The sequence below is a fragment of the Brevundimonas lutea genome (genome assembly GCF_003704105.1).
GTDB classification, from domain to species: domain Bacteria; phylum Pseudomonadota; class Alphaproteobacteria; order Caulobacterales; family Caulobacteraceae; genus Brevundimonas; species Brevundimonas lutea.
In genome coordinates this window covers 443,695-552,630 of sequence record NZ_QUOQ01000002.1, presented here as the reverse complement: position 1 = coordinate 552,630, position 108,936 = coordinate 443,695, and the positions used below count along the sequence as shown (strand labels likewise).

Here is a 108,936-nt window from a genome sequence, read left to right as displayed (position 1 = left end):
AAGACCCGGGTCTCGTCCGGCAAGGCGAGCAACGTCTGGATCGAGCGATAAAGCGTCCGGGCGTCGCCGCCGGGGAAGTCGGCGCGGGCGGTGCCGTAGTCCGGCATGAACAGGGTGTCGCCGGTGAACAGGGCGTCGCCGATGCGATAGCTGACACAGGCCGGGGTGTGACCGGGCGTGTGTATCACCTCGACCGTCAGGTTTCCGAGCGGGAAGGTGTCGCCGTCGGCATGCAGCCGGTCGAACACAACGCCGTCGTGCGTCACGTCCTGCGCGTCGAACAGGGGGCCGAAGGTCGATTGGACCGCGGTGATCCGTTCGCCGATCCCGATGGGCACACCTTCGGTCATACGAAGGTGGTCGGCGGCGGTCAGGTGATCAGCATGGGCATGGGTTTCCAGCACCATGGTCAGGGTCAGGCCGGCCTCTTTCAACGCGCGCATCACAGCGTCGACCGAGCCGGTCGAGGTCCGCGCCGAGGCGGCCTCATAGTCCAGAACCGGATCGATGATCGCCGCCTGGCCCGTCTCAGGGTCGCTGACCAGGTAGGTGACGGTATGGGTCGCGGGGTCGAAGAAACCTCGGACGTCGGGATTTGCAGCCATGGGAGGAGCTCCTTTCGATCCCCCATATATTAGCCATTGCTTATTTAGCAAGTCCGCATATATTCCCGTCCATGACCGACCCCGACGCTCTTCCGCTCGAATTGTTTCAGGCCAGCGCCGGCCAGGCCGCGGGCCTGTTGCGGACGCTGTCCAACGAGAAACGCCTGATGGTGCTGTGCCAGCTGGGCGACCGCGAACTGTCGGTGGGCCAGCTGCTGCCCGCCGTCGGCCTGTCGCAGTCGGCTCTGTCGCAACATCTGGCGCGGCTGCGCGAGGAGGGGCTGGTCGCGACCCGCCGGGACGGCACGACCATCTTCTACCGCATCGCCGACCCCTCGGTGCTGAAGGTCATCGCCGTCCTGGCCGAGATCTTCTGCCCCCCGCTTTCACACGACAAGGACTGATCCCATGACGACCCTCATCCCCCTGAAGCCCGCCGACGTCGCCGAGCGCCTGAATGCGCGCCGGGCGATCCTGGTCGACATCCGCGAACCGGACGAGTTCGCCAGGGAGCATGTCGCCGGTTGCGTGCACGCGCCCCTGTCGCGGTTCGACGCCGCCACGCTGGATCACCAAGCCGGGCAAGAGGTGATCTACACCTGCCGGACCGGCAATCGCACCGGCGTGAACGGCGTGAAGCTGGCGTCCTGCGTGCCTGGCGAGGCTTTTGTGCTGGAGGGCGGCCTGGATGCCTGGAAGGCGCACGGCCTGCCGATCCAGGCGGATCGGTCCCAGCCCATCGAGCTGATGCGTCAGGTCCAGATGACGGCCGGCGGGCTGATCCTGATCGGCGCGGCCCTGGGTCTTCTGGTGCATCCCGCCTTCTGGGGACTGGCGGCGTTCGTCGGGGCGGGACTGTTTTTCGCGGGCGCCACGGGCTTCTGCGGCATGGCGCGTCTCCTGGCTGCGATGCCGTGGAACCGCAAGGCGCTCGGGGCCGCGTGACGCCGTGACGACCGAGATGATGCCCCTGTTGCTGGCGGCTCTCAGCGGCGGCGTCGTGGCCCTGCTGCTGACACTGTTCGGCGGCGGGGGATCGGTGCTGGCGGTGCCGCTGCTGCTCTATGTCGTCGGCGTGGTCGATCCCCATGTCGCCATTGGCGTGGCGGCGGCGGGCGTGGCGCTGAACGCCCTGACGGCCCTGGCCGGTCATGCGCGTGCCGGACGGGTGCGCTGGCCGTGTGCGACCCTGTTCGCGGTCACGGGCGCCGCCGGGGCCTGGGCCGGGTCATCACTGGCCAAGGCCATCGACGGGCGTCAGCTCCTGCTATTCTTCGCGATCGCCATGGCGGCTGTCGGCGTATCGATGCTGCGGCCCAGAACAGTGGTCGTTCGGCCGGAACCCCGACTGAGCTTGGCCATGTCGCCGCGTGTCGGCGCGGCGGGTGTCGGCGTGGGATCGGCCGCGGGCTTCTTCGGCATCGGCGGCGGTTTCCTGATCGTGCCGGGCCTTATGGCGTCCACGGGCATGAGCCTGGCCACCGCCCAGGCCACCTCGCTGCTGAGCGTTGCCGCCTTCGGGGCGACGACGGCCGGCAATTATGCGCTCTCCGGCTGGGTGGATGCGGGATTGGTCGGCGCGATGGCCGTCGGCGGGCTGATCGGGACCTTGGCGGGGCTGCCGCTGGCCAGACGCTTGGGATCGAATGCGGCGCTGGGCCGGACGCTGTTCGCCGGATTGATCCTGATCGTCGCGGCCTATGTCGCGCTTCGAGCAGCGACGGGAGCCTAGTCGCCGAGGTCCCCCACCGCATCACGTCCGCCGAAACCTTGGCCGTTCTCGCGCGCTGTTATCCGACCACAGCCCCTCATCCCCGGGTCCAGCATGTCCTCCATCCTCCGCCCTACCCCGGCCCAGCGCACGCGCCGGCTGATCGTCCTGGTCTGCGCCGTCTTCGCCGTGCTGGTTCCCGCCATCCAGGCGCTGGCCGGGCTGGGTCAGAGCCAGGCCGAATTCGCCGCCGCCGGCGACTCCACCCTGCGCATCGCCGGCTGGACCTTTTCGATCTGGAGCCTGATCTATCTCTGGATCCTGGCCTACGCCGTCTGGCAGGTGCTGCCCCAGACGGGCGAGAGCCCCCTGATCACCCGCATGGGCTGGCCGTCGGCCGCCGCCTTCGTGCTGATCGGCGCCTGGATCGTGGCCGCCGCCGCCGACGCTCAAGCCGCCACCGTGGTCATCATCGTCGCGGCCATGCTCAGCCTGGTCGCGCCTCTGTTCCTCAATGCGCGAGAGGTCCGCGCCACCCCGACGCGGGATCTGGATCGCTGGCTGCTGCTGTGGCCTCTCGGTCTGCTGGCCGGCTGGCTGACGGTCGCCACCGCCGCCAATATCCTCGGCGTCGCCACCGCCCTGAACGCCCTGCCCGCCGCCCTGTCGCCCACCGCCTGGGCCGTCGTCGCCGTGATCGTTGTCGTCGCCCTGGGCCTGATCGGCGCCTGGCGCCTGCGCCTGCTGGCCTATCCCCTGCCCATCGCCTGGGGCCTCATCGGCGCTTTCGCGGCCGAGCAGGATCGCAACCCCACCCTCGCCTTCACCGCCCTGGCCGCCGCCGTCCTCCTCCTCCTCGGCGCCGTCCTGATCGTCTTCCAGCTCCGCCGCGGGGTCGATCGCGTCGATTGACCCCACAATCCGGCCAGCGAGCCGCTCGGGGGCGGCTTGACATGATTACTTTGTCATGCAGAGTTATCAGGACGTGCAGGGGAGCAGCTCAATGACCGTCGAAGACCCGGCCGATCTCGCCTATCTCAAACGCATGGTCTTGGCGGGCCGTGGACGCGCCGCCCCGGCCCTGGTGCTGATGGCCGTGTTCGGCCTGGTGTACGGCGTGACCTTTCTGCTTAGTCATCTCCTTGTGGTCATCGGATGGGACCGGGTCGAGGCGTCGGGCTGGTGGCCGGTCTTGCAGACCATCTTCATAGCCAATCACATGATCTTCCTGGCCGCCCTGGTGTGGACCGGATGGCGCTATCTGCAGCCGGATCGACCCCGGGTAAGCCGCGCGGCTGGTGCGGTGTGGTCGGGCGCCTTCGCCGCCTTTGTCGCCGTCACCGTGGCCATTCTCCTGTTTTCGCGCGACGAACCCCCGTCCGACGAGATTTACGTCGCCTATTTCCACGGCCCCGTCCTGCTGGTGCTCTGGGGCATGGCTTGGTGGGCCACGGCCTTCCTGACAGAGCGCCGCTGGCTGCTGCTGGTTTCCGCTGGCAGCTTCGGCTTCGCCCTTGCCATCGCCTGGGTCGGCAACACCTGGCCCATGATGGCTTTGATCGGCGCCAGCCTGCTGCTGCTCGCCTTCCTGCCCGCCGTCATCCTGTTGCGCGAAGGCCGTGCGTGAGCGATCCGCGAGCGCTGTTCGCCCATCGCGTCCGGGCGGGGGTCGTCGCCTATCTGTGGGATCAGGGCGCGGCTGATTTCGCCACCCTGGCCGCCGCGCTGGAGGTGGCCAACAACCAGCTGTCCGGCCACCTGGACCGGCTGGAACAGGGCGGGGTGATCCAGAGGCGGCGCGGCTTCCTCGGCCGCAAGCCGCGCACCACGGTGGTTCTGACCACCGACGGACGCGCTGCCTGGCGGCGGCATCTGGACGGCTCGCCTTAAGACTTTCTTAACTATGACGGCAAAAGCTTGACCATAAGCGCCTGATTCTACGCATAATATTCTGCTGGTTTGGGAACCTGTCCACAGGATGTGGATTAACCATGAGACGACCGGCCTCAGAACGCGGCCCCCTCATCCCAAGCAGAGATCGCCATGTTCATCGCCATCGCCCGTCCGGCGGTGGAACCTCGTGACCCCGACGCCGTCGCCGTCCCTGGCTCCCCCGCCATTCCTGTCCTGTCCCCCCGCGCCCTGCATGCGCGGCTGCTCGACAACGCCGCCCAGAGGCGGCGGCGCGGGCTGGAACGGCTCGCCTGCGGCCGCCGCGACGACGCCGATTACTGGCTGGGGGCCGCCCCGGTCGCCGTGCGCCGGGCCTGTTCGCTCAGAGAAGAACGCAGCTTCGCCCCCCTGCCCTGAGCCCTCCTCAGGGCTTTAGCCGGGCCGCGTGGAAGGCGAGGTGGTCGTCGATGAAGCTGGCCATGAAGAAATAGCTGTGGTCGTAGCCGGGCTGCATCCTCAAGGTCAGTTTCTGCCCGGCCGCCCTGGCCGCCGCCTCCAGCAGCTCCGGCTTCAGCTGGTCGGCCAGGAAGGGGTCGGCGTCGCCCTGGTCGACCAGGATGTCGTCATAGACGCCCGCCGCCGCCCCGCCCTCGATCAGCAGGGCGGCGTCGTGCTCGGCCCAGGCAGCCCGGTCCTCGCCCAGATAGGCCGTAAAGGCCTTCTCGCCCCACGGGCAGCGGGCCGGTGAGGCGATCGGGGCGAAGGCCGAGACGCTCTGGAACAGCTCCGGATTACGTAGCGCCAGGGTCAGGGCTCCGTGCCCGCCCATGGAGTGGCCCATGATCGACCGCGCCTTGGTCGTTGGGAACTCGGCGTCGATCAGGTCGATCAGCTCGCGGGTGACATAGGTCTCCATCTGGAAGTGCGGCGCCCACGGCGCCTGGGTGGCGTCGACATAGAAGCCCGCCCCCTGGCCCAGGTCATAGGCCGGGTCGTCCGCGACCCCCTCTCCGCGCGGCGAGGTGTCGGGCGCCACCACGATCAGCCCCAGCTCGGCCGCCTTGCCATAGGCCCCGGCCTTGGTGGTGAAGTTGTCCTCGGTGCAGGTCAGGCCCGACAGCCAGATCACCACCGGAAACGGCCCCTCCCCCGGCGGCGTGAAGATCGACAGGGTCATCAGCGTGCCGGTCACGGCGCTGTCATGCTTCAGATAGCGCAGCGTTCCGCCGTGGACGGTGTGGGTTTTGGTGGTCTCAAAGGTCATGGGCCTGGGCTATCCCAGAGGGGTCGGCGGGGCAACGGCGGGCGGCCGCCGCGCGTTGGGCTGCGAACGGACGACGGAGCCCGCGCATGATCACCATCACCGCCCTGAAATGGGTTCCCGACTTCCCGCGCGGCCAGGTCCGCGACTACCGCGCCCGCTGGATCCTCAAGGAAGCCGGTTGGGACTACCGCGTGCGGCTGATGGGCGGTCGCGAGGACTCGGCGGGCTTCAAGGCGCGCCATCAACCGTTTGGTCAGGTGCCGGTCATGGAGGAGGACGGCCGCCCCACCCTGTTCGAAACCGGCGCCATCGTCTGGAGCGTCGCCGAGCGCGCCGGGGTGTTGATCCCTTCCGACCCGGCTCAGCGCGACCTGACCCACTGCTGGATGATCGCGGCCCTCAACTCGGTCGAGCCCTATGTGATGAACATCGCCGAGGCCCGCTATTTCATCGAAGACACCGAGGCCGCCAAACGCCGCGAGGGCGAGGCCATGCCGATGTTCGAGACGCGCATGGGAGAGTTGCAGGACACGCTGGGCGACCGTGACTGGCTGGTCAGCGATGGCTTCACCGTGGCCGATCTGATCATGGCCGGGGTGCTGCTGATCGCCGATCGGATGGAGCTGCTGGCCAAGTGGCCGGGCCTCCAGGCCTATGTCGATCGCGCCACGGATCGCCCCGCTTACCGTGAGGCCGTGGCCGAGCAGATCGCCGATTTCGAGGGCCATGGCCCCGAGGACATGGGCTGGGATCCCAAGGACTTCGAGGGCGCCGAGATCAAACGCTGACCCCTCAACCCGGCCGATGCAGGGCGCAGATCTTGTTGCCGGCGGGGTCCCGGAGGTAGGCCAGAACAAGCTTGCCGAAGGGGCCGTTGCGCTCGCCGGGCGGATCCTCGATGGCCGTTCCGCCGGCGGCGACGCCCGCGTCGTGGAAGGCCTGGACCATCTCCGGGGTCTTGGCGTGGAAGCCGATGGTGCCGCCATTGGCGTGGCAGGCGGGGTCGCCGTCGATCGGCTTGCCTATGGCGAAGGCCCCGCGTTCGGTCCGCCACCAGTAGCGGCCCCTGGGATCGGGCCCTTTCGCGGCGGGCAGGCCCAGCGCGCCCAGCGCGGCGTCGTAGAACCGGCGCGACGCCTCGATATCGTTGGCGCCGACGGTGACGTGCGTGAACATAGGTTTTCTCTCTCGTTCCTGCAGGTCTTAGCGAGACAAAGACAGCCACGTCCATCTGACTCCCATGGCGCGATTGCCGGCCTGCAGGGACTCCGCCTGGACAGCAAGCCGGACCGAGAGACCATTGCGGCTTGCCAAGGCAATGGTTTCGTCGGCGGTCGTTGCGAACACGGGCCGGGTCGCGGCGCCCGGGCCATGCCGCACCGAAAGGATGATCTGCCCGCCGTCGGCGACGAGGGCTGCCAGAGTCGCCATGGCGCGAGCACGCATCGTTTCATCCAGATGCTGCCAAACCGCCGAGAGGACGATAAGATCAAACTGCTCGTGCAAAGCGCGGACGACGTTCAGCTGCGGTAGCTGGTCGTCCAGCCAGCGGATCCGATCCCCCCGGATTCGTTCCCCGGCCTGAGGCAAGGCATCAACGGGCTCAACCGCCGTCGCCTCATGGCCCTGCTTGGCGAACCATCCCGCGACGTAGCCCGTGCCCGCGCCCACATCGAGCATCCGCCCCGCCGTCGTCGACAGCACAGCCGTCACCGGAGCCAGAAGCTGCGCCGGGTCGAAGCCTTCCATCCGGCCGATTTGGTCCGCCGACGCATCCGCATAGCCGCGAAGGACCGTCTCGAGCGCCATGGCCTCAGAACACGACGACCGACCGGATGCTCTCGCCCGCGTGCATCAGGTCGAACGCCTCGTTGATGCGCTCCAGCGGCAGGGTGTGGGTGATCATGGGGTCGATCTCGATCTTGCCGTCCATGTACCAGTCGACGATGCGCGGCGTGTCGGTGCGGCCGCGCGCGCCGCCGAAGGCCGAGCCCTTCCAGACCCGGCCGGTGACCAGCTGGAATGGACGGGTGGCGATCTCCTTGCCCGCCTCGGCCACGCCGATGACGATGCTTTCGCCCCAGCCGCGGTGGCAGGCCTCCAGCGCCTGACGCATCACCGTGGTGTTGCCGGTGCAGTCGAAGGTGTAGTCGGCCCCGCCGCCGGTCAGCTCGACCAGATGGGCGACGACGTCCGACACGTCCTTGGGATTGACGAAGTGGGTCATGCCGAAGCGGCGGCCCCACTCCTCCTTGTCGTTGTTGATGTCGACGCCGACGATCATGTCGGCCCCGACCATTTTCAGCCCCTGGATGACGTTCAGCCCGATGCCGCCCAGGCCGAACACGACGCAGTTGGCGCCCGGCTCGACCTTGGCGGTGTTAACCACCGCGCCCACGCCCGTGGTCACGCCGCAACCGACGTAGCAGGCCTTGTCGAAGGGTGCGTCGGGCCGGATCTTGGCCACCGCGATCTCGGGCAGGACGGTGTAGTTCGAGAAGGTCGAACAGCCCATGTAGTGGGCGATGGCCTGGCCCTTGTAGCTGAAGCGGCTGGTGCCGTCGGGCATAAGGCCCTTGCCCTGGGTGGCGCGGATGGCGGTGCACAGGTTGGTCTTGCGGCTGAGGCATGACTTACACTGGCGGCATTCGGGCGTGTACAGCGGAATGACGTGATCGCCGACGGCGACGCTGGTCACGCCCGGCCCGACCTCGACCACCACGCCGGCGCCCTCGTGGCCCAGGATCGAGGGGAAGATGCCCTCTGAATCGAGGCCGTCCAGGGTGTAGGCGTCGGTGTGGCAGATGCCGGTGGCCTTGATCTCGACCAGCACCTCGCCGGCCTTGGGACCCTCGAGGTCGACCTCGACGATCTCCAACGGCTTCTTGGCCTCAAAGGCGACGGCGGCGCGGGTTTTCATGGGCAGGCTCCTGGCTTCACGACAGCGCCCGAGGCGTCGCGCAGACGGAGCCCGGATTCAAGTGCGCGCGGCCCGACGATCGCCCAAATAAATTTGAGTCCAGGAGTCCAACTCGTCTGCAGATCGCGGAACGATACGCCGCGATATCAGCTGCTTGCGCCATCTCCGCCCAAACATGGGCGTTGGACTCCGCCTGGATCGGGGTCCACAGCGTCTGCCGCCGGCCTGTTCTGAGCCCCATGGTCATTAGCCCATCATGGCGCACATCCAGTGGGGGTCGGCGATTGTGACGCTGGCCCCGCCCTACGCCTTGCGGGGCGAGGCCGTCAGCCTCGAAATGGGGGAACAGGCGAGGTGCGGGAGACGACGGCGCGCCGCCTCCCGCAACGGCCCTACCAGCGGCCGGCCGGACGCAGCGAGCTGACCTTGTCGTTGAAGTTGGTGCGGTCGAGGTCACCGAGATTGCCCGGGAAGACGCGGCAGTCGCCCCGGAAATAGGCGTCGGTGCACAGCTCCCACGAGCCCGAACCCCGGATCGAGCTGATCCGGTCGTTCAGGCCCGAGTTGTCGAGGTTCGGCACGGCGCCACGCAGGGTGATCGACCGGCCGCGATAGCCGCGGTCCTCATAGACGGTGATCGAGTCGGAGCCGCCACCCCAGTTCGACCCCGAATTCCAGCCGCCGCCGTAGCCCGATCCATAACCGTAGTCGGAGCCATAGCCGTAGCCGCTCCCGTAGCCGCCCCCGTAGCTGTAGTTGCCGCCATACCGATCGTCGCGGTCATAGCGATCGTCCCAGCGGTCATCGCGGTCGTAGCGGTCCCCGTAGCGATCGTCGTACCGGTCATAGCGGTTGTCGCCGTACCCGCCGCTGCTGTAGCTGCTGTAGCTGCTGGAGCTGCTGCGCACGGTGGTCCAGCGCCATTCTCCGCGGGCGTCGCGGCAGTAGCCCTGCCAGGCGCCATCGCGGTAATCCAGGTCCCTGCAGCGCGAGGCCAGGTCGCCCGGCGGGATCGGCTGGGCGCCCGCGGGGGTGGGGGTCGAGACGGCGGCGGCGGCCAGGCCCAGGCCCGCCGCCAGTCCCGCCACGGTCAGCATTCGGGATGCGGTCATGATCGGTTTCTCCATCTGGTGACACGCGAACGCGCCAGAGGAGACCGAGGTTCACCCAGAACGGATGAACCTCGGCTGATCGCGGCCTTCGGACCTACCAGCCCCAGCCGTCGCGAACGGGCCTGAGGGAGGAGATCTGATCGTTCATCAGCTGGCTGGCCAGGTTGGAGACCGAGCCGTCGAAGGTCTGGCAACGGCCGCCGAAATTGGCGTCGGTGCAGGCTTCCCAGCGCCCCTCCATCCGCATGGAGCTGATCTGGTCGTTCAGGCCGACGGCCGAGAGGTTGGGCTGTTCGCCGCGCAGGTCCGACGACGAGCCCATGTAGTTGGCGTCGCGATAGACGGTGATGCGCGGCCCCCGGTCACCTCCACCCCAGCCGCCGCCGGGCCGGTCCGGTCGCCATCCTCCGCCGCCGCCTTGGGCGGGTCGCATGGAGGAGATGCGGTCGTTGAGGCCGTAGTCAGACAGGTTGCGGATGTCGCCTTCCAGGATCTGGCACGAGCCGCCGAAACGGGCGTCGGCGCAAACCTCCCAGCGGCCGCGCAGCCGCATCGAGCTGATCTGGTCGTTGAAGCCGGTGGCGACGAGGTTCTGCTGCTCGCCGTCGAACCGGGTCTCGGCGCCCGTATAGTTGGCGTCGCGATAGACGGTCGCCGAGCCGCCGCCGCCCCAGCCGCCGCCGGGGCGATCCGGCCGGCCGGGCCGGTCCGGGCGGTCGGGTCGGCCGGAGACGGGACGCAAGGAGGACACACGGTCGTTCAGCGCCCAGTCCGAGAGATTGCGGACCGCGCCGTCCAGGGTTTCGCAACGCCCGCCGAAGTTGGCGTTCTCACAGACCTCCCAGCGACCCTCGAGACGCAGCGAACTGGCCTGATCGTTGAAACCGGACGACGACAGATTGGCCGTGGCGCCCGTCACGGACTGGCTGCGGCCCTGAAAGTTGGAGTCCCAGTAGAGGGTCGCGGTCTGGGCCTGGACGGCGCCGGCGGCGAGGCCGAGCGCGGCCAGCGCCGTGGCGGCGACAAGACTGCGGGTGGTGAAGGTCCTCATGATACGCCCTCCCCGGCGTGCGGTGATCATCGAACGACATCATGCCGAAGCTGAACCGGAGCTGTATAGGGCCGACGTCGTCTATCTGGGCGTTTTCATTCCCGCCGAATGGGCCTATAGGCGAAGGATCAGCGCCCGGCCGAAAGGTCGGGCGCCGTCGTATCCGGAACCCGGCGCGGGCCCCGCGCCTTGCGGTTCCAAAGACACCGAAGGACGGGACGAAGACGCCCATGACCAATATCCTGATGCCCAAGGCCACCGCCGTCTGGCTGGTCGACAACACCTCGCTGAGCTTCGAACAGATCGCCGACTTCTGCGGTCTGCACCCTCTGGAAGTGCGCGGCATCGCCGACGGCGACGTGGCCCGCGACATTCGCGGCGTCGATCCGGTGACCGGCGGCCAGCTGACCCGTGAGGAACTGGATAAGGCCCAGGCCGACGAGAATTACCGCATGGTCGCGGTGGTCAGCCGCCACGCCGACCTGCTGACCAAGCCCAAGAGCGGGCCGAAATACACGCCGGTGTCGCGCCGCCAGGACCGGCCGGACGCCATCGCCTGGTTCGTGCGCAACCACCCCGAGGTGACCGACGCCCAGATCGCCAAGATGCTGGGGACGACGAAGGCGACCATCGAGAGCGTGCGCAATCGCACCCACTGGAATTCGCAGAACATCAAACCGGTCGATCCGGTGACCCTGGGCCTGACGGGTCAGGTCGAGCTGGACGAACTCGTGCGGAAGGCCGCCGAGAAGAAAGCCCGGGACGACGCCAAGAAGGGCGGACCGGCTCTGCAGCCGGTCGAGCCGGAGGCTGCGCCGGAGCCGGAGCCCGAACCGGAGGCCAAGGGTCCGGAGCCGACCGCCGAATCCGTATTCGGACGCGAGTGATACCCTGGCTGTCCGATCGCCGCGTGGTGGTCGGGCGGAGGGGGTGGGTTTGAGCCGGCTGGTCATACTGACCGGCTCAGGCGTCTCCGCCGAGAGCGGCGTGCCGACGTTTCGGGCGGCGGACGGGCTGTGGCTGGGACACAGGGTCGAGGACGTGGCGACGCCCGAGGCCTTCGCCCGCGATCCGGCCCTGGTGCAGGACTTCTACAACCGGAGACGCCGCCAATTGGCGGAGGTCCAGCCCAATGCGGCGCACCGGGCGCTGGCCCGGCTGGCGGCGGAGTGGCGAAGCGATTGCCTGCTGGTCACGCAGAATGTCGATGATCTGCATGAGCGGGCGCAGGCCGGGACGTCGCCGGGGTCGGGGTTTCGGCTGATCCAAATGCATGGCGAACTGCTGAAGGCCGTGTGCACCGCCAGCGGCAGGGTGTGTGAGTGGCGGGACGATCTACAGGCGCGCCACCCCTCCCCTCACGCAGCGGATGGGCTGCTGAGGCCGCACATCGTCTGGTTCGGGGAATTGCCGCTGGAGATGGACACGATCGAGGCCGCGCTGGGGCGCTGCGACCTGTTCGTGTCCATCGGCACCTCGGGCGCCGTCTGGCCGGCGGTCGGATTCGTGCAGCAGGCGCGCCGGGCCGGAGCGCGGACGGTCGAACTGAATCTGGAGCCCAGCCTGAATCAAGAGATGTTCGACGAAGGCCGTTACGGCCTGGCCAGCCAGATCGTCCCGGCCTTCGTCGATGAGCTGCTGGCCGACCGCTAGATCGTGTCGACCAGCACCACCTCGGCGTCCGACAGCGCCTTGACGGTCACTGTGCCTTCCTCGGCGATGGCCGCGCCGTCGCGGGGGCCGACGCGGACGCCGTTGACCTCGATCTCGCCGACAGCCGGGACGAGATAGCCCTTGCGATCGGCGCCCAGCGGATAGATCGCCGTCTCGCCGGCCTTCAGGGTCGCGGCCGCCACCTTGCCGTCGGTGCGGATGGTCAGGGCGTCGTCATCGGCAGTGTCGCCCGAGGCCATGACCACGAACCGTCCGGCCCGATCGCCCTTGGGAAAGGGCTTCTGACCCCAGCTGGGCGCCTCGCCGGTTTTGGTCGGCAGGATCCAGATCTGGAACAGGGTCGTGGTCTCGTCTTCCAGATTGTATTCGGCGTGGCGGATGCCGGTGCCGGCGCTCATCACCTGAACGTCGCCGGCCGGAGTCCGGCCCTTGTTGCCCAGGCTGTCCTCGTGAGTGATGGCGCCGGAGCGGACATAGGTGATGATCTCCATGTCGGCGTGCGGGTGTGGCGGAAACCCCGTTTTCGGGCCGATCTCGTCGTCGTTCCACACGCGCAGAGCGCCCCAGTGCATGCGCGCGGGGTCGTGGTAGCCCGCGAACGAGAAGTGGTGCTTGGCCTTCAGCCAGCCGTGGTCGGCCCCGCCCAGGCCGTCGAAGGGTCGAACCTCGATCATCTGTCGTCTCCCGATTGGACGCCGGGGTGAACCGGCCTTTGCGTCCATATAGGTAACAGTTCCGGTGGCGAAAAGGGCGCCCGCCGTGCCTGGCGCCCCGGGCAAACGAAAAAGGCCCCCGGATCGCTCCGGGGGCCTTGGTCGTCGGATCGGTCAGAGCGCCTTAGCGGGCGGCCTGGAAGGTTTCGACCTGGGCGCTGACGCGGGCGTTCAGCGGCTGCAGGCTGTCCTTCATCGAGGTGGTGAAGGTTTCGGTCATGCGGGTCATTTCCGCGATGTAGGTTTCCATCGCCGATTTGGCGAAGTTGGTCTGCAGTTCGATGGCTTCCTGGACCGAGCGGGCCTGGGCGATCGACTGGGCGGCCGAGACGCTCTCTTCCCAGCTCTTCTTGGAGTAGGCCATGGCCTGCTGGCCGAGGGCCTCGGCGCCGCGCTGAGCGGCCGTGGTCGCTTCGACCATGGCTTCCAGGTTCTTCTTGCCCTGGGCGTTCAGCTCGGACAGGCCGGCGACCGAGCGCTCGACGCCGTCACGGAACACCTTGGTCCCGGCGGCCTGGGCGGTTTCGGCCTGGGCCTGAACTTTTTCCGACTGCGCCTTGGCGGCGGCGGTGGCTTGGTCGATGGTCTTCTTCACGGTTTCGGTGGCGTCAGCCATGATCATAACTCCTGATGAGATAGAGCGGGCATTGCCGCGTGTTTCTTGGCCGGGATTTGTTCGGCGATGACGGGCATATGGTGCAAGTGCGAAGAGTCGTCAAGGGGTTTTGTGCAGCGCACAATATTATCAGCGATCACTCTTCACAATCTCGTTGAGGGCTTGTTAACCAGCCCGCAACCGGCGATCCCCATGGTGTGGGGTCTGGCGCGCGGCTCGGGGGCTGAAGTCGCGCAAGAATTTGGTATCAGAGGGTCGGCCACATGATCGCATTCGCCCGTCGCGGCCTCGTCCTGCTCATGGCGCTGGGCGTCATGATGGCGCTTCCCACGCCGGGCGCGCCGCCGCCGGTGGCTCAGGCCGACAACTTGAAATACGCGGCCATCGTGATCGACGCCGAGAGCGGCGAAGTGCTGTTCGCCCGCCACGCGACCGCGCCGCGCTATCCGGCCTCGATCACCAAGGTGATGACCCTGTATCTGGTGTTCGACGCCCTGGAGCAGGGCAAGATCAAGCTGGACGACCGGATCATCGTCTCAGCCCGCGCCGCCAGCCAGCCGCCGTCCAAGCTTGGCCTCGCAGCCGGTCAGTCGATTACGGTCGATGACGCGATTCGATCATTGGCGGTGCGCTCGGCCAACGACATGGCGGTGGCCCTGGCCGAGCACGTGGCGGGGTCCGAGGCGCGCTTCACCTCGCTGATGACGCTGAAGGCCCAGGACCTGGGCATGACCGACAGCCGCTTCGTCACCGCCAACGGTCTGCCGGACAGCCGTCAGCTGTCGAGCGCCCGCGACCTGGCCATGCTGAGCCGCGCCGTGATGCGCGATTTTCCTCAGTATTATCATTATTTTGGCCAGCAACACTGGTACTTCAACGGTCGCCAGTACAACAACACCAACGGTCTGCTGCATCAGGGCCGGGGCGTGGATGGGATCAAGACCGGCTACACCAATGCGTCGGGCTATAACCTGGCCGCCTCGTCGGTGCGCGACGGGCGGCGGCTGATCACCGTGGTGCTGGGCGGACGGTCCAGCGCGACCCGCAACGCTCATGTGGCCGAACTGATGAGCACCGGGTTCGAGGTCGAGCGGCTGCGCGCCCAGGGCCAACTGATCCCGGTGGCTCAGACCTTCTTCGAACAGCGCGGCTACGGCATCTCCAGCGAGTCGTCGTCGGTCCAGTACGCCTCGATCACCAGCGTGGCGCCGCCGACCGAGGGAACCGGCTCCGACAGCGAACCCAATGTGGTGGAGTACGCCAGCCTGCCCTCACCCGCCCCGACCCCGGCTCCGACCATGGTTCAGGCCAGCCCGGCCCAGCCCTATGCGGCGACGGCCTCAACCGCCTCGCTGAACCGCGGCAATGCCCTCAATGGCGACACCTTGACCTCTCTGCTGAACGGCGGCGAGGCCCGCGCGGCCGAGCGTCGTCCCACCCGGGCCGCCGCCGCGACGGCGGCGGGTGGTCGCTGGTCGGTGCAGGTCGGCGCCTTCAAGGACGAAGCCGTGGCGCGGAACTGGCTGACGGAGGTGGCGCGCCGCTTCCGGGGCCACTTCGAGACGGCCGAATCGCGGGTTCAGACGGCGTCGGGCTGGTACCGCTCGCGTTTCACCGGGCTCAGCGAGGACGCCGCCCGTGCGGCCTGCGGCGCTCTGGCCGAGCGGCGGGTGACCTGCATGGTGATCCAGCCGGACTGACGCAGAGACACACGGCGTGATCGACCCGAGCGCCGCCGCGCCTTGATGCGGCCATGCCGCCACATATGTTGCGGCGCACAATGACAAGCGCCGTTCCCTGCCTCGATGACCGCCTCGCCGTTCCCGCGCGGTCACCCGCCCAGATCGCTCTGGTCCTGATCGCCCTGGGCATGGGCGGGTTCGCTATCGGCATGGCCGAGTTCGCGGCCATGAGCATCCTGCCGCAATTTCAGGCGGGGCTGGGGCTGAACGCCGCCCAGGCGGGCCATGTGATCAGCGCCTATGCCGCCGGCGTGGTGGTCGGCGCGCCGATCCTGGCGGTCATGGGGGCGCGGGCCCCGCGCTGGCTGCTGCTGATCGGCTTCATGGCCCTTTTCGCCGTCGGCAATGTCCTCAGCGCCCTGGCGCCCACCTATGAGTGGATGCTGGCCTTCAGGTTTCTGTCCGGGGTGCCCCATGGGGCCTATTTCGGGGTGGCGGCCCTGGTCATCGCCGCGATCGTGCCCCTGGCCTGGCGCACACGAGCGGTGTCGACGACACTGCTCGGCCTGACCATCGCCACCGTCATCGGCGTGCCGATCGCCAGCGCCGCCAGCCAGGCCTTCGGCTGGCGCTGGACCTTCGCGGGGGTCGCCGTCGTGGCCATCCTGACCATGGCGCTGGTCTTCCTGTTTGCCCCGCGTGATGGCGGCAACCGCGCCGCCACGCCGATGCGCGAACTGACGGCGCTGAAACGCGGTCAGGTCTGGCTGACGCTCGGCGTCGGCGCCATCGGCTTCGGCGGGCTGTTCGCGGTCTATGCCTATCTGGCCTCGACCCTGGAGGCGGTGACCCAGGTAGGGCCGGGCGTGCTGCCCTGGGTCTTCGCCGTCTTCGGTCTCGGCATGGTGGTCGGCAATCTGGTGGCCGGCTGGGCCACGGACCGATTCGGCATGGCGGCGGCGGGTGGCCTGTTGCTGTGGAGCGCCGTCTCTCTCTCGCTCTACCCGGCCGCCAGCCAGAATCTCTGGTCGATCCTGATCGTGGTCTTCATGATCGGTGGCGGAGGCGGCCTGGGCTCGGTGCTCCAGACCCGGCTGATGGACGTGGCCGGCGAGGCCCAGACCCTGGCGGCGGCCCTCAACCACTCCGCCTTCAATGCCGCCAATGCGCTGGGGCCGTTCCTGGCGGGCCTCGCCCTGACCGCCGGCTGGGGCCTGGCCGCCACCGGCTGGGTCGGTGTGGCGCTCAGCGTCGGCGGACTGGTGATCTGGGCCGTGGCGGTGTTGGACGCGAGACGTCGGCGCTTCGCCACCGTCGATTGATCTGCTATGGTCGCGTCATGGCCGAAGTGACCAGCGACCTGATCTATGAGGTGCTGAAGAGCGTTCAGCGCGACGTGACCGCCACGCGCAACGATGTGGTTGATCTAAAGCATCAGATGAACGCCGTCCGCACGCACCTGACCGCCATCCAGCAGGATGTCGGGAATATCTACAATCGGCTCGGACATCTGGAAGACCGTGTCGACCGCATCGAAGTCCGCCTGGGACTGGTCGAACCCGCGCACTGACAGCCGCCGCGAACCCTGCTAAAGGCCCGCGCCATGAGCGCCGCCGTCATCGTCTTTCCCGGATCCAACTGCGATCGCGACTGCAAGGTCGCCGTCGAACGCTCCACCGGCGAGCGTGTCGAGATGGTCTGGCATGGCGACACCGAGTTGCCGTCAGGCCTGAACCTGATCGTCCTGCCGGGCGGCTTTTCCTATGGCGACTATCTGCGCTGCGGCGCCATGGCGGCCCAGTCGCCGATCATGCAGGCGGTGAAGGCGGCCGCTGACGACGGGGTGGCTGTCGTCGGAATCTGTAATGGCTTCCAGATCCTGTGCGAGGCCGGGATGCTGCCGGGCGCCCTGCTGAGGAACGCCGGTCTCAAATACGTCTGCAAGCCGATCAGCCTGACCGTCGCCAACGGCCAGACCCGCTTCACCGCCGGCTATCAGGGCCAGCGCGAGGTGGTGATGACCCAGGGCAACGGCGACGGAAACTTCTTCGCCGACGCCGAGACCCTGGCCCGGATCGAGGGCGAGGGCCAGGTGGTGTTCCGCTATGTCGACAATCCGAACGGTTCGGTTGCCGACATCGCCGGCATCCAGAACGCGCGCGGCAATGTCCTGGGCATGATGCCCCACCCCGACCGGGCCTTCGAGGCCGAACTCGGCTCGGCCGACGGCGCGACGCTGTTCCAGAGCGTGATGGCGGCGGCCTGAGTCGCTCCGAGAAATCTGGAAGCTGAAAGCAAAAACCCCGGCCGCGAGGACCGGGGTTTTCGTTTCAGATGGTGCCGCCGGGGGGAATCGAACCCACGACCTCAGCCTTACCAAGGATGCGCTCTACCACTGAGCTACGGCGGCCAAATCTGAGGAACCGGGCCTATAGCCAATGAGGTCGGCGGGGGAAACCCCAAATTCCCCGACTTGATCGAAAACCTTCCCGGCGCTCTGATCGCACGCATGAGCACCCGCGACGCATCGTACAAAACCGCCGCCGACAGAAAGGCGGACCGCCTGGCCCAGGCGCTGCGGGCCAATTTGCGCCGCCGCAAGGCGGCCGGGCAGGCGCCGAAGGAAAAGCCGCAGCCGGACGACGCCGCGCCCTTTTCCGACGGGGCCGAGCCGCGCTAGATAGCCGACCGCGCCGCTCCCTCATCCCCTTCCCAACCGGCGACGCGGCCGAAGGACGACATGGACCGTATCGCCATCCAAGGCGGCGCGCGGCTGAACGGCGAGATCCCGATCAGCGGCGCCAAGAATTCCGCCATCAAGCTGATGGCCGCGTCGCTGCTGACCGATCAGCCGCTGCGCCTGACCAATATGCCGCGCCTGGCCGACACCCGGTTTCTGGGCGAGCTGCTGCGCCGGCTGGGCGTGACGGTCGACGAGCGGGAGGGCGCGGACGGCTCCGAGACCCTGTTCAACGCGCGCGAGATCACCTCCACCTTCGCCCCCTATGAGCTGGTCCGTCAGATGCGGGCCTCGTTCAATGTGCTGGGGCCGCTGGTGGCGCGGACCGGTCATGCGCGGGTGTCCCTGCCTGGCGGCTGCACCATCGGGGCGCGGCCGGTCGATCTGCATCTGCATGCCCTGTCGGCCTTGGGCGCGGCGATCGAGCTGGAGGAGGGCTATGTCTCGGCCCAGGCGCCGAACGGCCTGCGCGGGGCGGAGATCACCTTCCCCTTCGTCTCGGTCGGCGCGACCGAGCATGCCCTGCTGGCCGCTGTTTTGGCCGAGGGCACGACGGTCCTCAACAACGCCGCCATGGAGCCGGAGATCGGCGACCTGGCCCGCTGCCTGACCGCCATGGGCGCGAAGATCGACGGGATAGACACCGCGACCCTGACCATCACCGGGGTGACCAGCCTGTCGGGCGCCGACTGGCCGGTGATCCCCGACCGGATCGAGGCCGGCACCTATGCTGTGGCCGGGGCCATGGCCGGCGGCGAGGTCACTCTGACCAGGGTGCGGCCGCAGCTGCTGACCGCCCTGACCGCCCGCCTGCGCGATGCGGGGGTCGAGGTGACCGAGGGCGAGAACAGCCTGACCGTCCGCCGCGACCCGTCGCAACGGCTCCAGGCCGTCAACATCACCACCGAGGTCTATCCCGGCTTCGCCACCGATCTGCAGGCCCAGTTCATGGCCCTGATGACGACCGCCGAAGGCCAGAGCGTCTTCTCCGAGACCATCTTCGAAAACCGCTTCATGCACGCGCCGGAGCTGAACCGGCTGGGCGCGGACATCACCGTGCACGGCTCGGAGGCGCGGGTGCAGGGGGTCGAGACCCTGATGGGCGCCGAGGTCATGGCCACCGATCTGCGCGCCTCGGTCAGTCTGGTCATCGCCGGACTGGCGGCCGAGGGTCAGACGACCATCAGCCGGGTCTATCACCTGGATCGCGGCTTCGAACGGCTTGAGGAGAAGCTGGGGAACTGCGGGGCGTCGGTGACGCGGATCGAGGGGCCGAGCGATGAGCCCTGATTCCGGCGCCGTCGATCCCACGCGGTCAGGTGGCGGCGAGATCCAGCCACTGCGGCTGCTGGCCGAGGACGAACTGGATCTGCAGATCATCTCCGCGGCGCTGCAGGACGCCCTGATGCTGCCCGGCGATATCCGCTGGGACCGCCAGGCCCGGACCCTCACCATCTCGATGGACCGCTTCTGCTGGGAGTGCGGCGGCACGCGAGTGCGGGCCGCGTTGCAGTTCGGCGATGTCCAGGCCGTGTCCAGCCGGGATCTGGAGCGTGAGTCGCCGCTGAAGCTGGAACTGCTAGCCATCGACTTCGCGGCGGGCGATCCGCCGGGCGGCGACGTGCTGATGATGTTCGCCGGCGGAGCCGATCTGCGCGCCCGGGTCGAGTGTCTCGACGCCGTCCTGGCCGACCTCGATCGTCCCTACAAGGCCAAGGCCGCACCGAAACATGCCGCCGACGACGCGGACGAAAACCAGCCGGAGCCGGCGTGACCGACGATCGCCTTGAGGCCGTCGAGATCGACCCGGCCAGCCTGCCGGCCGCCAATGATGAGATCATCCGCGATCGTCAGCGGGCCATCGCCGACCTGATCGCCGCCGGCGGCTTTCGCCCCGAGGGCGCCGAGGGCGGGCCGTTCGCCCTGCGTCTCTCTCTCCAGGACGCCAAGCTGGCGTTGCAGGTCACTGGGCCACACTACGAGCGCGGCCATCTGGTTTCCCTGACCCCGCTCAAGCCGGTGATCCGCGACTACCGGATGATCTGCGAAAGCTATCATGAGGCTCTTCGCGGCGCCTCGGCCAGCCGCATCGAATCCGTCGACATGGGCAGGCGGGGCCTGCACAACGAAGGCGCCGAGGCGGTCAAATCCCGGCTCGCAGGCAAGATCGCGCTGGAGCACGAGGCGGCCCGCAAGCTGTTCACCCTGCTGGTGGCCATCACCCGCAGGGCGTGACCGGCGGTTCCCAGCCTCGACTAGCCCCTGATTTTCGGGCATAGGGCCGCACCCTGTCGCTCGCGCCCCCGCCCGGCGCGCGCGACCGTTGTCGTTTCCACACGGGCGAGAGAAGGCTGCATGGCCAAGGAAGAACTGCTCGAGTTTCCCGGCACGGTCAGCGAATTGCTGCCGAACGCCACCTTTCGCGTGACGCTCGAGAACGACCACGAGATCATCGCCCACACCGCCGGCAAGCTGCGCAAGAACCGCATCCGCGTGCTGGCCGGCGACAAGGTCCTGGTCGAGATGACGCCCTATGACCTGACCAAGGGCCGCATCACCTACCGCTTCCGCTGAGGCGCGCGGCCGTGACCGGCCCTGATTTAAAAGCGCGTCCGCCCCTGGTCCTGGCCTCGGCCAGCCCCCGGCGCATCGAACTCCTGGCCCAGATCGGCGTCCGTCCCGACGCCGTCGTCCCCGCCGATATCGACGAGACCCCCAGAAAGGGTGAGACCGCCCCGATTCTGGCCGCCCGGCTGGCGCGGTCCAAGGCCGAGGTGGTCGCGGCGCTGCAGCCCCATGCCCTGGTCCTCGCCGCCGACACCGTCGTGGCGGTGGGCCGCCGTTTCCTTGAGAAAGCCGCCGACGAGGCCGAGGCGACGCGTTTCCTGCGCCTGCTGTCCGGCCGCAATCACCGGGTGCTGACTGGTGTGGCGCTGGCCCGACCCGGCGGCGCGATCGCCGTCCGCGCGGTCGAGACCCGCGTGTCGTTCAAGACCCTGTCCGAGGCCGAGATCGCCGCCTATGTCGCCACCGGCGACTGGCGCGGCAAGGCCGGCGCCTACGCTATCCAGGGGCCGGCCGCCGCCTTCGTGCGCCGCATCGTCGGCAGTCACCCGGCGGTGATGGGCCTGCCGCTGTACGAGACCATGACCCTGCTGGTCGGCGCCGGCTGGACGCCGCCGCCCGCGCCATGAGCGCCATCGAGGTCTTCCTCGACGAAACGCCCGGCGAAACCCGCGCCGTCATCGCCCGCGACGGCCGCTGGGACCGGATTCTGATCGAGCGCGACGACGACCGGCCCGAGCATCGGCTGGGCGCGCGGCTGGTGGGTCGAGTGGCCGACCTTGTCCCCGGAGCCGGCGGCGCCTTTGTCGACCTGGGCGCGGGCGAGCCGTTTGGCTTCCTGGCCGTCGGCAAGGCGGCGGTCCTGGCACAGGGCCAGGCGGTCGAGGTCGAGGTCACCGCCGAACCGCGCGGCGATAAAGGGCCGACCTTGCGGCGGCTGGGCCCGGCCGAAGGCGATCCTCGCATCCTGGTCCCGGGGCCGTCGATCGCCGACCGGCTCGCCGTCCTCGCGCCTGACGTCCCGCCGGTCACGGGAGCCGAGGCGATCCGGGCCGTCTGGGAGGCCGAGGAGGAGGCGCTCGCTGCCGCCCAAGCCTTCCCCGAGCAAGGACTCGACCTCTCGGTGGAGCGGACGCGCGCCCTCATCGCCGTGGACATCGACCATACGGCGGCGCCCGGACGCGACGCGCGACGAGCGCGACGCGAGGCCAATCGACATGGCCTTGATCAAGGCGCGCGGCTGATCCGGCTCAAGGCTTGGGGCGGGCTGCTCGCCATCGACCTGATCGGCGTGGGTCACGACGGCGAGGAGATCGGCCGCTGGGCTCGCGCGGCCTTCGACGGGCCCGGCGTCGCCTTCGGCCCGGTCAACCGGTTCGGCGTCCTGCAACTGTCACTACCGTGGGGGTCGCGCCCGATCGAGGAGCGGCTGCTCGGCGCGGACGGACGGCGCCCCCTGACGACCCGGGCCATCGACCTGACACGCCGGCTGCGTCACGCCCTGCTGACCGACACCGCCTCGCCGCGCCTCCAGGCCCGATGCGCGCCGGAGGAGGCGGAGGCGGCCGCGCCTCTGGTCGCGCGTCTGGGGCCGCGCGCGGCTGTGACGGCCGATCCGACCGTGCGCCCGGGCAAGGCCGTGGTAGAAGCGCCGCGATGACCGACCGCCCCGCCCCGCTCTGCCCGATCTGCAACGACCGCCCCGCCGCGCCCGATTACCGGCCGTTCTGCTCGAAACGCTGCGCCGACATCGATCTGGGTCGCTGGTTCACGGGCCGCTACGCCGTGCCCGGTCCGCCCGCGACGGATGAGCCGGGCGAGGACTGACGGACCGGGCGAAAAACCCATGCCGCGCCCGCTGGACAGCCCAATCGGCCTCGCCTATAGACGCCGCTCCCCGCCGACGGCGGGCGCCGAATGGCCTTGGCCTGGATAGCTCAGTTGGTAGAGCAGCGGATTGAAAATCCGCGTGTCGGTGGTTCGAATCCGCCTCCAGGCACCACTCCCCTGCACACAGTTTGTTTCGCGCGACGGGTCGCCGCGCGTGGGTTCGGCCGCTGTTGTCGGAGCGAGCTAAGCCGTTCGGATTCAATGAACTGACGTTAATCCTCATGGCGCGAGCAAGGCCGGCGGAATCACCGGCGCGTCCCGGCGCGGCGAAAGACTTTGCCGATTTCCGCATCTTCCTTTCGCTTTTGCTTCTTCGGAAGCATGACACGTGCGTCACATAGTCGTCGCACGGTCGTGGGAGGTGAAAACGGGGTCAGCGCCCTTGACGCTCTGGTAACGGTTCGCCAAAGGGTTTCGACCGCTGCCATCGCGCTCGATGACCGACGGCCCGGAAGTTCGCTTCCGACCGGCGATCGCCACCTCGGCGACATCGAGCACGAGCCCAGCGTTTCGGCGACGGACCGCCGGTCCGGGCGTCGCTCGACGTTTTTTCACTCAAGGGAGCAGCCGCCTTGGCGGAGGTTCCTTCGGTCCCACGAGTCAGACCAAGCAGGAACTGGCGAATTATGCTCGATAGCAAAAAGACGAACCCCCTGATCGCCCTTGCCGGCTTTGCCGTGCTGATGGCGGCCTCGCCGGTCCTCGCTCAGGACGCGACCCCGGCTCCGGCCCCGGCGGAAGCCACGGCCACCACCCCCGCCGATCCGGCCGCGGTTGACGCCGCTGCTCCGGCGCCGGCCGCCCCGGTCGCCGCAGAGGATCCGGCAGCTGTCGGCGGCGAAAGCCACGGCAAACTGACCGTCGCCAGCATGTTCGCCGAGGCGGACCTGGTGGTTAAGATCGTTATGGCCGGCCTGCTCTTGGCCTCGGTCTTCTCCTGGACGCTCCTGGTCATCAAGCTGATCGAGTTCGGCAGCCTGAACCGCACCTCGGACAGGTTCCTGGAAGCCTTCCGCGGCGCCCGGTCGATCGACGACATCCACCGTGTCTCGACCTCGGAAGATTTCGAGGGCAACCCGCTGGCCGACATGGCCGCCGCGGCCACCGAGGAAGTCCGTCTGTCGCGACAGGCCGGTCTGTCCACCTCCGGCGACCACCGCGACTCGACGCTGCTGCGCGCCCAGACCGCGGTCTCGGCCGTTCAGTCCTCGATCGCCAAGCGCCTGTCGGGCGGACAGCAGTTCCTCGCCTCGGTCGGTTCGAACGCCCCCTTCATCGGTCTGTTCGGCACCGTCTACGGCATCATGAACTCGTTCATCGGCATCGCGAACACCAACACCACCAACCTGGCGGTCGTGGCTCCGGGTATCGCCGAGGCCCTGCTGGCCACCGGCATCGGTCTGTTCGCGGCCATCCCGGCGGTTATCTTCTATAACTACTTCAACACCCGTATCGCCGCCTACGGCGTTCGCTCCGACGGCTTCAACGCCGAACTGCTGAACGCCCTGTCGCGTCAGCTCGACAAGGGAGCGTAACCCAGATGGCCGCCAAGATCGGAGGCGGCGGCGGCGGCAAGTACGCCATCGAGCAGAACAGCGAGATCAACGTCACGCCGTTCGTGGATGTCATGCTCGTTCTTCTCATCATCTTCATGGTGGCGGCTCCGCTCGCCACCGTGAATGTGAAGATCGAACTGCCGCCCGCCGTCGCCCCGCCCGCCCAGAACCCGCCCAAGCCGATCTACATCTCCATCCAGAGCGATGGCGACGTGTTCATCGGCGACGGTCGGACCGACCCCTCGATCATGGGGGACGACCTCCGTCGCTTGATCGGCAACCGCAATCCCGACGACGAGCGCATCTTCATCCGCTCTGACCGAACGACCCGCTACGGGGACTTCATGCAGGTGATGAACGCGCTGCAGGACAACGGCTTCTACAGCGTGGCCCTCGTCGGCGAAGATCAGAGTTGAGGCCCGGTCGCATAGCATGACGGAAACACATCATCGCGACCCGATCCTGGATCCCCCGCGGCGCAAGAAAAAAGGTCTTTCGACCGGCGTCATCGTGGGGATCGCGATCTCGGTCTTCGTGCACGGCATCGCCGCCGTGTATCTCATCAACCAGCGGTTCAAGCTGAAGGAGTTCAATTACGTCGACGAGGCGGTGGACGTGGAGCTGATCGAGCCGATCCCGCCTCCGCCTCCCCCGCCGCCGCCTCCGCCTCCGCCGCCGCCCGACACGCCCCCGCCGCCCAAGCTGCAGGTCCGCGAGCCGGTCATCACGACGGAAGCTCCGCCGCCCCCGATCACCCTTCCGATCGAGGCGACGAAGAAGGAGAACCGCGTCGAGTACAAGGGTCCCCCGGTGATCGTCCCCGGACCGCCCCCGCCGCCGGCCCCGCCGGCGCCGCCGCGGCCCCCGGTGATCACCAACCCGAGCTGGGACCGTCGTCCGACCATCGAATTCCCCGAACGCGCTCTTTCGCGTGGCATCGAGGAGGGACGGGTCGTCGTGGAGTGCGTCGTCAACCCCAACGGATCGGTTTCGAACTGCTCGATCCTGTCGGAAACGCCTTCTGGCGCGGGATTTGGGCAAGCCGCTCTGTCTGGCGCCCGACGCGCCCGACTGTCGCCGCGATCCGTCGATGGTGTCGCGGTCGGCGGGCGGGTTCAATTCCCGCTCAGCTTCCGCGTCCAGTAAGACCGGCAATTCGACCATATGACGCCCCGGAGCTTCGGCTCCGGGGCGTTTTCTTTTGCGTGAGGGGGCGCATCCCGCAGGGCCGTCGGGGCGTTAAGCGACACCGTATCCGAACAGACCCGAGGTCATCGCCATGCCCCTCCGCCTCACCCGCGCCGCGCGCCGCCGCGCCCTCCCCGTCGCCACCGTCGCCGGAATGGTTGGCCTGATGGCCCTGGGCGCCTGCGCCTATAACGAGGCGCTGGGGCGCAATCAGCTGATCCTCGCCGACGACCAGGCGATCAGCGCCCAGTCGAACGCCGCGTGGACCGAGCTGCTGCGTACCGAGACCGTCTCGACCAACGCCGCCCAGAACCAGCGTGTCCGCACCGTCGGTCAGCGCGTCGTCCAGGCGGCGGGTATGGGTAATCGGACCTGGGAGTACGCCGTCTTCGTGGACGAGAGCCCCAACGCCTTCACCCTGCCGACCGGCCAGATCGGCGTGACCACGGGCATGCTCAGCCTGGTTCAGAACGACGACCAGCTGGCGGCCGTGATCGGCCACGAGATCGCCCACGTCGTCGCCCGCCATGCTCAGGAGCGCTATTCCCAGACCGCCGCCAGCTCGCTGGCGGTTCAGGCCGGGCAGGGCCTGGTCGGGTCGGACTACGCCCAGATCGCCGGCATGATCGGCAGCGCCGGCGCGCAGTTCGGCGTGCTGCTGCCGTTCTCGCGCAATCACGAGCTGGAGGCCGACCGTCTGGGCGTCGACTATCTGGCCGCCGCCGGATACCGCCCATCCGAGTCCATCGCCCTGTGGCAGCTGATGGGCCAGCAGCGCCAGAACTCGGTCCCTCAGTTCGCCTCGACCCACCCGTCGGACAGCACCCGGATCGAACAGCTGCGGGAGTACATCGCCAGCCGGGGCTGGAGCTGACGGTTCACGGCCAGACGCCGCTTGATCGCGACGGCGCGGCCCGCTAGAGACCGCTCCTTCGCGATGTCGCGCAGCCTTAGCTCAGATGGTTAGAGCGCCGGTTTGTGGAGCCGGAGGTCCTCGGTTCGATCCCGAGAGGCTGTACCATCCCTGAAACTCCACACATCCCCAAATGACCGACCCGGGATCGCCGGGGCGGTCTCGAGCGTTGTCATGGCCTCGCCCGTTCAAGAGGTGACCATGATGTCTCTGCGTCCGATCCGCCCCGCCCTCGCCGCCCTGCTCGCCGTCAGCCTCGCCGCCGGCGCGGTTCACGCCCAGCCACCTGCGGACGACCCGGTGGCCGACCTGCTGAGCGACGACGCCTCCCAACCAACCCGCGATGAGGACTGGAACCCGGCCTGGGACGAACCCGCGCGCCCTGCGGGCGACGAACCGACCGGTCAGGACACTTCGGCCATGCCCGACGCCCAGGAGCGCGCGCTGGGCTGGCAGAATTCCTCCGACGAGCCGCCGCCCACTCCGGCCGAGGATCCGGAAGTGTCGATCACCCAGCAGCTCAATCAGGGCGTGGCGGAGACCAACATGGCCGCCGACGCCACCGACTTCGAGGCGCGCGCCCGCTGGGAGGCCGAAACCGACGCCGTCAGCCAGGTCGGCCCGATGGAACAGACCGAATACCAGCGCGCGCTGGAGCAGCACGCCCGCACCGTCGCCGCCCAACAGGCCGAGTACGACGCCCGCATGGCCGCCTGGCGCGCCCAGGCCGACGCCTGTCGCAGCGGGGTCCGCGAGGCGTGCGTGACCTGGCACAGAGAGAGGTAGTGTCGCGGGGTTCTTGAGTCGTGAGTCTTGACCCGTGAGGAGCGCCGACACGCTGGCCGCTGGCAACCTTACCACCACTCACGAATCACGATGTCACGACTCACGCTATCCACGCAGAAACGCCGGCCCCTTTCGGAGCCGGCGTTTTAGGTTCCTGACGGATCAACCGCGGAAGAGCGACAGCAGGATCTGCGGCGCGCCGTTGGCGATGCCCAACGCCTGAACCCCCAGCTGCTGCTTCGTCTGCAGGGCCGTGAGCTTGGCGCTTTCCTTCGCCAGATCGGCGTCGACGAGATTGCCCACCCCCGCCTCGAGCGCATCCTGCAGCTTGCCCACGAACGTGGCGTGGGTCTGCAGGGCCTTGGACGTCGTGCCGATCCGCGCGAGCGCGGCGGAGACGTTGGCGATCGACTCATCGACGTCCGTAAGGGCGTCGCTGGCGTCGGTCATGGTGTCGATCGTCTGTGACGAGGTCACGCTGACGATCGAGCCGCTCAGGGCCATCACCTCGGCATCGACGGTGATGGTCGAGGTTCCGTCCGCATTGGCGAGGGCCGCGAAGCCGGTGGCGCTTTCGCCCAACAGGTTGACCCCGTTGAACTCGGCGTTCTCGACCACGCTGGCGATCTGGTCGCGCAGCGCCGCGAAGTCCTCGTTGAGGGCGTCCCTCGAGGAAGTGCTCAGGGTCTCGTCTGTCGCCGCGAGGGCCAACTCCTTCATCTGCAGCAGCAGGTCCGAAACGCTCTCGCCCGCCGCCATGGCTACATCCACCGCCGACACCCCGCGCGCCAGCGACTGGCTGACCGCATTGAGCGCCCCGATCTCGGCGCGCTGACCCTGGGCGATGGCCCAGATGGCGCCGTTATCCTTGGCGGACGCGACCTTCTTGCCGGTATTGATCCGGCTTTGAGTTGTCGCCAACTCGGCGTTGGTCGCGTTCAGGTTCTGGAGCGCGATCATCGCGCCCACATTGGTGTTCACCGAGCTCGACAGCATCGGATAGCCTTCCATTCTGGATGAGAAGCGGCCTTCTGGCCGCCCGGATCTTTTGATCCGCGCGCGACGTCGCAAACGCCGGGCCAACCAGAACACCGGCCAAGCCGCCGCAGCGCTTGAGGAATTGCCGTGCGCGAACGTTTCGCCCTGTGCCGGTCGGCAAGTTTTGACCGGCGGAGATATCACCGGAGCGCCATGGCGGCCGGGAGGTCTTGCCCCCCGCTCTCGAGCCGACCAGTGTGCCGGGCATGATCCGAACCGTCGCGCTCGCCGCCTCCGCCCTCGCCCTGTTCGCCGCCACACCGGCCCTTGCCCAGGTTCCCGATGTCGCCTCGGCCCTGGCCCGGCCGGTTCCACCGATCCCGGAGGCTCAGGACCGCGACTATCCCGGCGTGATCCAGCTGACCGTCGACGCCACCGATCTGGACCGCAAGGTTATGCGGGTGCGCCAGACCATCCCGGTGGCTCAGGCCGGGCCGATGGTGCTGCTCTATCCGAAATATCTCCCCGGCAATCACGCCGCGACGGGACCGATCCAGCTGGTGGCCGGGTTGCAGATCTCCGCCGGCGGACAGCGGCTGGAGTGGGTGCGCGATCCGATCGACCCCTACGCCTTTCACATCGAGGTTCCGGCGGGGGCGAGCCAGATCGACGTCGCCTTCGACTTCCTCAGCCAGCATGAGGGCTGGCGGGTGCTGATGACGCCGGAGATGGCCAACCTGCAGTTCGAAAAGCACATGCTGTATCCGGCCGGCTACGCCCATCGCCGGATCCAGGTGCAGCCGTCGGTGCGCCTGCCCGAAGGCTGGGGCTATGGCGTCGCGCTTGAGCCCGTATCGAGCCAAGACGAGCTGACGCAGTTCGCCCCGGTTTCGGTCGAGACCCTGGCCGACAGCCCGATGTTCGCCGGCGTCCACTATCGCCAGTACGACCTGGACCCGGGCGCCGACATCCCCGTGCGGCTGAACATCGTCGCGGACGAGGCCGGAGACATCCAGCCCAGCGAGGAACAGCTCGACACCCTGCGCAGTCTGGTGACCCAGGCCGACCGCCTTTTCGGGGCCCGCCCGTTTGACCGGTACGACTTCCTTCTGGGCCTGACAGACACTCTTGGCGGCATCGGGCTGGAGCACCATCGGTCCAGCGAGAACACCGTGGTTCCGGGCTTCTTCGAGGACTGGCCCGTCAACTACGGCGACCGCGAGCTGCTGCCGCACGAATATGTCCACGCCTGGAACGGCAAGCGCCAGCGGCCGGCCGACCAGCTGACCGCCAACCTCAACATCCCGGTCAGGAACAGCCTGCTGTGGGTCTATGAGGGCCAGACGCAGTACTGGGGTTCGGTGCTGGCGGCGCGTTCCGGACTGGTCTCGCCGGAGGAGGCGCGGATCAACCTCGCCAATATCGCGGCCTTTTACGAGAACCAGGCAGGGCGCGAGTGGCGGGCCCTGCAGGACACCACCAACCAGAATCTGCTGGGCTATCGCTCATCGACCCCGTGGCCGTCGTGGTCGCGAGGGACCGGCGACTACTATCGGGAATCCCTGCTGGTCTGGCTGGACGCCGACACCCTGATCCGCGAGGAGACGCGCGGCCGTCGGTCGCTGGACGACTTCGCGCGCGGCTTCTTCGGCGGCGACAATGGGTCGTGGACGCCCCGGCCCTACACCTTCGAGGATCTGGTGGCGGCCCTGAACACCGTGCATCCGCACGATTGGGCGACGTTCCTGAGGTCGCGGCTGGATGCGGTCGGCCCCGAGGCCGAGGCGCCGCTGGACGGGCTGGAGCGGGGCGGCTGGCGGCTGATCTATGTCGAGGAACCGAATGCCGCGGAGAAGAAGCTGAACACCAGCTGGCAGCGCGACTTCCAGTATTCGCTGGGCTTCACCCTGAGCTCAAGCAACCGCATCGGCGGGGTTCGCTGGAACAGCCCGGCCTTCGAGGCGGGGCTGGTCAACACCTGGGAGCTGGTGGCCGTCAACGACGTGGCCACCACGCCCGAGCGGCTGCGCGAGGCGGTCACGGCGGCCAAGGGCGGCGGTCCGATCCGCCTGCTGGTCAAGGACGGCGACCGCTTCCGCACGGTGGACCTGGCCTACACGGGCGGCCTGCGCCACCCGCGCCTGGAGCGCATCGACGGCGCGCCGGATCGCCTGACCCCGATCTATGAGGCGCGACGGCGGTAGGGCAGCCCTAGCCCACCGCCCGGATGATGCCGAGGAAGTCCTGGGCCTTCAGCGAGGCGCCGCCGACCAGGGCGCCGCCGACCTCGGCGGTCGACAGGATGTCGCGGGCGTTGTCCGGCTTGACCGAGCCGCCGTAGAGGATGGGCGCGCGCCCCCCGGCCTCGCCGTGTGTCTCGCGCAGGATGGTGCGGATTTCTCCATGAATTTCCGCGATCTGCTCAAGCGTCGGGGTGTGGCCGGTGCCGATCGCCCAGACCGGCTCATAGGCCACCGCGAACGGCCGACCGGACAGCGATTTGGGTAGTGACTGGCGCACCTGACGGCCGACCACCTCCAGCGCCTGTCCGGCCTCGCGCTCTTCCAAAGTCTCGCCGACGCAGACGATCGGCTCCAGTCCGGCCCGCACCGCGGCCTCGACCTTGCGGCAGATCAGGGCGTCGTCCTCGCGGAAACCGGCGCGGCGTTCGGAATGGCCGACGATGACCAGGCTGGCGCCCGCGTCGGCCATCATCTCGGCCGATACGCAGCCCGTATAGGCGCCGGCCGCCTCCGCGCGGCAGTCCTGGCCGCCAACCTCGACCGGAGAATCCTCCAGCGTAGTGGCCAGCCGGTGGACCAGGGTGGCCGGCGGACAGATGGCCACCCGGGCGCGACTGGGCGTCTGGGCCAGCTCCGAGGCCAGCACGCGCGCCTCGTTCAGCGCGGCCGAGCCGCCGTTCATCTTCCAGTTCCCGACGATCATCTTGCGCACGCTGCTCATATCGCCCTCGTATAGGGCCAAGCTCACCCCGCCAAGGACGGCGTTCGGTCGCGGCATCACACTGGCGCGAGCGCTTGCCGCCCCCGCCCCTGCTCCCCTATACGGCCCTGCCGGCGCCGCGTGCGCGCCGCGCCCACGGGACCCGCCTCGATCATGATCTCCAGCCTTCGCAAACACACCAAGTCCTGGCTCTTCATGCTGATCCTGGGCGCTATCGCGATCAGTTTCGTGATCGTCGGCAATACGGACTTTCTCGGCGGGCCGAGCGCTGGGCCGGTGGTCAAGGCGGGCAGCCGCGAGATCACGGCCCAGCGCTTCGTCACCGACTGGAACCGCATCCGCGATCTGCAGCAGGAACGCGCAGGCCAGGCGCTGACCACCGAGGAAATGGTTGCTCAAGGCGCCCTGCCCTTGGTGTTGGACCAGATGGTGCGCGAGGAGGGCTTCGCGGCCTGGGCCTGGAAGGCTGGGCTGCGCGCCGGCGAGGGGCTGGTGATCGACGCCATCCGCGAGTTGCCGGCCTTCTTCAACCAGATCACCGGCCAGTTCGACGAGGAAACCTACGCCAGCGCCCTGGCCCAGCAGAACTTCACGCCGCAGGACTTCGAGCGCGGGCTGCGCGACCAATTCGCCCTGCAGCATTTCGGCTCGGCGATCACCGGCGCCCTGCGCGCGCCGCGCGTCTATAGCGCCGTTCTGGCCAACCACGCCCTGCAGAGCCGCGACGCCCGCTGGTTCTTCGTCACCCAGGCCATGGCCGGAACCGCCGGCCAGCCCACCGACGAACAGCTGAACGCCTTTATCCAGGAAAACGCCGACCAACTGCGCCGGCCGGAATTCCGCGCCGTGTCGCTGATCCTGTTCAACGACGCCCCGGGCGCCGCCGCGCCCGCCCCGACCGAGGCCGAGATCCAGGAGCGCTACGAGTTCCGTCGCGACGCCCTGAGCCAACCGGAAACGCGCAGCTTCACCACCCTCAGCGTCGCCGACCAGGCGGCCGCCGGGCGCATCGCCCAGGCCCTGCGCGCCGGTCAGGCCGTGTCGCAGGTCGCCGAGGCCAACAATGTCGAGCCGGTCACCTATGCGGACCGCGCCCAGGCCAGCGTCAGCGACACCGCCGTGGCCGCGGCCGCTTTCGGCCTTCAAGCCAATGGGGTCAGCGATCCCGTGCGCGGCAATGCCGGCTGGACCGTTATCCGTCTGCAGGCGATCACCCCCGGTCAGGACGCCACCCTCGACGCGGTGCGTGGCGAGATCATCGCCGAACTGCAGGAAGAAGCCGCGCGTGGCCGCACCTATGAGCGGGTCGAGGCCTATGAGGCGGCCCGCAATTCGGGCGCCGAGGTGGACGCCGCCGTCCAGCAGGCCGGCGGACGCGTCGTCAACCTGCCGCCCTTCACCGCCGAAGGTCAGCTGCCCGACGGCCAGCCCCTGAACGGGCCCGAGCAACTGGTCTCGACGGCCTATTCCCTGCCGGAAGGCGGCGCCAGCGACGTCATCGACGCCGGTCAGGGCCAGTATTTCGTGGTCCGCCTTGTCGGCATCGAACCGGCCGCCCTGCCGTCGCTCGCGGATGTGCGCGAGCCTCTGACCGCTCAGTGGATCGCCCGCGAAAATCAGCGTCGCCTGTCCGCCACGGCCGATCGCCTGGCCGCTCGGGCGCGCGGCGACGAGTCGATCGAGGCGGTGGCCGCCTCAGTCAACGCCCCGGTCGTCGTGCGCACCGGTATTCGCCAGGATCAGGCGGCGGTCGAGGCCGACGGCCAGGGCGTGATCCGCGCCGTGTTCGGTCAGGGTCGCGGCCAGGTCTTTTCCGCCCCCGCGGAGCAAGGCTTCGTCATCGGTCGCGTCGACGCGGTCAACGCCCCGGCCGCCGCCGAGACGGGCCAGGCCGCCGCCCGGGTGCTGCCGCAGTTGACCCAACAGCTGGCCCAGGACATGGGCCCGGCCGCGCTCAACGGGGCCGCCGGTCTGGTCAAGGCGCGGGCCTGGCCCGAGCGCGCCCGCGCGGCCCTGGGCCTGCCGGCCGAGACGGCGCCGGCGACGAAGTGACCGACGGGGCCTTTTCGGCCTTCGCCGACGCCTGGGACGCGGGTCACGCCCAGGCGGTCAGCCGGCGTCTGGTCGATGACATCGAGACGCCGGTCTCGGCCTATCTGAAGGTGCGACAGGCCAGGGGCGGGACCGCGCCCCACGCCTTCCTGCTGGAGTCGGTCGAGGGCGGCGAGCGCAACGGCCGCTATTCGATCCTGACCCTGGAGCCCGATCTTGTGTGGCGCGCGCGAGGCGATCGGGCCGAGATCGCGCGGGGCTCCGAGGCTGTGGCCGACGGTCGGTTCGACGCCCAGGATGCACCAACGCTCGCCTCTCTGCGCGCACTGATCGCCGAAAGCCGGATGCAGCTGCCGGACGACCTGCCGCCGATGGCCGCCGGTCTGTTCGGTGTGTTCGGCTATGACATGGTCCGGCTGCTGGAGCCTCTGGGCCCCGCCAATCCCGACCCGCTGGACCTGCCCGACGCGGTCCTGACCCGGCCCTCGATCGTGGCCGTGTTCGATTCGGTGCGGCACGAGATCGTGGTCGTCACCCCGGCCCGGCCGGACGGTCGCCCCGCCGCCGAGGCCTGGGCCGAGGCGCAGGGTCGACTGGACGCCTTCGAGAGCATCCTGCGCCAGCCGCTGGTCCGGCCCGAACCGCAAGTGGCGAGCGCCGGAGCCGACTTCATCTCCCCCGTCGACGAGACCGGGTTCGCCACCCTGGTGGCCCGGGCCAAGGACTACATCGCCGCCGGCGACATCTTCCAAGTGGTGCTCAGCCACCGCTTCTCGGCCAATCACGACGGCGATCCCTTCGCCTTCTATCGGGCGCTGCGCCGCCAAAACCCCTCGCCCTATCTGTTCTTCCTCGACCTCGGCGACTTTCAGCTGGCCGGGTCCAGCCCCGAAATTCTGGTCAGGCTCAAGGACGGGCGGGTCACCATTCGCCCCCTGGCCGGCACCCGCCGACGGGGGGCCGACGCCGCCGAGGACGCCGAACTGGAGGCGGAACTGCTGGCCGATCCCAAGGAGCGGGCCGAACACCTGATGTTGCTCGATCTGGGCCGCAACGACGTCGGCCGGGTCTCGGCGCCCGGGACGGTCGAGGTCACCGAAAGCTTTGCCGTCGAGCGCTACAGCCAGGTGATGCACATCGTCTCGAACGTCACCGGCCAGGCCGATCCGAAACTCGACGCGGTTGATGCCCTGCTGGCGGCCCTGCCCGCCGGCACCCTGTCGGGCGCGCCCAAGGTCAGGGCCATGGAGATCATCGACGAACTGGAGACCGTCAAGCGCGGCGTCGGTTACGGCGGCGGGGTCGGCTACATCTCCGCCTCGGGCGAGGCGGATATCTGCATCGTGCTGAGGACCGCCCTGTTCACGCCCGGTCAGGCGCACATCCAGGCCGGCGCCGGCGTGGTCGTCGACAGCGATCCCCTGGCCGAATATCTCGAGACCCGCGCCAAGGCCGGCGCCCCCATGGCGGCGGCGCGGGAGGCGTGGCGGTTCGGCTGATCGGAGCAAGCGCGGCTTTTGCCCTTGTGATCCCCCGCCAACCCGGCCCAAATCCCCGCGATGACGATCAGCTTCTCCGCCGCCGCGCGCTCTCTCAGTCTTCGGGTGCTGGTCGCCCTGGCCCTGGGCCTCGGCCTGGGGGGGCTGCTGGCCTCGACCACGACCGTGCCCGACGCGGTGGTGGAGGCGGTGCGGGCCGTGGGCGGCCTGTGGCTCAGCGCCCTGCAGATGACCGTGGCGCCCCTGGTGTTCTCGGCTCTGGTCACCGGCATCGCCGCGGCCTCGGACGCCGCCGCCACCGGCCGGCTGGCGGCGCGGGCGGTGGCGCTGTTCATCGGCCTGGTCGCCCTGGTCGCGGCCCTGACCCTGGTCGCCATTCCAGCCATCCTGGCCGTCTGGCCGGTCAATGAGGCCGGGGTCGCCGCCCTGATGGCCGGCGCCGGCGGCGCGGGCGAGGCGCCGACCGCGCCCGAGGGCGGCTTCGCGGCCTGGCTGTCCTCCCTGGCGCCCGGCAATCCGATCCGCGCGGCGGCCGAGGACGCCATGCTGCCGCTGGTGGTGTTCGGGGTCTTCTTCGGCTTTGCGGTGACCCGCCTGCCTGCTGAGCAGAAGCGCAGCCTGGTCGGTCTGTTCGAGGCCCTGACGGCGGCGATGATCACCATCGTGCGCTGGGTGCTGCTGGCCGCGCCGATCGGTGTCTTCGCCCTGGCCTTCGTGCTGGCGCTGAGGGGCGGGATCGCCTCGGCGGGACCGCTGCTCCACTACATCGTCCTGGCCGTGGGCGCCTGCCTGGCCACCCTGGTCATCAGCTATCCGCTGGCGGTCGGCGTCGGCCGCGCCGGCCTGGCTCGCTTCGCCCGCGCCTGCGCGCCGGTGCAGGCCGTGGCCTTCTCCACCCAGTCGTCCCTGGCCTGCCTGCCGGTGATGCTGGAGCGGGCCCGCGACGACCTGGGCATCTCCGAGCGCACCGCCGGGGTGGTCCTGCCCATGGCGGTGGCCATCTTTCGCATCACCAGCCCGGCGGCCAACCTGACCGTGGCGCTGTTCATCGCCCATGTCAGCGGCATCCAGCCCGGCTTCGGCGCGCTGGTCGCCGCCGGCCTGGTGTCCATCGCCGTGTCCATCGCCACGGTCGGCCTGCCCGGCCAGGCCTCCTTCTTCGCCAGCCTGGCGCCGATCTGCCTGGCGCTGGGCGTGCCGATGGAGCTGCTGCCCCTGCTGCTGGCGGTCGAGGTCATTCCCGACATCTTCCGCACGGTCGGCAATGTCACCGCCGACATGGCCGTGACCTCGGCCCTGGCGCGCGGCGAGGCCGATGAGCCCGTATCCGCCGAAATCGCAGCCGTCTGATGCGCTGGCCGTGGTCCGAACGACGCGGCTGGTCCTGGTCCGCCTTCACCGAGCTGGCGGCGCGGTTCGGCTATGGCGCGCGCGGCTTCGTCTATCTGTCGATCGGGGCCCTGACCCTGTTCGCGGCGATGGACCAGATCCCCGACGCCGGCTCCTCGACCGAGGTCTTTCAATGGCTGGCCGATCAGCCCTTCGCCCGCGTTTGGCTGCTGATTCTGGGCGGCGGCCTGTGGGCCTTCGTCGGCTGGCGGGTGCTTCAGTCGGTGTTCGACGCCGACCACGAGGGAACCTCGCTCAAGGCCTGGGGCCTGCGCGCCGGCCAGGCGATGAGCGGCGTCTTCTACGGCGTGCTGGCCGCCACGGTGTTCGAGCTGGTCGACGAGAGCGAGCCGGGCGAGATCGAGGGCGCCGACGCCGACCAGCAGGCCGCCACGGTGCTGGGTCTGCCGTTCGGCGAGTGGCTGCTGCTCGGCGTCGGCCTGGGCATTTTGGCCATGGGCGTCGGCAATATCATCAAGGGCGCGAAAGGCGACTTCGCCGGCTCGCTGGCCTGCGACGCCGACACCTGCCGCAAGGTCACGCCCATCGCCCGCGCCGGCTATATCGCGCGCGGGGCCGCCTATCTGCCTCTGGCCCTGTTCGTCATCCTGGCCGGCATCCGCGCCCAGGCGTCCGAGGCGCGCGACTTCTCGGCCTCGCTGGAGGCGCTGGAGGCCCAACCCTTCGGCTCGTGGATCCTGGCGATCACGGGGGTGGGCCTGATGGCCTTCGGCGCCTTCGCCTTCGTTGAGGCCCGCTGGCGGCGCATCCGTCCGCCCAGGGATCTCAAGCCCGGCTGACGGAACCGGCGTTTCGGCGACGGGTTCGATCACCGTTCCCGGAGATCGCCCATGCGCCCCCTGTTGCCCGCCCTCGCCGCCCTGGCCCTGACCGCCGCCTGCGCCTCGACCGTGCCGCCGGATCAGGTGCGCGCGCCCCAGCCGCTGAAGCCTGTCGACGCCGAGCGCTTCTATGCCGGCCGCTGGCTGGAAATCGCCCGGCCGCCGGCCTGGTACACCGATGGCTGCGTCGCCGGAGCCAGCAACTTCGCGCTGGAGAGCCCGACCGAGGTCGCCGTCCGCGACACCTGCCAGGTCGGCTCTCCGACGGGTCGAGAGCGGGCCATCTCGGGCGACGGCGAGATCCTCGATCCCGGGACCAACGCCAAGATGCGGGTGCGCTATCCGTTCTTTCAGACCTGGGAATACTGGGTGCTGGATCGGGCCGACGACTACAGCTGGTACATCTCGGCCAGCCCCCGCTTCGACAAGCTGTTCATCTTCACCCGCGAGGTTCCCGACGCGGCGATGATCCAGCGGCTGACCGCCCGCGCCGCCGAGCTGGGTTACGACACCTCGACGCTGGAGTTCCCCCAGCTGTCGGAACGCTGAGATGCGCGCCCCGCGCCGGTGGCCGGGCGTCGCGGGCGCCGTCGCGGCCCTGACGCTGGCGGCGTGCGGCGGCGGAAGGGCCTTGCCTGAAAGCGCCGGCTACGGCCCGAACCCCACCCTTCCCGCGCCCTCGAGCCGCCTGTTGCCGACGGTCAAGATCGCCCCGGCCGTCGGCTGGGCCTCGGGCCAGACGCCCACGGCGGCTCCCGGCTTCGCTGTGAACGCCTTCGCCCAGGGACTGGCGCATCCGCGCTGGCTGTACGTTTTGCCCAATGGCGACGTGCTGGTCGCCGAATCCGACGCCCCGCCCAAGCCTGAGGACAAGCAGGGGGGCTTGCGTGGCTGGATTCAGGGCCTGGTGATGCGACAGGCGGGCTCCCAGACCCCCTCGGCGGACCGCATCACCCGGCTGCGCGACGCGGACGGCGACGGCTTGGCCGAGACCCGGTCGGTGCTGCTGTCGGGCCTGACCTCACCCTTCGGCATGGCCCTGATCGGTGACCAGCTCTATGTCGCCAACGCTGACGCCCTGATGCGCTTTGCCTATGTCGAGGGCCAGACGACGATCACCGCCCCGGGCGTCAAGGTGGCGGACCTGCCGGCCGGCCGCAATCACCACTGGACCAAGAGCCTGGTCGCCGCGCCGGATGGCTCGCGCCTCTATGTCGGGGTCGGATCCAACTCCAACATCGGCGAGAACGGACTGGACGAGGAAACGAACCGCGCCGCCATCCTTGAGATCGACCCGGCCACGGGGGCCAGTCGCGTCTTCGCCTCTGGCCTGCGCAATCCGGTCGGTCTGGACTGGAACCCGGCCACCGGCCAGCTGTGGGTGGCGGTCAACGAGCGTGACGAGCTGGGGAATGACCTCGTACCCGACTACATGACCTCGGTCAGACCGGGCGGTTTCTACGGCTGGCCGTGGAGCTATTACGGTGGGGTCGTGGACGAGCGCGTCCAGCCGGCTCGGCCCGACAGGGTCGCGATGGCGATCAAGCCCGACTATGCCCTGGGCGCCCACACCGCCTCCCTGGGCTTGACCTTCTACGACGGCGAGGCCTTCCCGCCGCGATATCGCGGCGGCGCCTTCATCGGCCAGCACGGGTCGTGGAACCGCAATCCTCCCGCCGGCTATCGCGTGATCTTCGTGCACTTCGCGGACGGTGCGCCCCAAGGCCTGCCCGAGGACATCCTGACCGGCTTCCGCAACCCCGAAGGGGAGGCCATGGGCCGCCCAGTGGGAGTTATCGTCGACGGTCGCGGCGCGCTGCTGGTCGCCGACGACGTGGGCGACACGGTCTGGCGGGTGGTCCCGGCCGCCTGAGCCCGGCCCACGAAAGAGGGCCCCGGCGAACCGGGGCCCTCGTCTCGACCTCCATCGCCGATCAGCTCAGCGGTTCGACCACGATGCGCGGCGCGGGCGTCGCGGTCTGGCTTTCAACCGCGGGCGCGGCGTTGAGCGAGGACGTCGCGCTGGCTTCGCCGCCTTCGCCATCGGCGGCGACCACAGCGTCATAGGCCAGCGGACCCGTCAGTTCGGCTTCGGCGACCGGCGCGGCGTCCGGCTCCGCAGCGACAGCGGGAGCGGCGGCCTCAACGCGACGGACGGGGACGGCGCGCTCGACCGGCGCCGAGGCGCGCGCCACAGGGGCGGGTGCGGCGGCGGGCTGGACCGGAGCCAGCGGCTGGGCCTCGACAAGCGGCGCGGCCGGAGCCGGCGGCGCGGCCACGGGCGTGGCCTCGACGGCCGGGGTCGCCGCGACGGGAGCCTCGGCTTCACCCCCTGACATAAGGGCGAAGGCGCCGACGGCGGCCACGGCCAGGGCGGCCGGAGCGGCGATCAGGGCGATCTTCATGCCCTTGCCGCCCATGGCGCCGCCCTTGGCGCGGCGGGTCTTGCGGCTGCGTGCATAGACGGGGGTGTAGGGCTCATCGCGAACTTCGTCGCGGGCGGTCAGGTTGTCGTAAGCACGATCGGTATAGGTCATGGTCATGATCAGCTCTCCTCCAGTCGTTGGGAAGCGAACCCCAAGAAGAGATCACGGTTCCGTCATGACAAGGGCGGCCCCGAAATGATGCCGAAACCGCCTCAGCTGGGGCGATACGCGCCCCGAATAAGTCTCAAAGACCTATGTTCTCGCCCCGGCTTGGCCGTGATTGTCGGGTCCCGCAATCATTGCTCGCTGACCCTAGGTAAAGTTCCAATCTTGTGGCGCACGGGACACGACGCGGAGGTCGAGCGTCCCTGAAACGCGGCCGTTTTCCCCTGACGGTTGACCGCGCGACCGGCGGCGCCGCATCACGGATGGGCATGGCGTGATTTGGAGGGGCGACGGCGATGGGCGTGATCAGCGGCGTGAAACGCGACCTGCGCTATGTCGCCGGCCTGCGCCGCCTGCTGAAGCGCATCAAGCCGATCCAGCTGGATAGCGATGTCCTGGTCGCCGACGACTTCGAGGAGGTCGTCGACAAACATCCCGACAATCTGGCCATCGACGACGGCGAGCGGCGGCTGAGCTATCGCGAGCTGGACGCCTTGGCCAACCGCTACGCCCACTGGGCCACCAGCCGGGGGCTGCGGCGGGGCGAGGTCATCGCCCTGATGATGCATAATCGGGCCGATTATCTCGCGGCCTGGATCGGTTTCTCCAAGGTCGGGGTGGCCACCGCCCTGATCAACACCAACCTTGACGGCCAGCCCCTGGCCCACTGCCTGGCCATCGCAGGCGCCGCCAATGTGGTCACCGACGCCGACTGCTGGGCCTGCGTCGAGCGCGCCCGGCCCTTCGTCGGCCGACCGATCCAGACCTGGGTTCTGGGCCTCGGCATGGACGACGAGGCTAGCGAACGGCGGGGTCTGGATTCGGCGGTCAAGAGCGCCTCCAGCGTCCGACCCGCCAAGTCGGCCCGGGCCGGCCTGACCAACCGCGACACGGCGCTGTTCATCTACACTTCGGGCACCACCGGCCTGCCCAAGGCGGCGCGCATCCCCCACTCCCGGGCGCGGACCTATATGCGCGCCTTCGCCGGCGCCACCGCCTCGACCGAGAAGGACCGACTGTACTGCTGCCTGCCGCTGTACCACTCCACCGGCGGACTGGTCGGGGTGGGGTCGGTGCTGCTGAATGGCGGGGCCATCATCCTGAGGCGGCGCTTTTCCGCCGGGTCGTTCTGGCCCGATGTGGTCGAGAACCGCGCCACCACCTTCGTCTATATCGGCGAGCTGTGCCGCTATCTGGTCAATGCGCCGCCGAACGAGCAGGAGCGCGCCCACAAGCTGCGCCTCGCCTTCGGCAACGGCCTGCGTCCCGAGGTCTGGCCCGAGTTTCAGTCGCGCTTCGCCATTCCGCAGATCCTCGAGTTCTACGGCTCGACCGAGGGCAACGCCTCGCTGTTCAACTTCGACGGCAAGCAGGGCGCCATCGGCCGCATCCCCGGCTTTCTGCGCAATCAGCTGAACATCCGCCTGGTCCGCTTCGACGTCGACGAGAACGAGGTCATCCGCGGTCCCAACGGTCTGGCCCAGGAGTGCCGCCCCGGCGAGGTCGGCGAGGCGGTCGGCGAGATCCGCAATGACGTGCGCCACGACTTCTCCGGCTATGCCGACAAGGCGGCCTCCCAAAAGAAAATCCTGACCGACGTGTTCAAGCGCGGCGATCGCTGGTTCCGCACCGGCGACCTGATGAAACAGGACCGTGACGGCTATTTCTATTTCATCGACCGGATCGGCGACACCTTCCGCTGGAAGGGCGAAAACGTCTCGACCTCGGAAGTCGAGCAGTGCCTCGCCCAGGCGCCCGGCGTGGCCCAGGTGGTGGCCTATGGCGTGCCCGTGCCGGGTCAGGACGGCAAGGCGGGCATGGTCACCCTGATCGTCGAAGACGACTTCACGCCCCAGGGGTTCGCCCAATACGTCGACACCGCCCTGCCGCCCTATGCGCGCCCGGTGTTCGTGCGTCTGGCCAAGGCGCTGGAGACCACCGGCACCCACAAGTACCGCAAGATGGACATGGTCGCGGACGGCTTCACGCCGGGCGCCGGCAAGGGCGCCGTCTATGTGAAGGGCGGCAAGAGCGGCTACGCCAAGCTGTCCGCCAAGGCGCACGAAGCGATCCTGTCGGGCGAAACGCGGCTATGACCGCGCCGCTTTGACTTCACCAGCAAAACCTATTTCATTGACGCGACAAGGTTCGGACACACGATCCAGGGGCGGAAATGATGGGCAAGGGACTGGCGGCGTCTAGGCGCGCGCTGCTGAAAGGCGGACTAACAGCCACGGCTCTGGCGGCGGGATCGCCGGCCCTAGGCCAGACCGGGCCCGGGGCGGCGGCGACCTCCCCCCGCCGGCGGCTCCGGCTGTCGGACGGCTGGCGTTTCGCCCTGGGTCACGCCCACGACCCTGACCGGGACTTTGGTTTCGGCCGCGACCAGCGCACCTACGCCAAGGCGGGCATGCGGGTGGCCGAGGCCGCCGAGGCCGAGTTCGACGACGCCGGCTGGACCGAGGTGCGCCTGCCGCACGACTGGGCCATCGACCTGCCGTTCACGCCCAGCCCCTCGCCGCCCCCCGAGGGCGAGGAAGACCCCCGCGCCGCCCACGGCTTCAAGCCGCTGGGCCGCGAATACCCGGACACCAGCGTCGGCTGGTACCGCCTGCCGCTGACCCTGCCCGCCGACCTGGCCGGCAAGCGGCTGTCGCTGGAGTTCGACGGAGCCTTTCGCGACGTCACCGTCTTCCTGAACGGCCACATCGTGCACGAGCACGAGGGCGGCTATTCGCCGTTCCGCCTCGACATCACCGATGTGGCGGCGGTCGGAGAGCCGAACATCCTGACCGTCCGCGTCGACGCCAGCCTGGGCGAGGGCTGGTTCTATGAGGGCGCGGGCATTTATCGCCACGTCTGGCTGGTGGTGACCGACCCGGTCCACGTGCCGCAGTGGGGCGCCCTGGTCCGCGCCACGCCGGAGGGCGACGGCGCGAACGCCGAGGTGGTCGTCGATCTGGCCAACGAGACCGATGCGCCAGCCGACGCTGAGGTTCGCCTGACCGTGCTGGACCCCAATGGCGCCCGCGTCGCGGAGCAGCGCCAGACGGTTCGGCTGGACGGCTGGGGCAAGGGTCAGGCGACCGCCGCCCTGGCCTGGCCGCGCGCGCCGCTGTGGTCGATCGAGACGCCGCGCCTGCACCGGCTGGTGGCCGAGGTCTCGGTCGCGGGCCGCCCGGTCGATCGCTATGAGCAGAGCTTCGGCGTGCGGACTTTCCGCTTCGATCCCCGGCAGGGCTTCTTCCTGAACGGCCGGTCGATGAAGCTGCTCGGCGCCTGCTGCCATCAGGATCACGCGGGCGTTGGGGCGGCCGTGCCGGATCGGCTGCAGTATTGGCGGATCGAACAGTTGAAGGCGATGGGCTGCAACGCCTATCGCGCCTCGCATAATCCGCCGACGCCCGAACTGCTCGACGCCTGCGACGACCTGGGCATCGTGGTGATCGACGAGACCCGCCGCATGGCCTCGGACAGGGCCGCCATGGCCGAGCTGGAGACCCTGGTGCGGCGTGACCGCAACCGGCCCTCGGTCATCGCCTGGTCCATCGGCAACGAGGAGCAGGCCATCCAGGGCAACGCCCGCGGCGCCCGGATCGGCCGCACCATGAAGCGGCTGGTCAACCGGCTAGATCCGACCCGCCCGGTTACCGCCGCCCTGGACCAGTCGTTCGGCGAGGGGGTGTCGCCGGTGGTCGATGTCCTCGGCTTCAACTATCGCACCCCGCTGATGGAGGGCTATCACCAGCGCGTGCCGGGCCAGCCCATCCTGGGCAGCGAGACCGGCTCGACGGTCCAAACGCGCGGCGAGTACGTCCGCGACGACGCCCGCCACATCGTCCCGGCCTATGACACCGAACACCCCTGGTGGGCCTCGACCGCCGAGGAATGGTGGACGATCGCGGCCGAGCGGCCCTACATCGCCGGCGGCTTCATCTGGACCGGGTTCGACTATCGTGGCGAGCCGACGCCGTTCAACCGCTGGCCCAGCGTCGCCTCCTATTTCGGAGCGATGGATTCCTGTGGCTTCCCCAAGGACAATTACTGGTTCTACCGCGCCTGGTGGCGGCCCGAGCCCCTGGTCCACCTGTTCCCCCACTGGGACTGGCCGGAGCGGCTGGGCGAGACCATCCCTGTGTGGGTCCACGCCAATGTCGACAGGGTCGAGCTGGTGGTGAACGGTCAGTCGATGGGCATGAAGGACGTCGTCCCGAACCGGCATCTGGAATGGGCCGTGCCCTATCAGCCCGGCTGGATCGAGGCGCGGGGCTGGAAGGACGGCCGGGCCCTGCCGCCCGTGCGGCGCGAGACCACGGGCGCGCCGACGCGGCTGGCCCTGAGCGCCGACCGCGAGCGGCTGGACGCCGACGGCCAGGACGTCGCCATGCTGGCGGTCAGCGTGCTGGACTCTCGGGGGCGGTTCTCGCCGCGCGCCAATGAACAGGTGACGTTCGAGATTGAGGGTCCGGCGCGCGTCATCGGCGTCGGCAACGGCAATCCGGTCAGTCACGAGGCCGACCGCGCCGCGACCCGCCTGACCTTCAACGGCCTGGCCCAGGCCATCGTCCAAACCGAGAGGCGCGGCGGACCGATCACCGTGACGGCGCGGGCCCCGGGCCTGCGCGCCGCGACGGTCCGACTGCGTTCAACCTGAGGCTCACACGGTCCGCTTCAGCCGCCACCAGGGCCGCCACGGCTCGCGGTGATGCTCCAGGTGGCGGCCGAAGTGAAAGCAGGTCAGCAACGACAGCCAAAAGCCGTAGTTCGAACTGCGGGCGTTATGGCCGTCGACGAAGCCGCCCTCTCGCTCATGCCGATGCGGCAGCCAGGTGCCGAAGGTGAACAGCTGCACCGCCGACAGCACCGCCGGCAGGGCCCAGAACACCAGCACATTGACCAGCGAGGCGCCCAGCACCAGCACGGTGATCAGGCCCGCGACGGTCAGGACGGTGAACTCGAACAGGCCGAAATAGCGACGGATGAAGCCGACGATCCACGGCCGGAAGGCGTGCGGCGCGTCGGGATGGAAGTCGGGATCCTCGGCCGATCCGGGCGCGCGATGGTGGGCGTAATGGGCCTGGGCCAGTCGGTCGTAGCGAAAGCCCGCGTACAGAAAAAGCGCCAGCCGCCCGACCCAGCGATTCACCCCGGGCCGGCCGGGCGCCAGCGAGCCGTGCATGGCGTCGTGGGCGGTGATGAACAGGCCGACGTTCAGCCAGGTCTGGACCGCGATCACCAGCGGGGCGACGACCCAGCTCCAGGCCGTCCAGCGGTGGACGTGCACGCCATAGACATGCAGCCCCAGCCAGCCGCCCAGGATCAGGGCGGCGAGGCCCAGGCCGATCAGGGCCTGATTGGGAACCACGCGGGGCTCGGTCGCGATGTCGGCGGCGGCGGTCATCGTCGCCAGCATACGCCGCGCGTGGCGCCTTGTCGCTTGCCGCGCCCGCGACCCCGTGCGACCTGTCGCCCATGCCGCCCTCCCCCACCGGCGATGCCGAGGCTCCGCTGCTGCTGGTCGGCGGTGGCCTGGCCAATGGCCTGATCGCCTGGCGTCTGGCCGAGACGCGACCGGAGGTTCCGGTTCGTGTTCTGGAGGCGGCCGACCGCCTGGGCGGCGTCCACACCTGGTCCTTTTTCCAGTCCGACCTGACCGAGGGCCAACGGGCGTGGATCGACCCGCTGATCGCGCATCGCTGGCCCGGCTACGAGGTGCGCTTCCCCAGCCACAGCCGCCGCCTGACCACCCCCTACGCCAGCGTGACCGCCGAGCGGTTTCATCAACGGTTGATCGAGCGCCTCGGAGCCCGGGTGACCCTTGGCGCCGCGGTCACTGCCTTGGGCGCCGACCATGTCGTGCTCGGCTCGGGCGAGACTCTGCGCGGCCGCGCGGTGATCGATGGCCGGGGCCCGGGCGCCACGCCCGACCTCGCGCTCGGCTTTCAGAAATTCGTCGGCCAGGAATGGCGGCTCTCGCAGCCGCACGGCCTTACCCAGCCCATCGTCATGGACGCCACGGTCAGCCAGGAGGACGGCTACCGCTTCGTCTATGTGCTGCCCTTCGACGACCGCACCGTGCTGGTCGAGGACACCCGCTACACCGACGGCGACGCCCTGGACGCCGAGGCCTATCGGGAGGGCGTGCGGCGCTGGTTGTCCGACGCCGGCTGGACGCCCGAGACCCTGATCCGCGAGGAGCACGGGGTGCTGCCGGTGGCCCTGGACGGCGATCTGGAAGCGCATTGGGACCGTCAGGACGCCTCCGCCCTGTCCGGCCTGCGCGCCGGCCTGTTCCACCCCACCACCGGCTATTCCCTGCCCGACGCGGTGCGCGCCGCCGATCTGATCGCCGCCCTGCCCGTGATCGACACCGTCACGGTGTCAGCAGCCTTGCGCGATCACGCCTTGCGTCTGTGGCGCGAGCGGGCCTTCTATCGCCTGCTCAATCGCATGCTGTTCCGCGCCGCCGCTCCCCACCAGCGGCGTCGCATCCTGGAAAGGTTCTATCGTCTGCCCCAGCCCCTGATCGAACGCTTCTACGCCGGCCGCGCCACCCTGGGCGACAAGGCCCGCATCCTGGCCGGCAAGCCGCCGGTGCCGATCGGCCGCGCCCTGGCCTGCCTGCCGGAACGGGGCGCCGCCCCCAGGAGCGTCGCATGAGCCGGATCGCCGTCATCGGCTCGGGCTTCGGCGGCCTGGCCCTGGCCATCCGTCTGCAGTCGGCGGGCCACGCCGTCACGGTGTTCGAGGCGCGGGACAAGCCGGGCGGCCGCGCCTATGTCTATCAGGACCAGGGCTTCACCTTCGACGCCGGCCCCACGGTCATCACCGACCCCTCGGCGCTGGAAGAGCTGTTCGAGGGCGCCGGCAAGCGGCTGTCGGACTATGTCGAGCTGTTGCCCGTCGCGCCCTTCTACCGGCTGTGCTGGGAAGACGGCGACGTGTTCGACTACGTCAACGACCAGGGCGAACTGGACCGCCAGATCGCGGCCCGCAATCCGGCCGATGTCGAGGGCTATCGCCGCTTCCTGGCCTATTCCGAGGAGCTGCTGCAGGAGGGCTACGTCAAGCTGGGCGCCAAGCCGTTCCTGGATTTCGCCAGCATGATCAAGGCGGCGCCCGAACTGGTCCGGCTGCAGGCCTGGCGCTCGGTCTATGACAAGGTGGCGTCGTTCATCCAGGACGATCACCTGAGGCAGGCCTTCAGCTTTCACTCCCTGCTGGTCGGCGGCAATCCGTTCGCCACCTCCTCGATCTACGCCCTGATCCACGCCCTGGAGCGGCGCTGGGGCGTGTGGTTTCCGCGCGGCGGCACCGGCGCCCTGATCCAGGGCATGGTGCGGCTGCTCCAGGATCTGGGCGGCGAGGTCCGGCTGAACGCGCCGGTCGAGCGCATCACCACCGAGGGCGGCCGGGCGACGGGTGTTGTCGTGGGCGGTGAGACCCTGGCGTTCGACGCCGTCGCCTCCAACGCCGATGTGGTCCACACCTATCAGAAGCTGCTGGGTCATGACCCGCGCGGTCGAGACGAGGGCGGACGGCTGGCCGAAAAGCGACACTCGATGTCGCTGTTCGTCATCTATTTCGGCCTCAACCAGGTCCATCCGGAGGTGCGGCACCACACCGTGCTGTTCGGGCCGCGCTATCGCGAGCTGATCGGCGAGATTTTCAAGGGACCCGAGCTGTCGGACGACTTCTCGCTGTACCTGCACGCCCCGACGCGCACCGACCCCAGCCTGGCCCCCGAGGGCTGCGACGCCTTCTATGTGCTGGCGCCCGTACCGCATCTGGGCGCGGCCGAGATCGACTGGGCGGTCGAGGGGCCGAAGTATCGCGATCGCATCCTGAAGTACTTGGAAGACCGCTACATCCCCGGCCTGACCGACCAGCTGGTCACCTGCCGCATCTTCACGCCCGAGGATTTCCGCGACCAGCTGAACGCCCACCGGGGCTCGGCCTTCTCGCTGGAGCCGATCCTGACCCAAAGCGCCTATTTCCGGGTCCACAATCGCGACGACCGCATCCCCAATCTTTATTTCGTCGGGGCCGGCACCCACCCGGGGGCGGGCGTGCCCGGCGTGATCGGCTCGGCCAAGGCCACCGCCGGTCTGATGATCGAGGACCTCGCCTGATGTCCGACGTCGTCGTCGAGACCAGTCGCCGGACCATCGAGCAGGGCTCCAAGAGCTTCGCCACGGCCTCGCGCCTGTTTCCCCACGACGTGCGCGACGACGCCTGGATGCTCTACGCCTGGTGCCGGCACTGCGACGACGAGATCGACGGCCAGGTGCTGGGTCACGGCGCCGTCGGCATCGACGCCGAGCTGGCCACAGCCAAACTGGCCGAGCTGCGTCGCCAGACCCTGTCGGCCATGGCCGGAGAGCCCCAGACCGATCCGGTGTTCCAGGCCTTTCAGCGCGTGGTCACCCGTCACGCCATCCCCGAGCACGAGCCGATGGACCTGCTGCACGGCTTCCAGATGGACGTCGAGGGCCGGCGCTACGAGACGCTTGAGGACACGCTGGAGTACGCCTGGCACGTGGCCGGTGTGGTCGGGGTGATGATGGCGCGGGTGATGGGCGTGGCCGACGCGCCGACCCTGAGGCGCGCCCAGGATCTGGGGCTAGCCTTCCAGCTGACCAACATCGCCCGCGACGTGATCGAGGACGCCAAGGGTGGGCGCGTCTATCTGCCCGGCCAGTGGCTGGACGAGGCCGGGGTGCCGCGCGACCAGGTGGCGGCGCCCGAGCATCGCCGCGCCGTCGCCGCCACGGCCCAGCGCCTGGTGCTGGCGGCCGAGCCCTACTATGCCTCGGCGCGCTGGGGCCTGCCGCAGCTGGGCGGGCGCTCGGCCTGGGCCATCGCCACGGCGCGCGGCGTGTACCGCGCCATCGGCCGGCAGGTGGCCCGCATCGGCGCCGAGGCCTGGGATGGCCGCCCTAGCGTCAATCGTCGCGGCAAGTTGGCCCTGGTGGCGCGCGGCTTCCTGATCGCCATCTGGGTCCGCACCATCGACAGCTGGCGCACCGCCCCGCTCCGACCGGAGCTGTGGACCCGGGTGTGAAGCCAGATGTCCTCCCCCGCCTGCGGGGGAGGGGACCGCGAAGCGGTGGTGGGGGCAGCCGCGAGCGCCGGCGCGTGACGTTCGCCCCCTCCACCATGCTGCGCATGGTCCCCCTCCCCCGAAGCTTCGCATCGGGGGAGGAAAGGTTCAGCCCAGCCGCCGCCGACGCTCGGCGGCCAGAGCGATCATGAAGCCTGCGGCGGCCGTGCCCGCCAGCACCAGCCAGGCCCCTTGGACCACGCCGTCGATCTCGCCGCGCCACAGCACCGCCTGATAGGCCTCGATGGCCCAGGCGTGGGGGGTCAGCCAGCCCAGATCGCGGAACAGCTCGGGCATCAGGAAGCGCGGCACCATCGATCCGCCGAGGGCCGCCAGCAGCAGCACCACCACGGTCGACAGCGGCTGGGCCTGGTCCCGCGCCCGACACCACAGCACCACCGCCAGGGCGAGGCCCGAGCCCGCCGCCGCGACCAGGATCAAGGTCAGCAGCCCCGCCGCGATCGATAGCGGCTCCAGCGGCGGCAGGGCGCGCCAGGCGATGGCGAACACGACCAGACTTTGCGCCGCGCCCACCGTGGTCATCCAGGCGAACCGCGCCCCCAGCACCGGCGGCAGGCTGCCCGCCGCCAGGGACAGCCGCGCCGTCAGGCCCGAGCGCCGGTCGTCCAGCGCCCCCATCGCCCCATGCATGGCGGCGAAGAAGACGAACATCACGCTGACCGCCCCGGCGTAATAGACCGCCTGCATGTCGCCCTCTGGGCCCACCGCGCGCACGGTCACCGCGCTGGGCGTCGCTTCGGCGGGCGACAGGGCCGCATCGAGCTCGGCCCGCACGGCCTGGGCCGCCACCGTTCGACCCGAGGCGGACAGCACCTGGATGGACGGCAGGGGTGAGCCCGGCGCGATCAGCACCCCGACGTCTGCGCGCCCGCTCTCGACCGCCCGCTCGGCGTCGGCCGCGCCGGCCAGCAACTCGGCCCGCGCCGCGCCCTCGACCAGGCCGTCGGCGAGGGCCCGGCTGGCCGGAGTCTGGGCCCCGTCGTGGATCGCCAGCGTCAGGTCGAGCTCGCCGCGCGATCCCGCGCCGAAGATGGCGGAGAACATCAGATAGACCAGCGCCGGCAGGGCCAGGGTCATGACCAGACCGGGCAGGTCGCGCACGAATCCGCGCGCATGGGCCAGGAACAGGGCGATCATGCCGATTCCTCCACGATCCGCGCCACCAGGTCGTCGAGCCCGGGCCGCCGGACCGCCACCTCGCCGCCGGCCTCATCGACCAGGGCGGACAGCCCCGCCGCCTGATTGGCTGCGTCGGCCGCCAGCCGCCGCCAGTGTCGCCCGCCGTCCCGCGGCTCCAGTCCACAGGCCTCCAGCGCGCGAGCCAGCGCGGCCTCGGCCGGCTGGGCCAGACGCACGGTCAGCAGCCGCGCCTCGCCGAAGGTCTGGTCCAGCAGGGCCTGGGGCGCGCCCTCGGCGGCCAGCCGCCCCCGCGCCATGACTCCGACGCGATCGGCCGTCGCCTCCACGAAGGCCGCGTCGTGGCTGATCATCAGACAGCCGGCGCCGCCGGCCACGGCCGAGCGCACGGCCCGGGCCAGCTGGCCACGGGTCTCGGCGTCGACGCCTTCGGTCGGCTCGTCCAGCACGATCAGGTCCGGGTCGCCGACGAGGGCCGCCGCCAGATTGGCGCGCCGTCGCCAGCCTCCGGACAGGGACGCCACCCGGTGATCGGCGCGCGGCGCGGCGGCGGTGATCTCCAGAGCGCGCTCGACCGCCTCGCCCACCGCCCGGCCGCGCAGTCCCGCCAACCGCGCCACGGTCGTCAGCGTCTCGCGCACGGTCAGGGCAGGAAACAGCGCCGTTTCCTGCGGCGCCAGACCGATGCAGCGGCGGGCCCGGTGGTCGAGGACCACCTCGCGCTCGCCGACCTCGACCAGCCCGGCATTGACGTTCAACAGCCCGCAGGCCACCCGCGCCGCCGTCGACTTTCCGGAACCATTGGGGCCCAGCAGGGCGTAGACCTCGCCCTGGCCGATGGTCAGGTCCAGGCCGTCCAGCACGGGCAGGCCGCCATAACCGGCGCGAACCCCGGTCAGGACCAGGGCCGGCCGCCCGCCCCGCTCGCTTTCGACTGCCGCGTCACGACGCCCCAGGATGTCCGCTCCCGCCTTCACGCCCCCCGCGGAGCCGACTACGGTCCTATTCCGCCCGAACCGGCGGCCGGATGCAACGGGCCAGGGAGCGCCACGCATGGATGAAGCGGCCCAGGCCCTGATCCGACGCAAGGACGAGCATATCGACCACGTCCTGGCCGGGCGCGGCCGTGGCGCGGGCGGTGCGGGGTTCGAGGTGGTGCGGTTCGCGCACGACGCCCTGCCGGAGCTGGACCTGGACGCCATCGACCTGACGGCCTCCCTGCTGGATCGCCCCTTGCGCCTGCCCTTCCTGATCAGCTCCATGACCGGCGGGCCGTCGCGGGCCGAGGCCATCAACGCCCATCTGGCCGAGGCCGCCGAGCATCTGGGCATCGCCCTGGCGGTCGGCAGCCAGAGGGTGGCGCTGGAGACCGACGGCGGATTTGGCCTGACCCGCGACCTGCGCCGCCGGGCTCCATCGGTCCCGCTGCTGGCCAATCTGGGGGCGGTTCAGTTTACGCTGGGCTATGGCGTCGACCAGGCCCGCCGCGCGGTCGAGGAGATCGGCGCCGATGGCCTGATCCTGCATCTTAACCCGCTGCAGGAGGCCATCCAGGAGGGCGGCGACCGCGACTGGCGCGGGGTCGAGGCGGCGATCGGCCGCGTGGCCCAGGCCTTTCCCGGCCGCCTGATCGTCAAGGAAACGGGCGCGGGCCTGTCGGGCCCGGTCGCGGCGCGGCTGAACGCCTTGGGCGTGGCGGCTCTGGACGTCGCCGGGTCGGGCGGCACCAACTGGGGGCTGGTCGAAGGCGCGCGCGCCGAGGGCCGCCGGGCCGAAAAGGTCGCCGCCGCCTTCGCCGGCTGGGGCGTGCCGACCGCCCGCGCCGTCCACGATGTCGCCCGCGCCGCGCCGGGCCTGCCGATCATCGGTTCGGGCGGTGTGCGCGACGGCCTGGACGCGGCCCGCGCCATCCGCCTGGGCGCCAGCGTGGTCGGCCAGGCGGCGGGGGTGCTGGAGGCCGCCCTCGACTCGACCCAGGCCATCGTCGAGCATTTCGAGGTCATGGCCGACCAACTGCGGCTGGCCTGTTTCTGCACCGGCTCGGCCGATCTCGCGGCCCTGGCTCAGACGCCGCTGCTGGACGACATCCGCTTTTGAGCCAGCTCGGCCTTCAGCGCCCGGGCGCTCCTCACCCAAAGGAAGCCGAAGGAGACGCAGCCCTCCTTGGTGTGCACGGCGTGGTGCAGCCGGTGCGCCTGGATGCGGCGCTTCCAGAAGCCGGACTTGCCCGAGACCACGGTGGGGAACCGGCGGTGCACCAGTCCGTCGTGGAAGAAGAAATAGATCATCCCATAGGCGGTGACGCCCAGCCCCACCGGCAGGGCCCAGATCCAGGCGTGCAGGCCGATGGCGATCAGCACGATGGCCGGCAGGGCGAAGACCAGGGCGAACAGATCGTTCTTCTCCAGCAGGCCGTCGCGCGGCTCGTGGTGGCTCCTGTGCCAGCCCCACAGCGGTCCGTGCATCACCCAGCGGTGCATCGCCCAGGCGAAGGCCTCCATGCCCAGCACCGTGGCCAGAAAGATCGCGATCATCGCCGCCGTCTGCATCGCGCCAGACTACGCCCGACTGCGGCGCGACGCCATCGCCGCTTGACGTTCGGGTTCGGTTGGCGACCCTTGGCCGCATGATCCTGGACCTGATCATCACCACGGCGGCGCTGAGCCTGATCATCGGCCTGCGCTATCTCGGCGTGGCCTGGCTGTTCCACGCGGTGCTGTGGAAGGGCCGGGGTCGGGGCCGGGCGCTGACCCGCGCCCCGCAACGCGCGCGGATGCGGCGAGAGATCGTCGCCTCGCTGATCGCCTGCCCGATCTACGCCCTGCCGGCGGCGCTGGTCATCGAGCTGTGGAAGCGGGGCGGGACGGCCATGTACGCCGATGTCGCGGCCCATCCGCTGTGGTGGCTTCCGCTCAGCGCGGTGATCTATCTGCTGGCCCACGACGCCTACTACTACGGTGTTCACCGGGCGCTGCATCATCCCCGGGTGTTTCCCTGGGCGCATGCCGAGCACCATCGGTCGCGCGAACCCAGCGCCTTCGCTTCCTTCGCCTTCGACCCGGTGGAGGCGGCGGCCACGGCCTGGTTCCTGCCGGCCCTGACCCTGATTATTCCGATCCATGTCGGGGTGGCGCTGGGCCTGCTCACCCTGATGACCCTGACGGCGGTGCTGAACCACGCCGGGCGTGAGGTGTGGCCCGAGGCGTGGCTGCGGCGCGCGCCCCTCAGATGGCTGATCACCGCCACCCACCACGACCAGCATCACCGCCGGTTCACCGCCAATTACGGCCTCTATTTCCGCTTCTGGGACCAGTGGCTGGGCACCGAGGCGGCGGATCGGCCGGCCCGGCCCCGGCCGTCGACGGCGACGCACGAAGCGACCGAGGCTCCATGACTGCACGCGGCCTGGCGCGCGCGGCGGTCTGGGCGATGGCCGCGCTGGCGACGCCCGCCGTCGCTCAGCCCACCCCGACCACCATCGCCGCCCTGCCGCCCGAGCGGGTCGGGGATCGGGGGGCGATCACGCCCTTCGTGTCCTATGAGGCCGAGGACGGACGGACCGACGGCGAGGTGATCGGTCCCAGCCGCGCCCTGGGCGAGATCGCCGCCGAGGCGTCGGGGCGGCGCGCGGTGCGACTGGCGCCGGGTCAGTCGCTGAGCCTGGTGCTGGCCGAGGCCGCCGACGGCCTGACCCTGCGCTACGCCATGCCGGACGCCCCCGACTGTCACGACGGCGACGGCGCGGTCACCCTGTCGATCGACGGCGCGCCCGTAGCCAGCGCGGCCCTGACCCCCTGTTTCTCGTGGCTTTACGGCGCCTATCCCTTCACCAACGACGCCTCGGCGGGAGGTGGTCACAAGGCCTTCGCCCACGTCCGCCTGCGCCTGCCCCGGTCCGCCGACGCCGGAGCGCGCCTGACGATCGCCCCCTCGGGCGGCCAGGCCTGGACGGTGCTGGATGTGATCGACGCGGAGCGGGTTTCGTCGCCCCGCTCGCCGCCGCCGGACGCCCTGTCGGTGCTGGATCATGGGGCTGATCCGGGAGGCGAGCGATCGTCGCTGGCCGCCTTTCAGGCCGCGCTGGACGCCGGCGCGTCATCGGGCCGGCCGGTCTGGGCGCCGCCGGGGCGCTACCGGGTCGACGGCCATCTGCTCGTCGATGAGGTGACGCTGGAAGGCGCCGGGGTCTGGCATACCGAGCTGTTCGGCGACGGCGTCGGCCTGCGCGGCCACGACGCCGAGGACGGGGGCAGCCACAACGTCCGCCTCGGCCATTTCGCCATCCTGGGCAAGGTCATGGACCGCGACGACCGCGCACCCCTGAACGGCGTCGGGGGCGCGCTGTCGGACAGCGTCATCTCGGATCTATGGATCCAGCACACCAAGGTCGGGGTCTGGGTCGACGGCCCCATGGCGCACCTGCGCCTCATCAATCTGCGCATCCTCGATCAGATGGCCGACGGGGTGAATTTCCACGGTGGGGTCACCGGCTCGTCGGTCGAGAACAGCTTCGTGCGCGGCGCGGCCGATGACGGCCTGGCCATGTGGTCGCATCCGACCCCGAACCGGGACAACGCCTTGATCCGCAACACCGTCATCGCCCCGACCCTGGCCAATGGCGTCGCCATCTACGGCGGCGAGGATGTCCGGCTCAGCGGTAATCTGTCAGCCGACAGCCTGACGCGCGGCGGCGGTCTGCATCTCGGCGCCCGCTTTGACGCCACGCCGTTCGGCGGCGACATCACGGTCGAGGACACCCTGCTTGTCCGCGCCGGTTCGATCGACCCGGCCTGGAAGTTCGGCGTCGGAGCTCTGTGGCTCTACGCCCTGGACCAGCCGATCGACGACGCCGCGATCCGGGTCGAGGGCCTGGAGATCATCGACCCCACCGGGCCGGCGCTGCTCACCCTCGGGGAGCGGATCGAGGGGGTGACCATCGAAGGCGTGGCCCTAGAGGAAGCACCCAACTTGCTGGACGCGCGTGGTCCGGGCGCAATGCGGCTGGCTACCGGTCTGGGCGCCGTGACCCTGTACGATCCTGAGTTCGTCGTGACCCCGCCCTAGCCGCGCGTCAGGGCGCGGGGGAAGTCGCGGCCCAGAGCCTCGGCCATGGCCTGCTGGGCGATCAGCATGACCATGTCCCGCAGATGATAATTGTTGGACAGCACCACCACGGTCACGTCCTGATCGGGCTGATAGAGCACCAGATTGCGGAACCCCGACCAGCTGCCGGTGTGATAGACCTGCATGTCGCTGAACGGAGCGTCGGTGCGCTCGCCCAGCCGATCGGCGTAGAGGCCGTAACCCAAGGCCCGCGACCGTCCGACCCGCTCGCCGGTCTCATCGATAGGGGCATGGTCCATGACCATCTGGGCGTGGGAATAGTCGCTGAGCAGATGTCCCCGGTGCAGCGCCTGCTGCCACACCAGCATGTCGTCCAGGGTCGAATAGAGCGCGCCCGAGGCGAAGACGACGCTGACATTGGCGTTGGGTTGCGGCGTCAGGCCCTGCGGGAAGTCGCCGTAACCCATGATCACATCGTGGCCGGCCGCGTCGGCGTCAGAGCCGGTGTCGGCCATGCCCAGGGGCTCGAAGAACTGGGTTTCCAGGAAGTCCTCGAAACTCATCCCCGAAGCCCGCTCGACCACCACGCCCAACAGATTGTAGCCGGCGTTCGAGTAGCGGATCGCCGTCCCCGGCTCGAACGACAGACGGTATTCGGCGGTGGTGGCGGTCAGCTCCTCAGGGGTGCGCGGGGTCTGCCGGATCAGGCCCCAGCTGCTCTGCTGCATCAGGTCGGGCACACCGGCCGTGTGGGTCAGCAGGTGGTGAAGGCGGATTGGCCGCCAGGCCTCGGGGCATTCGGTGATCCATTTGCAGAGCGGATCGCGGATATCCAACACGCCCCGATCCTGCAGCCTCAGGATGGCGGCGGCGGTGAACTGTTTCGACACCGAGGCCAGGCGGAAACGGCTGTCCAGCTGCATCTGCCGGCCCGCCTCGCGGTCGGCCATGCCATAGACCTGTCGGAACAGAACCTGATCGCCCTTGGCCACCAGCACCCCCCCCATGAACCGGGGATTGGCGTCCAGCGCCGCTTCGAGCCTGGGCAGCGCCTCCACCTCGATCAGGGGCGGCCGGGTCGGGAGAGGCAGGCCGTCCGCCTCGGATTCGGCGACGGCCGGCGTGTCGCCCAGATAGGTCCAGGCGATCAGCCCGCCGCCGATGACGGCGACCGCCGCCAGGGCGGCCAGAACGATACGCGGATGATTGCCGGCGCGGCGGGGAACGTGGAAAGCCAAGGGACTGAAGGAACTCTACGCTTTGAAAACGGTCACGCGTCGTAATCGAGGCCAAACTGGGCGTACAGGGCGCGGCTCTCCTGCCAGCGCGGATCGACCTTGACCGTGATGAAGAGGTGGACCGGCCGGTCCAGCAGCACGGTCAGCTCCTCGCGCGCCTTCTGTCCGATCCATTTCAGCGTCTGGCCACCCTTTCCCAGGATGATCGGCCGCTGGCTGTCGCGTTCGACATAGACGGTCTGCTCGATCCGGGCCGAGCCGTCGGGCTTGTCCTCGAAGGCGGTGGTCTCGACCGCCGCCGCATAGGGCAGCTCCTCGTGAACTCGCAGATAGAGCTTCTCGCGGGTGATCTCGGCGGCCAGCACCCGCATCGGCACGTCGGCCGACTGGTCCTCGGGATACAGCCACGGTCCCTCGGGCATGGCCCGCGCCAGCCGCTGCTTCAGGTCGTCGACGCCATCGCCGGTTTCGGCCGAGATCATATAGACCTCGCCATAGACGCCGGTGGCGAACAGGTCCTGGGACAGCTTCAGCAGGGTGTCGCGGCGCATGCCGTCGATCTTGTTCAGCGCCAGGATGACCTGTTTGCCGGACTGTTTCAGCGCGGCGATGACCGTCTCGGTGTCCTCGGCCGAGCGCCGGTCGGCGGCGGTGCCGGACGTGCCTTCCGAGGCGATGTGCGAGCGGGCGTCGATCAGATGGACGACGGCGTCGGCCTCCTCCGCCCCGCCCCAGGCCGAGGCGACCATGGCCCGGTCCAGACGACGGCGCGGCGAAAAGATGCCGGGCGTGTCGACCAGCACCATCTGGGCGTCGCCCTCGATGGCGATGCCGCGCACGGGAAAGCGCGTCGTCTGGATCTTCTGGGTGACGATCGAGACCTTGGTCCCGGTCAGCCGGTTGACCAGGGTCGACTTGCCCGCATTGGGCGCGCCGATGAAGGCGACGAAGCCGGCGCGGGTGTTGGGGGTTTCGGTGTCGGTCAAATCACGCCCTCTCGCGTCAGCATGGCGGTCGCCGCCGCCTTTTCGGCCTCCTGGCGCGAGCGGCCGGACGCCCGCGACGGCTCCACCCCCTCGACCCGCGTTTCGACCGTAAAGGTGGGGGCATGATCCGAACCGGTCCGCTCCACCACCGCATAGCTCGGCAGCGGCCGGCCCAGGCTCTGGGCCCACTCCTGCAGCGCCGACTTGGGATTGATCACCGCGCGGCGCGGCGGCGCGTCCAGATCCTCGCCCCACCCGCGACGGTACACGCCGCGCGCCGCCTCCAGCCCGCCGTCCAGATAGACCGCCGCCAGGAGAGCCTCCATCGCATCGGCGATGATCCCGTCCTTGCGCCGCCCGCCGGTCTTGGTTTCGCCGGCCGACAGGCGCAGCGCCGGGCCGACGCCCAGCCGATGCCCCACCCGGGCGCAGGCGCTCTTGTCGACCAGGGCGTGCAGCGCCGAGGACAGCTCGCCCTCGGCGGCGTCGGGATAGGCGGCATAGAGATGTTCGGCCGTCAGCAGGCCCAGCACCCGGTCGCCCAGATACTCCAGCCGCTGATAATCGATCTGGGGACGGCCGCCGGGCTTGCCCCCCTCCCCCACGCTGGGGTGGGTCAGGGCCTGATCCAGCAGGGATCGGTCGGCGAAGTCATGACCCAGGCGCTCGGTCAGGGCCCGGACGGCCTCGGCCCGGCTGTTGGTCGGCCTATGGTCCGGGCCGCTCACTCGAGCCGGGTGAAGAAGCGGCTGGGACGCAGGTTTGCGAACCAGCTGACCGGGTTGAACAGGCTGGCGCCCGGGGTCCAGCTGAACAGGATGACCTGGGCCTTGCCGACCAGATTTTCCTCCGGCACCAGGCCGACACCGCCCGCCGACATGGCCACGCGGCTGTCGATGGAGTTGTCGCGGTTGTCGCCCATCATGAAATAATAGCCGTTGGGCACCTCATAGACCGGCGTGTCGTCCAGCTGCAGGCCGGGGCCGAACTCCTGGGTCAGGAAGGTCTTGCCGTTGGGAAGGGTTTCGCGCGCGATCACAGCCGGCCGGCTGCCGAAGGCGTCCACCACCTCTTCGGTCCGCACCACGGCGTCCTGGACCGGCGAACCGTTGATGTGCAGCACGTTGGAGATCATCTGCACCCGGTCGCCGGGCAGACCGATCACCCGCTTGATGTAGTCGGTGCGATTGTCGGCGGGCAGCTTGAACACCACCACGTCGCCGCGCTGGGGCGCATTGCCCAGGATGCGGCCGTCGAACACGCCCGGGCTGAACGGGATGGAGTGTTTCGAATAGCCGTAGGACCACTTGGAGACGACGATATAGTCGCCTTCGTACAGGTTCGGCTCCATCGAGGCCGAGGGGATGGTGAAGGGCTGGAAGAACAGCACCCGCAGCACCACCGCGATCAGCAATGCATAGAAGACGGTCTTGATGATCTCGACGGTTTCGGACGCGGCGCCCTTGGTCTTGTCGTCGCGCGCCTCGTCGCCCGCCGGAGCGTCGCGGTCCAGGGCGACGGCGCCGCCGTCGGGCTTGTTGGTGTCGCTCATGCGCGAAGGGTCCGTCTCGCCGCGGCGGCGCGGCAATTCCAAGGCCTCTCGCTAAAGCCTCAGCCCCCGGCGGGCAAGGCTTCGATGACCACGAAGGCGAGAGCGTAGGGATGCTCGTCCGACAGGGTCAGATGAATGCGGGGGTCGTGACCCGTCGGGGTCAGACGCGCCAGATGCTCGGCGGCATGACCGGTCAGGGCCAGGGTCGGCTGGCCCGACGGCAGGTTCACCACCCCCATGTCGCGCCAATAGACATCGCGCCGCATGCCGGTGCCCAACGCCTTGGCGCAGGCCTCCTTGGCCGCGAAACGCTTGGCGTAGCTCCAGGCCGCGTCCGGCTTGCGGTCGGACCGGGTGCGCTCCAGCTCGGTGAAGCAACGCTGTTTGAACCGGTCCCCGAACCGGTCCAGCGAGGTCTGGATGCGGCGAATGTCGCACAGGTCGGCGCCGACCCCGATGATCACGCCGGCGCTCCCGTCGCGGCGTCCATCGCCGCACGCATGCGGCGGATGGCGGGCTCCAGTCCGGTGAACACGGCCTCGCCGATCAGGAAATGGCCGATGTTCAGCTCGACGATCTCCGGGATGGCCAACACCTCGGCCGCGGTCCCGTAATCCAGGCCGTGGCCGGCATGGACCTCCAGTCCCAGAGCCTCGGCCTGGGCCGCCGCATCCGCCAGCCGCGCGAACTCGCTCGCGCGCGCCTCGGCGGGCAGATGGCAATAGCGCCCGGTATGGAACTCCACGACCTGGGCGCCGATCGCGCGGGCCGCCGCGACCTGGGCCGGAGCGGGCTCGATGAACAGGCTGACCCTGATACCGGCCTCGGCCAGTCTGGCGACCACAGGCGCGATCCGCGCCTCGTGCCCGGCCACGGCAAGGCCGCCCTCGGTGGTGACCTCCTCGCGCCGCTCGGGCACCAGACAGGCGGCGTGCGGCCGGTGCCTCAGGGCGATGGCCAGCATCTCCTCGGTGACCGCCATCTCCAGATTCAGCGGCCGATCGGCCTCCAGGCACAGCGCGCTCAGCACCGCGATATCGGCGTCCGTGATATGGCGCCGGTCCTCGCGCAGATGCGCCGTGATCCCGTCGGCTCCGGCCTGCAACGCCACCTCGGCCGCCCGCGCCGGATCGGGATGCAGGCCGCCCCGCGCGTTCCGCACCGTGGCGACGTGATCGATATTGACCCCAAGGCGAATGCGCCGGCTCATGCCTTGGCCAGCCTCCGACTACCCGGATCCTCGACCGGCAGGGCCGCCAGTTCGGGCGGCAGGGCGTCGGCCGCATAGGCCGGCACGTCCAGGGTCGCCAGCGCAACCAAAGGCACGCCGACATCGGCCCGCCCGCCGGAGCGATCGACGATACAGGCCGCCGCCACCACCTCGCCTCCTGCCTGGCGGATGGCCTCGATGCACTCGCGCGACGACAGGCCGGTTGTGACGATGTCCTCGACCATCACGACACGCTCGCCCGGCTCGATGTGAAAACCGCGCCTCAGTTTGAACGCGCCGCCTTCGCGCTCGACATAGAGCGACCGCACGCCCAGATGCCGCGCCGTCTCATAGCCGGGGATGATGCCGCCCACGGCCGGCGAGATGGCGACATCCACCGCACCCACCGTGGCGGTGATCTTCTCGGCCAGCGCACGGCACAGCCGTTCGCAGCGGCGCGCGTCCATGAACACCAGGTTCTTCTGCAGGAAGACCGGACTGTGCAGTCCCGAGGACAGCACGAAATGCCCCTCGCGCAGGGCGCCCGCCTGGCGGAATTCGTCGAGAACGTCGTCGGAGGTCATGGGTGACCCCTAACGCGTCCGCCGTGTCCGGAAAAGCGCCTAGGCGAGGCCCGACCGGCGCCGCCAGACCACGAATGCGCCGGTCGCCGCCATTAGGCCGCCCAACAGGATCATGGCCCATTCCTGCAGCGTCGGGACGACGGCCGCCGGGTCCGCCAGTTGGCTCGAGACGATGGTGTAGGTGCAGACCCCCGCGGCGCTGGCCGTGCCAGCCGTGCCTTGCAGAACGAGGTCGACGCTTTGACCCGCCGCCAGATCGACCCCCATGCTGTAGGTCGTGCCGTCGCCGGTCGAAGAGCCGATGTCCGCCAGATAGCCATCGGAGATGTCCGCCGGATTGAAGGCGCCATCGTAGACGATGGCGTGAACCTGCGGCGCGGCGCCGGGGCAGTTCGCGGTCACATCAATGGTGACGCACTGCGCCGGCCCGCTGTTGACCAGGGTGTGGGTCTTGTAGGCGTAGCTGTCCGCGCCGAACGTCCCCGGAAACGCCTTCGGCGCGCCGCAGGCCGAGGTCACGGCGTCCCGGAACAGCCGGGTCGGCGTGGTGCTGGTCCCGTCGGTGGTGTCGAAACTGTCGGCGATGTTGACCTGCGCGAACGCCGGCGTTCCCGCCAGGGCCAGGCATGCCACAGCCGCCAGCCCCACCAATCCGTTATGTCTCATCGCTCGACCCCCGTCTTTGTCCGATGATCGACTCACTTAACGGAAACTCGGTAACGACGCTATTCGAAAATCAGACGATCTCTTCGCCCGGCTTCAGTCCGCCCTCCAGCAGACACCTCCACACGCTCTCGGCGTCGTCGGCATAGGCGAACAGGTCCATGTCCGAGGCCTTGACCATGCCGTGCTCGATCAGGGCGTCGAAATTGATGACGCTGGTCCAGTAGGCGCGATCGAACAGCACGATGGGGATCGGCGGCGCCTTTCCGGTCTGGCGCAGGGTCAGAAGCTCGAACAGCTCGTCCAGGGTGCCGAACCCACCCGGAAACACCACCAGCGCATTGGCGCGCATGGCCAGATGCATCTTGCGCATGGCGAAGTAGTGGAAGCGGAAGGTCAGCTCCGGCGTCGACCAGGCGTTCGGGTATTGCTCGTGCGGCAGGGTGACGTTGAAGCCGACCGAGGGCGCGCCGGCCTCGTGTGCGCCCTGGTTGGCGGCCTGCATGATGCCCGGGCCCCCGCCGGTGGCGATGACATTGTCGCGCGGCTGACCCGGCGAGCCGCGCAGCGCTCCGCCCCTCTCCGAGGCGATCTTTCCGAACAGCCGCGCCTGCTCGTACCAGAAGGCGTGGCGGCCCTCGCCATCCGCGCCCACCCGCGCCGAACCGAACACCACCAGGGTCGAACGCACGCCCCAGGCCCTCAGCGCCTCCTCGGCCTTGGCGTACTCCATCAGGAAGCGAACCCCCCGCATCGAGTCGCCCATCAGGAAGTCCGGATCGGTCGCCGCCAGACGGTAGGACGGCGACTTCAGATGAGCCTCGAGCCCCGGAGGAACGGCCGTCGCCTCGTAGGTCATCCCCGCGCCCGCTCCACCTCGTCGACGAACGGATTGGCGCGCAAGGCGGCCATGATCAGCGTGGCGTGACGGGCGTCGGCGACGTCGAGATCGATCTCGACGTCGAAGAAGTCGTGCTGGCGACGGGTCATGATCAGGTTGAGGATGTTGCCGCCGGCCTCCCCGATCAGGGTGGCGACCTGCCCCAGGACGCCCGGCGCGTTCCTCATGGTGGCGACGATCTTGGTGGTGGCGACGGCGTCGTGCTGGGCCTGAGGCGTCCACTGCAGGTCCATCCACACCGAATCGTCGTCCGAGGCGTCCGCCAGGCGGTTGCAGTCGATGGTGTGGACGGTCAGGCCCTGGTCGGCCTCCAGCACACCGATGATGCGGTCTCCCGGCACCGGCTGACAGCAGGCGCCGAAGTGGATCACCACACCGGGCGTCAGTCCCGAGCCGCGCACGAACAGGCGCGCGTCCGTTCCATCCTCGATCCGCCGCCGGCCGCTGTTGGCCACGCCTGCGCCCTTCAGCCCTGGGAACAGGATTTCCACGACCCGCGTCGCCGAGATACGCCCGCGACCGATGGAGTCATAGAGATCCTCCTCCCCCTGCAGCACCAGGGTTTCGAGGGCGGGCGCCAAAGCGACGTCGGCCAGCACCTTGTCGACCCGCGCGAAAGCCTGTTCCAGCGTCGCCTTGCCCAGTTTCTGGAACTCGTCGCGCTCGCTGGCGCGGATGAAGCGGCGGATGGCGGCGCGGGCCCGGCCGGTGATGGTCAGATTGCGCCAGTCGCTGGGCGCCTCCTTCTTGGAGCCGCGCACGATCTCCACCACGTCGCCGTTCTGCAGCAGGGTGCGCATCGGCTTCAGCTCGCCGTTGATCTTGGCGCCCACCGCCGTGTCGCCCACCTCGGTGTGGACCGAATAGGCGAAGTCCAGCGGCATGGCCCCGCGCGGCAGGGTGATCAGCTGTCCTTTCGGCGTGAAGACGAAGACCTGATCCAGGTACATCTCCAGCTTGGCGTGCTCGACCCAGTCTTCGCCGCCCTCGCCTTGCTCCATCACCTGCACGAGGTGCCGCAGGGTCAGCAGCGGATCGCGCCCGCCGTCCTTCTCCATCCCTTCACGGTCGAAGCCATAGGACTTGTTCTTGTAGCGCCAGTGCGCCGCCACCCCGTCCTCGGCGACCCGGTTCATCACCTCGGTGCGGATCTGCATCTCGATACGCAGGCCGCCGGGCCCGACCACCGTGGTGTGCAGGCTGCGGTAGTTGTTCGACTTGGGGGTGGAGATGAAGTCCTTGAAGCGCTCGGGCACCATCGGCCATTCGCGGTGGATGACGCCGAGCGCGCGGTAGCATTCGTCCTCGTTCTCGACGAGCACGCGGAAGCCGTAGATGTCCGACAGGGCAGAGAATCCCACCGACTTCCTCTGCAGCTTCCGCCAGATCGAATAGGGCGTCTTCTGCCGGCCCAGGACCCGCGCCTGGATGCCGGTGTCGGACAGCACCTGCTCAACCTCCTCGGCCACCTTCTCGACCGCGGCGCCGTGCTCCAGCTTCAGCGCGTCGAGGCGCCGCTGAATGGCGGTGCGCGCCGTCGGGTTGAGATGCTCGAAGGCTAGCTCCTCCAGCTCGGAGGCGATGGAGTGGATGCCGATCGACCGGCCCAGCGGCGCATAGACCTCAAGCGTCTCGCGGCTGATCCGCTCGCGCTTGTGCGGCTTGACGAACTGCAGGGTCCGCATGTTGTGCAGACGGTCGGCCAGCTTGACCAGCAGCACCCGGACATCGCGGCTGATGGCCAGGATGAACTTGCGCAGATTCTCGGCCTGCCGCGTGTGCTCGGCCTGCATCTCCAGCCGGCTCAGCTTGGTCACGCCCTCGACCAGCTCGGCCACCTCGTCGCCGAACATCTGGGCGATGTCGGCCTTGGTCGCCGACGTGTCCTCGACCACGTCGTGCAGCAGGGCCGTGACGATGGTCGCGGTGTCCAGCCGGTAGTCGGTCAGGATGCCGGCGACCTGGATCGGATGGGCGAAATAGGGATCGCCCGAGGCCCGCATCTGCGAGCCGTGCATCTTCATCGCATAGACATAGGCCCGGTTGATCAGGGCCTCGTCGGCGGTCGGATCATAGGCCTTGACCGCATCGACCAGCTCGAACTGGCGCAGCACGCGGCTCTTGGGCGCCGGCGCGGCGTGGTCCGGTGTTTCGGGCACGGCGGGCCGCACGACGACGCTGGCGGGCGCCGACGCGGGGCCGGTTTCGGGTTGTGCTGGGGCGGGCGGCGTGGCGGCCCGCGCCGTTTGGAGGTCTACGACGGTGGCGGAGGCCCTCGTCAGAAGCGCTCCTCCTGGCCGCCGTCCCGGTCGCTTTGCAGCGCGCGGATCAGGTCGGCCTCGGCCATGTTCATGTGCTGCGGCTGGGCCAGCAGGGCGACGGTCTCGGCCTCGTCCTCGGCTTCGGTGCGCTCGTCGACGCGCTGCAGGGTGACGACCACGCTCTCGGTCAGCTCGTCCGGCTTGACGGTGTCCTCGGCCAGTTCGCGCAGGGCCACGACCGGGTTCTTGTCATTGTCCCGATCGATGGTCAGGGCGGCGCCGTTGGCGATGCTGCGGGCGCGGTGACCGGCCAGCAGAACCAGACCGAAACGGTTCGGAACCTTCTGAATGCAGTCTTCGACAGTGACGCGGGCCATGGACTTCCTTCGGGACTCGGGAGCGGGGAGAACCGCACAAAATACAGATTGATCGACGATTGTGCAACGCGGCAGCGGCGGAAGTTTGGCGATCAGCCCTTGCGCGCGCAGATCACCACGCCCCAATCTCGCGAAGTTCCCGCACAAGATCGTCCGGCAGGTCCGTCTCGCCGGCCTGGCTCAGGTCGGCCGGCACGTCCTTGTCGAAATAGCGCCAGCCCTGGAACGGCCGCCGCGCCAGCGGGGCCGTGCGGATGACGCGAGCCTCCAGAATGATCTCGCAGCGGCTGGCCCGCCCCTCGCCGATCGTCTTGATGTCCAGCACCGGCTGGCGGCAGCCGACCACGCCCTTGACCACCCAGTACAGCGATCCGCCGTCCTCGACCTCCCGGGCGCGCTTGGGTGTCATCCGGGTGTGGACGGTCAGCGGCCCGCCCCTGGCGGCGCGACGCTCCAGCCATTCGACGTCCGGCACGCCGACGCCCAGCTTGATCAGATTGAGGGACATGAAGCGCGCTACCTAGTCGCCCGCCCCGGCCCGCGAAACCCCTTCACCCCCGCCGCGTCAGCATCCAGTCGACACTGGCGCGCAGCAGGTCGGCGTCCTCGCCGAACGGATCGAGGTGGCGCTTGGCCTGGGCGGTCAGGTGGGTGACCCGCTCGCGCGCGGCCTCAATGCCCAGCAGGGTGACGAAATTGGTCTTGCCCTGGGCTGCGTCCTTGCCGCCGGCGGCCTTGCCCATCTCCTCGGCCGATCCCTCGGCGTCCAGCAGGTCGTCGACGATCTGATAGGCCAGGCCGATGTCGTGGGCGAACATCATCAGCGCCTGACGGTGCTCATCGCGGGCATGGGCGATGATCAGGGCGATCTCGAAGGCGTACTGGAACAGCGCCCCGGTCTTCAGCCGCTGCATCCGGGCCACCCCGCCCAGATCGTCGCGCACGCCCAGCAGGTCGATCATCTGGCCCCCGGCCAGGCCCCGCGCGCCTGACGCATAGGACAGCCGCCGCGCCAGTTCGCAGCGCACGAACGGATCGTCGTGGGTTTCGATGTCCAGAAGGATGTCGAAGGCGGCGGTCTGCAGGGCGTCGCCGGCCAGCACCGCCGTGGCCTCGTCATAGGCGCGGTGCAGGGTCGGCCGACCGCGCCGGATGTCGTCGTCGTCCATGCACGGCAGGTCGTCGTGGACCAGCGAATAGGCGTGCACGCACTCCAGGGCGCAGGCCGCGCGCAGCACCGGCTTCTCGTCCAGATCGAACAGCCGCCCGGCCTCCAGGGCGAAGAAGGGCCTCAGACGCTTGCCGGGCCCCAGGGCCGCATAGCGCATCGCCTCGGTCAGCCGCGATTCCGGCCCGTCCGCGCGCGGGAGAAGTTCGTCCAGCGCCACCGTCACCAGATCGGCGACCTCGGCCACCCGGTCCAGCACCGCCTGCTCCGGCGAATTGGCGGCGATCAGGTGCTGGGGCGGAGCGGCGGCGGCGCTCAAAACAGCCTCCCGCCGACCACGGCGTCACGATCGACTCCGGTCAGAACCACCTCGCCGTCGGCGTCGGGAAAGCCCAGGGTCAGAACCTCGGACATCATCGGCCCGATCTGGCGCGGCGGGAAATTGACCACCGCCGCCACCATCCGCCCCTCCAGCTGATCCAGCGTGTAGTGCCGGGTGATCTGCGCCGAGGATCGCTTCACCCCGATCTCGGCCCCGAAATCGATGGTCAGCCGATAGGCCGGCTTGCGCGCCTCCGGGAAGGGCTCGGCCCTGACCACCCGGCCCAGCCGGATGTCGACCTTCAAAAAGTCGTCGAACGAAATCGTCGCCGCCGCCGGTCCCGGCGTCGCGGCGGACATCAGCCGAACTCCGCCGGCTCGACGCCGCGGGGCTGCCCGTCCGAGCCGACCACGATCTTCTCGACCCGAAGTTGCGCCGCCTTCAGCCGCGCCTCGCAATGGGCCTTCAGCGCCGCGCCCCGCTCATAGATCTCGATCGAGCGTTCCAGCGGGACTTGCCCGCGCTCCAGCTCGTTCACGATCGTCTCCAGCTGCGCCAGCGCGTCCTCGAAACTGAGGTCGGCGGGAATGCCAGCGGCGGGGGTCGGGGCGTCGGTCATCGCCGTGACCCTAGTCAGCCCCAATGCCGGGAGCAACGGGGAACCGCGCTCTCATTCCAGACTTCGCCGCGTCCCGGCGTCGCGCCCGCCCCGACGGTTGAGTTTCCATGCTACAAGACCCATCTGCGCCCCTTCGCAGCCTGGACCCCTGATGTACGACGCCGACGACGAACTGCTGACCCGCACCCACGCCATCCGCACCTACGCGCCCGAGGATTTCGAGGGCATGCGCCGGGCCGGGCGCCTGGTGGCCGAGGCGCTGGACATGATCGCCGCCGAGGTGAAGCCTGGGATCACGACCGGCCGTATCGACGACCTGATCCGCCAGTTCACCTATGACCACGGCGGCCTCCCGGCCTGCCTGGGCTACAAGGGCTACACCAGGACCACCTGCACCTCGATCAACCACGTCGTCTGCCACGGCATTCCCGGCGACAAGGTTCTGAAGGACGGCGACATCGTCAACATCGACCACACGGTGGTGGTCGATGGCTGGCACGGCGATTCCAGCCGCATGTACGCCGTGGGCCAGATCAATCCCCGCGCCCGCAAGCTGATCGACGTGACCTATGAGAGCCTGCGCATCGGCCTGGAGCAGGTGAAGCCCGGAAACACCTTCGGCGACATCGGCTACGCCATTCAGAAATATGTCGAGGGCCAGCGGATGTCGGTGGTGCGCGACTTCTGCGGCCACGGCATCGGCCGCATCTTCCACGACAGCCCCAATGTCCTTCACTACGGCCGGCGCGGCGAAGGGGCGGAACTCAAGCCCGGCATGTTCTTCACCGTCGAGCCGATGGTGAACCTGGGCAAGCCGGCGGTGAAGATCCTGTCCGACGGCTGGACCGCCGTGACCCGCGACAAGTCCCTCTCGGCCCAGTGCGAGCATTCGGTCGGCGTGACCGAGGATGGCGTCGAGATTTTCACCGCCAGCCCGGCCGGACTGTTCAGGCCGAACTGAGGTCGATAACGTCGCCTCGGACGCGAGGGGCGATGCCGGACGACACACCCAAACCCGTAGCCAAGCCCCACCACGCCGGCCATCGCGAGCGGCTGCGTGAACGCGCGCGCTCGGCGGGCGTGAACCACCTTCCCGACTATGAACTGCTGGAGCTGTTCCTGTTCCGCAGCCAGCCCCAGGGTGACGTCAAGCCGATCGCCAAGGCGCTGCTGGCGCGGTTCGGCTCGCTGGCGGCGGTGCTGGGGGCCTCGGTCGAGGAACTGATGACGGTGCGGTCCGAAGACGCGCGCGGCCGGATCAAGGGCGTCGGGGCCGAGACCGCGCTCGATCTCGTCGCCCTGCACGAGGTGGCGCGCCGGGTGGCCAGGGAGCCGGCGACCAAGCGGCCCGTCATCTCGTCGTGGACGGCCTTGGTCGCCTATGTACGCGTCTCTCTGCAGCACGAGCCGCGCGAGCAGTTCCGGGTGCTGTATCTCGACAAGAAGAACCAGCTGATCCTGGACGAGACCGCCAATCGCGGCACCGTCGATCATGCGCCCGTCTATCCGCGCGAAGTGGCCCGCCGGGCGCTGGAGGTCTCGGCCTCGGCTCTCATTCTGGTCCACAACCACCCGTCGGGCGATCCAACCCCCAGCCGCGCGGACGTCGACATGACCAAACAGGTGGTCCAGGCCGCCCGTTCGCTGTCCATCGAGGTGCACGACCACCTGATCGTCGGCCGCGACGGCGTGGCCAGCCTCAAGCAGCTGGGCCTGATGTGACCGGGCCGAACCGCCGCACCGCCATGGGTCTCGGCCTCGGCGCCGCCGCCGGATTGGCGACCGCGACGCCCGTGCTTGCAGACGACCGACGCATCGTCATGGTGTCGACCTGGGACTTCGGCGCCGCGGCCAACGCCGCCGGCATGGCGGCGCGCGCCAGGGGCGGCTCGGGGCTGGACATGGTCGAGGCGGCGGCCCGCGTGGCTGAGGCGGACATCAGCAACAGCTCGGTGGGCCTGGGCGGACTGCCCGACCGCGAAGGCCGCGTCACCCTGGACGCCGTGATCATGGACGACCGGGGCGGGCTCGGCGCCGTCTGCGCGCTGGAGGACGTCGTCCACGCCATCTCGGTGGCCCGGCGGGTCATGGAGAAGACGCCGCATGTCATTCTTGTCGGCCAGGGCGCGCGCGATTTCGCCCTCGCGGAGGGGTTCGAGACCACAAACCTGCTGACGCCGGAAGCCGAGGCCGCGTGGCGCGCCTGGCTGGTCGAAAGCCGCTATGAGCCCCGCGCCAACAGCGAGAACACCGACTGGCGCGCCCGCCGCGACGGCCGTCCCGGCGACGCCTCGGATCACGACACCATCGGTGTGCTGGGCATCGACTCCGACGGTCGACTGGCCGGCGCCTGCACCACCTCGGGCATGGCCTTCAAGATGCGCGGCCGGGTGGGCGACAGTCCCATCGTCGGCTCCGGCCTCTATGTCGACGCCGAGGTCGGCGCGGCCACCGGGACCGGTGTCGGCGAGGAAATCCTCCGGGTCTGCGGCGCTCATTCCGTGGTCGAGGCTATGCGTGGCGGCGCCGACCCCGAGACGGCATGCCGCCTCACCCTGGAACGCCTGGTCCGCCTGCGCGGCGCCGCCCTGGGCGACAGCCAGGTGGCGCTGCTCGCCCTCGGCCGCGACGGCCGTGCCGGCGGGTTCGCCCTCAGACCCGGCTTCACCTTCGCCGCCACCGATGCTGCGGGCCGCACCGAGGTCCGCTCTGCTCCCGCCCTGTTCCCCGAGACCTGAATGACCACCATCGAGACGTCCCGCCTGATCCTGACCCCCGTGGCCGTGACCGACTTCGAGGACCTGGCGCGCCTGTGGAGCGACGCCGACTTCACCCGCCACATCATGGGACGCGGTCTGTCGGAAGAAGAAGTCTGGTTTCGCCTGCTACGCGATCTGGGCCACTGGTCGGCGCTCGACTACGGCAACTGGTCCATCCGCCTCAAGGGCGACGGCGCCTATGTCGGCAGTGTCGGCGTGCTGGATTATCGCCGCGACCTCGATCCGCCCTTTGACGCGCCCGAGCTCGGCTGGGGCGCGGCGCCGGCCTTTCAGGGTCAGGGTCTGGCCAGCGAGGCGCTGCGCGGCGCCCTGGCCTGGTGCGATGATCGGCTCAAGGCGCCCCGAACCGTGTGCATGATCGCGCCGGAGAACGCGCCGTCCGTCCGCATGGCCGAACGCGCTGGTTTCCTGCGTTACGCAGAAGCGACCTATAAAGGCGCCCGGGTCGATCTGTTCGAAAGGCGCGCCTAGCGGTGGGCGCCAAGGTTAGAAACCGTCGTCAGGCAGCGTGTAACTCGGCGCTATCCAGTAGAGGATGCCGTCTTGGTTGAAGCCCGGGGTCCAGCCCCCGCCCTTCCACGCCAGCGATCCCATGGGCTCCATGCGGACTTCACCGCCGGGGCGAATATCAGCTTCGACAAAGGGATCGGTCCAGCGGATGTCCACCAGGGGCGCGTCCGGCTGACCGGCCACGGCCGACATCGCTCCGCCAGTCTCGGTCTGATTCGCAGCCTGCGTGGGATGGCCTCCGCCTGACGAACGGTCGGCCGAGTCCGGCATGACATTGGGAAGGAAGTCGTCCCACTCAGAGAACGGCGTCGCGAGGGAGGGCGGCGCCGCGGCGCCCATGCCATCCGCGATCGGCGCGGGAGCGTCGCCGGCGTCGTACAGGACTTCCGACCACTCGAAGTCGAACGCGCCGCGCGAAAGGACGAGATCGCCGATGCTGGACAGCCCATAAGCCATGCGAAATGACCCTCCTCCCGATCCGCCCACTTTAGCGGAACAACGTCGTGCGTTGCAACCGGTGCTCGCGCCGTCAGCGCCGTCAGGATGTCGCGCCCGCCTCCCATTCCAGGAAGTCTGGCTGACTCAGCAGGGTCTCGATATAGGCTAGCGCCGTCCCGTCGTCGCCCAACGCCTCCAGGCTCCACCCGTAGTGACGTATGCGCGCCGCCACCGGGGTGAAGAAGGCGTCGGCGATCGACCACTCGCCAAACATATGGGGTCCGCTCGCTCCGAATCGGGCCCGCGCCTGGCTCCACAGATCGATCAGCCGCCTCAGGTCCGCCGCCACCGCCGCCGACGGCCTGGTCTCCGCGCCCCAGTCGCCGACCATCGGGTGATCCGGTCCCATGCCGCCCTCGGTCCTCAGGGCGGCGAAGGCGGAATGCATCTCGCACACCGCCGCCCGGGCCATCCAGCGCGCATGGCTGTCCGACGGCCACAGGCCGACGCGAGGATAGCGCTCCTCGGCCCACAGCGAGATGGCCAGCGAGTCCCAAATGGTCTCGCCCTCGACCTCCAGCACCGGCACCTTGCCTGAGCCGGTGTGGCGCGCGATGCCCTCGGCCGTGTCCGGCCGGTTCAGCGGCACGATCACCTCCTCGAAGTCGGCCCCGCAGCGCTTCAGCACCAGCCAGGGACGAAGGGACCAGGTCGAATAGGCCTTGTCGCCGAGGATCAGTCGCATGATCGCCTCCAATGAATCGCCAGCCGCCGACATACCACGCCCGGCCTTTACCCGCGCCCGTCTCCGTCGCAGGGTTCGCGCCGCCGATCGACCCGAGGAATTCCCAGCATGCGTTTCGCCCTACTCGCCGCCACCGCCCTGATACTCATGCCGGCCGCTGCCCTGGCCCAGGAGGCGACGCCCGCCCCGCCCGCCGAAGTCGCCGTCATTCCCGGCCTGGTCGCCCAGGTTTCGGCCGATCGGATCGAGGCCGACATCCGCACCCTGGTCGGCTTCGGCACCCGTCACTCGCTATCGGAGACCGAGAGCGACACCCGCGGCATCGGCGCGGCCCGCCGCTGGGTCCATGCCGAGTTCGAGCGCATCTCGGCGGCCTGCGGCGGCTGTCTGGAGGTGATGTACATCGGCCGCGAATACACCGGCGAACGGGTGCCCGACCCGACGGAAATCATCAGCGTCGTCGCCATCCAGCGCGGCACGGCCGACCCGAACCGCCACGTCCTGATCGGAGGCCACCTGGACAGCCGAGTCACCGACGTCATGAATTTCACCGACGACGCGCCCGGCGCCAACGACGACGCCTCGGGCGTGGCCGGGGCCATCGAGGCCGCGCGCGTGCTCAGCACTCAGCGCTTTCCCGGCTCCATCGTCTATGTCGCCTTCTCGGGCGAGGAGCAGGGGCTGGTCGGCGCCCGCTTCGTCGCCGAGCACGCCCGCGAGCAGAACTGGCGGCTGATCGGCGTGCTCAACAACGACATGATCGGCAATATCCGGGGCATCACCGGCGCCATCGACAACGGCACGGCGCGCATCTTTTCCGAGGGTCCGCGGGTCACCGAGAGCGAGACCGAGGCCCGCCAGCGCCGCTTCACCGGCGGGGAGATCGACAGCCCGTCGCGCAATTTGGCCCGTTACATCGACGGCGTCGCCGACCGCTACATCGCCAATCTCGACACCCAGCTGGTCTATCGGCTGGACCGCTTCGGCCGGGGCGGCGACCATCGCTCGTTCAACGACCTGGGCTTCCCTGCCGTCCGCGTGATGGAGACGCTTGAGAATTACGACCGCCAGCATCAGGACCTGCGGACCGAGAATGGCGTGGCCTATGGCGACGTCATCGAAGGCGTGGACTTCGACTATGCGGCCAAGCTGACCTCGCTGAACGTCGCGGCGCTGGCGGCCTTGTCTCTGGCCCCGCCGCCGCCGGCCGATGTGACCATCGAGGGCGCGGTCAGCGCGGACACCACCCTGAAATGGAGCCTGCCGTCCGCCCAGCAAACGCCCAATCTTGCCGGCTACCGAATCTATTGGCGCGAGACGACCGCCCCCCAGTGGACCCACAGCCGCTGGGTCGGCCGGGTGGCCGAGCACACTCTGGAGAACACCATCATCGACAACTACGCCTTCGGGATCGCCGCGGTCTCGACCGACGGCGCCGAAAGTCCGGTTGTCTTCCCCGGCGCGGCCGGCTCGTTCGGCGGCTACTGAGCCGCGCGCCCCTCCGCCCAGGCCTCCTGCGGCGTGCGGTGGAAGCGGCGGCGAAAGCGGGCGCGGAAGTCGGGGCTCTTGGGCGGAAAGGCCCAGTGGCGCATGGCCGCGTCCGCGTTGGCGAACCGCCCGGCGCGCAGATCGGCCTCCAGCGCCTCCATGCGCCGGTCCTGCAGATAGGGCCGCGGCTCCAGGCCCAGCGCCGTAAAGGCGGCGATCACCGCGTCCAGCGGCCGCTCGAGCCGGTAGGCCGCCTCGCCGAAGTCCATGCGGCGCGGGCAGGCGGCCAGCATTTCGGCCACGCAGGCCTCGACCAGGGCGCGCGCCTCGGCCTGCCAGTCCTTGTCCCCCTCGCTCAGCCCGACCGCCGTCATATCACCGGATTAGCGCGCGCTTCGGACGGAGCGATGACGGCCTGATGACGGATTGATTTCAGCGCCGCCGGCTTGACAGCGGCCGGGCCCCGTTTCACTGTGCCATCATGTTGAAACACGCGGACAAGAACCGCCCGGCGGATGCCGGAGCGGACGGTCTCTATCGGGCCCTCCTCGCGCTCGAGACGCCTGAGGAGGTCGAAGCCTTCCTCAAGGATCTCTGCACCCCCGCCGAGGTGCGCGCCTTCGCAGAGCGGTGGGAGGTGGCGCGTCTGCTGGACGCCGGGGGCAAGTCCTATCGCGAGATCGCGGTCGAGGCCCAGGCCAGCCCGACCACCGTCGTCCGCGTTGCCCGCTTTCTGAAAGAGATGCCGCATCAGGGCTACCGCCTGGTGCTGGACCGTCTCAAGGCCTGACCCCCTCCCCCTGAAAGTCTGATCTCATGAGCACCGTGAAGGGCCGGCTCCGCATCGCCGTCCAGAAATCCGGACGCCTGTCCGACCGCAGCCTCGACCTCGTCCGCGACGCGGGCCTGCGCGTGGTCAAGGGGACCAACGACCTGCTCTACCGGGTCGAGAACTACCCCATCGACCTCTTGCGGGTCCGCGACGACGACATCCCGACCTTCGTCGCCGACGGGGTCTGCGATCTGGGCGTGGTCGGCGAGAACGTTCTGGAGGAAGGCCGCAACGGCGGACCGGTCGCAAAGGTGGTGATGCCGCTGGGCTTTGGCCGCTGCACCCTGAAGATCGCCGTGCCGCCGACGCTCGACTACACGGGGCCGACCTCGCTGCAGGGCCGCCGCGTCGCCACCAGCTATCCGCGCGTGCTCACACGCTGGCTGGGCGATCAGGGCGTCACCGCCGACATCGTCACCATGCGCGGCGCCGTCGAGGTCGCCCCCCGGCTGAAGCTCGCCCACGCCATCTGCGACCTGGTCTCGACCGGGGCGACCTTGGAGGCCAACGGTCTGCAGGCGCGCGAGACGGTGCTGGACAGTCAGGCCGTCCTGATCCGCTCGCCCGTCGCGCCGGATCCGGAACTGGCGGACCTGCTGGACAGCATCATCGAGCGGATGGCCGGTGTGGTCGCCTCCCAGGGCGCCAAATACGTCATGCTCAACGCCCCGCGCGCCGCGCTGGATCAGATCACCGCCATTCTGCCGGGCGCGGGTTCGCCCACCGTCATGCCGCTGTCGGGCCGCGACGACGCCGTCGCCGTCCACGCCGTCTGCCAGGAGGCGGTGTTCTGGGAGACGCTGGAGAAGCTCAAGGCCGTCGGCGCCTCGGCCATCCTGGTCCTCCCCATCGAGAAGATGATGTGATGCGCCAGATCGAGTGGTCATCGCTGGATGGACAGGGACGCCTCGACGCCCTGGCCCGGCCCACCCGTCGCACGGACGGCGAGGTCGCCGAGATCGTCGCGACCATCTTCGCCGAGGTCGACCAGCGCGGCGGCGCGGCCGTGGCCGACTGGGCCGAGCGCATCGACGGCGCCCGCCCGCGCCGCATCGCCATCACCGATCAGGCGGTGGCCGAGGCCCGCGCCGCCCTGCCGCCCGCCGACACCCGCGCCCTGCGCGTGGCGGCTGAAAACGTCCGCGTCTTCCATCAGTTTACCCGCCCGGAAGACAGCGCCTGGGTCGAAACCACGCCCGGCGTGCGGTCGCGTCTGGTCTGGCGGCCGATCCGCTCGGCCGGCATCTATGTGCCCGGCGGCACGGCGCCGCTGTTCTCGTCCCTACTGATGCAGGCCATCCCGGCCCAGGTGGCGGGCGTCGGCGATCGCGTGGTGGTCACGCCCCCGACCCGGGACGGCGGCGTCCACCCGGCCATGATCGTCGCCGCCGGCGAGGCCGGTCTGGACGCGATCTGGCTGATCGGCGGGGCCCAGGCCATCGCCGCCCTGACCTTTGGCGCGGTGCTGGACGACGGCGAGATTCCGGCCTGCGACAAGCTGTTCGGACCCGGCAACGCCTTCGTCGCCGAGGCCAAGAAGCAGGCCTCGACCCTGACCGGCGGCCCGGCCGTCGACATGCCCGCCGGGCCGTCCGAGCTGATGGTCATCGCCGACCGCGACGCCGATCCCGAGATCGTCGCCGCCGACCTCCTCAGCCAGGCCGAGCACGACGCCGACGCCCAGGTCATCCTGGTCTCGCCCAGCCGCACGGTGATCGCGCAGACGATGGCGGCGGTCGAACGCCAGCTGGAGACCCTGCCGCGCGCCGAGATCGCCCGCGCCTCCCTGGCCGAGGCCCGTGCCGTGCTGGTGGCCGATCTCGCCGCCGCCGTGGAGGTCGCCAATCTCTACGGCCCCGAGCACCTGTCGCTACAGGTCGAGGACGCCGAGGCCCTGGTCCCGGCCCTGACCGCCGCCGGCGCCGTGTTCGTCGGCCGGTGGGCCGCCGAGACCCTGGGCGACTACGCCGCCGGCCCCAGCCACGTCCTGCCCACCGACGGCGCCGCCCGCACCCTGGGCGGCCTGACCACCGCCAGCTTCATGACCTCCATGTCGGTGCAGCAGGTCACGCAAAAGGGCGCCCAGGCCCTCGCCCCCATCGCCGCCCGCCTGGCCCGGCTGGAAGGGCTGGAGGCTCATGCGCGGGCGGCCGATCTGAGGATGGCGCCATGACCCTGACCAATCTGCCCGCTCCCTTCGCGCCGCTGGTGTCCGGCGGCGAGGGTCTGGAGCGCTATCCGGGATCGGGCGCGGCGCTGGCGGAGCGCATGGCCGCCCTCTACGGCCAGCCGGTCGAGCGCATCTTGCCGGTGCGCGGCCTGACCCACGGTCTGGAGCTGGTCTTCCGCCTCGCCGCTCGCGACGGCCTAGCCGTCGAAGCCCCCGACGCCGAACCCTTCCTGACGCTGCGCCGCATCTATCCCCTCACCTCTCCGCGCCCGCAGGGGCGGGGGGAGGACAGGCGGCGCGAGCCGCCAGGAGGGGGCGTCGCCGCCGTTGTGATCCGCGCCACCGGAACGACGGACGCTCTAGCCGAGATGGCCGAGCGCGTGGCCCCGGCCCTGCTGGTGCTCGACGAAGGCCTGATCGAGTTCGCCGACACCCCCTCCGCCGCGCCGCTGGTCGCCGATCACGCCAATCTGGTGGTGCTGCGCAGCCTGTCGATGGCCTACGGGCTCGCTGGCGCGCGGATCGGCGCCGCCATCGCTCAACCCCACACCCTCGGGCGACTGTCCGAGGTCATGGAGCCTTATGGCCTACCTGAACCCTCGGTCCGTCTGGCGCTACAGGCGCTGGACCCCTCGCGCCTGATCGAGACCCGCGAGCGAATCGCCTCCGTCCGCCGCGAGCGCGACCGCTTGGTCCAGGCGCTCGAACGCCTGATGCCGATCGAGCCCGGCGTCGGTCCGGTGATCACGACCCGTCCGTCCGACCTTGAGCGTGTGACCCAGGCCCTGGCGCGCTTTGGCGTCGCCTCCGACGGCGCGGGAGGCTGGCTGCGGCTGCCGGTGTCGGCCGTGGCCGCCGTCAACGATCGCCTGCTGGCCGCCTTCGATCTGGCTGCTCCCGCGCGCGCCCACCGCGTCGGCGCCGTCACGCGAGACACCAAGGAGACCCGCATCGTTTGCGCCGTCGATCTGGACGCGCCCGGCCCCGTCGCCATCTCCACCGGCGTCGGCTTCTTCGATCACATGCTGGAGCAGATCGCCGCCCACGGCGGCTTCTCGCTGCGCCTCGCCTGCGAGGGCGATCTGCACACAGATCCGCACCACACCATCGAGGACTCGGCCATCGCCTTGGGCCAGGCTTTGAAACAGGCGCTGGGCGAGCGGCGCGGCATCGCCCGCTACGGCTTCGTCCTGCCGATGGACGAGGCCCGCGCCAGCGTCACCCTGGACCTGTCCGGCCGGCCCTATCCGGTGTTCGAGGGGTCGTTCGACACCCCCATGATCGGCGACTATCGCACCGACCTGACCGCCCACGTGTTCCGCTCCCTGGCCGAGCACCTGGGCGCCGCCATCCACGTCTCGGTCACCGGCGACGACGACCACCACAAGACCGAGGCCGCCTACAAGGCCTTCGGCCGGGCGCTCCGCCAGGCCATCCGCGTCGAGGGCGAAGCCGTGCCGAGCACCAAGGGGGTGCTGTGACGGTCGCGGTTCTCGCCTACGGCGCCGGCAATCTCGCCTCGGTCCAGTTCGCGCTGGAGCGCTTGGGCGCGAGCCCTCGCATGGTCTCCACCCCGGATGAGATCGCCGGGGCCGAGCGGCTGATCCTGCCCGGGGTCGGCGCGGCCGGCTACGCCATGGCGCGACTGGAGGCCTTGGGTGTCACAGAGGCGATCCGCGCCTTTACGCGCCCCCTCCTGGGCGTCTGCCTGGGCCAGCAGCTGCTGTTCGACAGTTCCGAGGAGGGCGACGTCCCGCTGCTCGGCCTCATCCCCGGCCGCGTGGTCCAGATGCGGCCCGCACCCGACCGCCCCGTGCCGCACATGGGCTGGAGCCGCCTGACCCGAGAGCGCCACGACCCGCTGCTGGAGGGCGTCGAGGACGGCGCCTACGCCTATTTCGTCCACGGCTTCGTCTGCCCCGACGGCCAGGCCACCCTGGCCCGCGCCGACTACGGCGGTCCCATCCCGGCGGTCGTCCGCCGCGACAACCGCTGGGGCTGCCAATTCCACCCGGAGCGCTCGGCCGAGACCGGCGCGCGGGTGCTGAAGAACTTTCTGGAGCTGCCCGCATGATCCTCTACCCCGCCATCGATCTGCGACACGGCGCCTGCGTGCGGCTGATGCACGGCCGGTTCGACCAGGTGACGCGCTACGACGATCACCCCGCCGCCCGGCTGGCCGCCTTCGCCGCCTCGGGCGCCGAGTGGGCTCACATCGTCGATCTGGACGGCGCCGAGGCGGGCCGCGCCGTGCAGCACCCCCTGATCGGCGAGCTGGCGTCCTCGGTCGCCATCCGCATCCAGGCCGGCGGCGGCGTCCGCTCCGAGGACGATGTCCAGGCCCTGCTGGACAATGGCGCGACCCGCGTTGTGGTCGGGTCGCTCGCCGTCAGCCAGCCCGACACCGTCGCCGGCTGGCTGGAGCGGTTCGGGGCCGAGGCCCTGACCCTGGCCATCGACGTCCGGCCTGACGGCGACCGCTACGTCCCCGCCCTCAAGGGCTGGACCGAGGCGGCCACGGTCGATCTGTGGGCCGCGCTGGACCGGTACCCGCCCGGCCTGGCCCGCCACCTGCTGGTCACCGACGTCAGCCGCGACGGCGCCCTGACCGGGCCGAACCTCGACCTCCTGGCCCAGATCATCCGGCGCCGCCCCGATCTCGATGTCCAGATGTCCGGCGGCGTCTCGGGGCTTCAGGACATCGCCGAGGGCCGCCGCATCGGCTGCGCCGGCGCCGTGATCGGTCGCGCCCTCTACGAAGGCAAATTCACCCTCGACCAGGCCCTCGCGGCATGACCGCCCGGCGCATCATCCCCTGCCTCGACGTCAAGGATGGCCGCGTGGTCAAGGGCGTGCGCTTTCAGGGCCATGCCGACATGGGCGATGCTTCGGAGCTAGCTCGCCGCTATCGCGACCAGGGCGCCGACGAGCTGGTCTTCTACGACATCACCGCGAGCCCAGAGGGCCGCACCCTCGACTACGCCTGGGTCCGCGACATCGCCCGGGCGCTCGACATCCCCTTCTCGGTGGCCGGAGGCATCCGAACCAACGATCAGGCCGGCCGCTGCCTGGACAGCGGCGCCGACAAGGTCTCGATCAACTCCCCGGCCCTCGAACGGCCCGACCTGATCGCCGAGATGGCCGACCGGTTCGGCCGCCAGTGCGTGGTGGTCGGCGTCGATTCCCGACGCGAGGGCGACGACTGGGTGGTGCATCAGTACACGGGCGACCCCGACGCGAGCCGGAGATCCGGTCGCCGCACCCTGGACTGGATCGTCGAGGCTCAAACGCTCGGCGCCGGCGAGATTGTGCTCAACTGCATGGATCAGGACGGGGTCCGGCGCGGCTATGACATCGAACAGCTGAAGGCCGCCCGGGCCCGGCTGACCATCCCCCTGGTGGCCTCGGGCGGGGCCGGCTCGGCCCGGCATTTCCGCGACGCCTTTGTCGAGGCCGGCGTCTCCGGCACCCTGGCCGCCAGCGTGTTCCACACCGGAGCGCTCACCATCGGCGCCCTCAAGACCGAGCTCGCCCGCGAGGGCGTGGAGGTGAGACCATGACCCTCGACCCCGACAGCCTCGACTTCGAAAAAGGGCATGGCCTGATCCCCGTGGTGGTGCAGGACCACGCCACCCTGCAGGTCCTGACCCTGGCCTACATGGACCGCGCCGCCCTGGACGAGACCATCCAGTCGGGCGAGGCGACCTTCTTCTCCCGCTCGCGCGGCGGCCGGTGGAGGAAGGGCGAGACCTCGGGCAACCGGCTGAAGGTCGTCTCGATCACGCCTGACTGCGACGCCGACGCCCTGGTCCTGACCGTCCGGCCGCTGGGCCCGGCCTGCCACCTGGGAACGACCAGCTGTTTCGGAGACGCTGACGCCCCCGGCCTCGGAACCCTGGCCCGCCTGGAAACCACCATCGCCGCCCGCGCCCAGGCCGATCCGGCCGAGAGCTGGACCGCCCGCCTGCTGGCCGAGGGCCCCAAGCGGGTGGCCCAGAAGGTCGGCGAGGAAGGGGTGGAGACGGCCCTGGCCGGCGCGGCCGGACCCGACGAGGAGCTGACCGCCGAGGCCGCCGACCTGGTCTATCACCTGCTGGTGCTGCTGCGCGCGCGGGGTCTGGCGTTCGAGGACGTCCTTGCGGTGCTGCGCGCCCGCGCGCGCTAGTCTGTGGGCGGCGTCGCCGGCTGCCACAGCTCGATGGCGTTGCCCTCGGGATCGTGGATGCGGGCGAACCGGCCGATCTCCGGCATGGTGTCCCATTCCGCCTTCTGGATCACCTCGATCCCGGCGGCCCTGAGCGAGGCCATCAGGCCATCCAGGTCATCGACGCGCAGATTGATCATGAAGGCCTTGTCGGCGGCGAAATAGTCGCTGTCGGCCTTGAAGGGCTCGAACACGGTGGGGCCCGCCTGCTGGTCCCAGACCCAGACACCCTCGGGCGCGCCGACGCCCAGATGCTCCAGCCACCAGGCCTTCAGCGCCTTGGGGTCCTGCGATCGAAAGAAGAAGCCGCCAATACCGGTCACGCCCATCGTTGATCTCCCTCCTCCAGCCGCGGCTCCACACCCAGGCAGTCCGCCAGCTGACGCAGTCGCTTGCTCACGGTCTCTCCGCCCAGCACGCTCGGCGTGGCATGGGAGAGGCTGACCGACCCATCGCCCAGTCTCAGGCGGGCGCCCTCCAGAACCCGCGGCGAGCGGGCCGAGAGGTCCGAGCCCAGCCGGATGGCCAGGCCCAGGACGCGGGCGCGGTGGATGCCGGCTTCCGAAAGAACCCGCTGGGCCAGGCGCGGATCGGGCGTTGCGGCCCCCCCGCCGTGCCGGGCGTTTATGACCCCGGCCAGGAACACCCGCTCGGCATGGCTCTGTCCGGCCAGGGGCACCCTCAGCACCTGATCGAAGGCGAGATCGCTGCGATGGTCGGGATGGAAGCGGCCGCCGATGTCGGCGTACAGGCAGGCGGCCCGCGTCAGGACGGCGTCGCGCTTGGCCCCAAACACCGGCGGCAGGCCGTCCGTCACCCCGACCACGAACCCGTGCAGGGCGTCGGGCAGCCCGGGCGACACGCCCTGGCGCGCCGCCAGCACCGCCGCCCCCGCCAGCAGGGGATCGCTGTCCGGGTCCAGGTCAAGTCCATCGACCAGCACGCCTTCGCGCACGCCCCAGGCCGAAAACGTCACCGTCTCGATCCCCAGCGCCTCGATCAGCCCCTCCAGCACCAGGGCGGCGACCGGCAGGGTCTCGGCCCGGCGTCGCGACACGCCCGGAAGCTTGTCGAGGGACGCCTTGGACTGACGCCCCACCACACCCGCCACCTCGCGCGCCTCTTCGGCGGTCATGGCGTACTGGTGCACGATCTTCAGCGGATAGTCGGCCGTGGCCATGTGCAGCTGCGCCAGGCTGCGCCACGCGCCTCCGACGGCGTGGAAGCCCGGCCCCGCGAAGTCCCGCGCCACCGGGGCCAGGGTGCGGGCGATGGTCTTCCTCAGCCTGTCGGCGTCCACTCCCTTGCCGTTGGTCAGGGAGAAGGGCCCCAGCGGCAGGGTCACGCCCGTCTCGATCCGCCCGCTCCCGACCCGGCTCAGCTCAAGACTGGCCCCGCCCAGATCGCCCACAACGCCCCGCGTATCGGGCGCTCCGGCCACCACGCCCCGGGCCGAGAAGCGCGCTTCTTCCTCGCCCGACAGCACCCGGACCTGAAGGCCGGTTTCGGCGGCGACGCGTTCGACGAAGGCCGGGCCGTCCTCGGCGTCACGCACGGCGGCGGTTGCGAACACATGCAGGGCCGAGGGCTTCATGGCCCCGATCAAACCGGCGAACCGGGTCAGGGCCCGCAGCGCCGTCTCGACCCCCTCCTCCGACAGTTGACCGCTGCCGGCCACACCCCGGCCCAGGCCCGCCAGCACCTTCTCGTTGAAGATGGTCCAGATCGCGCCGCCCTCGATCCGATAGACGGCCAGGCGCACCGAGTTCGATCCGATATCGACGACCGCGACCTCGCGCGTCTCCTCGACCGACGGGCTCATAGTTCCAGCGTCTTGGGCAGGGTCTTCACCTTGCGGCCACGCCCGGACAGGCTGGGGTTGGTCATGAAATACTGGTGCGCCGAGAACGGCGTCTCGCCCGCGCGCGGCTGGACCCGACGATACGCCCCGTCCGGGTCCAGCAGCCAGCTCTGGGTATCGTCCTTCAGATTGGCGACCATGATCTGATCCAGCACCTGATCGTGCACCGTTGCGTTCAGCACCGGCGTCATCAACTCTACCCGGCGATCCAGGTTGCGCGGCATCCAGTCGGCCGAGGAGATGTACAGTTTCGCCTTGTCATGCGGCAGGTCGGCTCCGTTGGCGAAGCAGACGATTCGGCTGTGCTCCAGGAACCGCCCGACGATCGAGCGAACCCGAATGTTCTCGCTCAGCCCCTGCACTCCGGGCCTCAGACAGCAGATGCCCCGGATCACCAGTTCGATCCGCACGCCCCACTGGCTGGCCCGGTACAGGGCGTCGATGATCTCCGGATCGACCAGCGAGTTCATCTTGGCCCAGATCGCCGCCGGCTTGCCCTGCGACGCCGCCGACATCTCCTTGCCGATCAGACCAAGCAGCGTCGACTTCATGTTCAGCGGCGAGACGACCAGCGCCTCCAGATCCTCCGGCGTCGCATAGCCGGTGATGTAGTTGAACACCTTGGACGCGTCGCGACCCAGAACCGGATTGCAACTGAACAGGCTGAGGTCGGTGTAAATTCGCGCCGTCACCGGGTGATAGTTGCCGGTGCCGAAGTGGCAATAGGTGCGCAGCGCCTCGCCTTCGCGCCTGACCACCACGCTCAGCTTGGCGTGGGTCTTGTACTCCACGAAGCCGAAGACGACGTGGACCCCCGCCCGCTCCATCTGCCGCGCCCAGCGCAGATTGGCCTCCTCGTCGAACCGCGCCTTCAGCTCGATCAGGGCGGTGACGTTCTTGCCGTTCTCGGCCGCCTCGATCAGGGCCGCGACGATCGGGCTGTCCTTGGAGGTGCGGTACAGCGTCTGCTTGATCGCCAGCACATTGGGGTCGCGCGCCGCCTGCCGCAGGAACTGAACCACCACGTCGAAGCTCTCGAACGGGTGGTGGATCAGCATGTCCTTCTCGCGGATGGCCGCGAAGATGTCGCCGGCGTTGTCACGCACCCGCTCGGGATAGCGCGGCTCATAGCCGGGGAACTTGTGCTCGGGATGGCCGCCGGGGATCAGCTCGGACAGCTGGGCCAGGCCCAACATGCCGTCGATCAGCACCACGTCCTGCGGCGCCGCGTTCAGCTCCTCGGTGATGAAGCCGCGCAGATCGTCCGGCATGGACGCCTCGATCTTGATCCGCACCACGTCGCCCAGGCGGCGTTGCTTCAGCGCCTCCTCGAACTCCATGACCAGATCCTCGGCCTCCTCCTCGATCTCGATGTCGGAATCGCGGATCAGGCGCAGCACGCCCTTCTCCAGCACATCGCAGCCTGGGAACAGGTGGTCGATGAACAGGACCAGCAGGCTCTCGAGGGTAATGAACCGGCGCTTCTTCTTCGAGCGCCCGTCGGTCGGCAGGGCCCAGAAACGCCTCACCTGGGTCGGCACGGGCACCAGGGCGTAGAGGGTGCGGTTGTCCCGCTGGCGACGCAGCTTCAGCGCCAGCGAGAAGCCCAGGTTGGGCAGGAAGGGAAACGGATGCGCCGGGTCGATGGCCAGAGGCGTCAGCACGGCGAACAGCTGGCTGAGGAACTCCGGCTCCAGCCGCTCGCGCTCCAGCGGCGTGATGGCGTCCGGCCCGACGATCTCCAGCCCGATCCCGGCCATGGCCTTGCGCGTCTCGCGCCAGCAATCCTGCTGCTCGTCCATCAGCGCGCTGGCGGCGGCGTTGACCCGCTCCAGCGTCTCCTCGGGCGTAAGGCCGTCGGGCGAGACCACGCGCAGCCGCTGGCGCACCTGGCCTTTGAGCCCCGCCACCCGGGTCATGAAGAACTCGTCCAGATTGCCGGCCGAGATGGACAGGAAGCGCAGCCGCTCCAGCAGCGGATGGGCCGGATTGGCCGCCTCCTCCAGCACCCGCGCGTTGAAGGCCAGCCAGGACAGTTCGCGATTGAACAGCCGCTCGGGCGAGGCGATCAGGTCCTCGTCCAGCCGCAGTTGCGGCGCCCGCGAGGGCGGCACCTCGGCTCCGGTGCGGGCGTCGATGGCGACGGCGTCGGTCATGCTTCCAGCCTTGTGGCGGGTCGGGGAAAGGGCCGCAAGCTCTGGCGACGCCGCGTGACCGTTCAGTGAATCCTCAGGCGTTGTCGGCGGCGCCCAGCACCTGCCGGGCCAGGGCGCGCGTGACCGGCCGATGCGCGGCGTCCAGCGCCTCAACCACAGCCTCCGCCGCCTCGGCGGACCGGTCGATCCGCTTCAGCAGATAGGCGACGACCTCCTCCCCCGGCGTCATGCTGCGCCGAGCGAAGGCCGCTTCCAGCAGCACGGTCATCAGAACGTCGTCCGGCGCCGCGATCGCCGCAACCGGCGTGGCGTTCAGGCGCGAGCGCAGGTCCGGCACCGTCGTCTCCCACGTCGCCGGCGCGGTGCGCGACACCAGCAACAGCGCCCCGCCGCCGGACTGGGTCAGGTTGAACAGGTGAAACAGGCTTTCGTCGTCGGCCGCCTCGGCGACATCCAGCATCACCGGACGCCCCTCGATCTCCAGGGGATCGATCAGGGCCGCCTCGGCGCCGTGCAGCGGAACCGCCCCCACCCGCTCGGCCCAGTCCTCGGCCATCCGCGTCTTGCCGCAGCCCCTGGGTCCGACCAGCGCCAGTATGGCCCCAGGGGCTTGCGGAAACGTCTCCATCGCCGCCGCCGCCGCCGCGTTGCAGCCAGAAACGACCAGCGGCCGCGCGGCTTCGTTGCGCTCCAGCGGCAGACGCATCTGGGATTGGGGGGCCACGCTCATGCCCCTAGGGTTAGCAAGCGGCCGCGTCCTCACCTCAAGCGGGGTTCCACCACGCCCGGTGGGTAAGGGATTCGCCCCTGTGGAGAACTTTCCGCCTCAGTGTCCCGCGTGCTCGTCAGGCGCATCGGCGCCGACGCCCGGCGATCCCGGCCGTCCCCGACGCCCCGGCGCACCCGCCTGCCCCGGCACGCCCACCGGCGCCTCCAGCGTCACCGCTGCGGCCCGCTCGAACGTCAGGGTCAGCGGCAGGGACTGGCCGCCCTCCAGCGGCGCCGCCAGGCCCATGACCATGATGTGGTCACCGCCCGGGGCGAGTTGCGCGCCCTGACCGGCCGGCAGCGCCAGGCCTTCGGCCATCTCGCTCATCCGCATGATGCCGCCCTCGGTGCTCATGGAATGCAGCTCGACCGAGGCAGCGCTTGGCGACGAGACCGACACCAGCCGGTCCGGCTGGCTGGCCGTCAGGGTGGCGTAGCAGGCGGTCTGGCTCTGACCGCGCGGCGTTTCGCGGCACACCAGATCGGCGACCTCGACCACCGCCGGTCCCGCTTCGCCCTGCTGGCAGCCGGCGAGCAAGGTGGACGCGGCGAGCGCGACGAAGACGAAAGCGTGGCGGATCATGGGGCGACCTCCGGACGGGGACGATGAATCAGTCGGACCAGCCGGTCCACGCCAATCGCGGCGAGCAGCGACAGCCCGGTCAGGGGATAGAGAATAGCCAGCGGCAGGACGATGCCCAGCACCGCCGCCCGGACGCGCGGGCCCGGCGGCGCGGTCGGCGCGCCCAGCCCCGGTCGACCCGCCCGCCGTTTCCACCACATCACCCCGCCGCTGATCGCCAGCATCCAGATGGCGATACAGCCCAGCAGCATGACGATCCGGTTGGTCCAGCCGTACTGCGTCCCTTGGTGCACCGCGATGCCCCACTCGAAGGCCTGGGCCCCGGCGCCGAACTGAGCCCAGCGCGCATCGCCGATCACCGCACCGGTGCGGCCGTCGACGTACAGGCTGCGGGCGTCCTCGGCGCGTGTGGTCACCGGCGCCACCGTCCAGGCGCGCCCCGGATCGCCCGGGATCGACACCGTATAGGGTCGCGGCATCGCCTCGGCCTCCGCCGTGGCCACGACCCTGTCCAGGGACGGCGCCCCCTGGCCGTCGGCGCGCAGACCCACCCCCTCCATCGTCCAGCCCTGCCCGGCCGGTGCGTCGTGTCCGGCGTGGGACCAGGGATTGGCCGCCGGAGCGGGCGGCCGTCCCAGGCCGCTCTCGCGCATCTGGGTCAGGAACACATCGCCCCACACCGCCGACCACGGCATGCCGGTCACCGCCAGAAAGGCGATCACCGCCCCGGCGTAGAGCCCGGTCACCGCATGAAGATCGCGCCAGAACGGCCGGCGCCTCGGATCACCCGCGCGCGGCTTGGCCGTCGCCACGTCCCGCCCGCGCGGCCACCACAGATAGAGGCCCGTCGCCACCAGAATGATCGCCCAGCCGGCGACGATCTCGATCAGGATGTTGAACGGTCGGCCGAGGATCTCCAGGCTGTGCAGCCGCTTGACCGAGCCCATCACGCCGTCGCCGGTCACCGAGCCGATGACGCGGGCGTCATAGGGGTCGACGAAGGCGGTCCGGTCCCCAGCGTCCGTCCGCACCTTGACCTGCACGGCCCGATCCGGCCGGTCGGGCACGAACACCGAGGTCGCCGTGCCGCCCAGCCCGACCTCCGCAGCCGCCGTCCAGCGATCCGGCGACACGGTCTCGCCCCGCGCCTCGACCGCCGACAGCCCGCCGTACAGCGCGCCCTCGATCTCGGCCTTGAACAGATACAGCCCCCCGGTCAGGGCCATCAGCATCAGCACCGGCAGCACCATCAACCCGGCATAGAAATGCCAGCGCCAGACCGCGCGATAGGCGCCGGACAGGCCGGCTGTATTCGGTTTCGACATCGCCACCCCCTTAGAAGCTCAGCCGCACGCCGACATAGGCCGATCGACCCTCGCCGGGCGTGAAGACGTCGGTGGCCGCCACACGGGCGTCGGTAACCGCATTGGCGTTCGAGACGTAACGCTCGTCGGTCAGGTTGCGCAGATCGGCGAAGATCGCCACGCCGCCCGGCAGGTCGACCCCGGCGTTCAGCGACACCACGGTGTAGCCCGGATACTTCAGCGTATTGGCGAAATCGACGAAGACGTCGTTCGGAACCCACTCCACCGATGGCGCCACGAACCACCCCGCCGGGTGCTCGAACTTCAGCTCGGCCCGATAGGCGTGCTCCGGAATGATCGGCAACTGGTTGTCGCCATAGGTGGCGTCACCCTCGAAGAAGAAGTCCGACCAGGTCCAGGTCTGGCGCAACGTCAGCCGCCCCGGCGCCCCTTCCAGCAGCCGCCAGTCCAGCCCGGCCTCGATGCCCTGGTGCACCGTGTCCTCGGCGTTGAAGCTCAGCGCCGGATTGTTCGGGATGACCACATAGTTCAGCAGCTCGCCGTCGATGTGGGCGCGATAGGCGGCGATGTCATAGCGGAAGGCGCCGCGCTCTCCCCTCATCCCGATCTCGCCGGTCCAGGCCTTCTGGGCGTCCAGGTCGACGAACTGCGGCACGGGAGTCTGCACCAGTTCCAGGAAGGTCGGCGGCTCCACCGAGCGCGTCACATTGGCGTAAACCTGCGACCCGTCCGGATTCTCCCACAGCAGACCGACCCGGGGCGCAAACCAGTCGTAATCGCGCGTGGCGCTGTTGGCGGGGGCCAGCCGGTTGTCGACCTCCCGTTCGGCGCGTCCCCACGATCCGCCGCCGATCAGGGCCAGCCTGTCAGTCACGAACAGCCGCCCCTCGGCGAAAGCGTCCAGTCCGGTGGCGGTCTGGAGCGTGCTGCCGATCTGAAACCCCGGATTGCCGCCGCCGGTGTTCAGAAACACCGCGCTGTCGTTGTCGCCGGTCCGCACATAGACGCCGGCGAAGGCGTCGGCGCGCAGCCCCGCGATCTGACCGGTCCAGTCCAGTCGCCCAAAGCCACCCCAGAAGCGATAGTCGTTCTCCAGCACCACCGGCACCGGATGGAACAGGGCCTTATCCGCGACATAGGCGCCGCCCTCGAACACCAGGCTGTCGCTCAGCCGCCAGCGCGTCTGGGCCGTCACCCGCACCGACTTCACGTCCCGGCCGAAGTCCAGCTCCCGGACATAGGGATCCGGCCCGGTCGGATCGTTCAGCGCCTTGTCCAGCGACTGCGTGCCGGAGATGTCGAGATCCAGGTCGTTGGCCTGGACGATCAGCCGGACCTCGCGATCCTCGCCGAACCGCCGGCCCGCGCTGACGGTCAGCCGTTTCGAGTCCGAGTCCTGATGATCGAGAAAGCCGTCGCTGCCGCTCCAGGTCCCGGCCGCATAGAGATCCCAGTCGCCGTAATCTCGAGCCACCGCCAAGTGGGCGCGGCGCGTGGCGAACGAGCCGCCCTCCAGCCTCAGCAGATTGTCGTGACCGGCGTTTCGCCCGGTGGGGGTCAGCACATTGACCGCCCCGCCCAGGGCCGCGCCGCCGAAACGGATCGCGTTGCCGCCCTTGTACACCTCCGTATAGCGGGCGATCAGCGGGTCCAGCTCCTGGAAGTCGCCGAACCCGTCCGGTGCGCTGATCGGCACGCCGTCCTGGGCCAGCAGCACGCCGCGAAGGTGCAGGCTCTGGCCGATCCCCGAACCCCGGATCGATAGCCGCACCTCCTCGCCCCAGCGGCGCTGGGCGAAGACGCCGGGCACGTTGCGCAGGGTGTCGGACAGGGCCAGGGCGTAGCGGTCCTCATAGCTCTCGGCCGCGACGACGGCGACCGCGCCGGGCGTACGGCTGAGACGGGCTCGGGCCTCAGCCACGACGGGCGGATCGTCCGGATTGCGCGTGGCGGTGACGATGATGCTGTCCAGCTGGGTGACCGGACCCTCGTCGCTGCCGGTCTGGATTGGGGCGGTCTGGGCGAAGACGGGCGTGGCCGCGCACAGGGCGGCGAGCAGCGCCAGCGGCGCCGTGGACGTGCGGAAAGTCATGAGGAGAGGTGTTCCTGAACAAACGAAGGCGGCGCGCGAGCCGGGGCTCACGCGCGGGCGATGGCGTCGTTCAGGCGGGGGGTGGTGCGGTGGAGTGCGGCCGGGGCGGCGCGCGGGCCGGCGGCGGAACGCCCTCGGCCGAGGCGGGGATCAGGCTGGCGTGAATCACGGGCGACGGCGCGACGGCATCCACGACCGGCGGCAAGGGCGCGCCGAGACCGCCCAGCAGGGCCATGGCGCAGCTCAGGCTGCGCTCGGCCTCGTCGGCGGGATGTCCGTCCTCATCCAGGTCCAGTCGGTCGCCGGAACACAGGATGATGGCCTGCCCCGTGGCCGGAGAGGCCGCCACCGCCGCCGGCATCAGCGACCCGAACACGATCGCGAAGGTCGCCGCCAGGAAGGCCAGCGACTTCGACAACGACCAGACCTGAGGGCGTGCGGGGGTCACGAGACGCCCGCTAGCGGATATCGCCGTCCGCGAAAAGGCCGGGCGGCGCGGTTGCGATCTCGCGACCTACTCCGCCGCCGGCTGTTCGAACTGCTTTCCGTGCTCGGCCTGCTGATCCAACGTCGGCACGCCCGAGGCCAGCCGCACCGAGTCCGGAATGAGGTCGCGGTGATAGTCGCCCTGGCTGACCGGCTGCCCCGGAGCCGTCTGATACTGGGTGCCATAGACCTGGGATTGGCCGATCGCCTGCAGATAGCGGTCCAGGGTCGCCGCCGCGATCCAGGTCGCCTCGCCCTTGCCCATCCCGGCGGACGCGACGGCCAGGGCGTGGGCCAGCAGATAGTCTTCCGGCGTGTCGCCATGCTGGACGATGAAGGCCGCGCGCCAGTAGTCGTCGGCGCTGTTCACCCGGCCCTCGGCCATCAGTTCGCGCACGCGCTCGCGCCGGGCGCGGTCATCGGCCGCGAGGACGGACCAATCGATGGCGGCGCCGCCGGTTCGGCCCGCCTGGTCCGCCTCGAACATCTCCGCCAGTTCCTCATCGCTGGCGACATCCGGGCGATCGACATAGGTGCGGGTCGGGTCAAGATCGGGCGCCACCGCCAGAGCCGGCCTGGGCCGCATCAGCGGGATCGCCGGCGCATCCTCGGCGCCCGGGACCCGCAGTTCGGCGTGGTCTTCGCCGACCGCTTGCAGCCGATATTCCCGCCGGGTGTCGGCCTCGGGCGCTGCCGGATCGAAGACGGCGATGTGAACGCCGTCCGACGCCATCGCGACCGTTTCGACCCGCCGCTCGACCACCGGGGGCGTCGCCCCGACGACCCCGAGCGCGCCGCCGGACAGGGTCATGGAGAACCGCTCCGGCCGCGCCAGCGTGCCCTCCAGACCGCCCGCCTCATCGGCCGCCAGCCTCAGCACCATGACGTTACGGCCCTCGACATTGAACACCCAGTCCCCAGACAGGTCCTGGGCCGGCGCCGCCACGGGCGCGAAGGCCACCACCAGGGCGACCAGCAGGGCGGCGAGGCGTTGGAGCGCGGTCATCGGCGTATCCCCTTGGCGAAGCGTCGCCATTCGACATGGGGACGCCACGGCCAAGGTCAAATCGGGCGCGGCCCAGCCTGCCGAATCTTGACTTTCCGGGGCGATGATGCGCCCTAGCGCCCTCCCGATTTCGCGGCCTTTGCGGCCCTCTGCGCAAGACGATCCGATCATGCACGCCTACCGCTCCCACACCTGCGGCGCCCTTCGCTCGAGCGACGCCGGGAACGCCGTCCGCCTGTCCGGTTGGGTGCATCGCAAGCGCGACCACGGCGGCCTGCTGTTTATCGACCTGCGCGACCATTACGGCCTGACCCAGTTGGTGCTGCACCCCGAAACGCCGGGCTTCGACGTGGTCGAGCGGCTGCGCGCCGAGAGCGTCATCAAGATCGACGGCGAGGTCGTCCTGCGCGAAGGCTCGACCGTCAACGCCAACCTGCCGACCGGCGAGATCGAGGTCCGGGTCAAGGCCGTCGAGGTGCTGTCCGAGGCCGCCGAACTGCCCCTGCCCGTCTTCGGCGAGCCGGAGTACCCCGAGGACATCCGCCTCAAGAACCGCTTCCTCGACCTGCGCCGCGAGACCCTGCACAAGAACATCGTGCTGCGCTCGCGGGTCATCTCCTCGATCCGCAACCGCATGGTCGAACAGGGCTTCCTGGAATATCAGACCCCGATCCTGACCGCCTCGTCGCCTGAGGGCGCGCGCGACTTCCTGGTCCCCAGCCGCCTGCATCCCGGAAAGTTCTACGCCCTTCCCCAGGCGCCCCAACAGTTCAAGCAGCTGCTGATGGTCTCGGGCTTCGACCGCTATTTCCAGATCGCGCCCTGCTTCCGCGACGAGGACCTGCGCGCCGACCGCTCGCTGGAGTTCTACCAGCTCGACGTCGAGATGAGCTTTGTCACCCAGGAAGACGTCTTCGCGGCCATCGAGCCCGTCATGCATGGCGTGTTCGAGGAGTTCGCCGACGGCAAGCCGGTATCGCCCATCGACGGAACGCAGACCTTCATCAACGATTTCGGCGATGCGTTCGAGCACAAGGGCTTCGAGCGCCTGACCTACGCCCAGTCGATGGCCTGGTACGGCACCGACAAGCCGGACACCCGCAACCCGATCAAGATGCAGGTCGTCTCCGATCACTTCCGCGACGGCGGCTTCGGCCTGTTCGCCAAGATCCTGGGCGCGGACGAGAAGAACGCCGTCTGGGCCATTCCGGCCCCGACCGGCGGTTCGCGCGCCTTCTGCGATCGGATGAACTCCTGGGCGCAGGGCGAGGGCCAGCCGGGCCTCGGCTACATCTTCTGGTCCGACGACCAGGGCGCCTGGGGCGGCCCCATCGCCAAGAACCTGGGACAGGAGCCGACCGAGGCCCTGATGTCGTCGCTGGGCCTGGGCCAGGGCGACGCCGCCTTCTTCACCGCCGGCGACCCGGCCGTCTTCGCCAAGTTCGCCGGCCTGGCCCGCACCCGCGTCGGGACCGAGCTGAAGCTGATCGACGAGGACCAGTTCAAGTTCTGCTGGATCGTCGACTTCCCGATGTTCGAATGGTCGGAAGAGGAGAAGAAGGTCGACTTCTCCCACAACCCCTTCTCCATGCCCCAGGGCGGGCTGGAGGCGCTGGAGACCCAGGATCCCCTGACCATCCGGGCCTATCAGTACGACATCGTCTGCAACGGCTATGAGCTGTGCTCGGGCGCGATCCGGAACCACAAGGCCGAGATCATGCTCAAGGCCTTCGCCATCGCCGGCTATGACGCCTCGGTGGTCGAGGATCAGTTCGGCGGCATGCTGAACGCCTTCCGCTACGGCGCTCCGCCCCACGGCGGACTCGCGCCCGGCATCGACCGCATCGTCATGCTGCTGGCCAACCAGACCGCCATCCGCGAGGTCATCGCCTTCCCGCTGAACCAGCAGGGCGAAGACCTGCTGATGAACGCCCCGACCGAGGCGGCCGAGCGCCAGCTCAAGGATGTGCACATCCGGACCGCCCTGCCGCTGAAGGCCTGACGCGGCGCCTCTCCCTCCCCCTCACGGGGGAGGGTGGTCGCGCAGCGACCGGGTGGGGGCGCCCGCCACTAGAGCATTTGCAGGCTACTTGACCGGAAACGCGTCAAACGCTTGCACTGTCCGCTTGCGCACCCCGCTTATTGGGGGCAATTTGCTAGCATGAACAGCAAGCACCGAAAGACGCTTGCGGCGATCTTCGCCAATCCTGTGTCCGGTGGGCTCGCATGGGACGCAATCGAGCGACTGTTCCTGGCGGTCGGATGCGATGCCGTCGAAGGCGACGGCTCGCGAGTCCGCTTCGTCAAGAACGGCGTGGTGGGCGCATTTCACCGGCCGCATCCCGCCAAGGAGGCCAAACGCTATCAGGTTCGCGACGCGCGCGAATTCCTGTCAAAGCTGGGAATCGAACCATGACCAAGGCCAGCAGCTACAAGGGCTACGCCGCCCGCATCGAGTTCGATGCCGAGGACGAAATCTTCACCGGCCGCATCGTCGGCATCAACGATGTCGTGGGCTTTCACGCCGACACGGTCGAGGGTCTGAAGGCGGCGTTCCACGAGGCCGTGGATGACTATCTCGACGCCTGTAAGAAAATCGGCAAACGCCCGGACAAGGCCTATTCCGGCCAGCTCATGCTGCGCGTCTCGCCCGAAACCCACGGCGCCGCGGCCCGGGCTGCCGAGGTCTCCGGTGACAGCCTGAATGCCTGGGCGGACCGCGCGCTGCGCGAAGCGGCGCGAGCCGCCGGCTGACGCCTGTTCGCTTCGAACCCTACCCCTCGATCTCCACCACCTCGACCCGCGCGCCGTTCAGCACCAGGGCGATCTCGCCCCGCTTGAGCTTCAGCGCGTCCTCGCCGAACAGTCGGCGGCGCCAGCCCTTCAGGGCGTCCACGTCGGCCTCGTCGTCCATCGCGATCTTCTCCAGATCGGCGACGGTGGCGATCAGCTTGGGAGCCACGCCCTCATTGTCGGTCTTGGCCTTGAGCAGCACCTTCAGCAGCTCGACCACCGAAGGCGGCGGCGGCTGCGACGGGCGGGCCGGACGCTCCACGACCGGCGCGTGGCGCTCGGGATCGGCCAGCACCCGCTGCAGCTCGGCGATCAGTTCGGTCCCCAGCCGCGAGCCGCCGAACCCCTTGGGCACCGAGCGCAGACGGTTGAAGCCCTCCACATCTGTCGGCGCCTGGGTGGCGATCTCGTCGATGGCCTCGTCCTTGAGAATGCGGCCGCGCGGCTGGTCCCGCTCCTGGGCCGCGCGTTCGCGCCAGGTCGCCGTGGTCGTGAAGGCGGCCATGTAGCGCGGCGTCCATTTCTTGGGCTTGAGCCGGCGCCAGGCGTTCTCGGGGGTGGTGTCGTACAACGCCGGATCGATCAGCCCGGCCATCTCCTGCTGCACCCAGTCCAGCCGCCCGGCCTTCTCCAGCCGGTCGCGCAGCTTCGGATACAGCGCCGCCAGGTGGGTGACGTCGCCGATGGCGTAATCCAGCTGGTTCTGGCTCAGCGGCCGGCGCGCCCAGTCGGTGAAGCGGCTGCCCTTGTCCAGGTCGCGCTTCAGCATCTGGCGGACCAGCGAATCATAGGCGACCTGATCGCCGAACCCGGCCGCCATGCCCGCCACCTGGGTGTCGAACATCGGCGTCGGCATGGCGCCGAGTCGGTTGAAGATCTCCACGTCCTGGCGCGCCGCGTGAAACACCTTCAGCACCGAGGTGTCGCGCAGCAGGTTCAGGAACGGCGTCAGATCCAGCCCCTCGGCCAGGGGATCGATGATCCCCTCGTCCTCAAGCGACGCGGCCTGGATCAGGCACAGCTTGGGCCAATAGGTGGTCTCGCGCATGAATTCGGTGTCGACGGCGACAAACGGCGCGGTGGACAGGCGGGCGCAGAAGGCTTCCAGCGCCTCGGTTGTGGTGATCGGCGTCATTGAAATGCTATAGCCCGGCGCGCGCCCGTCATGGCAAGGGCGTCCGCCGATTCATGTTCATCTTTTCCAAGGCTGTGTCCGCATGTCCCAGGGTCCGACCGACACGACAGGCTCCCGGCCCAACGGCCTGACCTATGCCGACGCCGGGGTGGACATCGACGCCGGCGAGATGCTGGTCGAGGCGATCAAGCCCCTGGCGAAATCGACCCGACGGCCCGGCGCGGACGCCGCGCTCGGCGGCTTCGGGGCGTTGTTCGACCTGAAGGCCGCGGGCTTCCGGGACCCGCTGATCGTCACCACCACCGACGGCGTCGGCACCAAGCTGAAGATCGCCATCGAGACGGGTCGCCACGACGGCGTGGGGATCGACCTGGTCGCCATGTGCGTCAACGACCTGCTGGCTCAGGGCGCCGAACCCCTGATGTTCCTCGACTATTTCGCCACCGGCAAGCTGGAGATCGACGCCGCCCGCCGCGTCGTGGCCGGCATCGCCGAGGGCTGTCGCCAGGCCGGCTGCGCCCTGGTCGGCGGCGAGACGGCGGAAATGCCCGGCATGTATCAGGGCGGCGACTACGACCTGGCCGGCTTCTCGGTCGGCGCGGTCGAGCGCGACGCCGTCCTGCCCCGGCTGGACCGCCAGAATCCCGGCGACGTCATCATCGGCGTCGGCTCGTCCGGCCCCCACTCGAACGGCTATTCCCTGATCCGCAAGATCGTCGAACGCTCGGGCCTGGGTTGGGACGCCGACGCGCCGTTCGCCAAGGACCGATCCCTGGCCCAGGCGCTGATGGAGCCGACCCGCATCTATGTGAAGTCGGTGCTGCCGCTGATCCACCAGGGGCTGGTCAAGGGCGCGGCCCACATCACCGGCGGCGGGCTGATCGAAAACCCCGGCCGCTGCATCGCCGAGGGCCTGGAGGCGCGCTTCGACTGGAACGCCTGGCCCCTGCCCCACGTCTTCGAGTGGCTGGGCGAGGTCGGCGGTGTCTCGGACCACGAGCTGCGCCGCACCTTCAACTGCGGCGTCGGCTTCATCCTGGTGGTCGCTCCCGAAGATGTGGAGGCCGCCCTGGAAGGCCTGCTCGCCGCCGGCGAGACCGCCTTTGTCTGCGGGCAGCTGGCTCGGATTTGAACCCGGCCATGGCCAAGGCCCGGGTCGCCGTTCTGATCTCCGGCGCGGGCTCCAACATGGCGGCCCTGATCGACGCCGGTCTGGCGCCCGGCGCGCCCTATGAGGTCGTGCTCGTCCTCTCCAACCGTCCCGACGCCGGCGGCCTGGCCATCGCCGAGGCCAAGGGCGTGACGGCGCGCGCCATCGATCACCGCGATTTCTCCGATCGCGAGTCCCACGAACGCGCCCTCCACGCCGCCCTGGGCAAGGCCGATGTCCAACTGATCGCCCTGGCCGGTTACATGCGCCTGCTGACGCCATGGCTGGTGGATCGGTGGGAGGGCCGGATGCTCAACATCCACCCGTCCCTGCTTCCGCTCTATCCCGGCCTCGACACCCACGCCCGCGCCATCACCGCCGGCGACGCCGAGGCGGGCTGCACCGTGCACCGGGTCACACGGGGCGTGGACGAGGGCCCGATCCTGGGCCAGGCCCGCTGTCCCATCCTGCCCGACGACACGCCCGAAAGCCTGGCCGAAAGGGTCAAGGTGCTGGAGCACGACCTCTATCCCCGCTGCCTCGCGGACGCGGCGCGGGACCTTTCGCGCCCATAGAAAAAGCCCCCGGCGTCGCCGGGGGCCCTTCCAGCCTCAATCGAGACGGTCGTCTTAGCGGGGCGTGGTCGCCGCGCCGGCCGCGCCGCCGAGCACGGCGCCGGCGACGGTCGAGCCGGTGTCGCCGCCGATCGCCTGGCCGGCCGCGGCGCCCGCCAGGGCTCCGGTGGCGGCGCGCTGTTCCATGCTGTAGCCGCAGGCCGACAGCGAGGCGACCAGGGCAGTGGCGGCGGCGATCTTGAGAACGGTCTTCATGAGAGAACTCCTTCGGGGAGGTTGAACCAGTGCGGGGGGAAACGTCGGCTAACCGTCACGGTTCCGAACCGCCGTTCTGCCGGCCCGCGACCCCGCGCCGCACGAAAAAGCGGCCGGAGGTCGCCCCCCGGCCGCCCGATGTCTTTCGATCGCGCCGAAATCAGCCGACGATCTGGTCGTCCGAGAAGAACTGCTCGATCTCGATCTTGGCGTTGTCCAGGCTGTCCGAGCCATGGACCGAGTTCTCACCGATCGACAGGGCGAACTGCTTGCGGATGGTGCCGTCGGCGGCCTGTTCCGGGTTGGTCGCGCCCATCACTTCGCGGTACTTGGCGACGGCGTTGTCGCCTTCCAGCACCTGCACCACCACCGGCTCGGCGGTCATCTGCTCGACCAGTTCGCCGTAGAAGGGGCGCTCGGCGTGCACTTCGTAGAACTTCTTGGCCTGGGCCTCGGTCAGCTTGACGCGACGCTGGGCGACGATGCGCAGGCCGGCGTCCTCGATCACGGCGTTGATCTTGCCGGTCAGGTTACGGCGGGTTGCATCGGGCTTGATGATCGAGAAGGTGCGTTCGGTCATGAGGAGGTTTCTGTTTGGGAGTTGAGGGTCGCGGGCTTATAGCGACGGCCTTCACCCTTTCCAAGGCGTCCCGATGCGCGCGGCCCGGCCGCATGCCGCCCGGGATCGCGACACAGTTCTCCGGCTCTCCCGACCATGCTCCAGATTACCGACCTGACCTTCAACGCCTGGGGCCGCAAGTTCCTGGTCGACGCCTCCGTCAGCCTGCCGCCGGGGGCCAAGGTCGGGCTGGTCGGGCGCAATGGCATCGGCAAATCGACCCTGTTCAAGCTGATCCTGGGCGAACTGGCCGCCGGCGGCGACGAGATCAGTCTGCCCAAGACCGCCCGCATCGGCTCGGTGGATCAGGAGCACCCGGCCACACCGGTCAGCGTCATCGACACCATCCTGGAGGCCGACGTCGAGCGGCACACCCTGCTGGGTCGGCTCGAAACCGCCGAGCCCGAGGAGATGGGCGAGATCTGGGCCCGGTTGATCGAGATCGACGCCGACGCCGCCCCGGCTCGCGCCGCCGAAATCCTGGCCGGCCTCGGTTTCGACCACGACAACCAGCAGCGCCCGATGTCGGAGTTCTCCGGCGGCTGGCGCATGCGCGTCGCCCTGGCCGCCGCCCTGTTCGCCGAGCCGGACATGCTGCTGCTGGACGAACCGACCAACTATCTCGATCTCGAGGGCGCGCTCTGGCTCGAGGCGCGGCTCAAGAAATACCCGCACACCGCCCTGATCATCTCCCACGACCGCGAGATGCTGAACGAGGTCTGCACCCACATCCTGCACCTCGCCAACCACACCCTGACGCTCTACACCGGCAACTACGATCAGTTCGAACAGGCCCGCGCCGAAAAGGCCCGGCTGCAGCTGTCGGCCAAGGCCAAACAGGACGCCGAGCGCGCCCACCTCCAGGCCTTCGTCGATCGCTTCAAGGCCAAGGCCTCCAAGGCCGCCCAGGCGCAGTCCCGCATGAAGCGTCTGGCCAAGATGCAACCGGTGGCGACCACGATCGAGGAACGGGTCGCCCCGTTCACCCTGCCCTCGCCGCCTCGCCCGCTGGCCCCGCCGCTGATCCGGCTGGAGCACGCCAATGTCGGCTATGAGACCGGCAAGCCCATCCTGCGAAACCTGAACCTGCGCATGGATCTCGACGACCGTATCGGCCTGCTGGGCGTCAACGGCGCGGGCAAGTCGACCTTCGCCAAGATGATCGCCGGGGCGCTGCAGGTCGAAACCGGTGAGCTGCACCGCGACCGCAAGATGCGCGTCGGCTGGTTCCACCAGCACCAGATCGAGGCCATGGACCCCACCGACACGCCGCTGGAGATCATCCGCCGGGCCATGCCCGACGCCGCCGAGAGCGCGCGCCGCTCGAAACTGGCGCAGTTCGGTCTCGGCTATGAGAAGCAGGAAACCACGGTCGACAGCCTTTCGGGCGGCGAGCGGGCGCGCCTGTTGCTCAACATGGTGGCCATGGACGCGCCCCACGTCCTGATCCTCGACGAACCGACCAACCACCTGGACATCGACAGCCGCCGGGCCCTGCTGGATGCGCTGAACGACTACAACGGCGCCGTCATCCTGATCACCCACGATCGGTCGCTGATGGAGATGGTCGCCGACCGCCTGTGGCTGGCCGCCGACGGCACGGTGAAACCCTATGACGGCGACATGGAGGACTACGCCAGGTTCGTCCTCGACCGCGCCAAACAGGCCGCCGTCAAACCCAGCCAAATCAAGAAGGAAGAGGCCGCCGCGTCGTCGCCGGAGAATGGTCGCGGCCCTGGCGATAAGGCCAACAAGAAGAAGCCCTCCGGCCCTTCGCCCTCGACCCTGCGGCATGCGGTGAAGAAGGCCGAAGAGCGCGTCACTCAACTGACCGCCGAGATCGCCCGCATCGACGACGACCTGGCCAACGCGTCTGTGTCGAACCCAAGCGCCCTGGAAGGCCTGACCCGCGCCCGCGCCAAGACCCAGTCCGATCTGGACGCCGCCGAAGCGCAGTGGATGGCCGCCGAGGAAGCCCTGGCGGAGGTGGCGTGACCCGCGCCATCGACGTTTCGTCGGACGACCGCCGTCGCCTGGCCACAGACCTTCGCGCTTGGCTGAACGAGGAACTGGACCTCGACATCACCGGGCTGCAGGCCGAAATGCTGCTCGACGAAGTCACCCGCCGCCTCGGTCCGGCCGTCTATAATCAGGCCCTCTACGACGCCCAGACCCTGCTCGCGGCCCGCATCGAGGCCCTGGGCGAAGACCTGCTCAGCCTGGAGCGTCCGGTCCCGCGCTGAAAGCAGCTGGCGCCAGCCGACCCTATTCCCGCCGCATCCGCGAACCACGTTTCACGATCGTCCCGTCCCAGGAGCGTCCCATGCGCGGATTTCTGACCCTGACCACCCTGATCACCATGGCGGCCGGCGCGGCCACGGCCCAGCCCATGCCGGACACCGCGCGCTATCGCGTCGATCTCGAGGCGCCGTCCGAAGGCCGTACGATTCATCTCTCCGCCACCGCGCCAGCGGGCGGCCGTGCCGACGCCCGCGACGCGGGCCCGGGCGCCCATGCGCTCAGCGTCCGCATCGATCCCGTACGGATGCAAGGCGAAGACAACCTGCAGGCCGCCATCGAGATCTCGCGGACCGAGGACGGGCAAACCGTGGTCCTGTCCTCCCCCCGCATCACCTTCCTCCCCGACGGTCAGGCCCGGATGAGCATCGAGACCGAGGACGGCCCCATCGCCGTCAGCGTCACCCCGGCAGGTTAGATCGGCCTGGCGCGAAATAACCTCTGATCCCTCTCCCGATGGGAGAGGGATCGTGCCTATTCCCCCATCCGGCCACGCGAAGACCCCGCCCTACGCCCCTTTCCGCCGCGCCAGCGTCCGTATCTCCGACCCCGCCCGGGCATCCCCCATCATCGCCGGATGGACATCACCGATACCCTGCATCCCGACGATGAGCGCTGGGACCGCGTTCGAGACTATTATCTGGACGGCGAACCGGCCTGGAGCGTTTGCCAGAACTTCGGCATCGCCCTGTCGACCTTCCGCGCCCGAGCGAAACGCGAGGGCTGGCGCCGCTGCGACCAGCCGGCCGACACGACTCCGCCGCTGGATGACGCGCTCGACGACGAACCCTTCGATCCCGACCTGTTGGTCATTCGCGCCCGCGCCCATCTGCGCCGCGCCGTCACCTCGGGCGACGCACTGAACGCGCTCAGATGGATGAAGATGGTCGAACAGCTCACCGACTTCGCCCGCCGCGAACGTTGCGTCCGCGTCCGCCACGCTCCCGACCCCAACCGGGCCGAGGACGAGGCCCGCGAAGCCGCCTGGCGCCGCCGCGAGATCATGGAGGGCCTGACCGCGCCGGATCTCGACCCCGACGACGACCTGGATTCGCCCTGCGTTCTGGACTCCGCCGTAGACCCCGAGTCCAACCCCAGCGCCGCCGCAGCGCCCGTTCAAGCCCCTGATCGCCTTGAACAATCAGAGGCGCTCTGCGACGAGCTGGACTCCCTGGACTCATTTTTCTCGACGGCCGAATTGGCCGCTCGCCCCGAGCTCGCCGACGCGGTCCGGGCCATGAGCGCCCTGTCGCCCTTTCTCAGGGACCAGGCCCGAAAACGCGCGGGGCCGTGACCCCATGTCCGCCTCCCCGGCGCAGGCCGGGGCCCAGGAGGGCTTGCGTGAGATTCCGATGACAGGCTCGGGCCCACGGCCTCGGCGCTCACCCTCTGCGGATGAGACGTCCCCTCCGCCCACGCCGCCCCGACAGATGTCGGCCTTACTCCTCGATCGTCGCCAGGCTCGGTCGCTCGCCGCGTTTCGAGGCGGCGACCGCTTCCACGGCGCGCATCACCCGCAGGATGTTCTCGCCGGCCAGCTTTCGGATGTCGGCCTCGGACCAGCCGCGCGCCATCAGGGCGGCCAGCAGGGGCGGATAGGCGTCCACGCCGGTCATGCCGTCGGGCAGGCTGGTGATGCCGTCAAAGTCGCCGCCGATGCCGACGTGGTCGATGCCGGCGACGTCACGGACATGCTCGATGTGGGCCACGACGTCGTCGATCCCGGCCGTGGGCGTCGGGTTGGCGGCGCTCCAGGTTTCCAGTCCGCGCGTCACCGCGCCGGGATCGCCGGGATGAAGCGATGTCAGCCGAGCGCTCTCTGCCGCCCGCGCCGCGCCCCAGGCGCGCACCTGTTCATTGATAAAGCCGGGCACGAAGGTGACCATGACCACGCCCCCATCCTGGGGCATCTGACGCAGCACGGTGTCGGGCACGTTCCGGGGATGATCCGTCACGCCGCGCGCCGAGGAGTGGGAGAAGATCACCGGCGCCTCGGACACGCGCAGCGCATCCATCATCGTCTCCTCCGAGACGTGACTGAGATCGACCATCATGCCCAGGCGGTTCATCTCCCGCACCACCGCCTCGCCGAAGGGCGACAGGCCGCCGTGCTGGGGCGCGTCCGTGGCGCTGTCGGCCCAGGTGGTGGTGCGCGAATGGGTCAGGGTCATGTAGCGGGCCCCCGCCGCGTGGAATTCGCGCAGCAGGCCCAGCGAATCGTTGATCGAATAGCCGCCCTCCATCCCGACCAGGGAGGCCACCCGGCCCTCGCGGTGGATGCGCTCGATGTCGTCGGCGGTGGTCGCCCATTCGAAGACATCGGGGTGGGCGGCCAGGATGCGGCGCACCGTGTCGATCTGCTCGAAGGTGGCCTGCACCGCCTCCTGCGGCATCAGGGAGGCCGGCACATAGACCGACCAGAACTGGCCGCCCACGCCGCCGGCGCGCAGGCGGGGGATGTCGGTGTGCAGCAGGGGATCGGTGTCGACGTGGTCCCGCGTCAGGTCGGCGCGATAGGGGTCATTGCCCCACTCGCCCCTGAGCGCCCAGGGCAGGTCATTGTGGCCGTCGATCAGGGGGGTGGTGCGCAGGATCTCCCGCACGCGAGCCTCGTCCTGGGCGGCCGCGGGATGGGCGGCGGCGAGAACGGCGGCGGCGGCCAGGGCGGTGCGGATCATCGGCGGGCTCCCCTCTGCGAGTCAGACAGCGAAGGTGGCACGGCCGGGGCTGCGCGGGAACCGGGGTTGCGCCCGCCGCCCGGAAACGCGATCTGGCCCCCATGACCGCGCCCCACGCCCTGATCGGCCTGTCCGAGATCGCCGACCGCTATGACGTCCTGCTGTGTGACGTCTGGGGGGTCATCCACAATGGCCGCGAAAGCTGGCCGGCGCCGCTGGAGGCGCTGACCCGCTTCCAGGCCGAAGGGCATGGCCAGGTCGTGCTGATCTCCAACTCGCCGCGCCCGTCCCAGGATGTGGTCGCCCAGCTGGACGGGCTGAATGTCCCGCGCGGGGCCTGGCGAGCCTTCGTCACCTCGGGCGACGCCACACGGGCCGAGCTAGCGCGCCGGTCCCCGGGCCCCGCCTGGGCCATCGGGCCGGAGCGGGACAATGTGCTCTACGAAGGCACCGGCGTGGTGCTCACCGCTGCGCCGGATGAGGCGGCCCTGATCTCCTGCACCGGCCCCTATGATGACGCGACCGAGACGCCCGAGGACTATCGCGCGCGGTTCGAGGGCGCCGTCGCGCGCGATCTGGAGATGATCTGCGCCAACCCCGACATCGTCGTGCAGAAGGGCGACAGGCTGATCTATTGCGGCGGCGCCCTGGCCCAGCTCTACGCCGCCATGGGCGGCCGGGTGACCATGGCCGGCAAGCCGCACGGGCCGATCTACGACCTCGCGATCAAGGAGGCCGAGGCCTTGCTCGGCCGCTCGGTCGATCGCTCGCGCGTGCTGTGCATCGGCGACGGGGTGGTCACCGACGTGCGCGGCGCCAACGCCCAAGGCCTGGATTGTTTGTTCATCGCCTCGGGCATCCACGGCGGCGCCGCGCGGGGTCAGGACGACCTTGTCGACGCCGAAAAGGCCGCCGATCTTCTCAGGGCCGAGACGACCTACGCTCGCTACGCCATGCTTGAGCTGACCTGGTGAGGCTTCCCCCCTCCCCCCTGCGGCGCTAAACCGCGACATGGTCGGACAGCACCCCTCGGGCGGATACATCCTGGAAGAGCTCTCGGTCGGCATGAGCGCCGAGAAGCCGGTCACCGTCACCGAGGAGCGGATCCAGCGCTTCGCCGAGGCGTCGGACGACTTCAATCCCGTGCACATGGACGAAGCCTATGCGGCCAAGACCGCCTATCGCGGGCGGATCGCGCATGGCCTGCTGTCCGCCAGCTTCGGATCGGCGGTGGTCGGCACCATCCTGCCCGGCGCCGGCGCCATCTACCTGAGCCAGACCCTGGCCTTCCACCGGCCGGTCAAGATCGGCGACGTGGTGGTGGCCAAGGTCACCGTGGCGGCGGTGGATGAGGAGAGCGCGCGCGTCACGCTCAGCTGCGAGGGCTATGTCGACGGCCAGCTGATCATGGATGGCGAGGCCCTGGTCCGCGTCCCGCGTCGCCGCCGGCCGGCAAAGGGCTGAAGGCTTTGACCCTCCGCGTGGTCCGCGACTGGCGCGACCTGCCCGCCGCCGACCGGGGCGCGGCCGTGGCCATCGGCGCCTTCGACGGCGTGCACCGGGGACATCAGGCGGTGATCGCCGAGGCCCGCGCGGCGGCCGAACGGCTCGGCGCCCCGCTTGGGGTGGTCACCTTCGACCCTCACCCGCGCCGCTGGTTCCAGCCCGACGCCGCCCCCTTCGCCCTGATGACCGAGGCCCAGCTGCTGCGCGCGCTGGCCGCCGAGGGGGTGGAGATCGCCTACCTGTTGCCGTTCGACGCCGAGATGGCGGCCATGACGGACGGCGCGTTCGCCCGCCGGGTGCTGGCCGAAGGCTTGGGCGTGCGCCACGTCGCGGTCGGATTTGACTTCACCTACGGCAAGGGCCGCTCCGGCAGTCCGGAGGCCCTCACGCGCGAGGGCGAGGCGCTGGGCTTCACCGTCTCGGTCACCCCGCGCCGCGACGACCGGGACGGGCTGAAGCTGTCGTCCAGCGCGGTGCGCGAGGCGGTCCACGCCGGGGACATGGCGCGGGCCCGCGCCATCCTGGGCCGGCCCTTCGCCATCGAGGGCGAGGTGATCCACGGCGACAAGCGCGGCCGTCAGATCGGCGTCCCGACCGCCAATGCGGCGTTGGGCGACTACATGCGTCCGGCCTACGGCGTCTACGCCACCCGGACGCGCCTGGCCGACGGCCGGGTGATCGACGGCGTCGCCAGCCTGGGCGTCCGACCGATGTTCAAGCTGGATCAGCCCCTTCTCGAGGTGTGGCTGTTCGACTTCTCCGGCGACCTCTACGGCCAGACCATCGAGACCGAGCTCGTCGCGCTACTGCGCGGTGAGCAGACCTTCGAGGACCTCGACGCCCTCAAGGCCCAGATCGACGCCGACGCCCGAGCGGCGCGGGCCGTGCTCGCCGGCTAGAGATTCTCCCTAAGCCATCCGGCCGCGCGGCCGAGGACAGAGCGGCTCTGGACGCGGGGCGCGTCGGCGGCGGTGATCTGGCGGGCCATCAGCTTGCGGGCCGAGACGGCCTCGCGCGGACCATAGGCGGCCCGCAGCAGCACGCCGGAGGCGGCGCAGAAGGCCGGGCCCGAGGCGGCGTCGGCTAGGTGCGGCGCGCGCTGGGGGCGACCCAGGCGGACCGGGCGGTCGAACACCCGCACGGCCAACTCGCGCACGCCGTTCAGCTGGCTGGCGCCGCCGGTCAGGACCACGCCCATGCCGGGGTCCAGGCCCGCGCCCGACGACCGCAGCCGGTCGCGCAGCATCTCCAGCGTCTCCTCGACGCGCGGGGCGATCACGGTCTTGAGCATTGCCCGGGGGACATAGACGGGGCCGGCCGAGGGGTCCTCGCCGCGCGGCGGGGCCTCGAGCGTCTCGCGGTCTTCGTTGGCGCTGGCCATGGCCGAGCCGTGCAGCGTCTTGAGCCTCTCCGCGCCCGCGCGGCTGGTCGACAGACCGCGAGCGATATCGGAGGTTACATGGTCGCCGCCGACACCCAGCGTCTCGACGTGCAGCAGCGCGCCGCCGCCCCACAGAGCCGCCGAGGTCGAGCCGCCGCCCATGTCGATACAGACGGCCCCCAGCTCCATCTCGTCCTCCTCCAGCGCCGCCAGGGACGACACCACCGGCGCGGCCGCCACGCCCTGCAGGTCCAGGTGGGCCAGTTCAATACAGTGGCTGAGAGAGGCGAATACGCCCTCGGACATCGACACCACCATCAGGTCGAGACCCAGGGCAGAGCCCTTCATCTGGCGCGGGTCGCGCACGCCGCGAGCGCCATCGACCGACCAGCCGATCGGCAGGACGTGGATGGGGCGGCGATTGGGGAAGCGCAGCTGATCCAGACCGGAGGCGATGGCGCGGGCCAGGTCGGCGTCGCCGATCGGCTGGCTGCCCAGGGAGACGCGGGTCTTCACCCGGTGGCCCTGCATCTGGCCGATGGCGGTGGTGACGACCACGCCGGAGACCGGCGCGCCGGCGGCGCGCTCGGCGCGCTCGACCGCCTGGCCGATGGCGGCGGCGGCCTCGTCCATGTCGACGATGGCCCCGCCCCGGACGCCGCGCGACTGAACATGGCCGACGCCGGCGACGCGGATGGTCCGATCGGCGTGGCGCACGCCCTCGGGCGTCATGATGAAACAGGCGACCTTGGTCTGGCCCAGGTCCAGCGAGGCCACCACCGGCGCGCGCGCGTGGGCGGCGGTCATGCCCAGCCGCGCCTCGACCGTCTGTCCCTTATCCTTCTTCATCGACCGACCCGCATCCCTTGAATTCTCATACCGACCCCGCGTCCCGACCCGGGCGAATGGCCACCGCTTCCGGCGAACGCAGATCGACCCGGGCGAAACCGAGGTCGAGCAGCCGCTCGCGCTGATCCAGGGCGTCCAGCTGGATCAGCGCCGCCTCCTCATCAATGGCGGGCAGCTGGATCACCGATCCGTCCTTCAGCCGCACGTCCCAGCGTCGCTGATCGACCCGCACCAGCGCCTCGGTGCGTTCCATCAGCCGGGGCCGCTGGGCGATCAGGGGCAGGATCTCGGCCGCCGCCTGATCCGCGCCGGCACCGACGATCAGGGGAAGCTCGGGATGGCGGCCGGGATCGGCGCCGGGAATGACATTGCCCTGGGGGTCGACGACATAGGCCTGGCCGGCGGTCTGCCACACGGCCATGCGGTCGTGCTCGACGACCGAGACGATCAGGGTGTCAGGCAGCAACCGCACCACCGTGGCCTCGCGCACCCAGCCGACCTGTTCGACCGCCGCCTTGAGCGCGTCGAGGTCCAGGCCGGTGATCGGTTGGCCGGGCTGCAGCGGCAGGGCGGCGCGGATGGCGGCCGAGGCCTCGGGCGAGGCGCCCTGTAGGTGCACGCGCTGGAGCCTGAGGCCCATGCCGCCAAGAGTGGTGTCGACCTTGTGCGAAACGGCGGCGCCGATGCGGTCGGCGCGGGCGCCGGTGAACAGCACGCCGCCCAGCAGCAGCACGCCGGCCACGGCGCTGATGATCACCGCGCGAGGGCTCATGTCGACGCGTCCGACGGCCGAGACCTTGCCCGGCACGGCGGCGGGGCCGCGTCCGCGTGGGGCGGGCGCGCGGCCCTTGGGCCCGGACTGACGGCGACCGCCGCGCACTACCGCCGGCATGAGGCGTCCTCCACCATCCACCGGACCAGGGCCGGATAGTCCATGCCGACATGGGCCGCCTGTTCGGGGGCCAGTGAGGTCGGGGTCATGCCGGGCTGGGTGTTGATCTCCAGCACCACCAGCAGGTCGCGCTCGGCGCCATAGCGGAAGTCGGTCCGGGTCACACCGCGACAGCCCATGGCCGTATGGGCCAGCTCAGCCTCGCGCAGGCAGCGCTCAAAGACGGCGGGCGGGATGTCGGCCGGCAGCTGATGGATCGAGCCGCCCGGCGCGTATTTGGCTTCATAGTCGTAGAAGCCTTTCACCGGCGTGATGTCGGTCACGGTCAGGGCGCGGGGACCGCTCGCCTCGCCCAGCACGGTGACGCACAGCTCGCGCCCGGCGATGAAGGGCTCGACCATGACCTGCTCGCCATAGGTCCAGTCGTCGGCGCCGACCGCTGCGACGGGCGTCTCGCCCTGGCGCACCAGATAGACCCCGACCGAGGACCCCTCGGCGTTGGGCTTGATCACATAGGGCGGGTCGATGACGTGACCGGCGGCCACGGCGCGGCGGTCGAACAGGCCGCCGCCGGGCACCACGACCCCCGCCCCCGCCAGCACGGCCTTGGACCGATGCTTGTCCATGGCCAGCGCCGAGGCCAGCACGCCGGAGTGGGTGTAGGGAATGGCCAGGGTCTCGAGCACGCCCTGGACACAGCCGTCCTCGCCCCAGACGCCGTGGAGCGCATTGAAGGCGACATCGGGCTTCAGCTCGGCCAGGACCTGGGCCAGGTCGCGGCCGGCGTCGACGCGGCTGACCCGCGCGACCTGCCCTTCCAGCGCCTCGGCGCACATGCGGCCGGACGACAGCGACACCTCGCGCTCGGACGACAGTCCGCCCATCAGGACGGCGACATGAAGCTCGGAGAGCGGGCGGGACATGCGGATGCGGGAACTCGACGAGGAAAGCGGACGGCCGGCCGCCTAGATCGCCCCATCAAGGTTTACGGCGAGTTTACCAAGGACGATTCGCCTGAGGTTTTCCGCGCCGGGCGATATCGTCCTGGTCGCCCTCAATCGCAGACTGGCAGCCAGTCATCGCCCAGCACCGCGATACCCAGTCCAGGCGCGGCCCGCTCTGCTAGCGTTTCCAGATCGGGGTCATCCGCACGAGCTCGGTCCTCCACTCCCGAAACGCCGTAACAGCGCGCCAGAAGCTCGGCCGACGGGAACAGCACGGGGTCTCCGTCCGGCAGGCGCGCCCTCTCTTCGGCCGTCAGGCGCTCAAAGCCGGTGTCGATCAGCAGGGCAGGCTCGAAACCGATCCGTTGCGCAAAGGCGCTCTCGCGCGTGCGATAGCCCTCAATGGTCGCCCTCATGGACTCGGCCTCGGCGGTGATCTCATCCGCGCTCATCCCGCCGGCCTGCGCGGCCTCGGTCATCCGGGCGATCTGCCGGTCCAGGTTCATGGACGTCAGGGTGCCGTGAAAGCCGAGGAAGGAATCCGCCTCGACGATTTTCCGACGACCGGCGAGGAACAGGTAGTTGGCGCAGCTGGAGATGCAGTGCCCACGCACGACCACGTCCAGATCGCGGTCGCGGATGGCGTTGGCGATGTCGAGCGCGGCGTCCGCGTCCCCGCCCCTCGAGGTGACGATGACGGTTCTGGTCGCGCCGTCGATCAGGTCTGAGAAGGCGTCGCGCGACGCTTCGGTGATGCGGCCTTGGAAGACGAGGGTTTCGGCGTCCTGCCGCGACCAGCCGGTCGGCGCGGCCGGCAACTCCGCGGCGGTTTGCTGAACCCCGGCCAGGGACAGAGCCGAAAGAGCGTAGAGGAAAAAGCTCATCGTGGCTCCAGATCTTGGCCAGCGTCGGACGGCGGCCGCCCGATGCGCTTGATTTCCCAGTCCAGCTGCACGCCGGTCTTGGCCAGAACGTCGGCGCGAACGGCCTCGCCCAGGCCTTCGATGTCGGCGGCGGTGGCCTCGCCGGGGTTGATCATGAAGTTGGAATGCAGCTCGGAGAACTTGGCGCCGCCGCCGGTTTCGGCGTGCAACCTGCCGCGCCAGCCCGCCTCATCGACAAGTTTCCAGGAGGAATGGCCGGGCGGGTTCTTGAAGGTCGAGCCGCCGGTCTTCTCGCGGATCGGCTGGGTCTGTTCGCGGCGGCTGGTGATCTCGGCGATGCGCGCGGCGACGGCCTCGGGCGCGTCGGGGTTGCCGCGATAGGTCGCCTCAACCCAGATGATCTCGGCCGGGGCCTCGGAATGGCGATAGGTGTAGCCGAAGTCGGCCAGCGCATAATCCACCCGCTCGCCCGCCCGGTTAAGGCCCCAGGCGGAGACGAGGACGTCGCGGGTCTCCGAGCCGTAGCAGCCGGCGTTCATGGTCAGGGCGCCGCCGATGGTTCCGGGGATGCCGGCGTAGAACTCCAGCCCGGCGATCCCGGCCCTGGCGCTGGCCTTGGCGACCATGGCGTCCAGCGCGCCGGCGCCGGCGGTCACCGTGTCGCCCTCGGCGGTGATCTGGGCCCAGGCCCGGCCGGCCAGGCGGATGACTACGCCCTCGACCCCGCCGTCGCGCACGATGACATTGGAGCCGACTCCCAGCACGGTGACGGGTACGGCCGGGTCCAGTTCTTTGAGGAAATCCGTCAGATCGTCGGCGTCGGCCGGGATCAACAGGGCGTCGGCCGCGCCGCCGACCCGGAACCAGGTGTAGGGGCCGAGCGGCTCATCTTGCAGCAGCTTGCCGCGCACCTGAGGTAGACTGTGTCGCCAACTCAACGCGGTGCCTCCGTCGAAACTGACCGGAAGGTGACGTAGCAGCAATCCGGGCCTTCAATCGCCGTGACCACCTCGACTTCGCGGCCGTAGGTTTCCAGGATCCAACGCCGCCAGACCCAGCCGATGGCTTCCGCGTTGGCCCGCGCAATCTCCGCATGAAAAACCGGCTCATCCGGTTTCTCGCCTTCGTAGAGA

The 108,936-nt window shown here is 69.7% G+C and carries 120 protein-coding genes and 3 tRNA genes (2 of these 123 cut by a window edge); 69 read left to right on the top strand and 54 right to left on the bottom strand.

Annotated elements, in window-relative coordinates; translation table 11 throughout:
* Positions 1–605 carry the 5' portion of an MBL fold metallo-hydrolase gene (locus tag EES48_RS02885; RefSeq protein ID WP_122464853.1) on the bottom strand. The gene continues 262 nt to the left of window position 1, outside the view, so the window shows 605 of its 867 coding nt (coding positions 1–605); it begins with the start codon at positions 603–605; the stop codon falls past the left edge of the window.
* Positions 606–676: 71 nt separating this feature from the next.
* Here EES48_RS02885 and EES48_RS02880 point away from each other — a divergent pair, with 71 nt between their 5' ends.
* The 7 genes from EES48_RS02880 (at position 677) to EES48_RS02855 (ending at position 4,626) form a co-directional block, all read left to right on the top strand.
* Positions 677–1,009 (top strand): ArsR/SmtB family transcription factor, encoded by a 333-nt coding sequence (locus EES48_RS02880; protein WP_122464852.1) that lies wholly within the window; start codon positions 677–679, stop codon positions 1,007–1,009.
* Between the two features lie 4 nt (positions 1,010–1,013).
* On the top strand, positions 1,014–1,550 hold the full coding sequence (locus tag EES48_RS02875; RefSeq protein ID WP_122464851.1) for a rhodanese family protein: 537 nt from the start codon (positions 1,014–1,016) through the stop codon (positions 1,548–1,550).
* Between the two features lie 4 nt (positions 1,551–1,554).
* A complete protein-coding gene (locus EES48_RS02870) occupies positions 1,555–2,337 on the top strand; it encodes a TSUP family transporter (protein ID WP_122464850.1) in 783 nt (260 codons plus the stop codon).
* Between the two features lie 93 nt (positions 2,338–2,430).
* Entirely contained in the window at positions 2,431–3,228 is a 798-nt protein-coding gene (locus EES48_RS02865; RefSeq protein ID WP_122464849.1) for a hypothetical protein, read from the top strand.
* Positions 3,229–3,319: 91 nt separating this feature from the next.
* Positions 3,320–3,943, top strand: coding sequence for a hypothetical protein (locus EES48_RS14725; protein WP_162997972.1), 624 nt, complete (start codon positions 3,320–3,322; stop codon positions 3,941–3,943).
* Positions 3,940–4,206 carry a transcriptional regulator gene (locus EES48_RS14720; RefSeq protein WP_162997971.1) on the top strand — a complete coding sequence of 89 codons (267 nt, stop codon included), beginning with the start codon at positions 3,940–3,942 and terminating at the stop codon, positions 4,204–4,206. Before EES48_RS14725 ends, EES48_RS14720 begins: the two co-directional genes overlap by 4 nt.
* 153 nt (positions 4,207–4,359) lie before the next feature.
* Positions 4,360–4,626 carry a hypothetical protein gene (locus tag EES48_RS02855; RefSeq protein ID WP_122464848.1) on the top strand — a complete coding sequence of 89 codons (267 nt, stop codon included), beginning with the start codon at positions 4,360–4,362 and terminating at the stop codon, positions 4,624–4,626.
* Positions 4,627–4,633: 7 nt separating this feature from the next.
* Here the strand turns inward: EES48_RS02855 and fghA are convergent, their stop codons facing one another.
* Positions 4,634–5,473 (bottom strand): S-formylglutathione hydrolase, encoded by an 840-nt coding sequence (fghA, locus tag EES48_RS02850; RefSeq protein ID WP_122464847.1) that lies wholly within the window; start codon positions 5,471–5,473, stop codon positions 4,634–4,636.
* 86 nt (positions 5,474–5,559) lie between these two features.
* Between fghA and EES48_RS02845 the strand changes: the two genes are divergently transcribed.
* Positions 5,560–6,261: a glutathione S-transferase family protein gene (locus EES48_RS02845; protein WP_122464846.1), complete on the top strand. Its 702-nt coding sequence runs from the start codon at positions 5,560–5,562 to the stop codon at positions 6,259–6,261.
* A gap of 4 nt (positions 6,262–6,265) precedes the next feature.
* Here EES48_RS02845 and EES48_RS02840 read toward each other — a convergent pair whose 3' ends face one another.
* From EES48_RS02840 to EES48_RS02820, 5 genes are all read right to left on the bottom strand, one after another.
* A complete protein-coding gene (locus EES48_RS02840) occupies positions 6,266–6,649 on the bottom strand; it encodes a VOC family protein (RefSeq protein ID WP_122464845.1) in 384 nt (127 codons plus the stop codon).
* Between the two features lie 27 nt (positions 6,650–6,676).
* On the bottom strand, positions 6,677–7,282 hold the full coding sequence (locus EES48_RS02835) for a class I SAM-dependent methyltransferase (RefSeq protein ID WP_122464844.1): 606 nt from the start codon (positions 7,280–7,282) through the stop codon (positions 6,677–6,679).
* Between the two features lie 4 nt (positions 7,283–7,286).
* Positions 7,287–8,393, bottom strand: coding sequence for an S-(hydroxymethyl)glutathione dehydrogenase/class III alcohol dehydrogenase (locus EES48_RS02830; protein WP_122464843.1), 1,107 nt, complete (start codon positions 8,391–8,393; stop codon positions 7,287–7,289).
* Positions 8,394–8,785: 392 nt separating this feature from the next.
* Positions 8,786–9,505: a beta/gamma crystallin-related protein gene (locus tag EES48_RS14975; RefSeq protein WP_240623189.1), complete on the bottom strand. Its 720-nt coding sequence runs from the start codon at positions 9,503–9,505 to the stop codon at positions 8,786–8,788.
* Between the two features lie 94 nt (positions 9,506–9,599).
* Positions 9,600–10,556, bottom strand: a complete 957-nt coding sequence (locus EES48_RS02820; protein ID WP_162997970.1) for a beta/gamma crystallin-related protein — start codon at positions 10,554–10,556, stop codon at positions 9,600–9,602.
* Positions 10,557–10,786: 230 nt separating this feature from the next.
* On the opposite strand from EES48_RS02820, the gene EES48_RS02815 reads away from it, so the two are divergent.
* Positions 10,787–11,443 (top strand): DUF1013 domain-containing protein, encoded by a 657-nt coding sequence (locus EES48_RS02815; RefSeq protein ID WP_122464840.1) that lies wholly within the window; start codon positions 10,787–10,789, stop codon positions 11,441–11,443.
* A 43-nt stretch (positions 11,444–11,486) separates the two neighbouring features.
* Positions 11,487–12,209 (top strand): NAD-dependent deacylase, encoded by a 723-nt coding sequence (locus EES48_RS02810; RefSeq protein WP_122464839.1) that lies wholly within the window; start codon positions 11,487–11,489, stop codon positions 12,207–12,209.
* On the opposite strand, the gene EES48_RS02805 is transcribed toward EES48_RS02810, so the two are convergent.
* Together EES48_RS02805 and EES48_RS02800 are read right to left on the bottom strand one after the other, a co-directional pair.
* Positions 12,206–12,904: a pirin family protein gene (locus EES48_RS02805; RefSeq protein WP_122464838.1), complete on the bottom strand. Its 699-nt coding sequence runs from the start codon at positions 12,902–12,904 to the stop codon at positions 12,206–12,208. The two genes, EES48_RS02810 and EES48_RS02805, sit on opposite strands and share 4 nt — an antisense overlap.
* 163 nt (positions 12,905–13,067) lie before the next feature.
* Positions 13,068–13,559, bottom strand: coding sequence for a phasin family protein (locus EES48_RS02800; protein WP_122465107.1), 492 nt, complete (start codon positions 13,557–13,559; stop codon positions 13,068–13,070).
* Between the two features lie 263 nt (positions 13,560–13,822).
* Here EES48_RS02800 and EES48_RS02795 point away from each other — a divergent pair, with 263 nt between their 5' ends.
* The 4 genes from EES48_RS02795 (at position 13,823) to purQ (ending at position 17,507) form a co-directional block, all read left to right on the top strand.
* Positions 13,823–15,259, top strand: a complete 1,437-nt coding sequence (locus EES48_RS02795; protein ID WP_122464837.1) for a D-alanyl-D-alanine carboxypeptidase — start codon at positions 13,823–13,825, stop codon at positions 15,257–15,259.
* An 80-nt stretch (positions 15,260–15,339) separates the two neighbouring features.
* Complete coding sequence (locus EES48_RS02790; RefSeq protein ID WP_122464836.1) at positions 15,340–16,563, top strand: MFS transporter; 1,224 nt, start codon at positions 15,340–15,342, stop codon at positions 16,561–16,563.
* A 17-nt stretch (positions 16,564–16,580) separates the two neighbouring features.
* Entirely contained in the window at positions 16,581–16,811 is a 231-nt protein-coding gene (locus EES48_RS02785; RefSeq protein ID WP_162997969.1) for a hypothetical protein, read from the top strand.
* A gap of 33 nt (positions 16,812–16,844) precedes the next feature.
* A complete protein-coding gene (purQ, locus tag EES48_RS02780) occupies positions 16,845–17,507 on the top strand; it encodes a phosphoribosylformylglycinamidine synthase subunit PurQ (RefSeq protein WP_122464834.1) in 663 nt (220 codons plus the stop codon).
* 69 nt (positions 17,508–17,576) lie between these two features.
* Here the strand turns inward: purQ and EES48_RS02775 are convergent.
* Positions 17,577–17,651, bottom strand: a tRNA-Thr gene (locus EES48_RS02775).
* 99 nt (positions 17,652–17,750) lie between these two features.
* Between EES48_RS02775 and EES48_RS02770 the strand changes: the two genes are divergently transcribed.
* The 15 genes from EES48_RS02770 to EES48_RS02700 all read left to right on the top strand — a co-directional run bounded on the left by EES48_RS02770 (position 17,751) and on the right by EES48_RS02700 (position 26,879).
* Positions 17,751–17,921 (top strand): hypothetical protein, encoded by a 171-nt coding sequence (locus EES48_RS02770; RefSeq protein ID WP_162997968.1) that lies wholly within the window; start codon positions 17,751–17,753, stop codon positions 17,919–17,921.
* Between the two features lie 60 nt (positions 17,922–17,981).
* Positions 17,982–19,271 carry a UDP-N-acetylglucosamine 1-carboxyvinyltransferase gene (gene murA, locus EES48_RS02765; RefSeq protein WP_122464832.1) on the top strand — a complete coding sequence of 430 codons (1,290 nt, stop codon included), beginning with the start codon at positions 17,982–17,984 and terminating at the stop codon, positions 19,269–19,271.
* Positions 19,261–19,755 carry a DUF2948 family protein gene (locus tag EES48_RS02760; protein ID WP_122464831.1) on the top strand — a complete coding sequence of 165 codons (495 nt, stop codon included), beginning with the start codon at positions 19,261–19,263 and terminating at the stop codon, positions 19,753–19,755. Before murA ends, EES48_RS02760 begins: the two co-directional genes overlap by 11 nt.
* The gene (locus tag EES48_RS02755; protein WP_122464830.1) at positions 19,752–20,216 is read left to right on the top strand and encodes a UPF0262 family protein; all 465 of its coding nucleotides are present in this window, start codon (positions 19,752–19,754) and stop codon (positions 20,214–20,216) included. Before EES48_RS02760 ends, EES48_RS02755 begins: the two co-directional genes overlap by 4 nt.
* A gap of 120 nt (positions 20,217–20,336) precedes the next feature.
* Positions 20,337–20,555, top strand: a complete 219-nt coding sequence (infA, locus tag EES48_RS02750) for a translation initiation factor IF-1 (protein WP_122464829.1) — start codon at positions 20,337–20,339, stop codon at positions 20,553–20,555.
* A gap of 11 nt (positions 20,556–20,566) precedes the next feature.
* Positions 20,567–21,175: a Maf family protein gene (locus EES48_RS02745; protein WP_122464828.1), complete on the top strand. Its 609-nt coding sequence runs from the start codon at positions 20,567–20,569 to the stop codon at positions 21,173–21,175.
* Complete coding sequence (locus tag EES48_RS02740; RefSeq protein WP_122464827.1) at positions 21,172–22,206, top strand: RNA-binding protein; 1,035 nt, start codon at positions 21,172–21,174, stop codon at positions 22,204–22,206. Before EES48_RS02745 ends, EES48_RS02740 begins: the two co-directional genes overlap by 4 nt.
* A complete protein-coding gene (locus tag EES48_RS02735; protein WP_122464826.1) occupies positions 22,203–22,373 on the top strand; it encodes a DNA gyrase inhibitor YacG in 171 nt (56 codons plus the stop codon). Before EES48_RS02740 ends, EES48_RS02735 begins: the two co-directional genes overlap by 4 nt.
* A gap of 99 nt (positions 22,374–22,472) precedes the next feature.
* A tRNA-Phe gene (locus EES48_RS02730) sits at positions 22,473–22,548 on the top strand.
* Positions 22,549–23,062: 514 nt separating this feature from the next.
* Positions 23,063–23,971, top strand: coding sequence for a MotA/TolQ/ExbB proton channel family protein (locus tag EES48_RS02725; RefSeq protein WP_122464825.1), 909 nt, complete (start codon positions 23,063–23,065; stop codon positions 23,969–23,971).
* A 5-nt stretch (positions 23,972–23,976) separates the two neighbouring features.
* Positions 23,977–24,408: a biopolymer transporter ExbD gene (locus tag EES48_RS02720; RefSeq protein WP_122464824.1), complete on the top strand. Its 432-nt coding sequence runs from the start codon at positions 23,977–23,979 to the stop codon at positions 24,406–24,408.
* Positions 24,409–24,424: 16 nt separating this feature from the next.
* Entirely contained in the window at positions 24,425–25,138 is a 714-nt protein-coding gene (locus EES48_RS02715; protein ID WP_122464823.1) for an energy transducer TonB, read from the top strand.
* A 133-nt stretch (positions 25,139–25,271) separates the two neighbouring features.
* Positions 25,272–26,054: a M48 family metallopeptidase gene (locus tag EES48_RS02710; RefSeq protein ID WP_240623188.1), complete on the top strand. Its 783-nt coding sequence runs from the start codon at positions 25,272–25,274 to the stop codon at positions 26,052–26,054.
* A gap of 70 nt (positions 26,055–26,124) precedes the next feature.
* Positions 26,125–26,201: transfer RNA gene (locus tag EES48_RS02705), tRNA-His, on the top strand.
* Between the two features lie 93 nt (positions 26,202–26,294).
* The gene (locus EES48_RS02700) at positions 26,295–26,879 is read left to right on the top strand and encodes a hypothetical protein (protein WP_162997967.1); all 585 of its coding nucleotides are present in this window, start codon (positions 26,295–26,297) and stop codon (positions 26,877–26,879) included.
* A gap of 162 nt (positions 26,880–27,041) precedes the next feature.
* On the opposite strand, the gene EES48_RS02695 is transcribed toward EES48_RS02700, so the two are convergent.
* A complete protein-coding gene (locus tag EES48_RS02695) occupies positions 27,042–27,875 on the bottom strand; it encodes a flagellin (RefSeq protein ID WP_122465105.1) in 834 nt (277 codons plus the stop codon).
* A 248-nt stretch (positions 27,876–28,123) separates the two neighbouring features.
* Between EES48_RS02695 and EES48_RS02690 the strand changes: the two genes are divergently transcribed.
* The gene (locus EES48_RS02690; RefSeq protein ID WP_122464821.1) at positions 28,124–30,061 is read left to right on the top strand and encodes a M61 family metallopeptidase; all 1,938 of its coding nucleotides are present in this window, start codon (positions 28,124–28,126) and stop codon (positions 30,059–30,061) included.
* A gap of 7 nt (positions 30,062–30,068) precedes the next feature.
* Here the strand turns inward: EES48_RS02690 and tpiA are convergent, their stop codons facing one another.
* Complete coding sequence (gene tpiA, locus EES48_RS02685) at positions 30,069–30,821, bottom strand: triose-phosphate isomerase (RefSeq protein WP_122464820.1); 753 nt, start codon at positions 30,819–30,821, stop codon at positions 30,069–30,071.
* Between the two features lie 153 nt (positions 30,822–30,974).
* Between tpiA and EES48_RS02680 the strand changes: the two genes are divergently transcribed.
* From EES48_RS02680 to EES48_RS02655, 6 genes are read left to right on the top strand one after another with little or no spacing between them, the layout of a single operon-like run.
* Complete coding sequence (locus EES48_RS02680) at positions 30,975–32,873, top strand: peptidyl-prolyl cis-trans isomerase (protein ID WP_122464819.1); 1,899 nt, start codon at positions 30,975–30,977, stop codon at positions 32,871–32,873.
* Positions 32,870–34,372: an anthranilate synthase component I gene (gene trpE / locus EES48_RS02675; RefSeq protein ID WP_122464818.1), complete on the top strand. Its 1,503-nt coding sequence runs from the start codon at positions 32,870–32,872 to the stop codon at positions 34,370–34,372. Before EES48_RS02680 ends, trpE begins: the two co-directional genes overlap by 4 nt.
* A gap of 60 nt (positions 34,373–34,432) precedes the next feature.
* Complete coding sequence (locus tag EES48_RS02670; RefSeq protein ID WP_122464817.1) at positions 34,433–35,722, top strand: dicarboxylate/amino acid:cation symporter; 1,290 nt, start codon at positions 34,433–34,435, stop codon at positions 35,720–35,722.
* On the top strand, positions 35,722–36,561 hold the full coding sequence (locus tag EES48_RS02665; protein ID WP_122464816.1) for a DUF1206 domain-containing protein: 840 nt from the start codon (positions 35,722–35,724) through the stop codon (positions 36,559–36,561). The genes EES48_RS02670 and EES48_RS02665 overlap by 1 nt, the downstream gene beginning before the upstream one ends.
* A 51-nt stretch (positions 36,562–36,612) precedes the next feature.
* On the top strand, positions 36,613–37,152 hold the full coding sequence (locus EES48_RS02660; RefSeq protein ID WP_122464815.1) for a lipocalin family protein: 540 nt from the start codon (positions 36,613–36,615) through the stop codon (positions 37,150–37,152).
* A gap of 1 nt (position 37,153) precedes the next feature.
* On the top strand, positions 37,154–38,476 hold the full coding sequence (locus EES48_RS02655; RefSeq protein ID WP_122464814.1) for a PQQ-dependent sugar dehydrogenase: 1,323 nt from the start codon (positions 37,154–37,156) through the stop codon (positions 38,474–38,476).
* Between the two features lie 61 nt (positions 38,477–38,537).
* Here the strand turns inward: EES48_RS02655 and EES48_RS02650 are convergent, their stop codons facing one another.
* A complete protein-coding gene (locus EES48_RS02650) occupies positions 38,538–39,146 on the bottom strand; it encodes a hypothetical protein (protein WP_122464813.1) in 609 nt (202 codons plus the stop codon).
* A 344-nt stretch (positions 39,147–39,490) separates the two neighbouring features.
* Between EES48_RS02650 and EES48_RS02645 the strand changes: the two genes are divergently transcribed.
* Entirely contained in the window at positions 39,491–41,290 is a 1,800-nt protein-coding gene (locus EES48_RS02645; protein ID WP_122464812.1) for a long-chain-acyl-CoA synthetase, read from the top strand.
* 77 nt (positions 41,291–41,367) lie between these two features.
* The gene (gene galA, locus EES48_RS02640) at positions 41,368–43,848 is read left to right on the top strand and encodes a beta-galactosidase GalA (protein WP_338067364.1); all 2,481 of its coding nucleotides are present in this window, start codon (positions 41,368–41,370) and stop codon (positions 43,846–43,848) included.
* 3 nt (positions 43,849–43,851) lie between these two features.
* Here galA and EES48_RS02635 read toward each other — a convergent pair whose 3' ends face one another.
* Entirely contained in the window at positions 43,852–44,595 is a 744-nt protein-coding gene (locus EES48_RS02635) for a fatty acid desaturase (RefSeq protein ID WP_122465103.1), read from the bottom strand.
* A 71-nt stretch (positions 44,596–44,666) separates the two neighbouring features.
* Between EES48_RS02635 and crtY the strand changes: the two genes are divergently transcribed.
* From crtY to EES48_RS02620, 3 genes are read left to right on the top strand one after another with little or no spacing between them, the layout of a single operon-like run.
* The gene (crtY, locus tag EES48_RS02630; protein ID WP_122464811.1) at positions 44,667–45,854 is read left to right on the top strand and encodes a lycopene beta-cyclase CrtY; all 1,188 of its coding nucleotides are present in this window, start codon (positions 44,667–44,669) and stop codon (positions 45,852–45,854) included.
* Positions 45,851–47,326: a phytoene desaturase gene (locus EES48_RS02625; RefSeq protein ID WP_122464810.1), complete on the top strand. Its 1,476-nt coding sequence runs from the start codon at positions 45,851–45,853 to the stop codon at positions 47,324–47,326. Before crtY ends, EES48_RS02625 begins: the two co-directional genes overlap by 4 nt.
* Positions 47,326–48,258, top strand: a complete 933-nt coding sequence (locus tag EES48_RS02620; RefSeq protein ID WP_122464809.1) for a phytoene/squalene synthase family protein — start codon at positions 47,326–47,328, stop codon at positions 48,256–48,258. Before EES48_RS02625 ends, EES48_RS02620 begins: the two co-directional genes overlap by 1 nt.
* Before the next feature lie 147 nt (positions 48,259–48,405).
* Here EES48_RS02620 and EES48_RS02615 read toward each other — a convergent pair whose 3' ends face one another.
* Both EES48_RS02615 and EES48_RS02610 read right to left on the bottom strand, forming a co-directional pair.
* Positions 48,406–49,455 carry an ABC transporter permease gene (locus EES48_RS02615; protein WP_122464808.1) on the bottom strand — a complete coding sequence of 350 codons (1,050 nt, stop codon included), beginning with the start codon at positions 49,453–49,455 and terminating at the stop codon, positions 48,406–48,408.
* Positions 49,452–50,432, bottom strand: a complete 981-nt coding sequence (locus tag EES48_RS02610) for an ABC transporter ATP-binding protein (RefSeq protein WP_162997966.1) — start codon at positions 50,430–50,432, stop codon at positions 49,452–49,454. The genes EES48_RS02615 and EES48_RS02610 overlap by 4 nt, the downstream gene beginning before the upstream one ends.
* A 76-nt stretch (positions 50,433–50,508) precedes the next feature.
* Between EES48_RS02610 and fni the strand changes: the two genes are divergently transcribed.
* On the top strand, positions 50,509–51,552 hold the full coding sequence (fni, locus tag EES48_RS02605) for a type 2 isopentenyl-diphosphate Delta-isomerase (protein WP_122464806.1): 1,044 nt from the start codon (positions 50,509–50,511) through the stop codon (positions 51,550–51,552).
* On the opposite strand, the gene EES48_RS02600 is transcribed toward fni, so the two are convergent.
* The gene (locus tag EES48_RS02600; protein WP_240623187.1) at positions 51,519–51,989 is read right to left on the bottom strand and encodes a sterol desaturase family protein; all 471 of its coding nucleotides are present in this window, start codon (positions 51,987–51,989) and stop codon (positions 51,519–51,521) included. The genes fni and EES48_RS02600 overlap by 34 nt on opposite strands.
* Positions 51,990–52,081: 92 nt before the next feature.
* Here EES48_RS02600 and EES48_RS02595 point away from each other — a divergent pair, with 92 nt between their 5' ends.
* Positions 52,082–52,849 (top strand): sterol desaturase family protein, encoded by a 768-nt coding sequence (locus tag EES48_RS02595; protein ID WP_122464804.1) that lies wholly within the window; start codon positions 52,082–52,084, stop codon positions 52,847–52,849.
* Complete coding sequence (locus EES48_RS02590; RefSeq protein ID WP_122464803.1) at positions 52,846–54,519, top strand: glycosyl hydrolase family 28-related protein; 1,674 nt, start codon at positions 52,846–52,848, stop codon at positions 54,517–54,519. The genes EES48_RS02595 and EES48_RS02590 overlap by 4 nt, the downstream gene beginning before the upstream one ends.
* On the opposite strand, the gene EES48_RS02585 is transcribed toward EES48_RS02590, so the two are convergent.
* The 15 genes from EES48_RS02585 to EES48_RS02515 form a co-directional block, all read right to left on the bottom strand.
* Positions 54,516–55,757, bottom strand: a complete 1,242-nt coding sequence (locus tag EES48_RS02585) for a serine hydrolase domain-containing protein (protein WP_162997965.1) — start codon at positions 55,755–55,757, stop codon at positions 54,516–54,518. The genes EES48_RS02590 and EES48_RS02585 overlap by 4 nt on opposite strands.
* Before the next feature lie 32 nt (positions 55,758–55,789).
* Positions 55,790–56,743, bottom strand: coding sequence for a GTPase Era (gene era / locus EES48_RS02580; RefSeq protein WP_122464802.1), 954 nt, complete (start codon positions 56,741–56,743; stop codon positions 55,790–55,792).
* Complete coding sequence (rnc, locus tag EES48_RS02575; protein ID WP_122464801.1) at positions 56,740–57,471, bottom strand: ribonuclease III; 732 nt, start codon at positions 57,469–57,471, stop codon at positions 56,740–56,742. Before rnc ends, era begins: the two co-directional genes overlap by 4 nt.
* A complete protein-coding gene (gene lepB / locus EES48_RS02570) occupies positions 57,468–58,295 on the bottom strand; it encodes a signal peptidase I (RefSeq protein WP_122464800.1) in 828 nt (275 codons plus the stop codon). Before lepB ends, rnc begins: the two co-directional genes overlap by 4 nt.
* 59 nt (positions 58,296–58,354) lie before the next feature.
* Positions 58,355–58,759, bottom strand: a complete 405-nt coding sequence (gene acpS / locus EES48_RS02565) for a holo-ACP synthase (protein WP_122464799.1) — start codon at positions 58,757–58,759, stop codon at positions 58,355–58,357.
* Positions 58,756–59,505: a pyridoxine 5'-phosphate synthase gene (locus EES48_RS02560; RefSeq protein WP_122464798.1), complete on the bottom strand. Its 750-nt coding sequence runs from the start codon at positions 59,503–59,505 to the stop codon at positions 58,756–58,758. Before EES48_RS02560 ends, acpS begins: the two co-directional genes overlap by 4 nt.
* On the bottom strand, positions 59,502–60,089 hold the full coding sequence (pyrE, locus tag EES48_RS02555; protein ID WP_122464797.1) for an orotate phosphoribosyltransferase: 588 nt from the start codon (positions 60,087–60,089) through the stop codon (positions 59,502–59,504). Before pyrE ends, EES48_RS02560 begins: the two co-directional genes overlap by 4 nt.
* Positions 60,090–60,128: 39 nt before the next feature.
* A complete protein-coding gene (locus tag EES48_RS02550; RefSeq protein WP_122464796.1) occupies positions 60,129–60,755 on the bottom strand; it encodes an IPTL-CTERM sorting domain-containing protein in 627 nt (208 codons plus the stop codon).
* Between the two features lie 70 nt (positions 60,756–60,825).
* On the bottom strand, positions 60,826–61,611 hold the full coding sequence (locus EES48_RS02545; RefSeq protein ID WP_122464795.1) for an LOG family protein: 786 nt from the start codon (positions 61,609–61,611) through the stop codon (positions 60,826–60,828).
* Positions 61,608–63,812 (bottom strand): RelA/SpoT family protein, encoded by a 2,205-nt coding sequence (locus EES48_RS02540; protein ID WP_276309575.1) that lies wholly within the window; start codon positions 63,810–63,812, stop codon positions 61,608–61,610. Before EES48_RS02540 ends, EES48_RS02545 begins: the two co-directional genes overlap by 4 nt.
* Positions 63,813–63,931: 119 nt before the next feature.
* Entirely contained in the window at positions 63,932–64,291 is a 360-nt protein-coding gene (rpoZ, locus tag EES48_RS02535; RefSeq protein ID WP_122464794.1) for a DNA-directed RNA polymerase subunit omega, read from the bottom strand.
* A gap of 112 nt (positions 64,292–64,403) precedes the next feature.
* Entirely contained in the window at positions 64,404–64,799 is a 396-nt protein-coding gene (locus tag EES48_RS02530) for a DUF1489 family protein (RefSeq protein WP_122464793.1), read from the bottom strand.
* A 43-nt stretch (positions 64,800–64,842) separates the two neighbouring features.
* Complete coding sequence (locus tag EES48_RS02525; protein WP_122465100.1) at positions 64,843–65,718, bottom strand: polyprenyl synthetase family protein; 876 nt, start codon at positions 65,716–65,718, stop codon at positions 64,843–64,845.
* Positions 65,719–65,774: 56 nt separating this feature from the next.
* Entirely contained in the window at positions 65,775–66,140 is a 366-nt protein-coding gene (locus EES48_RS02520; protein ID WP_122464792.1) for a tRNA-binding protein, read from the bottom strand.
* Positions 66,140–66,400 carry an exodeoxyribonuclease VII small subunit gene (locus tag EES48_RS02515; protein WP_122464791.1) on the bottom strand — a complete coding sequence of 87 codons (261 nt, stop codon included), beginning with the start codon at positions 66,398–66,400 and terminating at the stop codon, positions 66,140–66,142. Before EES48_RS02515 ends, EES48_RS02520 begins: the two co-directional genes overlap by 1 nt.
* 151 nt (positions 66,401–66,551) lie before the next feature.
* Between EES48_RS02515 and map the strand changes: the two genes are divergently transcribed.
* From map to EES48_RS02495, 4 genes are read left to right on the top strand one after another with little or no spacing between them, the layout of a single operon-like run.
* The gene (gene map / locus EES48_RS02510; protein WP_122464790.1) at positions 66,552–67,361 is read left to right on the top strand and encodes a type I methionyl aminopeptidase; all 810 of its coding nucleotides are present in this window, start codon (positions 66,552–66,554) and stop codon (positions 67,359–67,361) included.
* A gap of 32 nt (positions 67,362–67,393) precedes the next feature.
* Positions 67,394–68,122, top strand: a complete 729-nt coding sequence (gene radC / locus EES48_RS02505; protein ID WP_122464789.1) for a RadC family protein — start codon at positions 67,394–67,396, stop codon at positions 68,120–68,122.
* On the top strand, positions 68,119–69,138 hold the full coding sequence (locus tag EES48_RS02500; protein WP_205679326.1) for a glycosylasparaginase: 1,020 nt from the start codon (positions 68,119–68,121) through the stop codon (positions 69,136–69,138). The genes radC and EES48_RS02500 overlap by 4 nt, the downstream gene beginning before the upstream one ends.
* Positions 69,139–69,651, top strand: coding sequence for a GNAT family N-acetyltransferase (locus EES48_RS02495; RefSeq protein ID WP_122464787.1), 513 nt, complete (start codon positions 69,139–69,141; stop codon positions 69,649–69,651). It begins immediately after the preceding gene.
* 15 nt (positions 69,652–69,666) lie between these two features.
* On the opposite strand, the gene EES48_RS02490 is transcribed toward EES48_RS02495, so the two are convergent.
* Together EES48_RS02490 and EES48_RS02485 are read right to left on the bottom strand one after the other, a co-directional pair.
* Complete coding sequence (locus EES48_RS02490) at positions 69,667–70,146, bottom strand: hypothetical protein (protein WP_122464786.1); 480 nt, start codon at positions 70,144–70,146, stop codon at positions 69,667–69,669.
* 82 nt (positions 70,147–70,228) lie between these two features.
* A complete protein-coding gene (locus EES48_RS02485; RefSeq protein WP_122465099.1) occupies positions 70,229–70,873 on the bottom strand; it encodes a glutathione S-transferase in 645 nt (214 codons plus the stop codon).
* A gap of 108 nt (positions 70,874–70,981) precedes the next feature.
* Between EES48_RS02485 and EES48_RS02480 the strand changes: the two genes are divergently transcribed.
* Positions 70,982–72,361: a M20/M25/M40 family metallo-hydrolase gene (locus EES48_RS02480; protein ID WP_122464785.1), complete on the top strand. Its 1,380-nt coding sequence runs from the start codon at positions 70,982–70,984 to the stop codon at positions 72,359–72,361.
* On the opposite strand, the gene EES48_RS02475 is transcribed toward EES48_RS02480, so the two are convergent.
* Positions 72,355–72,735, bottom strand: coding sequence for a hypothetical protein (locus EES48_RS02475; RefSeq protein WP_122464784.1), 381 nt, complete (start codon positions 72,733–72,735; stop codon positions 72,355–72,357). The genes EES48_RS02480 and EES48_RS02475 overlap by 7 nt on opposite strands.
* Positions 72,736–72,842: 107 nt before the next feature.
* On the opposite strand from EES48_RS02475, the gene EES48_RS02470 reads away from it, so the two are divergent.
* Genes EES48_RS02470 through hisIE form a run of 8 tightly spaced genes read left to right on the top strand, consistent with a single transcriptional unit; the run spans position 72,843 to position 79,528 of the window.
* A complete protein-coding gene (locus EES48_RS02470) occupies positions 72,843–73,151 on the top strand; it encodes a YerC/YecD family TrpR-related protein (protein WP_122464783.1) in 309 nt (102 codons plus the stop codon).
* 26 nt (positions 73,152–73,177) lie between these two features.
* On the top strand, positions 73,178–74,059 hold the full coding sequence (gene hisG, locus EES48_RS02465) for an ATP phosphoribosyltransferase (RefSeq protein ID WP_122464782.1): 882 nt from the start codon (positions 73,178–73,180) through the stop codon (positions 74,057–74,059).
* Complete coding sequence (gene hisD, locus EES48_RS02460; protein ID WP_122464781.1) at positions 74,059–75,366, top strand: histidinol dehydrogenase; 1,308 nt, start codon at positions 74,059–74,061, stop codon at positions 75,364–75,366. The genes hisG and hisD overlap by 1 nt, the downstream gene beginning before the upstream one ends.
* On the top strand, positions 75,363–76,844 hold the full coding sequence (gene hisB, locus EES48_RS02455) for an imidazoleglycerol-phosphate dehydratase HisB (RefSeq protein ID WP_205679325.1): 1,482 nt from the start codon (positions 75,363–75,365) through the stop codon (positions 76,842–76,844). The genes hisD and hisB overlap by 4 nt, the downstream gene beginning before the upstream one ends.
* Positions 76,841–77,437 carry an imidazole glycerol phosphate synthase subunit HisH gene (gene hisH, locus EES48_RS02450; protein ID WP_122464780.1) on the top strand — a complete coding sequence of 199 codons (597 nt, stop codon included), beginning with the start codon at positions 76,841–76,843 and terminating at the stop codon, positions 77,435–77,437. Before hisB ends, hisH begins: the two co-directional genes overlap by 4 nt.
* Entirely contained in the window at positions 77,434–78,159 is a 726-nt protein-coding gene (locus EES48_RS02445; RefSeq protein ID WP_122464779.1) for a 1-(5-phosphoribosyl)-5-[(5-phosphoribosylamino)methylideneamino] imidazole-4-carboxamide isomerase, read from the top strand. Before hisH ends, EES48_RS02445 begins: the two co-directional genes overlap by 4 nt.
* On the top strand, positions 78,156–78,923 hold the full coding sequence (gene hisF / locus EES48_RS02440) for an imidazole glycerol phosphate synthase subunit HisF (RefSeq protein WP_122464778.1): 768 nt from the start codon (positions 78,156–78,158) through the stop codon (positions 78,921–78,923). The genes EES48_RS02445 and hisF overlap by 4 nt, the downstream gene beginning before the upstream one ends.
* The gene (gene hisIE, locus EES48_RS02435; RefSeq protein ID WP_122464777.1) at positions 78,920–79,528 is read left to right on the top strand and encodes a bifunctional phosphoribosyl-AMP cyclohydrolase/phosphoribosyl-ATP diphosphatase HisIE; all 609 of its coding nucleotides are present in this window, start codon (positions 78,920–78,922) and stop codon (positions 79,526–79,528) included. Before hisF ends, hisIE begins: the two co-directional genes overlap by 4 nt.
* Here hisIE and EES48_RS02430 read toward each other — a convergent pair.
* The 9 genes from EES48_RS02430 to EES48_RS14970 form a co-directional block, all read right to left on the bottom strand.
* Positions 79,525–79,896, bottom strand: a complete 372-nt coding sequence (locus tag EES48_RS02430) for a VOC family protein (protein WP_122464776.1) — start codon at positions 79,894–79,896, stop codon at positions 79,525–79,527. The genes hisIE and EES48_RS02430 overlap by 4 nt on opposite strands.
* Entirely contained in the window at positions 79,887–81,389 is a 1,503-nt protein-coding gene (locus EES48_RS02425) for a Ppx/GppA phosphatase family protein (RefSeq protein WP_122464775.1), read from the bottom strand. The genes EES48_RS02430 and EES48_RS02425 overlap by 10 nt, the downstream gene beginning before the upstream one ends.
* A complete protein-coding gene (locus EES48_RS02420; protein ID WP_122464774.1) occupies positions 81,386–83,584 on the bottom strand; it encodes an RNA degradosome polyphosphate kinase in 2,199 nt (732 codons plus the stop codon). The genes EES48_RS02425 and EES48_RS02420 overlap by 4 nt, the downstream gene beginning before the upstream one ends.
* 73 nt (positions 83,585–83,657) lie before the next feature.
* Complete coding sequence (locus tag EES48_RS02415; RefSeq protein ID WP_122464773.1) at positions 83,658–84,314, bottom strand: P-loop NTPase family protein; 657 nt, start codon at positions 84,312–84,314, stop codon at positions 83,658–83,660.
* A gap of 96 nt (positions 84,315–84,410) precedes the next feature.
* On the bottom strand, positions 84,411–84,935 hold the full coding sequence (locus tag EES48_RS02410) for a copper chaperone PCu(A)C (protein ID WP_122464772.1): 525 nt from the start codon (positions 84,933–84,935) through the stop codon (positions 84,411–84,413).
* Positions 84,932–86,260 (bottom strand): PepSY-associated TM helix domain-containing protein, encoded by a 1,329-nt coding sequence (locus tag EES48_RS02405; RefSeq protein ID WP_122465097.1) that lies wholly within the window; start codon positions 86,258–86,260, stop codon positions 84,932–84,934. The genes EES48_RS02410 and EES48_RS02405 overlap by 4 nt, the downstream gene beginning before the upstream one ends.
* Positions 86,261–86,270: 10 nt before the next feature.
* Positions 86,271–88,352, bottom strand: a complete 2,082-nt coding sequence (locus EES48_RS02400; protein WP_122464771.1) for a TonB-dependent receptor family protein — start codon at positions 88,350–88,352, stop codon at positions 86,271–86,273.
* Between the two features lie 70 nt (positions 88,353–88,422).
* A complete protein-coding gene (locus EES48_RS14710) occupies positions 88,423–88,800 on the bottom strand; it encodes a hypothetical protein (RefSeq protein WP_162997964.1) in 378 nt (125 codons plus the stop codon).
* A 66-nt stretch (positions 88,801–88,866) separates the two neighbouring features.
* A complete protein-coding gene (locus EES48_RS14970; RefSeq protein WP_205679324.1) occupies positions 88,867–89,844 on the bottom strand; it encodes a hypothetical protein in 978 nt (325 codons plus the stop codon).
* Between the two features lie 169 nt (positions 89,845–90,013).
* Here EES48_RS14970 and aspS point away from each other — a divergent pair, with 169 nt between their 5' ends.
* The 3 genes from aspS (at position 90,014) to EES48_RS02380 (ending at position 92,598) form a co-directional block, all read left to right on the top strand.
* A complete protein-coding gene (aspS, locus tag EES48_RS02390) occupies positions 90,014–91,846 on the top strand; it encodes an aspartate--tRNA ligase (RefSeq protein WP_122464770.1) in 1,833 nt (610 codons plus the stop codon).
* A 159-nt stretch (positions 91,847–92,005) separates the two neighbouring features.
* Entirely contained in the window at positions 92,006–92,260 is a 255-nt protein-coding gene (locus EES48_RS02385) for a type II toxin-antitoxin system HicA family toxin (protein ID WP_122464769.1), read from the top strand.
* Positions 92,257–92,598, top strand: coding sequence for a type II toxin-antitoxin system HicB family antitoxin (locus EES48_RS02380; RefSeq protein ID WP_122464768.1), 342 nt, complete (start codon positions 92,257–92,259; stop codon positions 92,596–92,598). The genes EES48_RS02385 and EES48_RS02380 overlap by 4 nt, the downstream gene beginning before the upstream one ends.
* Positions 92,599–92,617: 19 nt before the next feature.
* On the opposite strand, the gene rnd is transcribed toward EES48_RS02380, so the two are convergent.
* A complete protein-coding gene (gene rnd / locus EES48_RS02375; protein ID WP_122464767.1) occupies positions 92,618–93,772 on the bottom strand; it encodes a ribonuclease D in 1,155 nt (384 codons plus the stop codon).
* Between the two features lie 82 nt (positions 93,773–93,854).
* Between rnd and purM the strand changes: the two genes are divergently transcribed.
* Both purM and purN read left to right on the top strand, forming a co-directional pair.
* On the top strand, positions 93,855–94,904 hold the full coding sequence (gene purM / locus EES48_RS02370; protein WP_122464766.1) for a phosphoribosylformylglycinamidine cyclo-ligase: 1,050 nt from the start codon (positions 93,855–93,857) through the stop codon (positions 94,902–94,904).
* Positions 94,905–94,912: 8 nt separating this feature from the next.
* Positions 94,913–95,497 (top strand): phosphoribosylglycinamide formyltransferase, encoded by a 585-nt coding sequence (gene purN, locus EES48_RS02365; RefSeq protein ID WP_122464765.1) that lies wholly within the window; start codon positions 94,913–94,915, stop codon positions 95,495–95,497.
* A 54-nt stretch (positions 95,498–95,551) separates the two neighbouring features.
* Here purN and EES48_RS02360 read toward each other — a convergent pair whose 3' ends face one another.
* Both EES48_RS02360 and ndk read right to left on the bottom strand, forming a co-directional pair.
* Positions 95,552–95,752, bottom strand: a complete 201-nt coding sequence (locus EES48_RS02360; RefSeq protein ID WP_122464764.1) for a hypothetical protein — start codon at positions 95,750–95,752, stop codon at positions 95,552–95,554.
* A gap of 160 nt (positions 95,753–95,912) precedes the next feature.
* Entirely contained in the window at positions 95,913–96,332 is a 420-nt protein-coding gene (gene ndk / locus EES48_RS02355) for a nucleoside-diphosphate kinase (RefSeq protein ID WP_122464763.1), read from the bottom strand.
* Positions 96,333–96,467: 135 nt separating this feature from the next.
* On the opposite strand from ndk, the gene EES48_RS02350 reads away from it, so the two are divergent.
* The 4 genes from EES48_RS02350 to EES48_RS02335 all read left to right on the top strand — a co-directional run bounded on the left by EES48_RS02350 (position 96,468) and on the right by EES48_RS02335 (position 99,963).
* Positions 96,468–98,366: an ABC-F family ATP-binding cassette domain-containing protein gene (locus tag EES48_RS02350; RefSeq protein ID WP_122464762.1), complete on the top strand. Its 1,899-nt coding sequence runs from the start codon at positions 96,468–96,470 to the stop codon at positions 98,364–98,366.
* A complete protein-coding gene (locus EES48_RS02345) occupies positions 98,363–98,614 on the top strand; it encodes a DUF2164 domain-containing protein (RefSeq protein ID WP_240623185.1) in 252 nt (83 codons plus the stop codon). Before EES48_RS02350 ends, EES48_RS02345 begins: the two co-directional genes overlap by 4 nt.
* 80 nt (positions 98,615–98,694) lie before the next feature.
* Entirely contained in the window at positions 98,695–99,087 is a 393-nt protein-coding gene (locus EES48_RS02340; RefSeq protein ID WP_122464761.1) for a hypothetical protein, read from the top strand.
* A gap of 159 nt (positions 99,088–99,246) precedes the next feature.
* Positions 99,247–99,963 carry a hypothetical protein gene (locus EES48_RS02335; protein ID WP_122464760.1) on the top strand — a complete coding sequence of 239 codons (717 nt, stop codon included), beginning with the start codon at positions 99,247–99,249 and terminating at the stop codon, positions 99,961–99,963.
* A gap of 145 nt (positions 99,964–100,108) precedes the next feature.
* On the opposite strand, the gene EES48_RS02330 is transcribed toward EES48_RS02335, so the two are convergent.
* Positions 100,109–101,347: a dipeptidase gene (locus tag EES48_RS02330; protein ID WP_122464759.1), complete on the bottom strand. Its 1,239-nt coding sequence runs from the start codon at positions 101,345–101,347 to the stop codon at positions 100,109–100,111.
* A 101-nt stretch (positions 101,348–101,448) separates the two neighbouring features.
* Between EES48_RS02330 and EES48_RS02325 the strand changes: the two genes are divergently transcribed.
* From EES48_RS02325 to EES48_RS02315, 3 genes are read left to right on the top strand one after another with little or no spacing between them, the layout of a single operon-like run.
* Positions 101,449–102,321, top strand: coding sequence for a TIGR01459 family HAD-type hydrolase (locus EES48_RS02325; protein ID WP_122464758.1), 873 nt, complete (start codon positions 101,449–101,451; stop codon positions 102,319–102,321).
* A gap of 37 nt (positions 102,322–102,358) precedes the next feature.
* Entirely contained in the window at positions 102,359–102,811 is a 453-nt protein-coding gene (locus EES48_RS02320; RefSeq protein WP_122464757.1) for a MaoC family dehydratase, read from the top strand.
* A gap of 5 nt (positions 102,812–102,816) precedes the next feature.
* A complete protein-coding gene (locus EES48_RS02315) occupies positions 102,817–103,752 on the top strand; it encodes a bifunctional riboflavin kinase/FAD synthetase (protein ID WP_122464756.1) in 936 nt (311 codons plus the stop codon).
* Here EES48_RS02315 and ftsA read toward each other — a convergent pair.
* The 6 genes from ftsA to EES48_RS02285 all read right to left on the bottom strand — a co-directional run.
* Positions 103,749–105,083, bottom strand: coding sequence for a cell division protein FtsA (ftsA, locus tag EES48_RS02310; protein ID WP_162997963.1), 1,335 nt, complete (start codon positions 105,081–105,083; stop codon positions 103,749–103,751). The two genes, EES48_RS02315 and ftsA, sit on opposite strands and share 4 nt — an antisense overlap.
* A 25-nt stretch (positions 105,084–105,108) precedes the next feature.
* Complete coding sequence (locus EES48_RS02305; RefSeq protein ID WP_122464755.1) at positions 105,109–105,975, bottom strand: cell division protein FtsQ/DivIB; 867 nt, start codon at positions 105,973–105,975, stop codon at positions 105,109–105,111.
* Positions 105,963–106,898 carry a D-alanine--D-alanine ligase gene (locus tag EES48_RS02300; RefSeq protein WP_122464754.1) on the bottom strand — a complete coding sequence of 312 codons (936 nt, stop codon included), beginning with the start codon at positions 106,896–106,898 and terminating at the stop codon, positions 105,963–105,965. The genes EES48_RS02305 and EES48_RS02300 overlap by 13 nt, the downstream gene beginning before the upstream one ends.
* Positions 106,899–107,029: 131 nt before the next feature.
* Positions 107,030–107,803, bottom strand: a complete 774-nt coding sequence (locus EES48_RS02295) for a hypothetical protein (RefSeq protein WP_122464753.1) — start codon at positions 107,801–107,803, stop codon at positions 107,030–107,032.
* Entirely contained in the window at positions 107,800–108,741 is a 942-nt protein-coding gene (gene murB / locus EES48_RS02290) for a UDP-N-acetylmuramate dehydrogenase (RefSeq protein WP_122464752.1), read from the bottom strand. The genes EES48_RS02295 and murB overlap by 4 nt, the downstream gene beginning before the upstream one ends.
* Positions 108,738–108,936 carry the final stretch of a hypothetical protein gene (locus tag EES48_RS02285; RefSeq protein WP_122464751.1) on the bottom strand. Its footprint extends 272 nt past the window's final position, so only the last 199 of its 471 coding nucleotides appear in the window; its start codon lies off the right edge, out of view; its stop codon occupies positions 108,738–108,740. The genes murB and EES48_RS02285 overlap by 4 nt, the downstream gene beginning before the upstream one ends.

Bases quoted from the DNA above. Each gene is read 5' to 3' on its own strand.
- EES48_RS02880 (WP_122464852.1), top strand. From the start codon at position 677: ATGACCGACCCCGACGCTCTTCCGCTCGAATTGTTTCAGGCCAGCGCC.
- EES48_RS02875 (WP_122464851.1), top strand. From the start codon at position 1,014: ATGACGACCCTCATCCCCCTGAAGCCCGCCGACGTCGCCGAGCGCCTG.
- EES48_RS02865 (WP_122464849.1), top strand. From the start codon at position 2,431: ATGTCCTCCATCCTCCGCCCTACCCCGGCCCAGCGCACGCGCCGGCTG.
- EES48_RS14725 (WP_162997972.1), top strand. From the start codon at position 3,320: ATGACCGTCGAAGACCCGGCCGATCTCGCCTATCTCAAACGCATGGTC.
- EES48_RS02855 (WP_122464848.1), top strand. From the start codon at position 4,360: ATGTTCATCGCCATCGCCCGTCCGGCGGTGGAACCTCGTGACCCCGAC.
- fghA (WP_122464847.1), bottom strand. From the start codon at position 5,473: ATGACCTTTGAGACCACCAAAACCCACACCGTCCACGGCGGAACGCTG.
- EES48_RS02845 (WP_122464846.1), top strand. From the start codon at position 5,560: ATGATCACCATCACCGCCCTGAAATGGGTTCCCGACTTCCCGCGCGGC.
- EES48_RS02840 (WP_122464845.1), bottom strand. From the start codon at position 6,649: ATGTTCACGCACGTCACCGTCGGCGCCAACGATATCGAGGCGTCGCGC.
- EES48_RS02835 (WP_122464844.1), bottom strand. From the start codon at position 7,282: ATGGCGCTCGAGACGGTCCTTCGCGGCTATGCGGATGCGTCGGCGGAC.
- EES48_RS02830 (WP_122464843.1), bottom strand. From the start codon at position 8,393: ATGAAAACCCGCGCCGCCGTCGCCTTTGAGGCCAAGAAGCCGTTGGAG.
- EES48_RS14975 (WP_240623189.1), bottom strand. From the start codon at position 9,505: ATGACCGCATCCCGAATGCTGACCGTGGCGGGACTGGCGGCGGGCCTG.
- EES48_RS02820 (WP_162997970.1), bottom strand. From the start codon at position 10,556: ATGAGGACCTTCACCACCCGCAGTCTTGTCGCCGCCACGGCGCTGGCC.
- EES48_RS02815 (WP_122464840.1), top strand. From the start codon at position 10,787: ATGACCAATATCCTGATGCCCAAGGCCACCGCCGTCTGGCTGGTCGAC.
- EES48_RS02805 (WP_122464838.1), bottom strand. From the start codon at position 12,904: ATGATCGAGGTTCGACCCTTCGACGGCCTGGGCGGGGCCGACCACGGC.
- EES48_RS02800 (WP_122465107.1), bottom strand. From the start codon at position 13,559: ATGGCTGACGCCACCGAAACCGTGAAGAAGACCATCGACCAAGCCACC.
- EES48_RS02795 (WP_122464837.1), top strand. From the start codon at position 13,823: ATGATCGCATTCGCCCGTCGCGGCCTCGTCCTGCTCATGGCGCTGGGC.
- EES48_RS02790 (WP_122464836.1), top strand. From the start codon at position 15,340: ATGACAAGCGCCGTTCCCTGCCTCGATGACCGCCTCGCCGTTCCCGCG.
- EES48_RS02785 (WP_162997969.1), top strand. From the start codon at position 16,581: ATGGCCGAAGTGACCAGCGACCTGATCTATGAGGTGCTGAAGAGCGTT.
- purQ (WP_122464834.1), top strand. From the start codon at position 16,845: ATGAGCGCCGCCGTCATCGTCTTTCCCGGATCCAACTGCGATCGCGAC.
- EES48_RS02770 (WP_162997968.1), top strand. From the start codon at position 17,751: ATGAGCACCCGCGACGCATCGTACAAAACCGCCGCCGACAGAAAGGCG.
- murA (WP_122464832.1), top strand. From the start codon at position 17,982: ATGGACCGTATCGCCATCCAAGGCGGCGCGCGGCTGAACGGCGAGATC.
- EES48_RS02760 (WP_122464831.1), top strand. From the start codon at position 19,261: ATGAGCCCTGATTCCGGCGCCGTCGATCCCACGCGGTCAGGTGGCGGC.
- infA (WP_122464829.1), top strand. From the start codon at position 20,337: ATGGCCAAGGAAGAACTGCTCGAGTTTCCCGGCACGGTCAGCGAATTG.
- EES48_RS02740 (WP_122464827.1), top strand. From the start codon at position 21,172: ATGAGCGCCATCGAGGTCTTCCTCGACGAAACGCCCGGCGAAACCCGC.
- EES48_RS02735 (WP_122464826.1), top strand. From the start codon at position 22,203: ATGACCGACCGCCCCGCCCCGCTCTGCCCGATCTGCAACGACCGCCCC.
- EES48_RS02725 (WP_122464825.1), top strand. From the start codon at position 23,063: ATGCTCGATAGCAAAAAGACGAACCCCCTGATCGCCCTTGCCGGCTTT.
- EES48_RS02720 (WP_122464824.1), top strand. From the start codon at position 23,977: ATGGCCGCCAAGATCGGAGGCGGCGGCGGCGGCAAGTACGCCATCGAG.
- EES48_RS02715 (WP_122464823.1), top strand. From the start codon at position 24,425: ATGACGGAAACACATCATCGCGACCCGATCCTGGATCCCCCGCGGCGC.
- EES48_RS02710 (WP_240623188.1), top strand. From the start codon at position 25,272: ATGCCCCTCCGCCTCACCCGCGCCGCGCGCCGCCGCGCCCTCCCCGTC.
- EES48_RS02700 (WP_162997967.1), top strand. From the start codon at position 26,295: ATGATGTCTCTGCGTCCGATCCGCCCCGCCCTCGCCGCCCTGCTCGCC.
- EES48_RS02695 (WP_122465105.1), bottom strand. From the start codon at position 27,875: ATGCTGTCGAGCTCGGTGAACACCAATGTGGGCGCGATGATCGCGCTC.
- EES48_RS02690 (WP_122464821.1), top strand. From the start codon at position 28,124: ATGATCCGAACCGTCGCGCTCGCCGCCTCCGCCCTCGCCCTGTTCGCC.
- tpiA (WP_122464820.1), bottom strand. From the start codon at position 30,821: ATGAGCAGCGTGCGCAAGATGATCGTCGGGAACTGGAAGATGAACGGC.
- EES48_RS02680 (WP_122464819.1), top strand. From the start codon at position 30,975: ATGATCTCCAGCCTTCGCAAACACACCAAGTCCTGGCTCTTCATGCTG.
- EES48_RS02670 (WP_122464817.1), top strand. From the start codon at position 34,433: ATGACGATCAGCTTCTCCGCCGCCGCGCGCTCTCTCAGTCTTCGGGTG.
- EES48_RS02665 (WP_122464816.1), top strand. From the start codon at position 35,722: ATGCGCTGGCCGTGGTCCGAACGACGCGGCTGGTCCTGGTCCGCCTTC.
- EES48_RS02660 (WP_122464815.1), top strand. From the start codon at position 36,613: ATGCGCCCCCTGTTGCCCGCCCTCGCCGCCCTGGCCCTGACCGCCGCC.
- EES48_RS02655 (WP_122464814.1), top strand. From the start codon at position 37,154: ATGCGCGCCCCGCGCCGGTGGCCGGGCGTCGCGGGCGCCGTCGCGGCC.
- EES48_RS02650 (WP_122464813.1), bottom strand. From the start codon at position 39,146: ATGACCATGACCTATACCGATCGTGCTTACGACAACCTGACCGCCCGC.
- EES48_RS02645 (WP_122464812.1), top strand. From the start codon at position 39,491: ATGGGCGTGATCAGCGGCGTGAAACGCGACCTGCGCTATGTCGCCGGC.
- galA (WP_338067364.1), top strand. From the start codon at position 41,368: ATGATGGGCAAGGGACTGGCGGCGTCTAGGCGCGCGCTGCTGAAAGGC.
- EES48_RS02635 (WP_122465103.1), bottom strand. From the start codon at position 44,595: ATGACCGCCGCCGCCGACATCGCGACCGAGCCCCGCGTGGTTCCCAAT.
- crtY (WP_122464811.1), top strand. From the start codon at position 44,667: ATGCCGCCCTCCCCCACCGGCGATGCCGAGGCTCCGCTGCTGCTGGTC.
- EES48_RS02625 (WP_122464810.1), top strand. From the start codon at position 45,851: ATGAGCCGGATCGCCGTCATCGGCTCGGGCTTCGGCGGCCTGGCCCTG.
- EES48_RS02620 (WP_122464809.1), top strand. From the start codon at position 47,326: ATGTCCGACGTCGTCGTCGAGACCAGTCGCCGGACCATCGAGCAGGGC.
- EES48_RS02615 (WP_122464808.1), bottom strand. From the start codon at position 49,455: ATGATCGCCCTGTTCCTGGCCCATGCGCGCGGATTCGTGCGCGACCTG.
- fni (WP_122464806.1), top strand. From the start codon at position 50,509: ATGGATGAAGCGGCCCAGGCCCTGATCCGACGCAAGGACGAGCATATC.
- EES48_RS02600 (WP_240623187.1), bottom strand. From the start codon at position 51,989: ATGATCGCGATCTTTCTGGCCACGGTGCTGGGCATGGAGGCCTTCGCC.
- EES48_RS02595 (WP_122464804.1), top strand. From the start codon at position 52,082: ATGATCCTGGACCTGATCATCACCACGGCGGCGCTGAGCCTGATCATC.
- EES48_RS02590 (WP_122464803.1), top strand. From the start codon at position 52,846: ATGACTGCACGCGGCCTGGCGCGCGCGGCGGTCTGGGCGATGGCCGCG.
- lepB (WP_122464800.1), bottom strand. From the start codon at position 58,295: ATGAGCGACACCAACAAGCCCGACGGCGGCGCCGTCGCCCTGGACCGC.
- EES48_RS02560 (WP_122464798.1), bottom strand. From the start codon at position 59,505: ATGAGCCGGCGCATTCGCCTTGGGGTCAATATCGATCACGTCGCCACG.
- pyrE (WP_122464797.1), bottom strand. From the start codon at position 60,089: ATGACCTCCGACGACGTTCTCGACGAATTCCGCCAGGCGGGCGCCCTG.
- EES48_RS02550 (WP_122464796.1), bottom strand. From the start codon at position 60,755: ATGAGACATAACGGATTGGTGGGGCTGGCGGCTGTGGCATGCCTGGCC.
- EES48_RS02545 (WP_122464795.1), bottom strand. From the start codon at position 61,611: ATGACCTACGAGGCGACGGCCGTTCCTCCGGGGCTCGAGGCTCATCTG.
- rpoZ (WP_122464794.1), bottom strand. From the start codon at position 64,291: ATGGCCCGCGTCACTGTCGAAGACTGCATTCAGAAGGTTCCGAACCGT.
- EES48_RS02530 (WP_122464793.1), bottom strand. From the start codon at position 64,799: ATGTCCCTCAATCTGATCAAGCTGGGCGTCGGCGTGCCGGACGTCGAA.
- EES48_RS02520 (WP_122464792.1), bottom strand. From the start codon at position 66,140: ATGTCCGCCGCGACGCCGGGACCGGCGGCGGCGACGATTTCGTTCGAC.
- EES48_RS02515 (WP_122464791.1), bottom strand. From the start codon at position 66,400: ATGACCGACGCCCCGACCCCCGCCGCTGGCATTCCCGCCGACCTCAGT.
- map (WP_122464790.1), top strand. From the start codon at position 66,552: ATGTACGACGCCGACGACGAACTGCTGACCCGCACCCACGCCATCCGC.
- radC (WP_122464789.1), top strand. From the start codon at position 67,394: ATGCCGGACGACACACCCAAACCCGTAGCCAAGCCCCACCACGCCGGC.
- EES48_RS02495 (WP_122464787.1), top strand. From the start codon at position 69,139: ATGACCACCATCGAGACGTCCCGCCTGATCCTGACCCCCGTGGCCGTG.
- EES48_RS02490 (WP_122464786.1), bottom strand. From the start codon at position 70,146: ATGGCTTATGGGCTGTCCAGCATCGGCGATCTCGTCCTTTCGCGCGGC.
- EES48_RS02485 (WP_122465099.1), bottom strand. From the start codon at position 70,873: ATGCGACTGATCCTCGGCGACAAGGCCTATTCGACCTGGTCCCTTCGT.
- EES48_RS02480 (WP_122464785.1), top strand. From the start codon at position 70,982: ATGCGTTTCGCCCTACTCGCCGCCACCGCCCTGATACTCATGCCGGCC.
- EES48_RS02475 (WP_122464784.1), bottom strand. From the start codon at position 72,735: ATGACGGCGGTCGGGCTGAGCGAGGGGGACAAGGACTGGCAGGCCGAG.
- EES48_RS02470 (WP_122464783.1), top strand. From the start codon at position 72,843: ATGTTGAAACACGCGGACAAGAACCGCCCGGCGGATGCCGGAGCGGAC.
- hisG (WP_122464782.1), top strand. From the start codon at position 73,178: ATGAGCACCGTGAAGGGCCGGCTCCGCATCGCCGTCCAGAAATCCGGA.
- hisD (WP_122464781.1), top strand. From the start codon at position 74,059: ATGCGCCAGATCGAGTGGTCATCGCTGGATGGACAGGGACGCCTCGAC.
- hisB (WP_205679325.1), top strand. From the start codon at position 75,363: ATGACCCTGACCAATCTGCCCGCTCCCTTCGCGCCGCTGGTGTCCGGC.
- EES48_RS02445 (WP_122464779.1), top strand. From the start codon at position 77,434: ATGATCCTCTACCCCGCCATCGATCTGCGACACGGCGCCTGCGTGCGG.
- hisF (WP_122464778.1), top strand. From the start codon at position 78,156: ATGACCGCCCGGCGCATCATCCCCTGCCTCGACGTCAAGGATGGCCGC.
- hisIE (WP_122464777.1), top strand. From the start codon at position 78,920: ATGACCCTCGACCCCGACAGCCTCGACTTCGAAAAAGGGCATGGCCTG.
- EES48_RS02430 (WP_122464776.1), bottom strand. From the start codon at position 79,896: ATGGGCGTGACCGGTATTGGCGGCTTCTTCTTTCGATCGCAGGACCCC.
- EES48_RS02425 (WP_122464775.1), bottom strand. From the start codon at position 81,389: ATGAGCCCGTCGGTCGAGGAGACGCGCGAGGTCGCGGTCGTCGATATC.
- EES48_RS02420 (WP_122464774.1), bottom strand. From the start codon at position 83,584: ATGACCGACGCCGTCGCCATCGACGCCCGCACCGGAGCCGAGGTGCCG.
- EES48_RS02415 (WP_122464773.1), bottom strand. From the start codon at position 84,314: ATGAGCGTGGCCCCCCAATCCCAGATGCGTCTGCCGCTGGAGCGCAAC.
- EES48_RS02410 (WP_122464772.1), bottom strand. From the start codon at position 84,935: ATGATCCGCCACGCTTTCGTCTTCGTCGCGCTCGCCGCGTCCACCTTG.
- EES48_RS02405 (WP_122465097.1), bottom strand. From the start codon at position 86,260: ATGTCGAAACCGAATACAGCCGGCCTGTCCGGCGCCTATCGCGCGGTC.
- EES48_RS02400 (WP_122464771.1), bottom strand. From the start codon at position 88,352: ATGACTTTCCGCACGTCCACGGCGCCGCTGGCGCTGCTCGCCGCCCTG.
- EES48_RS14970 (WP_205679324.1), bottom strand. From the start codon at position 89,844: ATGACCGCGCTCCAACGCCTCGCCGCCCTGCTGGTCGCCCTGGTGGTG.
- aspS (WP_122464770.1), top strand. From the start codon at position 90,014: ATGCACGCCTACCGCTCCCACACCTGCGGCGCCCTTCGCTCGAGCGAC.
- EES48_RS02385 (WP_122464769.1), top strand. From the start codon at position 92,006: ATGAACAGCAAGCACCGAAAGACGCTTGCGGCGATCTTCGCCAATCCT.
- EES48_RS02380 (WP_122464768.1), top strand. From the start codon at position 92,257: ATGACCAAGGCCAGCAGCTACAAGGGCTACGCCGCCCGCATCGAGTTC.
- rnd (WP_122464767.1), bottom strand. From the start codon at position 93,772: ATGACGCCGATCACCACAACCGAGGCGCTGGAAGCCTTCTGCGCCCGC.
- purM (WP_122464766.1), top strand. From the start codon at position 93,855: ATGTCCCAGGGTCCGACCGACACGACAGGCTCCCGGCCCAACGGCCTG.
- purN (WP_122464765.1), top strand. From the start codon at position 94,913: ATGGCCAAGGCCCGGGTCGCCGTTCTGATCTCCGGCGCGGGCTCCAAC.
- EES48_RS02360 (WP_122464764.1), bottom strand. From the start codon at position 95,752: ATGAAGACCGTTCTCAAGATCGCCGCCGCCACTGCCCTGGTCGCCTCG.
- ndk (WP_122464763.1), bottom strand. From the start codon at position 96,332: ATGACCGAACGCACCTTCTCGATCATCAAGCCCGATGCAACCCGCCGT.
- EES48_RS02350 (WP_122464762.1), top strand. From the start codon at position 96,468: ATGCTCCAGATTACCGACCTGACCTTCAACGCCTGGGGCCGCAAGTTC.
- EES48_RS02340 (WP_122464761.1), top strand. From the start codon at position 98,695: ATGCGCGGATTTCTGACCCTGACCACCCTGATCACCATGGCGGCCGGC.
- EES48_RS02335 (WP_122464760.1), top strand. From the start codon at position 99,247: ATGGACATCACCGATACCCTGCATCCCGACGATGAGCGCTGGGACCGC.
- EES48_RS02330 (WP_122464759.1), bottom strand. From the start codon at position 101,347: ATGATCCGCACCGCCCTGGCCGCCGCCGCCGTTCTCGCCGCCGCCCAT.
- EES48_RS02325 (WP_122464758.1), top strand. From the start codon at position 101,449: ATGACCGCGCCCCACGCCCTGATCGGCCTGTCCGAGATCGCCGACCGC.
- EES48_RS02320 (WP_122464757.1), top strand. From the start codon at position 102,359: ATGGTCGGACAGCACCCCTCGGGCGGATACATCCTGGAAGAGCTCTCG.
- ftsA (WP_162997963.1), bottom strand. From the start codon at position 105,083: ATGAAGAAGGATAAGGGACAGACGGTCGAGGCGCGGCTGGGCATGACC.
- EES48_RS02305 (WP_122464755.1), bottom strand. From the start codon at position 105,975: ATGCCGGCGGTAGTGCGCGGCGGTCGCCGTCAGTCCGGGCCCAAGGGC.
- EES48_RS02300 (WP_122464754.1), bottom strand. From the start codon at position 106,898: ATGTCCCGCCCGCTCTCCGAGCTTCATGTCGCCGTCCTGATGGGCGGA.
- EES48_RS02295 (WP_122464753.1), bottom strand. From the start codon at position 107,803: ATGAGCTTTTTCCTCTACGCTCTTTCGGCTCTGTCCCTGGCCGGGGTT.